General features: G+C 71.9%; 98 protein-coding genes and 7 pseudogenes (2 of these 105 running past the window's edge). 58 read left to right on the top strand and 47 right to left on the bottom strand.

The window, feature by feature from the left end; genetic code table 11:
- The 6 genes from ACN28G_RS01125 to ACN28G_RS01150 form a co-directional block, all read left to right on the top strand.
- Positions 1-375 carry the end of a ribose-phosphate diphosphokinase gene (locus tag ACN28G_RS01125; RefSeq protein WP_421478180.1) on the top strand. 606 nt of this gene lie to the left of the window's left edge, so only the last 375 of its 981 coding nucleotides appear in the window; the start codon falls outside the window, past its left edge; its stop codon occupies positions 373-375.
- Between the two features lie 310 nt (positions 376-685).
- Entirely contained in the window at positions 686-1366 is a 681-nt protein-coding gene (locus ACN28G_RS01130; protein WP_091434569.1) for a 50S ribosomal protein L25/general stress protein Ctc, read from the top strand.
- 97 nt (positions 1367-1463) lie between these two features.
- Complete coding sequence (pth, locus tag ACN28G_RS01135; RefSeq protein ID WP_091434571.1) at positions 1464-2054, top strand: aminoacyl-tRNA hydrolase; 591 nt, start codon at positions 1464-1466, stop codon at positions 2052-2054.
- Positions 2055-2173: 119 nt separating this feature from the next.
- Positions 2174-2983, top strand: a complete 810-nt coding sequence (locus tag ACN28G_RS01140) for an inositol monophosphatase family protein (RefSeq protein ID WP_421478181.1) — start codon at positions 2174-2176, stop codon at positions 2981-2983.
- A 70-nt stretch (positions 2984-3053) separates the two neighbouring features.
- Entirely contained in the window at positions 3054-3965 is a 912-nt protein-coding gene (cysD, locus tag ACN28G_RS01145; RefSeq protein ID WP_421478182.1) for a sulfate adenylyltransferase subunit CysD, read from the top strand.
- Positions 3966-4054: 89 nt separating this feature from the next.
- Positions 4055-5299 (top strand): sulfate adenylyltransferase subunit 1, encoded by a 1245-nt coding sequence (locus ACN28G_RS01150; RefSeq protein WP_421480837.1) that lies wholly within the window; start codon positions 4055-4057, stop codon positions 5297-5299.
- Positions 5300-5350: 51 nt separating this feature from the next.
- Here ACN28G_RS01150 and ACN28G_RS01155 read toward each other — a convergent pair whose 3' ends face one another.
- From ACN28G_RS01155 to galE, 3 genes are all read right to left on the bottom strand, one after another.
- Positions 5351-7063 (bottom strand): hypothetical protein, encoded by a 1713-nt coding sequence (locus ACN28G_RS01155; protein ID WP_091434577.1) that lies wholly within the window; start codon positions 7061-7063, stop codon positions 5351-5353.
- 48 nt (positions 7064-7111) lie between these two features.
- The gene (gene galK / locus ACN28G_RS01160; protein WP_175440732.1) at positions 7112-8275 is read right to left on the bottom strand and encodes a galactokinase; all 1164 of its coding nucleotides are present in this window, start codon (positions 8273-8275) and stop codon (positions 7112-7114) included.
- A 98-nt stretch (positions 8276-8373) separates the two neighbouring features.
- Positions 8374-9306, bottom strand: a complete 933-nt coding sequence (galE, locus tag ACN28G_RS01165) for a UDP-glucose 4-epimerase GalE (protein WP_421480838.1) — start codon at positions 9304-9306, stop codon at positions 8374-8376.
- Positions 9307-9497: 191 nt separating this feature from the next.
- Between galE and trpS the strand changes: the two genes are divergently transcribed.
- The 4 genes and pseudogenes from trpS to ACN28G_RS01185 all read left to right on the top strand — a co-directional run bounded on the left by trpS (position 9498) and on the right by ACN28G_RS01185 (position 13043).
- On the top strand, positions 9498-10523 hold the full coding sequence (gene trpS, locus ACN28G_RS01170) for a tryptophan--tRNA ligase (protein WP_091434585.1): 1026 nt from the start codon (positions 9498-9500) through the stop codon (positions 10521-10523).
- Between the two features lie 70 nt (positions 10524-10593).
- Positions 10594-11145, top strand: a complete 552-nt coding sequence (locus tag ACN28G_RS01175) for a 2'-5' RNA ligase family protein (protein ID WP_175440449.1) — start codon at positions 10594-10596, stop codon at positions 11143-11145.
- A 90-nt stretch (positions 11146-11235) separates the two neighbouring features.
- Positions 11236-12147 (top strand): annotated as a pseudogene (locus ACN28G_RS01180) (YihY/virulence factor BrkB family protein); the annotation flags it as partial.
- A gap of 455 nt (positions 12148-12602) precedes the next feature.
- Positions 12603-13043, top strand: coding sequence for a hypothetical protein (locus tag ACN28G_RS01185; RefSeq protein ID WP_421478183.1), 441 nt, complete (start codon positions 12603-12605; stop codon positions 13041-13043).
- 223 nt (positions 13044-13266) lie between these two features.
- On the opposite strand, the gene ACN28G_RS01190 is transcribed toward ACN28G_RS01185, so the two are convergent.
- Together ACN28G_RS01190 and ACN28G_RS01195 are read right to left on the bottom strand one after the other, a co-directional pair.
- Entirely contained in the window at positions 13267-14931 is a 1665-nt protein-coding gene (locus ACN28G_RS01190; protein WP_421478184.1) for a glycoside hydrolase family 13 protein, read from the bottom strand.
- Positions 14932-15079: 148 nt separating this feature from the next.
- The gene (locus tag ACN28G_RS01195; RefSeq protein ID WP_268239623.1) at positions 15080-16159 is read right to left on the bottom strand and encodes a LacI family DNA-binding transcriptional regulator; all 1080 of its coding nucleotides are present in this window, start codon (positions 16157-16159) and stop codon (positions 15080-15082) included.
- 196 nt (positions 16160-16355) lie between these two features.
- Here ACN28G_RS01195 and ACN28G_RS01200 point away from each other — a divergent pair, with 196 nt between their 5' ends.
- Genes ACN28G_RS01200 through ACN28G_RS01215 form a run of 4 tightly spaced genes read left to right on the top strand, consistent with a single transcriptional unit; the run spans position 16356 to position 21896 of the window.
- The gene (locus ACN28G_RS01200; RefSeq protein ID WP_091434594.1) at positions 16356-17609 is read left to right on the top strand and encodes a sugar ABC transporter substrate-binding protein; all 1254 of its coding nucleotides are present in this window, start codon (positions 16356-16358) and stop codon (positions 17607-17609) included.
- Positions 17609-19249 (top strand): ABC transporter permease subunit, encoded by a 1641-nt coding sequence (locus ACN28G_RS01205; RefSeq protein WP_421478185.1) that lies wholly within the window; start codon positions 17609-17611, stop codon positions 19247-19249. Before ACN28G_RS01200 ends, ACN28G_RS01205 begins: the two co-directional genes overlap by 1 nt.
- Positions 19246-20100, top strand: coding sequence for a sugar ABC transporter permease (locus ACN28G_RS01210; RefSeq protein ID WP_421478186.1), 855 nt, complete (start codon positions 19246-19248; stop codon positions 20098-20100). The genes ACN28G_RS01205 and ACN28G_RS01210 overlap by 4 nt, the downstream gene beginning before the upstream one ends.
- Positions 20097-21896, top strand: a complete 1800-nt coding sequence (locus tag ACN28G_RS01215; protein WP_421478187.1) for an alpha-amylase family glycosyl hydrolase — start codon at positions 20097-20099, stop codon at positions 21894-21896. The genes ACN28G_RS01210 and ACN28G_RS01215 overlap by 4 nt, the downstream gene beginning before the upstream one ends.
- 51 nt (positions 21897-21947) lie before the next feature.
- Here the strand turns inward: ACN28G_RS01215 and ACN28G_RS01220 are convergent, their stop codons facing one another.
- On the bottom strand, positions 21948-22679 hold the full coding sequence (locus ACN28G_RS01220) for a DUF305 domain-containing protein (RefSeq protein WP_229688140.1): 732 nt from the start codon (positions 22677-22679) through the stop codon (positions 21948-21950).
- Between the two features lie 253 nt (positions 22680-22932).
- On the opposite strand from ACN28G_RS01220, the pseudogene ACN28G_RS01225 reads away from it, so the two are divergent.
- From ACN28G_RS01225 to ACN28G_RS01270, 10 genes and pseudogenes are all read left to right on the top strand, one after another.
- A pseudogene (locus ACN28G_RS01225) lies at positions 22933-24342 on the top strand (LVIVD repeat-containing protein); the annotation flags it as partial.
- A 395-nt stretch (positions 24343-24737) separates the two neighbouring features.
- A complete protein-coding gene (locus ACN28G_RS01230; protein ID WP_091434603.1) occupies positions 24738-24965 on the top strand; it encodes a GntR family transcriptional regulator in 228 nt (75 codons plus the stop codon).
- Positions 24966-25306: 341 nt separating this feature from the next.
- Positions 25307-25648, top strand: coding sequence for a hypothetical protein (locus ACN28G_RS01235; RefSeq protein WP_091445943.1), 342 nt, complete (start codon positions 25307-25309; stop codon positions 25646-25648).
- A 269-nt stretch (positions 25649-25917) separates the two neighbouring features.
- Positions 25918-26985, top strand: coding sequence for a BMP family lipoprotein (locus ACN28G_RS01240; RefSeq protein WP_091434604.1), 1068 nt, complete (start codon positions 25918-25920; stop codon positions 26983-26985).
- A gap of 178 nt (positions 26986-27163) precedes the next feature.
- Positions 27164-28639 carry an ABC transporter ATP-binding protein gene (locus ACN28G_RS01245; protein WP_342341803.1) on the top strand — a complete coding sequence of 492 codons (1476 nt, stop codon included), beginning with the start codon at positions 27164-27166 and terminating at the stop codon, positions 28637-28639.
- Positions 28636-29961 (top strand): ABC transporter permease, encoded by a 1326-nt coding sequence (locus ACN28G_RS01250; protein WP_091434608.1) that lies wholly within the window; start codon positions 28636-28638, stop codon positions 29959-29961. The genes ACN28G_RS01245 and ACN28G_RS01250 overlap by 4 nt, the downstream gene beginning before the upstream one ends.
- Before the next feature lie 5 nt (positions 29962-29966).
- Complete coding sequence (locus tag ACN28G_RS01255) at positions 29967-31247, top strand: ABC transporter permease (protein ID WP_091445945.1); 1281 nt, start codon at positions 29967-29969, stop codon at positions 31245-31247.
- 14 nt (positions 31248-31261) lie between these two features.
- Positions 31262-31969 (top strand): cytidine deaminase, encoded by a 708-nt coding sequence (locus tag ACN28G_RS01260; RefSeq protein WP_091434610.1) that lies wholly within the window; start codon positions 31262-31264, stop codon positions 31967-31969.
- Positions 31970-31976: 7 nt separating this feature from the next.
- Positions 31977-33257, top strand: coding sequence for a thymidine phosphorylase (locus ACN28G_RS01265; protein ID WP_091445947.1), 1281 nt, complete (start codon positions 31977-31979; stop codon positions 33255-33257).
- 97 nt (positions 33258-33354) lie between these two features.
- On the top strand, positions 33355-34035 hold the full coding sequence (locus ACN28G_RS01270) for a DUF4272 domain-containing protein (RefSeq protein WP_091434613.1): 681 nt from the start codon (positions 33355-33357) through the stop codon (positions 34033-34035).
- A 29-nt stretch (positions 34036-34064) separates the two neighbouring features.
- Here ACN28G_RS01270 and ACN28G_RS01275 read toward each other — a convergent pair whose 3' ends face one another.
- Positions 34065-35075 carry a putative RNA methyltransferase gene (locus ACN28G_RS01275; RefSeq protein ID WP_421478188.1) on the bottom strand — a complete coding sequence of 337 codons (1011 nt, stop codon included), beginning with the start codon at positions 35073-35075 and terminating at the stop codon, positions 34065-34067.
- A gap of 101 nt (positions 35076-35176) precedes the next feature.
- On the opposite strand from ACN28G_RS01275, the gene ACN28G_RS01280 reads away from it, so the two are divergent.
- Positions 35177-36259 (top strand): adenosine deaminase, encoded by a 1083-nt coding sequence (locus ACN28G_RS01280; RefSeq protein WP_091434615.1) that lies wholly within the window; start codon positions 35177-35179, stop codon positions 36257-36259.
- On the opposite strand, the gene ACN28G_RS01285 is transcribed toward ACN28G_RS01280, so the two are convergent.
- Entirely contained in the window at positions 36222-36542 is a 321-nt protein-coding gene (locus ACN28G_RS01285) for a hypothetical protein (protein WP_229688139.1), read from the bottom strand. The genes ACN28G_RS01280 and ACN28G_RS01285 overlap by 38 nt on opposite strands.
- A gap of 500 nt (positions 36543-37042) precedes the next feature.
- Between ACN28G_RS01285 and ACN28G_RS01290 the strand changes: the two genes are divergently transcribed.
- The 4 genes from ACN28G_RS01290 (at position 37043) to ACN28G_RS01305 (ending at position 42085) form a co-directional block, all read left to right on the top strand.
- Positions 37043-40609 carry a nitrate- and nitrite sensing domain-containing protein gene (locus ACN28G_RS01290; protein WP_421478189.1) on the top strand — a complete coding sequence of 1189 codons (3567 nt, stop codon included), beginning with the start codon at positions 37043-37045 and terminating at the stop codon, positions 40607-40609.
- Positions 40606-41010, top strand: a complete 405-nt coding sequence (locus tag ACN28G_RS01295; protein ID WP_091434622.1) for a roadblock/LC7 domain-containing protein — start codon at positions 40606-40608, stop codon at positions 41008-41010. The genes ACN28G_RS01290 and ACN28G_RS01295 overlap by 4 nt, the downstream gene beginning before the upstream one ends.
- Before the next feature lie 99 nt (positions 41011-41109).
- On the top strand, positions 41110-41490 hold the full coding sequence (locus ACN28G_RS01300; protein ID WP_091445951.1) for a DUF742 domain-containing protein: 381 nt from the start codon (positions 41110-41112) through the stop codon (positions 41488-41490).
- A gap of 1 nt (position 41491) precedes the next feature.
- Positions 41492-42085 carry a GTP-binding protein gene (locus tag ACN28G_RS01305; RefSeq protein ID WP_421478190.1) on the top strand — a complete coding sequence of 198 codons (594 nt, stop codon included), beginning with the start codon at positions 41492-41494 and terminating at the stop codon, positions 42083-42085.
- Positions 42086-42757: 672 nt separating this feature from the next.
- Here ACN28G_RS01305 and ACN28G_RS01310 read toward each other — a convergent pair.
- The 9 genes from ACN28G_RS01310 to deoC all read right to left on the bottom strand — a co-directional run bounded on the left by ACN28G_RS01310 (position 42758) and on the right by deoC (position 55157).
- Complete coding sequence (locus ACN28G_RS01310; protein WP_421478191.1) at positions 42758-45496, bottom strand: transposase; 2739 nt, start codon at positions 45494-45496, stop codon at positions 42758-42760.
- Positions 45497-45559: 63 nt separating this feature from the next.
- Positions 45560-46549 carry a DNA primase gene (locus tag ACN28G_RS01315; protein WP_091434628.1) on the bottom strand — a complete coding sequence of 330 codons (990 nt, stop codon included), beginning with the start codon at positions 46547-46549 and terminating at the stop codon, positions 45560-45562.
- Between the two features lie 106 nt (positions 46550-46655).
- Positions 46656-48596 carry a thiol reductant ABC exporter subunit CydC gene (cydC, locus tag ACN28G_RS01320; protein ID WP_421478192.1) on the bottom strand — a complete coding sequence of 647 codons (1941 nt, stop codon included), beginning with the start codon at positions 48594-48596 and terminating at the stop codon, positions 46656-46658.
- A complete protein-coding gene (cydD, locus tag ACN28G_RS01325) occupies positions 48593-50368 on the bottom strand; it encodes a thiol reductant ABC exporter subunit CydD (protein WP_421478193.1) in 1776 nt (591 codons plus the stop codon). Before cydD ends, cydC begins: the two co-directional genes overlap by 4 nt.
- A 147-nt stretch (positions 50369-50515) precedes the next feature.
- The gene (locus ACN28G_RS01330) at positions 50516-51421 is read right to left on the bottom strand and encodes a M56 family metallopeptidase (RefSeq protein WP_421478194.1); all 906 of its coding nucleotides are present in this window, start codon (positions 51419-51421) and stop codon (positions 50516-50518) included.
- A gap of 10 nt (positions 51422-51431) precedes the next feature.
- Entirely contained in the window at positions 51432-51830 is a 399-nt protein-coding gene (locus ACN28G_RS01335) for a BlaI/MecI/CopY family transcriptional regulator (RefSeq protein ID WP_421478195.1), read from the bottom strand.
- 63 nt (positions 51831-51893) lie between these two features.
- A complete protein-coding gene (locus tag ACN28G_RS01340) occupies positions 51894-52718 on the bottom strand; it encodes an aldehyde dehydrogenase family protein (protein ID WP_421478196.1) in 825 nt (274 codons plus the stop codon).
- Positions 52711-54162, bottom strand: coding sequence for an aldehyde dehydrogenase family protein (locus tag ACN28G_RS01345; RefSeq protein WP_421478197.1), 1452 nt, complete (start codon positions 54160-54162; stop codon positions 52711-52713). Before ACN28G_RS01345 ends, ACN28G_RS01340 begins: the two co-directional genes overlap by 8 nt.
- A 5-nt stretch (positions 54163-54167) precedes the next feature.
- Complete coding sequence (gene deoC / locus ACN28G_RS01350; RefSeq protein WP_091434637.1) at positions 54168-55157, bottom strand: deoxyribose-phosphate aldolase; 990 nt, start codon at positions 55155-55157, stop codon at positions 54168-54170.
- A gap of 134 nt (positions 55158-55291) precedes the next feature.
- Between deoC and upp the strand changes: the two genes are divergently transcribed.
- Positions 55292-55924, top strand: coding sequence for a uracil phosphoribosyltransferase (gene upp / locus ACN28G_RS01355; protein WP_091434639.1), 633 nt, complete (start codon positions 55292-55294; stop codon positions 55922-55924).
- 246 nt (positions 55925-56170) lie between these two features.
- Positions 56171-56848, top strand: a complete 678-nt coding sequence (locus ACN28G_RS01360; RefSeq protein WP_091434641.1) for a GOLPH3/VPS74 family protein — start codon at positions 56171-56173, stop codon at positions 56846-56848.
- Positions 56849-56945: 97 nt separating this feature from the next.
- Here the strand turns inward: ACN28G_RS01360 and ACN28G_RS01365 are convergent, their stop codons facing one another.
- Both ACN28G_RS01365 and ACN28G_RS01370 read right to left on the bottom strand, forming a co-directional pair.
- The gene (locus ACN28G_RS01365) at positions 56946-57149 is read right to left on the bottom strand and encodes a DUF397 domain-containing protein (protein ID WP_421478199.1); all 204 of its coding nucleotides are present in this window, start codon (positions 57147-57149) and stop codon (positions 56946-56948) included.
- Complete coding sequence (locus ACN28G_RS01370) at positions 57142-58026, bottom strand: helix-turn-helix domain-containing protein (protein WP_421478200.1); 885 nt, start codon at positions 58024-58026, stop codon at positions 57142-57144. Before ACN28G_RS01370 ends, ACN28G_RS01365 begins: the two co-directional genes overlap by 8 nt.
- Positions 58027-58319: 293 nt before the next feature.
- On the opposite strand from ACN28G_RS01370, the gene ACN28G_RS01375 reads away from it, so the two are divergent.
- Genes ACN28G_RS01375 through ACN28G_RS01385 form a run of 3 tightly spaced genes read left to right on the top strand, consistent with a single transcriptional unit; the run spans position 58320 to position 61830 of the window.
- Positions 58320-58850: a PadR family transcriptional regulator gene (locus ACN28G_RS01375; RefSeq protein WP_421478201.1), complete on the top strand. Its 531-nt coding sequence runs from the start codon at positions 58320-58322 to the stop codon at positions 58848-58850.
- Complete coding sequence (locus tag ACN28G_RS01380; RefSeq protein WP_091434650.1) at positions 58847-59542, top strand: ABC transporter ATP-binding protein; 696 nt, start codon at positions 58847-58849, stop codon at positions 59540-59542. Before ACN28G_RS01375 ends, ACN28G_RS01380 begins: the two co-directional genes overlap by 4 nt.
- On the top strand, positions 59539-61830 hold the full coding sequence (locus tag ACN28G_RS01385; RefSeq protein ID WP_421478203.1) for an ABC transporter permease: 2292 nt from the start codon (positions 59539-59541) through the stop codon (positions 61828-61830). The genes ACN28G_RS01380 and ACN28G_RS01385 overlap by 4 nt, the downstream gene beginning before the upstream one ends.
- A gap of 60 nt (positions 61831-61890) precedes the next feature.
- On the opposite strand, the pseudogene ACN28G_RS01390 reads toward ACN28G_RS01385, so the two are convergent.
- From ACN28G_RS01390 to ACN28G_RS01400, 3 genes and pseudogenes are all read right to left on the bottom strand, one after another.
- Positions 61891-62619: pseudogene (locus tag ACN28G_RS01390) on the bottom strand (phospho-sugar mutase); the annotation flags it as partial.
- Between the two features lie 111 nt (positions 62620-62730).
- Positions 62731-63699, bottom strand: a pseudogene (locus tag ACN28G_RS01395) (phospho-sugar mutase); the annotation flags it as partial.
- Between the two features lie 49 nt (positions 63700-63748).
- Positions 63749-66025, bottom strand: coding sequence for a serine/threonine-protein kinase (locus tag ACN28G_RS01400; protein ID WP_421478204.1), 2277 nt, complete (start codon positions 66023-66025; stop codon positions 63749-63751).
- A 200-nt stretch (positions 66026-66225) separates the two neighbouring features.
- On the opposite strand from ACN28G_RS01400, the gene ACN28G_RS01405 reads away from it, so the two are divergent.
- Together ACN28G_RS01405 and ACN28G_RS01410 are read left to right on the top strand one after the other, a co-directional pair.
- Positions 66226-67809, top strand: coding sequence for an acyl-CoA mutase large subunit family protein (locus ACN28G_RS01405; RefSeq protein ID WP_421478205.1), 1584 nt, complete (start codon positions 66226-66228; stop codon positions 67807-67809).
- Positions 67810-68270: 461 nt separating this feature from the next.
- Positions 68271-69527 (top strand): amidohydrolase, encoded by a 1257-nt coding sequence (locus tag ACN28G_RS01410; protein ID WP_091434662.1) that lies wholly within the window; start codon positions 68271-68273, stop codon positions 69525-69527.
- 86 nt (positions 69528-69613) lie between these two features.
- Here the strand turns inward: ACN28G_RS01410 and ACN28G_RS01415 are convergent, their stop codons facing one another.
- Positions 69614-70654: a DUF4349 domain-containing protein gene (locus ACN28G_RS01415; RefSeq protein ID WP_421478206.1), complete on the bottom strand. Its 1041-nt coding sequence runs from the start codon at positions 70652-70654 to the stop codon at positions 69614-69616.
- Between the two features lie 116 nt (positions 70655-70770).
- Here ACN28G_RS01415 and ACN28G_RS01420 point away from each other — a divergent pair, with 116 nt between their 5' ends.
- The 3 genes and pseudogenes from ACN28G_RS01420 to ACN28G_RS01430 all read left to right on the top strand — a co-directional run bounded on the left by ACN28G_RS01420 (position 70771) and on the right by ACN28G_RS01430 (position 73327).
- Positions 70771-71397, top strand: a complete 627-nt coding sequence (locus ACN28G_RS01420; protein ID WP_091434666.1) for an MBL fold metallo-hydrolase — start codon at positions 70771-70773, stop codon at positions 71395-71397.
- Positions 71398-71401: 4 nt separating this feature from the next.
- Positions 71402-72295 (top strand): annotated as a pseudogene (locus ACN28G_RS01425) (hypothetical protein); the annotation flags it as partial.
- A gap of 243 nt (positions 72296-72538) precedes the next feature.
- Complete coding sequence (locus tag ACN28G_RS01430; protein WP_229688135.1) at positions 72539-73327, top strand: helix-turn-helix domain-containing protein; 789 nt, start codon at positions 72539-72541, stop codon at positions 73325-73327.
- Between the two features lie 105 nt (positions 73328-73432).
- Here ACN28G_RS01430 and ACN28G_RS01435 read toward each other — a convergent pair whose 3' ends face one another.
- Positions 73433-73888: a gamma-glutamylcyclotransferase family protein gene (locus tag ACN28G_RS01435; protein WP_091434668.1), complete on the bottom strand. Its 456-nt coding sequence runs from the start codon at positions 73886-73888 to the stop codon at positions 73433-73435.
- A gap of 106 nt (positions 73889-73994) precedes the next feature.
- On the opposite strand from ACN28G_RS01435, the gene ACN28G_RS01440 reads away from it, so the two are divergent.
- Positions 73995-75398 carry an NAD(P)H-quinone dehydrogenase gene (locus tag ACN28G_RS01440; protein WP_091434670.1) on the top strand — a complete coding sequence of 468 codons (1404 nt, stop codon included), beginning with the start codon at positions 73995-73997 and terminating at the stop codon, positions 75396-75398.
- Between the two features lie 74 nt (positions 75399-75472).
- On the opposite strand, the gene ACN28G_RS01445 is transcribed toward ACN28G_RS01440, so the two are convergent.
- The 5 genes from ACN28G_RS01445 to ACN28G_RS01465 all read right to left on the bottom strand — a co-directional run bounded on the left by ACN28G_RS01445 (position 75473) and on the right by ACN28G_RS01465 (position 81210).
- The gene (locus ACN28G_RS01445) at positions 75473-76096 is read right to left on the bottom strand and encodes a DedA family protein (protein WP_229688134.1); all 624 of its coding nucleotides are present in this window, start codon (positions 76094-76096) and stop codon (positions 75473-75475) included.
- A 348-nt stretch (positions 76097-76444) separates the two neighbouring features.
- Positions 76445-78376 (bottom strand): ABC transporter ATP-binding protein, encoded by a 1932-nt coding sequence (locus ACN28G_RS01450; RefSeq protein WP_421480839.1) that lies wholly within the window; start codon positions 78374-78376, stop codon positions 76445-76447.
- Between the two features lie 164 nt (positions 78377-78540).
- Positions 78541-80274: an ABC transporter ATP-binding protein gene (locus tag ACN28G_RS01455; RefSeq protein WP_421478207.1), complete on the bottom strand. Its 1734-nt coding sequence runs from the start codon at positions 80272-80274 to the stop codon at positions 78541-78543.
- Positions 80268-80738, bottom strand: coding sequence for a MarR family winged helix-turn-helix transcriptional regulator (locus ACN28G_RS01460; protein WP_421478208.1), 471 nt, complete (start codon positions 80736-80738; stop codon positions 80268-80270). Before ACN28G_RS01460 ends, ACN28G_RS01455 begins: the two co-directional genes overlap by 7 nt.
- A gap of 25 nt (positions 80739-80763) precedes the next feature.
- Complete coding sequence (locus ACN28G_RS01465; protein ID WP_421478209.1) at positions 80764-81210, bottom strand: DoxX family membrane protein; 447 nt, start codon at positions 81208-81210, stop codon at positions 80764-80766.
- 82 nt (positions 81211-81292) lie between these two features.
- On the opposite strand from ACN28G_RS01465, the gene ACN28G_RS01470 reads away from it, so the two are divergent.
- Entirely contained in the window at positions 81293-81874 is a 582-nt protein-coding gene (locus tag ACN28G_RS01470; RefSeq protein WP_175440450.1) for a TetR/AcrR family transcriptional regulator, read from the top strand.
- Positions 81875-81947: 73 nt separating this feature from the next.
- On the opposite strand, the gene ACN28G_RS01475 is transcribed toward ACN28G_RS01470, so the two are convergent.
- Positions 81948-82460, bottom strand: coding sequence for a MarR family winged helix-turn-helix transcriptional regulator (locus ACN28G_RS01475; protein ID WP_091434684.1), 513 nt, complete (start codon positions 82458-82460; stop codon positions 81948-81950).
- Between the two features lie 54 nt (positions 82461-82514).
- Here ACN28G_RS01475 and ACN28G_RS01480 point away from each other — a divergent pair, with 54 nt between their 5' ends.
- Complete coding sequence (locus ACN28G_RS01480) at positions 82515-84149, top strand: MFS transporter (protein ID WP_421478210.1); 1635 nt, start codon at positions 82515-82517, stop codon at positions 84147-84149.
- Here the strand turns inward: ACN28G_RS01480 and ACN28G_RS01485 are convergent.
- The gene (locus ACN28G_RS01485) at positions 84113-85552 is read right to left on the bottom strand and encodes a GuaB1 family IMP dehydrogenase-related protein (RefSeq protein ID WP_421478211.1); all 1440 of its coding nucleotides are present in this window, start codon (positions 85550-85552) and stop codon (positions 84113-84115) included. The two genes, ACN28G_RS01480 and ACN28G_RS01485, sit on opposite strands and share 37 nt — an antisense overlap.
- 67 nt (positions 85553-85619) lie before the next feature.
- Complete coding sequence (locus ACN28G_RS01490) at positions 85620-86216, bottom strand: LysE/ArgO family amino acid transporter (RefSeq protein ID WP_091445961.1); 597 nt, start codon at positions 86214-86216, stop codon at positions 85620-85622.
- A gap of 90 nt (positions 86217-86306) precedes the next feature.
- Here ACN28G_RS01490 and ACN28G_RS01495 point away from each other — a divergent pair, with 90 nt between their 5' ends.
- The gene (locus tag ACN28G_RS01495; RefSeq protein ID WP_421478212.1) at positions 86307-87242 is read left to right on the top strand and encodes a LysR family transcriptional regulator ArgP; all 936 of its coding nucleotides are present in this window, start codon (positions 86307-86309) and stop codon (positions 87240-87242) included.
- 139 nt (positions 87243-87381) lie between these two features.
- Here ACN28G_RS01495 and ACN28G_RS01500 read toward each other — a convergent pair whose 3' ends face one another.
- The 7 genes from ACN28G_RS01500 to ACN28G_RS01530 form a co-directional block, all read right to left on the bottom strand.
- A complete protein-coding gene (locus tag ACN28G_RS01500) occupies positions 87382-89133 on the bottom strand; it encodes an acetyl/propionyl/methylcrotonyl-CoA carboxylase subunit alpha (protein WP_091434694.1) in 1752 nt (583 codons plus the stop codon).
- Positions 89134-89324: 191 nt separating this feature from the next.
- Positions 89325-89978: an O-methyltransferase gene (locus ACN28G_RS01505; protein ID WP_091434696.1), complete on the bottom strand. Its 654-nt coding sequence runs from the start codon at positions 89976-89978 to the stop codon at positions 89325-89327.
- A gap of 9 nt (positions 89979-89987) precedes the next feature.
- Positions 89988-90644 (bottom strand): Maf family protein, encoded by a 657-nt coding sequence (locus tag ACN28G_RS01510; RefSeq protein WP_091434698.1) that lies wholly within the window; start codon positions 90642-90644, stop codon positions 89988-89990.
- 9 nt (positions 90645-90653) lie between these two features.
- A complete protein-coding gene (locus tag ACN28G_RS01515; protein ID WP_421480840.1) occupies positions 90654-91790 on the bottom strand; it encodes a S8 family serine peptidase in 1137 nt (378 codons plus the stop codon).
- Positions 91791-91819: 29 nt separating this feature from the next.
- Positions 91820-93262 carry a hypothetical protein gene (locus ACN28G_RS01520; RefSeq protein WP_421478213.1) on the bottom strand — a complete coding sequence of 481 codons (1443 nt, stop codon included), beginning with the start codon at positions 93260-93262 and terminating at the stop codon, positions 91820-91822.
- Positions 93259-93717, bottom strand: a complete 459-nt coding sequence (locus ACN28G_RS01525; protein WP_091434702.1) for a hypothetical protein — start codon at positions 93715-93717, stop codon at positions 93259-93261. The genes ACN28G_RS01520 and ACN28G_RS01525 overlap by 4 nt, the downstream gene beginning before the upstream one ends.
- Before the next feature lie 85 nt (positions 93718-93802).
- Entirely contained in the window at positions 93803-94009 is a 207-nt protein-coding gene (locus ACN28G_RS01530; RefSeq protein WP_091434704.1) for an acyl-CoA carboxylase subunit epsilon, read from the bottom strand.
- A 92-nt stretch (positions 94010-94101) separates the two neighbouring features.
- On the opposite strand from ACN28G_RS01530, the pseudogene ACN28G_RS01535 reads away from it, so the two are divergent.
- Positions 94102-95490 (top strand): annotated as a pseudogene (locus ACN28G_RS01535) (protein kinase domain-containing protein); the annotation flags it as partial.
- 1170 nt (positions 95491-96660) lie between these two features.
- Entirely contained in the window at positions 96661-96876 is a 216-nt protein-coding gene (locus tag ACN28G_RS01540; RefSeq protein ID WP_139135585.1) for a hypothetical protein, read from the top strand.
- Positions 96877-96901: 25 nt separating this feature from the next.
- Here the strand turns inward: ACN28G_RS01540 and ACN28G_RS01545 are convergent, their stop codons facing one another.
- Positions 96902-97654: a GH25 family lysozyme gene (locus tag ACN28G_RS01545; protein ID WP_421478214.1), complete on the bottom strand. Its 753-nt coding sequence runs from the start codon at positions 97652-97654 to the stop codon at positions 96902-96904.
- Positions 97655-97754: 100 nt separating this feature from the next.
- Positions 97755-97985, bottom strand: a complete 231-nt coding sequence (locus ACN28G_RS01550) for a Uma2 family endonuclease (protein ID WP_268239633.1) — start codon at positions 97983-97985, stop codon at positions 97755-97757.
- A 114-nt stretch (positions 97986-98099) separates the two neighbouring features.
- Between ACN28G_RS01550 and ACN28G_RS01555 the strand changes: the two genes are divergently transcribed.
- The 3 genes from ACN28G_RS01555 to ACN28G_RS01565 all read left to right on the top strand — a co-directional run bounded on the left by ACN28G_RS01555 (position 98100) and on the right by ACN28G_RS01565 (position 100385).
- Entirely contained in the window at positions 98100-98843 is a 744-nt protein-coding gene (locus ACN28G_RS01555) for a M50 family metallopeptidase (protein ID WP_091434712.1), read from the top strand.
- 128 nt (positions 98844-98971) lie between these two features.
- On the top strand, positions 98972-99472 hold the full coding sequence (locus ACN28G_RS01560; protein ID WP_421478215.1) for a SigE family RNA polymerase sigma factor: 501 nt from the start codon (positions 98972-98974) through the stop codon (positions 99470-99472).
- Positions 99465-100385 carry a hypothetical protein gene (locus tag ACN28G_RS01565; RefSeq protein ID WP_091434716.1) on the top strand — a complete coding sequence of 307 codons (921 nt, stop codon included), beginning with the start codon at positions 99465-99467 and terminating at the stop codon, positions 100383-100385. Before ACN28G_RS01560 ends, ACN28G_RS01565 begins: the two co-directional genes overlap by 8 nt.
- A 167-nt stretch (positions 100386-100552) precedes the next feature.
- Here the strand turns inward: ACN28G_RS01565 and ACN28G_RS01570 are convergent, their stop codons facing one another.
- Entirely contained in the window at positions 100553-102136 is a 1584-nt protein-coding gene (locus tag ACN28G_RS01570) for an acyl-CoA carboxylase subunit beta (protein WP_091434717.1), read from the bottom strand.
- A 111-nt stretch (positions 102137-102247) separates the two neighbouring features.
- Here ACN28G_RS01570 and ACN28G_RS01575 point away from each other — a divergent pair, with 111 nt between their 5' ends.
- Both ACN28G_RS01575 and ACN28G_RS01580 read left to right on the top strand, forming a co-directional pair.
- Positions 102248-103123: a biotin--[acetyl-CoA-carboxylase] ligase gene (locus ACN28G_RS01575; RefSeq protein WP_421478216.1), complete on the top strand. Its 876-nt coding sequence runs from the start codon at positions 102248-102250 to the stop codon at positions 103121-103123.
- A gap of 185 nt (positions 103124-103308) precedes the next feature.
- Positions 103309-103920 carry a PH domain-containing protein gene (locus ACN28G_RS01580; RefSeq protein WP_091434721.1) on the top strand — a complete coding sequence of 204 codons (612 nt, stop codon included), beginning with the start codon at positions 103309-103311 and terminating at the stop codon, positions 103918-103920.
- Between the two features lie 13 nt (positions 103921-103933).
- Here ACN28G_RS01580 and ACN28G_RS01585 read toward each other — a convergent pair whose 3' ends face one another.
- On the bottom strand, positions 103934-104662 hold the full coding sequence (locus tag ACN28G_RS01585) for a GtrA family protein (protein ID WP_421478217.1): 729 nt from the start codon (positions 104660-104662) through the stop codon (positions 103934-103936).
- A gap of 64 nt (positions 104663-104726) precedes the next feature.
- Entirely contained in the window at positions 104727-105263 is a 537-nt protein-coding gene (locus tag ACN28G_RS01590; protein ID WP_091445967.1) for a GtrA family protein, read from the bottom strand.
- A gap of 428 nt (positions 105264-105691) precedes the next feature.
- On the opposite strand from ACN28G_RS01590, the gene ACN28G_RS01595 reads away from it, so the two are divergent.
- The 3 genes from ACN28G_RS01595 to ACN28G_RS01605 all read left to right on the top strand — a co-directional run bounded on the left by ACN28G_RS01595 (position 105692) and on the right by ACN28G_RS01605 (position 109251).
- Complete coding sequence (locus ACN28G_RS01595) at positions 105692-107536, top strand: phosphoenolpyruvate carboxykinase (GTP) (protein WP_421478218.1); 1845 nt, start codon at positions 105692-105694, stop codon at positions 107534-107536.
- Positions 107537-107579: 43 nt separating this feature from the next.
- Entirely contained in the window at positions 107580-108419 is an 840-nt protein-coding gene (locus ACN28G_RS01600; RefSeq protein ID WP_421480841.1) for a hypothetical protein, read from the top strand.
- A 61-nt stretch (positions 108420-108480) separates the two neighbouring features.
- The gene (locus ACN28G_RS01605; protein ID WP_091434730.1) at positions 108481-109251 is read left to right on the top strand and encodes an isoprenyl transferase; all 771 of its coding nucleotides are present in this window, start codon (positions 108481-108483) and stop codon (positions 109249-109251) included.
- Between the two features lie 51 nt (positions 109252-109302).
- Here the strand turns inward: ACN28G_RS01605 and otsB are convergent, their stop codons facing one another.
- The 3 genes from otsB to ACN28G_RS01620 all read right to left on the bottom strand — a co-directional run bounded on the left by otsB (position 109303) and on the right by ACN28G_RS01620 (position 111195).
- The gene (gene otsB / locus ACN28G_RS01610) at positions 109303-110127 is read right to left on the bottom strand and encodes a trehalose-phosphatase (protein WP_091434732.1); all 825 of its coding nucleotides are present in this window, start codon (positions 110125-110127) and stop codon (positions 109303-109305) included.
- Between the two features lie 108 nt (positions 110128-110235).
- A complete protein-coding gene (locus ACN28G_RS01615; RefSeq protein ID WP_091434734.1) occupies positions 110236-110589 on the bottom strand; it encodes a hypothetical protein in 354 nt (117 codons plus the stop codon).
- Positions 110590-110754: 165 nt separating this feature from the next.
- Entirely contained in the window at positions 110755-111195 is a 441-nt protein-coding gene (locus tag ACN28G_RS01620) for a helix-turn-helix domain-containing protein (protein WP_091434736.1), read from the bottom strand.
- A gap of 264 nt (positions 111196-111459) precedes the next feature.
- Here ACN28G_RS01620 and ACN28G_RS01625 point away from each other — a divergent pair, with 264 nt between their 5' ends.
- The 5 genes and pseudogenes from ACN28G_RS01625 to ACN28G_RS01645 all read left to right on the top strand — a co-directional run.
- Entirely contained in the window at positions 111460-111816 is a 357-nt protein-coding gene (locus ACN28G_RS01625; protein WP_091445969.1) for a hypothetical protein, read from the top strand.
- Positions 111813-112091: pseudogene (locus ACN28G_RS01630) on the top strand (hypothetical protein); the annotation flags it as partial. The gene ACN28G_RS01625 and the pseudogene ACN28G_RS01630, both read left to right, overlap by 4 nt.
- 595 nt (positions 112092-112686) lie before the next feature.
- On the top strand, positions 112687-114126 hold the full coding sequence (locus ACN28G_RS01635; protein ID WP_091434740.1) for a PhoH family protein: 1440 nt from the start codon (positions 112687-112689) through the stop codon (positions 114124-114126).
- Between the two features lie 296 nt (positions 114127-114422).
- The gene (locus ACN28G_RS01640; RefSeq protein ID WP_421478219.1) at positions 114423-115130 is read left to right on the top strand and encodes a lytic transglycosylase domain-containing protein; all 708 of its coding nucleotides are present in this window, start codon (positions 114423-114425) and stop codon (positions 115128-115130) included.
- A gap of 120 nt (positions 115131-115250) precedes the next feature.
- On the top strand, positions 115251-115343 hold the beginning of the coding sequence (locus ACN28G_RS01645; RefSeq protein WP_091434743.1) for a rhomboid family intramembrane serine protease. The gene runs 549 nt beyond the window's last position; only the first 93 of its 642 coding nucleotides appear in the window; its start codon is at positions 115251-115253; the stop codon falls past the right edge of the window.

A 115343-nucleotide genomic window follows, 5' to 3' on the forward strand; every position in this document is an offset into this window, starting at 1 on the left:
ACCCGCGACCCGCTCAAGCCCAACCAGGTGGTGGCGAACCGGGTGGTCGGCGAGGTCGAGGGCCGGGTCTGCCTGATCGTCGACGACATGATCGACACTGGCGGCACGATCTGCAAGGCGGCGGACATCCTCAAGGACTCCGGTGCCGCCGACGTGATCGTGGCGTCCACCCACGCCCTGCTGTCGGACCCGGCGACCGAGCGGTTGGCCAAGAGCCCGATCAGCGAGGTGGTGGTGACGAACACCCTGCCGCTGCCGCCGGACGCGCAGCTCGACAAGCTCACCGTGCTGTCGATCGCGCCGCTGCTGGCCCGGGCGATCCGGGAGGTCTTCGACGACGGTTCGGTGACCACCCTCTTCGGCGGCCTCAGCTGAGGCGCGCCTACCGGGCCTGACGGGGGTGCCAGGTCCGCGCCGGAGGTGTCGGGCCTGCCGGGGGGTGCCAGGTCCGCGCCGGAGGTGTCGGGCCTGCCGGGGGTACTGCCGTCGGGCCTGGAAGGCGCTCGGGTAGACTAGTGCGGTTGCCACGGCGAGGGTGCCCGGCGGGCCGCTGATGAGAGCGCCGCACGGAGGCACCGTCATCGACGCGGTGCTCCGGGCAGTCGATCCATTGAGCCCCTGCGAGCCCCTCGCCCAGCACCGCCAGTCGACAAGCCGCCGCAGCGAAAGCATCAGGAGTTTCCCCGTGTCCGAGGTAAAGATCAGCGCCGAGCCCCGTACCGAGTTCGGCAAGGGTGGTGCCCGTCGTACCCGCCGGGCCGGCAAGGTGCCAGCCGTGCTGTACGGCCACGGCGAGAAGCCCAAGCACATTGCGCTGCCGGCGCTGGAGTTCGCCGCGGCGATCCGGCGCGGTGGCGCCAACCAGCTCTTCGCAATCGACGTCAGCGACGGCACGCAGGTGCTGGCGCTACCGAAGGCGATCCAGCGCGACCCGATCCGGGACACCTTCGAGCACGTCGACCTGCTGCTGGTCCGGCGGGGCGAGAAGGTCACCGTCGAGGTCCCGGTGCAGCTGACCGGCGAGGCGGCCAAGGAGACCCTGATCGTGCACGACCACGCCACCCTCTCGGTGATCGCCGACGCCACCAAGGTGCCCGACCACCTTGAGGTCTCGATCGCGGGCCTGGAGGCCGGCAGCCAGGTCACCGCCGGCGACGTCGAGCTGCCCTCCGGGGTCGAGCTGGCCGGCGACGCCGAGCAGACCGTCGCCACGGTCACCGCCGCGCCGACCGCCGAGCAGCTTGAGGCGACGCTGCCCGAGGCCGAGGTGGCCGCCGAGGAGACCGAGGCTACCGAGGCCGCCGAGGACGAGCAGGCCGAGGCGACCGAGGGCGAGCAGCCGGCCGAGGCGCGCGCCGAGGCCTGATCGGTCTCGCGCAACACCGGCCGACCGGCTGGATCTCATCGTGCGACAGGCGTCCCCGGCTCCGGGGGCGCCTGTCGGCGTATCGGAAGGGGCACGAGTGACCGACGAGGCGGGTCCGTGGCTGGTGGTCGGCCTGGGCAACCCGGGTCCCCAGTACGCGGCCAACCGGCACAACGTCGGGTTCATGGTGGCCGAGCTGCTGGCTGCCCGGGTGGGTGGCCGGTTCGGCCGGAACCGGCGGTCGATGGCCGAGGTCGCCGAGGGACGACTCGGGTACGGCGGCCCGAAGCTGGTGCTGCTGAAGCCGCTGACGTACATGAACCTCTCCGGCGGGCCGGTCGCCGCGCTTGCCCAGTTCTTCAAGGTGCCGCCGGCGCGGATCGTCGCGGTGCACGACGAACTGGACATCGCCTACGGCCAACTGCGGATCAAGTGCGGCGGCGGCGAGGGCGGGCACAACGGCCTGCGCTCGATGTCGAAGTCGCTGGGGACCAAGGACTACGTACGGGTGCGCTTCGGCATCGGCCGCCCGCCGGGCCGGCAGGACCCGGCGGACTACGTACTGTCGGACTTCTCCGCCGCCGAGCGCAAGGAGCTGGAGTTCCTGGTCGATCGGGCGGCCGACGTGGTCGAGTCGGTGGTCACCCGGGGCGTGGAGCCCACCCAGAACCTGTACCACGGCGGTTGAGCCGGACGGGCCGTCCTCGGCTTCCGGCTCGCTGGCCGGTAGTCTGCGGCCTTTGACGTTTCGTCGGCGCGACCGGGGTCGTGCCGGGTCGACGGGAGCGGGTTGTGGGCAGTCCTCCGATGATCGACGGTGCGTTCGCCCGGTGGCTGGCGGACCGCGCCGGCCAGGCCCTGATCGAGGTACGCGCCGAGCTGGGCTTCGCCGACGCGGGCGCGTTGAAGGCGGCCGGGGACAAGACCTCGCACGAGCTGATCCGCGCCGAGCTGGCGAAGTGGCGGCCGGCGGACGCGGTGCTCTCCGAGGAGGACGCGGACTCCCGGCAGGTGGGCGGGGTCGATCCGGCCGGCCGGTTGACCGCCGAGCGGGTGTGGATCATCGATCCGTTGGACGGTACCCGGGAGTTCTCCGAGGCGGGTCGGTCGGACTGGGCGGTGCACGTGGCGCTCTGGGCGCGCGACGCCCCGACCTCGCACGGTCTGGTCGCCGCCGCGGTGGGGCTGCCCGCGCAGCACCGGGTCCTGGCCACCGACCAACCGCCGCCGTACCCGCCGATGACGCTGGCGGCGGCGACCGGGGCCGGTGAACGGACCATCCGGTTGGCGGCGAGTCGGAGTCGGCCGCCGGCCTTCCTGACGGAGCTGGCGGCCGACGTGGGGGCGGAGTTGGTGCCGATGGGGTCGGCGGGGGCGAAGATCGCGGCGGTGGTGACCGGTGAGGTGGACGCGTACATCCATGCGGGTGGCCAGTACGAGTGGGACTCGGCCGCGCCGGTGGCTGTGGCGACGGCCACCGGGCTGCACGCTTCCCGGATCGACGGATCTGCGCTGAAATACAACGGGACGGATCCTCGCCTGCCTGACCTGCTGGTCTGCCGCAAGGATCTGGCCAACCGGTTGCTTGCAGCGTTGCAGAGGCATTCCGTAGCCTGAGTGTTCTTCACCTGTCCGACCGGAAAGGTCTGGAATCCATGAGCGGCACCCACCGAAACGAGGCCGGGTCATGACCTCACCCGCGGCCTACCAGGTCTCCCATCTCGATGCCCTGGAGGCGGAGAGCATCTTCGTGATGCGGGAGGTGGTGGCGGAGATGGCGCGGCCGGTGTTGTTGTTCTCCGGTGGTAAGGACTCGATCGTGATGTTGCGGTTGGCGCAGAAGGCGTTCGCGCCGGGGTCGGTGCCGTTTCCGGTGATGCACGTGGATACCGGGCACAACTTCGTCGAGGTGCTGGAGTACCGGGACGCGCGGGTGGCGGGGTTGGGGCTGCATCTGGTGGTGGCGTCGGTGCCGGAGGCCCTGGCCAGTGGTCTGGTGCGGGAGTCCGCGGATGGGATGCGGAACCGGTTGCAGACGCCTGTGTTGTTGGAGGCGGTGGAGAAGCACCGGTTCGACGCGTTGTTTGGTGGGGCGCGTCGGGATGAGGAGAAGGCGCGGGCGAAGGAGCGGGTGTTCTCGTTCCGGGATGAGTTCGGGCAGTGGGATCCGAAGAACCAGCGGCCGGAGTTGTGGTCGTTGTACAACGGTCGGCATCATCCGGGTGAGTCGATTCGGGTGTTTCCGTTGTCGAACTGGACCGAGTTGGATGTGTGGCACTACATCGGTCGGGAGGAGATCCCGTTGCCGTCGATCTACTTCGCGCATGATCGTGAGGTGGTCGAGCGGGATGGCATGTTGTACGCGGTGAACGAGTTCATCCGTCCGCGTGCCGGTGAGGTCCCGTTCGTGGAGCGGGTGCGGTACCGGACGGTGGGGGACGCCTCGTGTACGGCGGCGGTGCGCTCCGATGCCGCTGATGTGGCGGCGGTGGTCGCGGAGGTGGCGGCGACGCGGATCACGGAGCGGGGGGCGACCCGGGGTGATGACCGGGTGAGTGAGGCCGCGATGGAGGACCGTAAGCGGGAGGGCTACTTCTGATGAGCGTGCACGTGGAGTCTTCCGGGGCCGCAGCGCCCGAGGCGACGGTCGGGCCTGAGGCGACGGCTGCCGGGGTGGCCGGGCGGCCGATGGATCTGTTGCGGTTCGCCACCGCCGGCAGTGTCGACGACGGTAAGTCGACCCTGATCGGCCGGTTGTTGTACGACACGAAGTCGCTGTTCACCGACCAGTTGGAAGCCGTGGAGGCGGTGTCGGCGGCGCGGGGTGACGAGTACACGAACCTCGCGCTGCTGACCGACGGGTTGCGGGCGGAGCGGGAGCAGGGCATCACGATCGACGTGGCGTACCGGTATTTCGCGACGCCGCGGCGGAAGTTCATCATCGCCGACACCCCGGGGCACATCCAGTACACCCGCAACATGGTCACCGGCGCGTCCACCGCCGACCTCGCGTTGATCCTGGTGGACGCCCGCAAGGGCCTGGTCGAGCAGTCGCGGCGGCACGCGTTCCTGTGCTCCCTGCTGCGGGTGCCGCACCTGGTGTTGTGTGTGAACAAAATGGACCTGGTCGACTACGACCAGGCCGTGTTCGACACGATCGCCGACGAGTTCACCGCGTTCGCCGCGAAACTCGACATCACCGACCTGACCATCATCCCGGTTTCGGCGTTGAAGGGCGACAACATCGTCACCCGGTCGGCGGCGATGCCCTGGTACGAGGGCCCGGCCCTGCTGCACCACCTGGAACACGTGCACATCGCCTCGGACCGCAACCTCGTCGACGTCCGCTTCCCGGTGCAGTACGTGATCCGTCCGCAGTCGACCACCGTCACCGACTACCGGGGCTACGCCGGGCAGATCGCCTCCGGCGTGCTCAAGCCCGGTGATGAGGTGATGGTCCTCCCCTCCGGGTTCACCTCGAAGATCAGCTCGGTGGAGACCGCCGACGGGCCGGTCGAGGAGGCGTACCCCCCGATGTCGGTGACCGTCCGCCTGGCCGACGAGATCGACATCTCCCGGGGGGACATGATCTGCCGCCCCAACAACGCCCCGGCGGCCACCCAGGACATCGACGCGATGCTCTGCTGGATGGACGAGAGCCAGCCCCTGCGGGTGGGCGGGAAGTACGCCATCAAGCACACCACCCGCACCGCCCGCACCATCATCCGGGCGTTGAACTACCGCCTGGACATCAACACCCTGCACCGGGACGAGGCGGCCACCGAGCTGAAACTCAACGACATCGGCCGGGTCCGGCTGCGCACCACCGTCCCGCTGCTGGCCGACGAGTACCGCCGTAACCGCACCACCGGCGGGTTCATCATCATCGACGAGTCCACCAACCGCACCGTCGCCGCCGGCATGATCGTCTGACCCGAGGCCGGGCACAGCTGCCGCACTCCCCGTCAGGGGGAGTGCGGCAGTCTACTTGCGGTGGCCCTTGCCGGCCGGACGCTTGCCGTGCCGGTCGATGGGGGGCAGGGTCCGGGAGGAAGAGGGAACGGCCTCGGCTGAGGGTTCGCGGAGGGCTGCGGAGGTAGCCTGTGCGGTGTTCTGGGGCCGGTCCTGCGGGCTGTTGGGTGGGAGGTAGATGAGGGGATCTGTGGATTTTGCTGTCCAATCATGCTTCAGCCTCTCGGGGTCCAACCCTTCGGCCTGCGCATACAAGCTGACATCTTCCAACGTCGGGAGCCTGTGGGTTCCTCGGATGCGGTACATGAACCGAGCGACGGCGCCGTAGGTGTGCACGTTGGGATCGAACACACCCTCCGACTGGGGTGTGTAATCGATCGGCTTGGCCAGCTTGGCGGGCTGGGGGGCAGGTTCACCGCGAGGGGTTAGTATCAGTTTGGTAGTAGGCCCTCTTGCGCCTAGTGGGATGGACAGGGTCCCCTGGATCCCCTTCTCTTCGGCGAATCTTTTGAGATGACTGGCCCCCACGGTGTTGCGATAGAAGCTGCCCTTCCTCGTGCTTCTCACGAATTTCACCACCTCGTCGAGGTAGTAGTCCCGAGGGGCCTGGGTTGGATGGTTTCCCGCCTCCACGTGCGGGGAGTGGGTTCCGGAGGTGGCCCCTGCTGGCTGCTGCGGACTGAGTCGGGCGATCGCGGCCGTGGCGACCGACGCGGGGTCGCCGAGGTCGGGTAGGTGGCGGCGCTCCAATCGGGTGTTTCTTCTCTTCGGAGAATCGGGGAGCTGAAGCTCGTTGGGAGGAAGTCCTCTCGCTTTCTCGAACATTCTCAGATGCTCAAGTTTGATTTGGTTCACATCTATGACCATAATGCCTTTAGAGCGTAAGAAATCAACGACATCGCCGTAGGTGAAGTGTTCTGAGTCCTGAGAGGACTGCTCGCCTCCCGGCATGATCGGCTGATAAGTCGATCTGAGTGCCAGTTTCGCGTCGTACCTTCTGCGGGCAGGAAGTCTAAGTTGGCCGACAGGTAGGCCCTTGTGCTGCTCGAAGAGTCGAACGTGTTCGCTTTTGAGGTGCTCCGACCGGATGGATGGGGCACCTGTTTTCCGAATGAAATCGACGACCTCGCGGAGGGTGTACTCCTCGGAATTTCCGGGAGCCCGGTTCCCCGCCTCGCCCGGGATGGGCGCGCTGGCCGGTGTCCGGCGGGCAACTTCCCGGTGGCTCGGTCCCGCCCGCCCTGCCGGCACCGGCGACGTGAGTCGGGCGACCGCGGGCATGGTGGCAGGGAGTTGCGGGGAGGGAGATCGGGGCAGCGGCCGGGGTGGGCTGGTGGGGACCCCGAACCCCGGCGAGACCACCGACTCCGCCGGAAGGAACTGTGACGGGGAGTACCGGTTGATCTGGTAGGGCAGGGGGGTGCCCGACCGGAACGGGGGTTCGAGGTCGCCGAATGCGCCCTCGTGGCCCGGGTTGCCGAAGTTGTCCAGGTCGCCGCCGGTCGTCTCCATCCAGTCGGCCGGGGCGCCGATCTCCCCGTCCGGCTGGGTGTACTCGTACGACATGGGGTCGCCGAGGTCGGGCACGAGGTGGCCCTGGTCGGCGGTGGGAAAGGGTTCGTCGAACGAGAAGTCGGGGGTGGCAGGGTTCAGGGGTGGGGTCGCGTAGGAGAACTGATCCGCATCCCAGTCGTAGTAGTCGTAGTTCGGATCCGGGTAGGCCATAGGGCGGACACGCCTTCCGTCGTCGCGGGATGCGAGGGGGCTGCCTGATCACAGGAGGGGGGTGGCGCCGGCGGCGGGGAGGGCGGTGAACCAGGTGGGCGCGGGGAAGCCCCGTCGGGCGTAGGCAGCACGGACCGCCTCGGCCACCGCACCAGCCGAGTCGGACTCCACCAGGGCCAAGACGCAGCCCCCGAACCCGCCCCCCGTCATCCGGGCCCCCAGGGCCCCGGCGGCCAAGGCCGCCTCCACGGCGGTGTCCACCTCCGGCACGGTGATCTCGAAGTCGTCCCGCATCGAGTGGTGGGAGGCGGTCAGCAGGGGGCCGATCTCGCGGATCCGGCCCGCCCGCAGCAGGGCCACGGTGTCCAGCACCCGCTGGTTTTCGGTGACCACGTGCCGCAGCCGTCGCCGGTCCCGCGGGTCCGGTAGCCGGTCCAGGGCCCCGGGCAGGTCGGCGACCCCCACCTCGCGCAGGGCGGGTACCCCCAGCAGTCCGGCGGCCCGCTCACAGGAGGCCCGGCGGGCGGCGTACTCTCCGTCGGCGTGCCGGTGCGGGGCCCGGCTGTCCACCACCAGCAGGGCCAGGCCGGCGGCGGCCAGGTCGAACGGGATCTGCTCGACCTGCTCGGTACGGCAGTCCAGGAAGAGGGCGTGCCCGGCCCGGCAGCGGAGCACCGCCGACTGGTCCATGATCCCGGTGGGGGCACCCACGTAGGCGTTCTCCGCCCGCTGGGCCAGCCGGGGCTGCTCCTGCACCGGCAGGTCCAGCCCACCCAGGTCGACCAGGGCGGCCAGCACCGCCGCCTCCAGGGCGGCCGAGGAGGAGAGCCCGGCACCGAGCGGGACCTCCGAGGCGATCGTCAGGCGGGCACCGGGGACGGCATGCCCGGCCTCCCGGAGAGCCCAGACCACCCCGGCGACGTACGCCGCCCAGCCGGTGACCCGGCCCGGCCCGGCCACGTCGTCGGCGGTGAAGGTTACCGGCTCGTCGGCCAGCTCCGACCGGACCGTCCAGCGCTGCCCCTCCTGCGGCGCGGCGGCGACCACGGTACGCAGGGGCAGGGCGAAGGGCAGGACGTAACCGTCGTTGTAGTCGGTGTGCTCGCCGATCAGGTTGACCCGTCCGGGTGCCGCCCAGCGGCCGGCGGGCGGCTCGCCGTACCCGGACCGGAAGGCCGCCTCGGCCCGCTCCGCGACGTCCCCCGCGGACAGCTGCCCGGCGAACTCGGCGGCGGTCTGCCGCCCGACGGGCTGGACGGCGTTCCCGGTGGTCACTGCGGCCGACCGCTGCCCGGCGGTGTCCTCGGTGGTCACGACGGCTGGACCGGGTGGTGTGCCTGGTAGAAGGTCCAGGCGTCGGCGACCATGTCGTGCAGGGTCGGCTTCTGCGGCACCCAGCCCAACTCGGTGCGGGCCAGGGCCGACGAGGCGACCAGCTCGGCCGGGTCACCGTCGCGGCGGGGGGCCATCTCCACCGGCACCGGCCGGCCGGTGACCTCGCGGACCACCTCGACCACCTGCCGGTTGCTGAAGCCACTGCCGTTGCCCAGGTTGTAGATCCGGTGCCGGCCGGCGGTGGCCGCGTCGAGGGCGAGCAGGTGGGCGCGGGCCAGGTCGGCGACGTGGATGTAGTCGCGCACGCAGGTGCCGTCGACGGTCGGGTAGTCGTCGCCGAAGAGTTGGAGCTTCTCCCGTCGCCCGGCCGCGACCTCCAGGGCGATCGGGATCAGGTGCGTCTCCGGGTCGTGCCGCTCGCCGAGGGCCACGTCGCCGGTCAGGTGGGCGCCGACGACGTTGAAGTAGCGCAGCGAGACGGCGGCCAGCCCGTGCCCGACCGCCTCCGAGGTCAGCGCCATGTCGACGGCGAGCTTGGTGGCCCCGTACGTGTTGGTGGGGGCCTTGACGGCGGTCTCCGGGATCGGCAGCTCGACCGGGTTGCCGTAGACGGCGGCGGTGGAGGAGAAGACCAGTCGGGGGACCCGGGCGGCCCGGACCGCGTCGAGCAGGGCGAGCGAGCCGACGGTGTTGTTCTGCCAGTACAGCTCCGGCCGGACCATCGACTCGCCGGCGGCGATCAGCGCGGCGAAGTGCAGGACCCCGTCGAAGCCGGCGTCCGGGGTGAGCACCCGGGCGGCGTCGTGGATGGACGCCTCGACGTGGGTGGCCTCCGGGGCGAGCGCGGCCCGGTGCCCGGTACGCAGGTCGTCCAGGACGACCACCTGGTGACCGGCGTCGAGCAGCATCCGGGTCACCACGCTGCCGATGTAGCCGGCGCCGCCGGTGACGAGCAGTTTCACGTACTTCCTCCTGCCTTCGCCGCCGCTGCGGCGCGTTCGCGTCCTCCGGTGTCTACCACGTACCGCCCAGCGGGGCTCCCCGGCTTACCGCCGGCCCGTCATGACGTACCCCGGGGGTTGCTGACAGAATTACCGCCATGTCCGAAGCTGTCGCCCGTCCCCGCGTCTTCTCCGGTATCCAGCCGACCGCCGACTCCTTCCACCTCGGCAACTACCTGGGCGCGGTCTGGCACTGGGTGGCCCTGCAGGATACCCACGACGCGTTCTACTGCGTGGTCGACCAGCACGCGATCACCGCCGGACACGACCCGAAGGTGCTGCACCAGCGCACCCGCAAGGCCGCCGCCCAGCTGCTCGCCGTCGGGATCGACCCGGAGCGCAGCACCCTCTTCGTCCAGTCCCAGGTGCCCGAGCACGCGCAGCTGGCCTGGATCCTGGGCTGCATCACCGGGTTCGGCGAGGCCAGCCGGATGACCCAGTTCAAGGACAAGTCGCAGAAGCAGGGCAGCGACCGGGCCAGCGTCGGCCTCTTCACGTACCCGGTCCTGCAGGCCGCCGACATCCTGCTCTACCAGGCCGACGCGGTGCCGGTCGGCGAGGACCAGCGCCAGCACCTGGAGCTGAGCCGCGACCTGGCCCAGCGGTTCAACAACACCTTCGGCAAGACCTTCGTGGTCCCGGCGGCGCACATCGTCAAGGACACCGCGAAGATCACCGACCTGCAGGAGCCGCGGGCCAAGATGAGCAAGTCCGCCTCGGCACCCGGGGGCATCATCGACCTGCTGGAGGATCCGGCCCGTTCGGCCAAGAAGATCCGCTCGGCGGTCACCGACACCGGCCGGGAGATCATCTTCGACGCCGAGGCCAAGCCGGGCATCGCCAACCTGCTCACCATCTACTCCGCGCTCACCGGGCGCGGCATCGACGAGCTGGTCGGGGCGTACGCCGGCAAGGGCTACGGTGACCTGAAGAAGGACCTGGCCGAGGTGGTGACCGACTTCGTCAGGCCGATCCAGCAACGTACCAACGGGTACCTCGACGACCCCGCGCAGCTGGACAAGCTGCTCGCCGCCGGGGCGGAGAAGGCCCGCGCGGTCGCCGAGCCGACCAACCGTGCGGCCTACGAGCGGGTCGGCTTCTTCCCGCCGGTACGCAGCCGGTAGCGCCCCGGGACGCGGACGGTAGGCGGTTCGGTAGGTGGACGGTTCGGGGCACAAAGGGGTGGCGCGGGGCGTGGAGCACAGGAACGGCTCGGTCGAGGTGGGCGACACGATCCAGATCGGGGTCGCGGTGGACATCCCGGAGCCCTGGGGTGCCCTGCTCACCCGACGCCGGGCCGAAGCCGGCGACCCGCAGGCGGCCGACATCCCGGCCCACGTCACGCTGCTCGGCCCGACCGAGATACCGGTGACCGCGCTGCCGGCCGTCGAGTCGCACCTGTCCTCGGTCGCCGCCGCCCACCTGCCGTTCACCCTGCACCTGCGGGGCACCGGCACGTTCCGCCCGGTCACCCAGGTGGTCTTCGTCGCGGTGGCCGCCGGGATCAGCGAGTGCGAGCTGCTGGCCGCCGCGATCGGCTCGGCGAGCGAACTGCACCGCGAGGCCCGCTTTCCGTACCATCCGCACGTCACCGTCGCCCAGGACGTCGCGCCGGAGGCCCTGGACCAGGCGTACGAGGACCTGGCCGACTTCTCGGCGATGTTCGAGGTCGACTCGTTCACCCTCTTCTCGCACAGCGGCCAGGCGCGGTGGCAACCACGCCGGGACTTTCCGCTGGGCGGCTGACGGGCCGCCGATCGGCGGATCGCCGGCGTGGAGCGGCTGGGCCTGCCGGTCGGTGACCGCAGGAGGGCGGAGATCGGCAAGGATGACACCGTGGACGTGATGGGTCGGCTGACCGCCGGCATCGACCGCCGGCTGACCGCCGTACGCCGAAGGTCCTCGGCCTTCGACCACTTCTGGCGGGCCGGGGAGCTGTACGCCGAGATGCTCGGCGGACGGCTCGCGGCGGCCATCGCGTACTACGGTTTCTTCGCCGTGTTCGCGTTGGCGCTGGTCGCGTACTCGGTCTTCGGCGCGATCCTGGAGGACAACGACGACGTCAGCGAGGCGGCGGCGGATTTCCTCGGGGAGAACCTGCCGTTCCTCGACCCCGCGCAGATCGCCCAGAGCAGCGGTACCGTCGGCGTGATCGGCCTGGTCATCCTGGTCTTCACCGGCATCGGCTGGATCGAGGCGATCCGCTCCTCGCAACGCCTGCTGTACCGGCTCAACCAACAGCCCGGCAACCTGGTGATCCGCCGGCTGGTCGATCTCGTGGTGCTGATCGGCATCTTCCTGCTGCTCGGCGTCTCGGTGGCCGCCGTCGACGCGCTGGAGTCGCTGCTGCGGTTCCTGCTGCGCAGCACCGGCTCGCTCGGCCTGACCACGATCAGCGCGGTACTCAGCGTGGTGGTCAACGCCGTCCTGGCCACCGCGTTGCTGGTCGCCGTGCCCCGGCTGCGGATGAGCCGGAACCGGCTACGTCCGGTGGTGCTCTTCGTGGCAGTCGGGATCACCCTGCTCAACACCGTCGGCCGGTTCTACGTGGTACGCACCGAGCGGAACCCGGCGTACACGGTGGTCGCCGGTGCCGTCGGGCTGCTGCTCTACCTCTACCTGCTCAACCAGTTGGTGCTCTTCGGGGCCGCGCTGGCCGCCACCAGCCGACGCGGCCGGGTGGTGGACCTCGCCGAGGCCCCCGCCCCACCCCCACCCCCACCCCCACCCCCGCCGCCGTCCCCGGGTTCGGGCTCGGCCTCGGGCTCCGCGCTGTCCCCGGGCTCGGTCCCGGGTTCGGGCTCGGCCTCGGGCTCGGGCTCGGGCTCCGCGCTGTCCCCGGCCTCGGGCTCGGTCCCGGGCTCGGCCTCGGGTTCGGTCCCGGTTCCCGGTTCGGTCCCGGTCCCCGCTTCGGTCCCGGTCCCGTCCTCGGTTCCGGGCTGGGCCTGTGCCCAGGCTCCGCAGGACCGGGACCTCGACGGGGAGACCGATCCCGGCACCCCAGGTGGGGCAGGTTGACCTGCGGCCGGCCGGGCTCCCCCAGCAAGATCGACGCAGTTTCCTGGATGTAGGGGCTCTCGGGGCGTCCGAATACCCCGACATCCAGGAAACTGAGTGGATCATGGGGCGAATGATCACGCGACTTCCTGACAATTCGGGCAAATGCCGTACGGCCCCTCACGTTTCCGGCCCATCATGAGCCGGTGGGCGCACTCGTGACGTTGGACCTGCCGGAGGACTCGCCGATCCTCGGCCTACCGTGGATCATCACCTTCGGGCCGCTCAGCGACGCCGACGAGTGGGAGCCGGTGGTCTGCGGGCCGTACGAGCGACCGCACGCGTTGGCCCTGGCCGAGGCGGTGGTCGCCGAGGAGCAGCTGATGGCGGTGGTCGAGCCCCTGCTGCCGGCGGTCTCCGCCGACGAGATCCGTGACGAGATCGCCGCCGCGCAGGCCACCGCCGAGTCCGAGGCGGCCCAGCTCGAAGAGGTCGACCTGTACGGCGACTACGAGGAGACCGTCGACGAGGAGCAGGAGCGCACCGAGGCCGAACGCCACGCCGAGCCGCTCACCGCCCCCACCGAGGCCGAGCTACGTGCCGGCTTCACCCGCATCGCCACCATGCTCACCGGCAAGAGCTCCTGACACCCCCGCCGCCCGCCGCCGCTGCCCCGCCGAAGCGCCGCCAGCCCTGGCACCGGGGTGAGAGGGGTTCCCCTCTCTACCGAATGCGTTAACAGGGGGCCCTTCCTTACAGACGGAGCGGTGCCCGGGCCCCCCTTGGCCCGGGCACCGCTTCCACCACACCCCCCACCACAAGGGGTTCACGGCCGGTCGTCTCGCCCGAACGACCGGGATGCGGAGTCTGTTACCCCGCTGGGCGCCGGTCGAACCATGCCGCCGCGTCGATCGGCAGCAGGTGACCGGGGGACTGTTCGGTGAGGGGTGCGCTGGCGGCGATCGGCTGGCCGTAGCCGTCGACGGTCACCGGTGCCCCGCTGAGGTTGACCACGCAGGTCAGTTCGGTGTCGTCGGCGGCGCGGCGGAAGGCCAGCACGCCGGGGCCGGTCTCCAGCCAGGTCACCGCGCCGCCGTCGGCGGCCAGCGCCGGGTGTTCGCGTCGGATCCGCAGCGCGGTGCGGTACAGCTCCAGGGTGGAGCCGGGTACGCCGGTCTGGGCGGCCACCGACAGGGCCCGCCAGGTGGCCGGGGCCGGCAGCCAGCTCAGCTCGCTGCCGGCTGGACCGAAGCCGTACGGGGCCAGTTCGCCGCTGAACGGGATGGGTACCCGGCAGCCGTCGCGGCTCTCCCCGGTACGGCGGAAGGACGGGTCCTGGCGCAGTTCGTCGGGGAGGTCGAGCACCTCCGGCAGGCCCAGTTCCTCACCCTGGTAGAGGTAGGCGCAGCCGGGCAGGGCGAGCATCAGCAGGCTGGCCGCCCGTGCCCGACGCAGTCCGATCTCGCCGTCGCCGTACCGGGTGACGTGCCGTTGCTTGTCGTGGTTGGAGAGCACCCAGGTGGTCGGCGCGCCGACGATGGTCGCCTCGGCCAGCGCCGTGTCGATCACCTTGCGGAACGAGTCGGCCGACCAGGTGGCGTCCAGGAAGTCGAAACTGAAGGCCTGGTGCAGCTCGTCGGGGCCGATGTAGCGGGCCAGGCGTTGCGGGGTCTCGGCCCACGCCTCGGCCACCGCCATCCGGCCGCCCGGGTAGCTGTCCAGGATCGGCCGCCAGGCCCGGTAGATCTCGTGTACCTCGTCCTGGTCGAAGTAGGGCAGTCGGCCCTTGCCGAGGAGTTCGGACTGGCGGCGACCGGTGGTCATGGTGCTGAAGCCGACGTCCGGCAGCCCCTCGGCCTTGATCATGCCGTGGGCCACGTCGATCCGGAACCCGTCCACGCCCCGGTCGAGCCAGAACCGCAGGATGTCCTCGAACTCGGCGCGTACCTCGGGGTGCCGCCAGTTGAGGTCCGGCTGGGCCGGGTCGAACAGGTGCAGGTACCACTGGCCGTCGGCGACCCGGGTCCAGGCCGGCCCGCCGAAGATGCTCTCCCAGTCGTTCGGCGGCAGCTCACCGTGCTCGCCCCGGCCCTCGGCGAAGAGGTAGCGGGCGCGTTCGGCCGAACCGGGGGCGGCGGCGAGCGCGGCGGTGAACCACGGGTGCGCGCTGGAGGTGTGGTTCGGCACCAGGTCGACGATGATCCGCAGCCCCAGGGCGTGCGCCTCGGCGATCATGTGGTCGAAGTCGGCGAGGGTGCCGAAGCTCGGGTCGACGTCCCGGTAGTCGGCGACGTCGTACCCGCCGTCGATCATCGGCGAGGTGTAGAAGGGGGTCAGCCAGAGCGCGTCGACGCCCAGGTCGCGCAGGTACGGCAGGCGGTCGCGTAGGCCGGGCAGGTCGCCGATGCCGTCGCCGTCACTGTCGGCGAAGCTGCGGACGTACACCTGGTAGACGACGGCGGCGCGCCACCAGTCGTCGTCGGTCAGCGGCGCGCAGGAGCGGGCGGTCAGCGGCGCGGAGGGGCTGGCGGTCATCGGTGTCGGACCCCGTTTCGTGACGCGGGACGGCGGCACCCGCAGCGGCGCGGATGGTGGATGGTGCGGTGCTGGTGTCCAGCAGAATGCCGGCAGAGGACTGCAAGAGTCAAGCAGCTCTTGCGCAAGGAACGCGGTAGTTCGACGGTCAGGCGGTCGCGGCGAGCGCGGACGAGGGGGCAGCCGGCGGGGTGGGGCGCTGCCGCCGGCCGCCCCGGGCGACGACCGCGGTGGAGCCCCGGACCACCAGCTCCGGGCGGAACAGGTACTCCGAGTGCGGGGCGGCGTGGCCGTTGATCTCGTCGACCAGGGCCCGTACGGCGGCCACCGACATCCGGGTCACCGGCTGGCGCATGGTGGTCAGCGGTGGGTCGGTGAACGCCATCAGCGGTGAGTCGTCGTAGCCGACCACGGAGAGGTCGCCGGGGACGGTGAGCCCGCGCTGCCGGGCGGCCCGGATCGCGCCGAGGGCCATCAGGTCGGAGCCGCAGACGATGCCGGTGACCCCGCGCTCCAGCAGGCGGCCGGCGGCGGCCTCGCCGCCCTCCACCCCGAACAGCGACAGCTCGGCCAGCTCGTCCAGCTCGGTGCCGTCCACTCCGGTCAGCCGGGTCATCGCGGCCCGGTAGCCGGCCACCCGGCGGCGTACCGGCACGAACCGGTCCGGGCCGGTGACCAGGCCGATCCGCCGGTGCCCGAGGGCGACCAGGTGGGCCACGGCCAGCTCGGTGGCCTCCCGGTCGTCGCAGGAGACGAAGGGCGCGGCGATGTCCGGGACGTACCCGTTGATCATGACGACCGGCAACGGCCGGGCGATCAGCGTCCGGTAGCGGTCGTGGTCGGCGGAGGTGTCGGCGTGCCGACCGGAGACGAAGACGATGCCGGAGACCTGGCGGTCCAGCAGCATCTCGACGTACTCGTCCTCGGTGACCCCGCCCGGGGTCTGGGTGCAGAGCACCGGGGTGAACCCGCTCTGCGCCAGCGTCGACTCGATCACCTGGGCGAAGGCGGGGAAGATCGGGTTGTCCAGCTCCGGGACGACCAGTCCGACCAGGCCGGCGCTGCGTTTGCGCAGGCGGGCCGGGCGCTCGTAGCCGAGGACGTCGAGGGCGGTCAGGACGGCCTGTCGGGTCTCCGCGGCCACGCCGGGTCGGTCGTTGAGCACCCGCGACACCGTGGCCTCGCTGACGTCAGCCTGTTGGGCGATGTCGGACAGTCGAGCGCGCATGGCCGCACTGTAGCCCACCGACAACTTCTTGCGGACTGCTCTGCAAGACCTTCCATTCCATGCAACGTCTTGCTAACGTCCCGGCAACACGCGAGAGCAGCGGCGCAGGACATCGCGCGCCGGTTGGCAAGAAACTTCCAGCTTTCCACTGGCGAGTCGCCCGTCCCGGCGGCTCGCCATGACGACAGGAGTACCGATGCGCATCCGTACCGCGGGTGTGGTCGCCGCCCTCGGCCTGGCGCTCGCCGCGTCCGGCTGTGGCGGCGCCGACGGCAACGACGAGCCGGCCGCCACCGGGTCCACCCCGGCCACCAGCGGCAAGCTGGTGATCTGGGCCGACGACAAGCGGACCGCCGCCCTCAAGCCGTTCGCCGAGAAGTTCGGCCAGGAGAACGGGGTCACCGTCGAGGTGCAGGCCGTCTCCAAGGACCTGCAGACCAACTTCGTCACCGCCGCCCAGCAGGGCAGCGGCCCGGACGTGGTGGTCGGCGCGCACGACTGGATCGGCAACCTGGTGCAGAACGGCGCGATCGAGCCGGTGCAGCTCGCCGCCGACCAGCGCGGTGCCTTCAACGAGACCGCGATCAAGGCGGTCACCTTCAACGGCCAGCTCTACGGCGTGCCGTACGCGCAGGAGAACCTGGCGCTCATCCGCAACACCGAGCTGGCCCCGCAGGCGCCGAAGACCATCGAGGAACTGGTGGCCACCGGCAGGAAGCTGAAGGCGGAGAAGAAGGTGAGCGAGATCCTCTGCCTCCAGGTCGGGCAGAACGGCGACGCGTACCACATCTACCCGCTGTACACCTCCGGCGGCGGCTACCTCTTCGGCACCGCCGCCAACGGCGACTACGACCCGACCGACGTCGGGGTGGGCAAGCCGGGGTCGGTCGAGGCGTTCAAGAAGATCGCCGCGCTCGGCGAGAAGGGCGCGGGTGCGCTCAAGCGCTCCATCGCCGACACCAACTCGATCGCCACCTTCACCAGCAAGAAGTGCGCCTACCTGGCGTCCGGCCCGTGGGCCACGACCGACGTCAAGAAGGCCAACCTCGCGTACGACATCTCCGCCTTCCCCGGCTTCGCCGGCGGCAAGGAGGCGCAGCCGTTCGTCGGGGTCCAGGCGTTCTACGTCGCGGCCAAGGGCAAGAACAAGGCGCTGGCCCAGGAGTTCGTGGCCAACTACACCACCAAGCCGGAACTGGCCGTCGCCCTGTACGAGGCCGAGCCGCGCCCGCCGGCGCTGACCGCCGCCCTCGACCAGGTCAAGGGCGCCGACCCGGACCTGGCCAAGTTCACCGAGGCCGGCCGCAACGGCCAGGTGCTGCCGGCGATCCCGGCGATGGCGGCGATCTGGGATCCGTTCGGCAAGGCCGAGGCGGCGATCATCGGCGGGGCCGACCCGGAGAAGACGATCACCGCCGCCGGCAAGACGATCACCGGTTCGATCAAGTAATGCGCACGTCGCTGTCCGGCCCGGGGTCCACGTCGACGACCCCGGGCCGGGAGCCCGCCGGCTCCCGGCCCACCCCAGGGCGTCGTACCGCGCGTCACGACGCGCCGATCACCCCGGCCGGCCTCGCGGTCAAGGTGATCCTGCTCGGCCTCACCGCCGGGATCGCGGTCTGGGCGGCCTTCCCGCTGGTGGCCGCCGGGGCGTGGGTCGGGTTGGCACTGCTGGTGGCCACCACCGCCGGCCTGGGCTACCTCTACCTGGGACGCCGGCACGTACCGGCGAAGTACCTGGTCCCCGGGACGCTCTTCCTGATCGCCTTCCAGGTGCTCCCGGTGCTGTACACGGCCAGCACGTCCTTCACCAACTTCGGCGACGGCCACCGGGGCAGCAAGGACGAGGCGATCGTGGCCATCCAGACCGCCTCGGTGCGGCAGGTGCCCGGCTCCACCGAGTACGCCCTGACCATCGCCACCACCGGCGACCCGGCCGGCGGGCCCCTGGTCTTCCTGGTCACCGACCCGGCCACCGGTGCCGTCTCGGCCGGCGACGGCGACGGACTGCGGCCACTCGACCCGGCCGAGGTCACCGTCGCCGCGGGCGGGCGGGTCACCGAAGCGCGGGGCTACACGGTCCTCAACGTCGGGCAGGCAAGCCTCCGCAGCCAGGAGATCACCGACCTCGTGGTGCCGACCGCCGGGGGCGCGCTGCGCTCCTCCGGCCTGTCCCGCGCCTACCAGGGCACGGCGGTCCGGGCGTACGACGCCGACTGCGACTGCGTCCGCGACACCGAGACCGGGCGGGTCTACCCCGCCGACGCCGAACTCGGCTCCTTCGTCGCCGCCGACGGTGAACGGCTGGCCCAGGGCTGGCAGGTGGGCGTCGGGCTGCGCAACTTCACCCGGGTGCTCACCGACCCGGCCATCTCCGGCCCGTTCTTCGGCACGCTGGTCTGGAACTTCGCCTTCGCCGTCGGCTCGACGGGGGGCACCTTCCTGCTCGGCATGTTCATCGCGTTGGCGCTGCACTCGCCCCGGATGCGGGGCACCAACCTGTACCGGGTGCTGCTGATCCTGCCGTACGCCATGCCGTCGTTCGCGATGCTGCTGATCTGGCGGGACATGTTCAACACCGACTTCGGCCTGATCAACAACGTCTTCGGGCTGGGCGTGGACTGGTTCGGCGGCGAGTGGACCGCCCGGTTCGCGGTGATCCTGGTGCAGCTCTGGCTCGGCTACCCGTACATGTTCCTGGTGGCCACCGGCGCGTTGCAGGCGATCCCGCGCGAGCTGACCGAGGCGACCAGCGTGGACGGGGCCTCACCCTGGCAGTCGTTCCGGGCGGTCACCCTGCCGCTGCTGCTGGTCGCGCTCTCCCCGCTGCTGATCGCGTCGTTCGCGTTCAACTTCAACAACTTCAACGCGATCTACCTGACCACCGAGGGTGCGCCCTTCCCGGCGGACAACCCGACGAACGGCGCCACCGACCTGCTGATCACCTACACCTACCGGTTGGCGTTCGGCGCGCAGGGCGCGGAGTTCGGGTTCGCGGCGGCGATCTCGCTGTTCATCTTCACCATCGTGGCGGTGGTCGCCGCGGTGAGCTTCCGCCGCACCCGCAAGCAGGAAGAGGTGTACGCATGACCACGCGCTGGTTCACCCGGGTCGGCTGGCGGCACCTGGTAGGCGTACTCGCGGTGGGGTTCAGTCTCTTCCCGATCCTGTTCGTCTTCTCCGCCGCGCTCAACCCGCAGGGCACCCTCTCCTCCACCACGCTGGTACCCACCGACGGGCTCTCGCTGGCAAACGTCGGCGAGCTGTTCGAGCGCACCGCGTTCGGCAGGTGGTTCGTCAACTCGCTGCTGATCGCCGGGCTCGCCTCGTTCGCCTCGGTCTTCCTCTCCTCGCTGGCCGCGTACGCCTTCAGCCGGATGCGCTTCGCCGGGCGGCGGGTGGGGATGCTCGCGCTGCTGCTGATCCAGATGTTCCCGCAGTTCCTGGCGATCGTGGCGATCTTCCTGATCTTCGGCACGATCACCGACCTCTGGCCCGCCATCGGCTTCAACACCCCGTGGGGGCTGCTGCTGCTCTACCTCGGTGGCGCGCTCGGGGTGAACACCTGGCTGATGAAGGGCTTCTTCGACACCCTGCCGAGGGAACTGGACGAGTCGGCCACCATGGACGGGGCCACCCACGCCCAGGTCTTCTTCCGGATCATGCTGCCGTTGGTGGCCCCGATCCTGGCGGTCACCGGCCTGCTCGCCTTCATCAGCACGATCAACGAGTTCCTGATGGCGAACGTCTTCCTCACCAGCACCGACTCGAAGACCCTGGCCGTCGGCATGTACGGGATGTTGCAGGGCAACGAGCGCAACAACAACTTCGGCATCTTCGCGGTGGCCACCCTGCTCACCGCGATCCCCACCGTGCTGGTCTTCCAGTTCCTCCAGCGCTACATCGTCTCCGGGCTGACCTCCGGGGCGGTGAAGGGATGAGGCCGCACCACGACGGGTCCGCGCTGTACGTACCGGAGCAGGCCCCGGCCCTCGGTGACACCGTGAGCGTCTTCGTCCGGGTCCCCGCCGACGACGACGTGCGCACCGTGCACGTGCGGACGACCCCGGACGGGGAGCCGAAGTTCGCCGAGGCGGTCCTCGACCGGCGTACCGGCGACGAACTCTGGTACCGGGCGGAGGTACCGGTCCGCAACCCGGTCAGCAGGTACCGATTCCTGCTCAGCGGCCGGGGCACCCGCCGGTGGCTCGACGCCGCCGGGGTGCACGACCACGACGTGCCGGACGCCGGGGACTTCCGGCTGGTGGCGTACGACCCGCCGCCGGCCTGGGTGCGCGACGCCGTGGTGTACCAGATCTTCCCGGACCGGTTCGCCAGGTCCGCCGCCGCCGACACCCGGACCGTCCCGGACTGGGCGATCGGCTGCGACTGGGACACCCCGGTCGTCGGGTACGGCCCGCAGACGCCCCGCCAGTTCTACGGCGGTGACCTGGACGGGATCACCGAACGCCTGGACCACCTGGACCGGCTCGGGGTGAACACCGTCTACCTCACCCCGGTCTTCCCGGCCCGCTCCAACCACCGGTACGACGCGGCCAGCTTCGACCACGTCGACCCGCTGCTCGGCGGGGACGCGGCGCTGGCCCGGCTCGCCGCGGCGGTGCACGCCCGGGGTTGGCGGCTGATCGGCGACATCACCAGCAACCACACCGGGGACGCGCACGAGTGGTTCACCTCGGCACGCGACGGGTCCGCCGCCGAACGCGAGCTGTACTACTTCGACGCCGCCGGTGACTACGAGTCCTGGAACGGGGTCCGGTCGCTGCCCAAGCTGAACTGGGGCAGCGCCGAACTGCGCCGCCGGTTCGCCACCGCCGACGACTCGCTGCTGCGCCGCTGGCTGCGCCCGCCGTACGGGCTGGACGGGTGGCGGGTCGACGTGGCCAACATGACCGGCCGGCGGGGGCGGGACGCGTACACCCACGAGGTGGCCGCCCTGCTGCGCCGGACCGTCGCCGAGACCCGACCGGACGCGCTGGTGGTCGGCGAACACGGCCACGACCACACCGGTGACCTGGACGCCGACGGGTGGCAGGGCACCATGAACTACGTAGGCTTCACCGACCCGGTCTGGTCCTGGCTCAAGCACGGCGACGAGCCGGTGCCGAACTTCCTGGGCACCCCGGGCGGGGTCGTGCGGCGGTCCGCGCCGGAGATGCTGGCCACCATGGACGTCTTCCGGTCGCTGGTGTCGTGGCGGGCCTACACCCACTCCTGGCAGCTGCTCTCCTCGCACGACTCGGCCCGGATCCGGACCGTGGTCGGCGACGCCGCCCGCCACGAGGTCGCCGCCGGACTGCTGGCCACCATGCCCGGTACGCCGATGGTCTTCGCCGGGGACGAGTGGGGGTTGACCGGCGGCAACGGCGAGGGATCGCGTACCCCGATGCCCTGGCACCGGCCGCAGGACGTCGACCAGGGCACGTTCGCGGCGTACCGGTCGCTGTTGGCGTTGCGGCGCGACGAGCCGGCGCTGCGCCACGGTGGCCTGCGCCGGGTGTACGCCGACGCGGACACCCTGGTCTTCCTGCGGGAGTCGCCGGCCGGGTCGGTGCTGGTGCTGGCCCGTCGGGCGGCCGGGCGGCCGGTCCGGCTGGTCGGGCTGCCGGCCGCCACCAACCGGTACGGCGGCGCACCGGACCTGCGTCCGGACGCCACCGGCGCGCTCGTGCTGCCCGCCGACGGCCCCACGTTCCAGGTCTGGCGACTCGGCTGACACTGGTCTCCCCGGCCCGGCGACTCGTCGTCGCGGCCGGGGTGCACCGGCTCAGCCGGCCAGGGCTTCCTTCATACGCTGGATCTCCACCGCCTGCTCCAGGGCGACGCTGGTGGCCGACTCGTTGACGATCGGGTCCACCCCGAGGGTCTGGGCCTGTTCGGCCATGGTGATCGCGCCCTGGTGGTGGTTGGTCATCATGTCGACGAACCGCTTGTCGAAGTCGGCGCCCCGGGCGTTCTCCAATGCCTTCAGCGCCTCCGCCGACTGCATCCCGGCCATGTCGTGTCCGTGCTGGTCACCGGCGGTGTCACGGGTGAGTCCCTTGGCCGCCAGCCAGCTCTCCAGCGCCTTGATCTCCGGGCCCTGGGCGGCCAGGATCCGGTCGGCGATCAGGGCGATCTGCTGGTTGCCGGCGCGCTCGGGGGCGAGCCGGGCCATCACCAGGGCCTGCTCGTGGTGCGGGATCATCATGGTGACGAAGCGGACGTCGGCCGCGTTGTAGGTGGCGGCCGGCCGGGGTGTGTACTCGTTGGACGGCACCTGCCGGGCGGTCTCGCCGGGGCGACCCGGCACCAGCACCGGTGCGGTGGAGTCCGGCAGACCGGGCAGGTCGATGGGGTCCGGGCTGGCGGCGGCGCTCGCCGTCGGCTCGGGATCGTCGTCGCCGGCCAGCCCGACGGCCACCGCGACTCCGGCCACCAGCACGCCGACGACGGCCAGCTCCACCAGCGCGATTCCCCGCCACCGGCGGGAACGTCCCCGGATCCGTTCGCCTAGCACAACCCGTCTCCTGCCGCTGACCCATGGTTGGCCGGGATCGTAGCGTGGCCTGGCCTGGGCTGGAAGGCCACCGGAAGCGATTTGGACGGTTACTCCGACCTGCGGTTTTTGTTCAACCCTTCGGGTGAGGGGCGTTACTTGATCGTTACCTGGTCCGGTTCCCGGATGTGATGCAGATCACAATCTCCTGGTGGGGGGCGCGATATGGTCCCGCTACCTCTCCGACCCATCCCCCGCAGAAGGGTGTCACTAGATGTTCAGAAGAACCCCACAAGGGACGCGGAGGCTCGGGGCCATCAGCCTTGCCGCCAGCACCCTCCTGCTCCTCACCACTGTGGCCGGTGCCCCCGCCAGCGCCGCCGCGGTCGAGGAGGCCGCCGACCCGGGCTACGTGATCCCCGGGGTCGACGAGATCTCGATGAGCAGCAACTTCCGGACCATCGCGAACCTGCCCAAGTCCGGCGCCTTCGGGGCGGAGTCCGCCTACAACACCGACATCGCCTTCCAGGGCAACTACGCGTTCGTCGGCAACTACGACGGGTTCACCACCTACGACATCAGCAAGCCGCGGAACCCGAAGGTCGTCAGCCAGGTCGTCTGTCCCGGCGCGCAGAACGACATCACTATCTACGGCAACCTGCTGTTCCTGTCGGTCGACTCGTCGCGCAACGACGACTCGTGCAACAGCGTCGCCCAGTCCGCCTCGATCAAGAGTTCGTGGGAGGGCATCCGGATCTTCGACGTCAGCAACAAGGTCAGCCCGACCTACGTCAAGGCCATCGAGACCGACTGCGGCTCGCACACCCACACCCTGGTCCCCGCCAAGACCAAGGACAAGGTGTACGTCTACGTCCAGTCGTACAGCCCGAACGCGAACTTCCCGGACTGCCAGCCGCCGCACGACAAGCTGTCGATCATCGAGGTGCCGCTGAACGACCCGACCAACGCGTCGGTGGTGGCCACCCCGAACCTCTTCCCGGACACCCTCGGGGCGACCTCGACCAGCGGCTGCCACGACGTCACCGTCTACGCGGAGCTGGACCTGGCCGCCGGCGCCTGCATGGGTGACGGTGTGCTGATGGACATCTCCGACCGGACCAACCCGGTCGTGCTCAGCCGGGTGCGGGACACCAACTTCGCCTTCTGGCACTCCGCCACGTTCAACAACAACGGCAAGAAGGTCATCTTCACCGACGAGCTGGGCGGCGGTGGCGCGGCCACCTGCAACCCGACCATCGGCCCGAAGCGCGGCGCGAACGCCCTCTTCGACATCGAGGGTGCCGGTGCCGACCGCAAGCTGGTCTTCAAGAGCTACTTCAAGATCCCGCGCGAGAACAAGAGCACCGAGAACTGCGTGGCCCACAACGGCTCGCTGATCCCGGCCATGGGCCGCGACATCATGGTCCAGGCCTGGTACCAGGGTGGCATCTCGGTCTTCGACTTCACCGACTCCAGCAACCCGAAGGAGATCGGTTTCTGGGAGCGGGGCCCGCTGTCGGACGCCCGCCTGGTCCTCGGCGGCTCCTGGTCGGCGTACTACCACAACGGCTTCATCTACTCGTCCGACATCCAGAAGGGCTTCGACGTCCTGAAGATCGCGGACGGCCGGACGAACAACGCCGAGGCCGTGGTCGTGGCCAACGAGAGCAACGTGCAGAGCCAGGTCAGCTTCCCGGACTGTACCCAGGTGCTGACCACCCGGGTCAACAGCGGCCTGAACATCAAGTCCGGCACCACCTGCCTGGACCGCGCCACGGTCAACGGGACCATCAAGGTCCACCCCGGGGCCAGCCTGATCGTCTACAAGGGCGAGATCAACGGTGAGGTCAACGCCAACGGGGCCGAGCTGGTCTCGCTCTTCGAGAGCACCGTCAACGGCGGCGTGAAGGCCGTCGGTGCCAAGACCACGATCAAGAACACCACGGTCACCGGCAAGATCAAGCTCAGCTAGTACGCCCCGCGCCACCGCCTCGGCGGTGCGGTCCGCACGTCACGACGCCCGGCCGGGCCCCTTCCCGGCCGGGCGTTGCCGTACTGCGACGTGGGGTATGCGGGACGATGAGCCCGGTGCCGATCCCGCGCACCGCCCGAGAGATCGAGGACGATCTCGTCCGGCGCATCGCCGCAGGCGAGTTCCCGCGGGGTTCCCGCCTGCCCACGTACGACGCCCTGGCCGCCGAGTACGGCTCGGCCCGGCGCACGGTGGCGCGAGCCCTGGACGCACGCAGGTCGCGTGGCGTCGTGGTGGGCGTACCCGGCTCCGGCAGCTACCTCTCGGAGGCCTAGCTCCGCCCCGCGCGCCCCACCCGACAACGCTGGATCGGGGAAACAGTGGCATCCCGGCGGGCCGAGGCCACCATTTCCTGGATCGTGTGGCGCGGCGCGGCGCGGTGGCGCGGCGCGGTGGCGCGGTGGCGCGGCGTGGCGCGGCGTGGAGCGGCGGCGTGGAGCGGCGGCGCGGCGCGGTGGCGCGGCGCGGCGGTGGCGCGGCGCGGCGGTGGCGCGGCGTGGCGGTGGCGCGGCGTGGCGGGGCGGCGCGAGCGCGGTGAGCCCGTGGAGATCACGGAACGGGCTCGGTCGGCGGGCCGTCTACTACGCGGCGTCGTTGATGGGGCAGGATGGTCGCCATGGAAGCTCTTCGGCTGGTACTTCTCTATCTGCACCTGATCGGTTTCGCGCTGCTGCTCGGCGGTGCGATCGCCCAGTACGTCGGCGGTCGGCTGCGGATCAACGCGGCGATGCTCTGGGGCGCGGTGATCCAGTTGGTCACCGGCATCGGGCTCTCCGCGCCGCTGCGCGACGGGGACGAGCCGGCGCCGGCGAAGCTTGTTACCAAACTGGTGCTCGCGCTGCTGATCTTTGTCATGGTCTTCTTCTCCCGCAAGCGGGACTCGGTCGCCCGGGGCCACTTCCTCGCGATCATCGGGTTGACCCTGGTCAACGCGGCGGTGGCGGTCTTCTGGCGGTGACCCGCAGCCGGTGTGGACCGGCTGGTGAAGCGAGTGTCGACCGGCCGATGACGGACCCGGTAAGTGATTTGTCCCACCCAAGGGTTACGTAGCGGTAACAAGGGTTCAACAGTCGTGCACGATTGTCGGCCGGTGGGTGGACGCGGGCGTACGCTTCGCGTCCGTAACGTGGGAGACCGGCGGCAAGGCGCAGGTCCTCCCCAAGGGCAGCCACCGCTTCTGGCGCGGTGTGCAATGGGAAGGGAGACGTCTTGCGCTCTGTGCGTGGGATGCGGATCGCCTCCGTCGTGGCGACGGGTGGGCTCGTGTTGGGTGCCGCCGTGGCGTGCGGCGAGGCACCCGAGGAGAACAACAGCGCCGGCAGCGGTGAGACGAAGTACACGGCCTGCATGGTGACCGACGTCGGCGGCATCGACGACAAGTCCTTCAACGCCTCGGCGTGGAAGGGCCTGGAGGACGCCAAGGCCGAGAACGACAACATCGAGGTCAAGTACACCGCGTCGAAGGCCGAGGCGGACTACGAGGTCAACCTGACCGGGTACGTCAACCAGAAGTGCGACTTCATCCTGGCCGTCGGTGGCCTGATGGGTGACGCCACCTCCAAGATCGCCAAGGCGAACCCGAACCAGCAGTTCGGCATCGTCGACGCGAAGGTCCCCGAGACCAACGTCTACCCGATGCAGTTCGACACCGCCCAGGCCGGCTTCCTCGCCGGGTACCTGGCGGCCGGCATGAGCCAGTCGGGCACGGTGGGCACCTACGGCGGCCTGAAGATCCCGCCGGTGACCATCTTCATGGACGGGTACGCCGACGGCGTGGCCCACTACAACACCGCCAAGAGCAAGAGCGTCAAGGTCGTGGGCTGGAACAAGGAGACCCAGAACGGCTCCTTCACCAACGACTTCGTCAAGCAGGACGAGGGCAAGAAGGTGAGCGACGCGCTGGTCGCCCAGGGCGCGGACATCATCATGCCGGTCGCCGGCGGCGCGGGCCTCGGCACCACCGGTGCGGCCCAGGCCTCGGGCGGCAAGTACAACACCATCTGGGTGGACGTCGACGGCTGTGAGAGCACCCCGAACTGCCCGGCGATCATCACCACCGTGGTGAAGAACATCCCGGGCGCGGTCAAGGAGGCCGTCCTCAAGGCCGCCGGTGGCGAGCAGCTGGAGGTGAACCCGGGCTACCTGGGCACCCTGGCCAACGAGGGTGTCTCGATCGCCCCGTACCACGACTTCGACAGCAAGGTTCCGGCCGAGCTGAAGTCCGAGGTCGACAAGCTGAAGGCGGACATCTCCGCCGGCACCGTCAAGGTCACCTCGGCCGCGCAGCCGAAGTGACCCGGTCCGGCCGGCCACCGGTGATCGACTCACCGGTGGCCGGTCGGTTGGTACCCGGTTCCGGGCCGTCGGCCGGCTACGCTGCACCATCCCCCGCTCGCACGCCCCGGAGGTTGCGCTGAGACTCGAACTGCGCGGCATCACCAAGCGGTTCGGTGACCTGGTCGCCAACGACCACATCGACCTGACGGTGGAGCCAGGAGAGATCCACGCCCTGCTCGGCGAGAACGGCGCGGGCAAGTCCACCCTGATGAACGTGCTCTACGGGCTCTACCAGCCGGACGAGGGCGAGATCCTGGTCGACGGGAAGGCGCTGAGCCTCAAGGGTCCCGCCGACGCGATCGCGGCCGGCATCGGCATGGTGCACCAGCACTTCATGCTGGTACCGGTCTTCACCGTCACCGAGAACATCATGCTCGGTGCCGAGCAGGTCCGGGGCGGCGTCGCCGGGTTCCTCGACCGGCGGCGGGCCCGCCGCGAGGTCGCCGAGGTCTCCGAGCGGTACAACCTGCGGGTCGACCCGGACGCGGTGATCGAGGACCTGCCGGTCGGCATCCAGCAGCGGGTGGAGATCGTCAAGGCGCTCACCCGCGACGTCGACCTGCTTATCCTCGACGAGCCGACGGCGGTGCTCACCCCGCAGGAGACCGAGGAGCTGCTGACCGTGATGCGGTCGCTCAAGGCCGCCGGCAAGTCGATCGTCTTCATCACCCACAAGCTCGGCGAGGTCAAGGCGATCGCCGACCGGATCACCGTGATCCGGCGCGGCCGGACCGTCGGCACCGCCTCCCCCGAGGCGAGCCGGGACGAGTTGGCCGCGCTGATGGTCGGGCGCAGCGTCCGGCTCACCGTGGACAAGCAGCCGGCCGCCCCGGGCCGGCCGATGCTGGAGGTCTCCGGCCTGGTCGTCGACGACGACCGGCAGGTCCGCGCGGTGGACGGCGTCGACCTGACCGTACGCGCCGGTGAGGTGCTCGGCGTGGCGGGTGTGCAGGGCAACGGCCAGACCGAGCTGATCGAGGCGGTGATGGGCCTGCGGCCGGTGCTCGCCGGCACGATCAGCCTGGACGGGCAACCGGTCGCCGGCTGGTCGACCAAGAAGGTGCTCCGCGCCGGGGTCGGCTACGTGCCGGAGGACCGCAGCGTCGACGGGCTGGTCAAGGAGTTCACCGTCGCCGAGAACCTGGTGCTGGACATCTACGACCAGCCGCCGTTCGGCCGGGGGCTGGCGCTGCGGCCGGAGGCGATCGCCAGCTCGGCCAAGGAGCGGATCGACCAGTTCGACGTGCGTACCTCCTCGGCCGACGCGCCGGTGGGCACCCTCTCCGGCGGCAACCAACAGAAGGTGATCGTCGCCCGGGAGCTGTCCCGCCCGTTGAAGCTCTTCATCGCCGCCCAGCCGACCCGGGGCGTCGACGTCGGCTCGATCGAGTTCATCCACAGCCGGGTCATCCGGGAACGCGACGTCGGCACCGCCGTACTGGTGGTCTCCAGCGAGCTGGACGAGGTGATCGGGTTGGCCGACCGGATCGCGGTGATGTACCGCGGCCGGATCATCGGCGTGGTCGGCCCGGACACCCCCCGTGAGGAGATCGGCCTGCTGATGGCCGGCATCACCCCCGACACCACCGGGACCAGCGAGGACGAGGCATGACCAACCCAGTTCCCCCCTCGGGATCACCGGACAAGGAGCCGGCGACCGAGGAGCGGGCCACCCGGAGCGCCACCGCCGACACCGAGCGGGCCGAGGCGGCGACCACCGCACCGGCACCGCAGCGGGGGCCCTCGCTGGGGCAGGCGTTCCTGGCCAACCTCTGGGCGGCCAACACCTTCATGGTGACCCTGCTGTCGCTGGTCCTGGCGATGCTCGTCGGTGCGGTACTGATGATCATCTCCGACCCGGAGGTGCTGGCCACCTACAGCTACATCACCGCCCGCCCGAGCGACGCGCTCAACGCCAGCTGGACGCTGGTCAGCGAGGCGTACGCGAACCTGTTCAAGGGCGCGGTCCTCGACCCCGACGCGGTCGGCTTCCAGGCCGCGATGGGGCCGATCTCCGAGACGCTCACGTACACCGCGCCGCTGGTCTTCACCGGCCTGTCGGTGGCGCTGGCCTTCCGCGGCGGCATGTTCAACATCGGCGCCCAGGGGCAGGCCACCATGGGTGTCATCCTGGCCGCGCTGGCCGGCTTCCTGCTGCCGCTGCCGCCGGGGCTGCACCTGCTGGTCGCGGTGCTCGCCGGTGCCCTCGGCGGGGCGATCTGGGGCTTCGTGCCCGGCATCCTCAAGGCCCGCACCGGCGCCCACGAGGTGATCAACACGATCATGCTGAACTACGTCGCCACGTACTTCCTGGTCTGGTTGATCGTGCAGAACGGCATCCAGGACCCGAACCGGACCGACGCGATCAGCCGGCCCGTGGACGCCTCGGCCCAGCTGCCCCGGCTGCTCGGCGACAACCTGCGGGTCCACGCCGGCATCATCCTCGCCGTCCTGGCCACCTGGGCGGTGGCCTGGCTGCTCAACCGCTCCACGCTCGGCTTCGAGCTGCGCGCGGTGGGCGCGAACCCGGACGCCGCCCGCACCGCCGGGATCAGCGTCACCCGGACGTACGTCCTGATCATGGTCTTCGCCGGGATCCTGGCCGGCCTGGGCGGCTCGAACATGGTCCTCGGCTCGACCGCGACCGCGTTGACCCCGCTGGTAGTGGCCCAGATCGGCTTCGACGGCATCCTGGTGGCGCTGCTCGGCCGGGTCAAGCCGTGGGGGGTGGCGCTGGCCGCGCTGCTCTTCGGCGCGCTGCAGGCCGGCGGGAACCGGATGCAGTCGTACGCGGGGATCTCACTGGAGCTGGTCACCGTGCTCCAGGCGCTGATCGTCATCTTCATCGCCGCCCCCGCCCTGGTGAAGGCGATCTTCCAGCTCCGGGCGGCCCGCGCCGCGCGGCTGCAGACGAGCCTGGCGAAGGGCTGGTGACCAACATGTCCACCATGGCTGTCGAAGACGTCGCGGTCGCACCTGTCGACGCGGGGTTCTGGACGCGTACCCGCAAGGTCGGCCTGGTGCTGGTCGCGCTCGGCCTGCTCGGCGCGGTGCTGTTCGGGGCGCTCGCCACCGGCGAGCAGGCCCGGTTCACCCTCAGCGAGGACTCCGCCGGGGCCGCGCTCTCCATCCACGGTACGGTCGGCGCGGTCGCCTTCGGACTCGTCGCCCTGCTCGCCGGGGTGGCGATGCTGGCCGGCCTGCCGAAGCGCTGGTTCACCCTGGTGCTCGGGGTCGGGCTGGTCGCCTTCGTGCTCTCCTTCCTCTGCTGGCAGGTCTCGGACGCGCCGCCGGGGCAGAACTTCATGCCGCTCGTCAACATCCTGCGCGGCACCTTCGTCCTGGCCCTGCCGCTGATCTTCGGTGCGCTGGCCGGGGTGCTCTGCGAACGCTCCGGCGTGGTCAACGTGGCCATCGAGGGGCAGTTGCTGATGGGGGCGTTCAGCGGGGCGCTCTTCGGCAGCATCAGCGGCAGCGTCTGGGTGGGCCTGGTCGCGGCGGCGATCGGCGGCGCGACCATCTCGTTGCTGCTGGCCGTCTTCGCCATCCGCTACCTGGTCGACCAGGTGGTCATCGGCATCGTGCTGAACCTGCTGGCGGTCGGCGTCACCGGCTTCCTCTACGAGCGGCTGATGCAGACCGAGGCGGACCGCTACAACAGCGCTCCCCGGTTCGGCAACTGGGAGATCCCGCTGCTGTCCGACATCCCGCTGCTCGGTCCGGCGCTGTTCCAGGGCAACATCTTCCTCTACCTGGGTCTGCTGCTGGTGCTGGTGCTGCACGTCGGGCTCTTCCGGACCCGGTGGGGGCTGCGGACCCGGGCGGTCGGCGAGCACCCCACCGCCGCCGACACCCTCGGCGTCAAGGTGCTCCGGCTGCGCTACCTCAACGTGCTGCTGGCCGGGGTGGTCGCCGGCATCGGCGGGGCCTCGTACACCCTGGCGCTCTACTCGTTCACCAAGAACATGATCGGCGGTAAGGGCTTCATCGCCCTGGCCGCGCTGATCTTCGGCCGGTGGAGCCCGACCGGGGCGCTGCTCGCCGCGCTCTTCTTCGGCTTCGCCGACCAGCTCGGCACCTACCTCGGCGCGATCAACAGCATCATTCCCAGCCAGTTCCTGGCCATGCTGCCGTACCTGGCGACGATCCTGGCGGTGGCGGGCCTGGTCGGTCGGGTCCGGGCACCCGCGGCCGACGGCAAGCCGTACATCAAGGGCTGAGTGGGGGACCGGACGTGACGGAGATCGACTGGGGGCGGCTGCGCGCCGCCGCCACCGAGGTGATGCGGCACGCCTACGTGCCGTACTCGAAGTTCCCGGTCGGGGCGGCGGCCCTGGTCGACGACGGCCGGATCGTGGTGGGCTGCAACGTCGAGAACGCCGCGTACGGGGTGGTGCTCTGCGCCGAGTGCGGGGTGGTCTCCGCGCTGCACGCCACCGGGGGTGGCCGGCTGGTCGCGCTCTCCTGCGTCGACGCCACCGGTGAGCCGCTGATGCCCTGCGGCCGGTGCCGGCAGCTGCTCTGGGAGCAGGGCGGCCCGGAGTGCCTGATCGAGTCGGCAGGCGGGCCGCTGCGGATGGCCGAACTGCTGCCGCACGCCTTCGACGTGGCCGACCTGGAGGCGGTGACCGGGGAACATCCGGTGCCGGTGGTGCCGGACCGGCTGGCCGCCTGGCGGGGCCGGGGCACGGTCTTCGTCCACCCCGACCTCTCCGCCGGTCAGCAGGTCTGGACGGCCTACTGGGAACGCTCCGCCGGGGACACCGAGGGCGCCGAGACCGGGGTACTGGAGGAGGGGCCGAGCTGGGCGGCCTCGGACGAGGCGATCGAGTGGGGACTGGCGCGTACGCCCCGGGTGGTCGTGGTGGACGCGGCAGGGACGATCTTCTGGGCGGGCGAGGGTGAGCCGCCGATGGAGATCCCGGTTCGGTGGGGTGGCTGAGGTAGTGATGGGTACTTTTGCGGCGGTCGACGTCATCCGGGCCAAGCGCGACGGCGGGGTGCTCTCCGACGGGCAGATCGACTGGGTGGTGGACGCGTACACCCGGGGGGTGGTCGCCGACGAGCAGATGTCGGCGCTGGCGATGGCGATCCTGCTCAACGGCATGACCGGGCCGGAGATCGCCAGGTGGACCGCCGCGATGATCGCCAGTGGGGAGCGGTTGGACCTCTCCACGGTGCCGCGCCCCACCGTGGACAAGCACTCCACCGGCGGCGTCGGTGACAAGATCACGTTGCCGTTGACCCCGCTGGTGGCCGCCTGCGGGGCCGCCGTGCCGCAGCTCTCCGGACGCGGGCTCGGCCACACCGGCGGCACGCTCGACAAACTGGAGTCGATTCCGGGCTGGCGGGCCACCCTGGGCAACGACGAGTTCCTCGCCCAGCTGCGCGACCTCGGCGCGGTGATCTGCGCCGCCGGTGCGGGCCTCGCCCCCGCCGACCGCAAGCTGTACGCGTTGCGTGACGTCACCGGCACCGTCGAGGCGATCCCGCTGATCGCCAGCTCGATCATGAGCAAGAAGATCGCCGAGGGCACCGGCGCGCTGGTGCTGGACGTCAAGGTCGGCTCCGGGGCGTTCATGAAGTCCGTGGCCGACGCCCGTGAGCTGGCCCGGACCATGGTGGAGCTGGGTGGCGCGCACGGCGTCCGGACCGTCGCCCTGCTCACCGAGATGTCCACCCCGCTCGGCCGGGCCGTCGGCAACGCCGTCGAGGTCGCCGAGTCGGTCGAGGTGCTGGCCGGAGGCGGCCCGCCCGACGTGGTGGAGCTGACCCTGGCGCTGGCCCGGGAGATGCTCGACGCCGCCGGCCTGCCCGACGCCGACCCGGCCGCCGCGCTGGCCGACGGGCGGGCGATGGACAGCTGGCGGGCCATGGTCCGGGCCCAGGGCGGTGCCCCGGACGCCCCCCTGGCCAGCGCGAACGAGGTCGAGGTGGTACGCGCCGGAGCCGACGGGTACGTCGCCGCCGTCGACGCGTACGCCATCGGGGTGGCCGCGTGGCGGCTCGGTGCCGGCCGGGCCCGCAAGGAGGACCCGGTGGTCGCCGCCGCCGGGGTGGTGCTGCACAAGCGGCCGGGCGAGGCGGTGCGGGCCGGTGAACCGCTGTACGAGCTGCGCGCCGACGACGCCGGGCGGATACCCGCGGCGCTGGCCGAGGCGGCCGAGGCGGTCCGGATCTCGGCCACCGCGCCACCGGTCGCACCGTTGGTCATCGAGCGGATCGACTGAGCGGGGCGGCGTCGGTGCCGACCAGCTCAACGACTATTCTCCCTGGCCGGGGGGAACAGACCGGCGCCGGGACGACGTCAGACAGGGGTCTTCAGCCGTGACCGTACCTGCCCCCGACCCGCAGGCCGTCCGGGAGGCGAGCCTGGAGGAGCTGGAGCGGCTCCGGCTACCGCTGCCGCCCAGCCAGTTCCCGCTGGTGTGGGAGAGCGGCGACGAGATCGAGCTACGCCCCACCGGCGAGATCGAGGCCCGGATCGCGGTGCTGCACGTCATCCTGGCCCGCTGCTTCGGGATGCCGCCGCAGGCCGCGATGAGCTGGCTGCTCGGCTCGCACCTGGTCGACCTGGTCACCCCGCCGGAGTGGCAGTTCCTGATGGGCGGTCGGGGGGACCACCGCTCCTTCGTGCTGCACCACGACGCGCTCTTCTCGCTGGCCTGGGTGCTCGGCCTGACCAAGCAGCTCGACCCGACCCTGCCGGTCGACGAGCGGCTGGTGGAACGGCTGCCGCAGATCTCGGTGGGGGAGACCTTCGACCAGTGGCGGGGCCGGATCCTCGCCGCGCCGCAGCATCCGGCCGACGCCGCCGCCCTGCTCGACCTACACTACTGCCTGGACTGGGCGTACCTGGAGTTGGAGAAGGCCGGCCGGGCGCTGCCCGGTCTGGTCGACGCGAACGCCATCGGCCAGCGCCGGTGGGCGCTGGAGTGGGCGGTGGTGCTGCGCGGCCCGTACCACGACGAGCCGCCCGGCTGGGAAGAGGTCGACCTCTCCACCTGAGGGCTCCGGCCGGTGGGTGGCCCGGCCGGTCAGCGGGGGCGGTGCACGCCGAGTCGGACGGCCAGGGTCACCGTGACCGGCTCGGGCCGGGTGGCGATCCGCTCGGCCAGCGCGCCCGGGTCGGTGTGCCAGGCGCTCGGGCCCATGCCGACCAGGGTGCCGACCTCGGCGTGGGTAAGGCTCAGCCGGCCGCGCAGCACCGTCGCGGCGACCTCGGTGAAGTGCCCGGCCAGGCTCCCGGCGACCCGGTCGGCCTTGGCCGGATCGACCCGGAGCAGCCCGAGCGCGTCGACCAGCTCGGTGAGATGGTCCTCGGCCGGCGTCACCACCAGCAGCCTGCCGTCGGCAGCCAGCACCCGACGGAACTCCGCGCCGTTGCGCGGGGCGAAGACGTTGAGCAGCACCGCGACGCAACCGTCGGCCAGCGGCAGCCGCTGCCAGGTGTCGACAAGCGCCGCCGCCGCGCGCGGATGCGCCCGCGCCGCCCGGCGCAGCGCCGGCTTCGACACGTCCAGGGTCAACCCCACGGCCCCGGGCAGCGCCGCCAGCACCGCCGCGAGGTGCCAGCCGGTCCCGCCCCCGGCATCGACCACCAGCGGGTACGCCGCCCGCCCTGGCTCATCGGTGCGGTCCGGCGGTACGGCCTCGGTCCGTGCGGCCCCGGTCCGTACGGCCTCGGTCCGTGCGGCCTCGGTCCGTGCGGCCCCGGTCCGTACGGCCTCGGTCCGTGCGGCCCCGGTCCGCGTGCTGTCGGTCGGCTCGGTGGCGGCCAGCGTGGCGGTGCGGGCGGCGTCGGTCAGGGCGGTGGAGATCGCGGCGTAGTGGCCGGCGGCCAGGAAGTCGCTGCGGGCGGCCACCATCTCGGCGGTGTCCCCGACGTGTGGGGCCCGTCCGGCGAGCAGGTTGACGTAACCCTGCCGGGCCACGTCGAAGCTGTGCCGGCGTGGGCAGCGCAGCGTCCGGGCGGTGCCGGCGACGGCCTCGGCAAGTGGCTCGGCACAGACCGGGCAGCGCAGCCGGTCGACGACGTACGGGTTCATCCGGGCCATCCTCGCAGTCGGCGACGGACCCGGTGCTCTCGACCGGCGTGGCGGTGGTGGTCCCGGCAGCGGTCCGGGCGGAGGCTGACTAGGGTCTGCCCATGGCAGCGATCTCGTACCAGGACATCGTCAAGGCGCCGAAGGCGCTACTGCACGACCACCTCGACGGCGGGCTGCGACCGGCGACGGTCGTCGAGTTGGCCGCCGAGGTCGACCACGAGCTGCCCACCACCGACCCGGAGGCGCTGGGCCGCTGGTTCGTCGAGGCGGCCAACTCGGGCTCGCTGGAGCAGTACCTGGAGACGTTCGCGCACACGGTCGCGGTGATGCAGACCGAGTCGGCGCTGCGCCGGGTGGCGGCCGAGTGCGCGCTGGACCTGGCCGCCGACGGGGTGGTCTACGCCGAGGTGCGGTTCGCCCCCGAGCAGCACCTGGAGCGGGACCTGACCCTGGACGAGGTGGTGGCGGCGGTGCTGGCCGGCTTCGCCGAGGGCAGCGCGGCGGCCGCCGCGGCCGGTACGCCGATCCGGGTGGGCACCCTGCTCACCGCGATGCGGCACGCCGCCCGGTCACAGGAGATCGCCGAGCTGGCGGTCCGGCACCGGGACACCGGGGTGGTGGGCTTCGACATCGCCGGTGCCGAGGCCGGCTTCCCGCCCACCCGCCACCTGGACGCCTTCGAGTACCTCCAGCGGGAGAACTTCCACTTCACCATCCACGCCGGGGAGGCCTTCGGGCTGCCCTCGATCTGGCAGGCCATCCAGTGGTGTGGCGCCGACCGGCTCGGGCACGGGGTACGGATCGTCGACGACATCACCGTCGGCGCGGAGCCGCAGCTGGGTCGACTGGCCGCGTACGTGCGGGACAAGCGGATCCCGCTGGAGCTGTGCCCGTCGTCGAACGTGCAGACCGGTGCCGTGGCGTCGATCGCCGAGCATCCCATCGGGCTGCTGCGGGACCTGCGGTTCCGGGCCACCGTCAACACCGACAACCGGCTGATGAGCGGCACCTCGATGTCCCGGGAGATGGCGCTGCTGGTGGAGGCGTTCGGCTACGGCTGGAAGGAACTCCAGTGGTTCACCATCAACGCGATGAAGAGCGCGTTCATCCCGTTCGACGAACGGCTCCGGATCATCGACGAGGTGATCAAGCCGGCGTACGCGAAGCTGCTCGGCCAGCGGTGACCGACGGCTGCCCCAGGCCGGCCACCCGGCGCAGCACCTCGGCGGCCCGGGTCGGTTCCGCACCGAGCGCGGCCTGTCGGCGCAGCACCTGAGGCTCGGCGCGCAGCAGCGCGATCCCGCGTCGTACCAGCAGGCCCGGGGCCTTGCGCCGCTGCGCCAGGTCGCGGGCGAGCCGGCGCAGGAAGGTCGTGCCGCGCGGCCGGCGCAGCGCGTACGCCCCGGCGAGCAGCCCCTGCCGGCGACATTCCGCGACGATCTCGGCGGCGAAGATACCTTCGGCCATGAAAAGTGGCGATCCGGTGAGTTCGAGTGTCCTTGTGTCCACTCTGCGGTCCGCGCCGAGCGCGTAGACGGGTACTTCGGCCCGGCCCTGTTGGGCCAGAAGGGCAATGGCCGCCACCGCCGCGCCCGCGTCCCAGGCCTCGGGTGAATCCCAGTCCACCAGCCCGTTACGCCGGGGCAACGTAGGGTCGTCACCGTCCTTGTAGAAGTCATCCAAACAGAGGACGGGAAGACCCGTTCGATGCGCTATGTACGACTTTCCGGAGCCGGACGCGCCGGCGAGCAAAACAACGCGATGAAGGTGTGTCATTACCGTGGGTGACTCCGCCCAGGCAGATTGCCAGCAAATTGCATCAACATCTCATCACACCGTCCGTGACTGCCAGGCTGGGCTTTCTCTTTGCGTGACGGCGTGATGGAATCTCGGAGGTCCGACCCGCCGGGTCGGTCGCTGGGCGTTGCCCTGGCAACGCGCGAAGCTGTGATCGCAAGGGCGGTGACGTGAGCAAACGACCAAAGACGGCAGGCTCCTTCCGGTCGCGGCTGCGCCCCACCGGGCGGCTGCGCGACATGCCGATCTGGTCCAAGCTCGGTCTCATCATGATCGTGCCGACCATCGCCACGGTGGTCGTGGGTACCAGCGGTCTGGTCGACCACCTGGACACGCTCAACACCGCGAACCGCGCCGGCGACCTGGCCAACCTCACCGGCTACTCGGGTGACCTGGTCAACTCGCTGCAGGACGAGCGGACCTCCGCGGTGCTGTTGCTCGGTGCCGCCAACGGCCCGACCAAGGAGCGCTACCGCGAGGCGTACGGTCAGGTCAACCAGCGGGTGGACGACGCCAAGGGCCCGTACTCCCAGCAGCGTTCCGAGGTCGACGACCTGCCGAACAGCCTCGACGTGCTGCTCAACCGGATCGACGAGAACCTCACCGAGCTGCCCGGCACCCGCAGTCAGGTCTTCAACGGCCGACTCAAGCTGACCGACGCGGTCCGCACGTACGAGGTGCTGATCAAGGACCTGCTCGACATCCGCGACTCCGCCGCGCAGCTGGCCGGGGACAACGACCTCGGCGAGCGCATGCGCGCCGCCGCGGCGACCGCCCAGTCCAAGGAATGGCTGTCCAAGCGCCGGGTGGTGGTCCACCGCGCGCTCATCCAGCAGACCCTCAACCCGGCCCTGCGTGAGGACTACATCGCCACCGGCACCGGCCAGGACCAGTTCCTGGAGAGCTTCTTCACGGTCGCCAACGAGGCCGAGGAGCAGTTCTACACGGCCACCGTCGCCGGCCCCGACCTGCGCGAGGCGGACAACTACAACGGTTGGATCAAGAGCAACACCACCGAGAGCATGGCCGACGCGCCCTTCGGACCGGACCAGTGGGACGGCGCGATGACCGCCAACGCCAAGCTGATGCGGACCGTGGAGACCAAGCTCGACGGTGACGTGGTCCGACAGGCCGACGCGATCCGCTCCGACGTCCAGCGTCAGGTCTTCCTGGAGACCGGCCTGCTGCTGAGCATGCTGCTGCTGGCCATCCTCTTCGCGTACCTGGTCGCCCGCTCGATGGCCAGGTCGCTGCGGGAGCTGCGCCAGGGCGCGCTCAACATCGCCCAGTACGGCCTGCCGCACGCGGTGGCCCGGCTGCGGGATCCGCAGCTGACCGGCCAGCTCTCCCCGGTGCAGCTGGCCAACCAGATCGCCGAGCCGCTGCCGGTGCGCAGCAAGGACGAGTTCGGTCAGGTGACCGAGGCGTTCAACGCCGTCCACCTGGAGGCGGTCCGGACCGCCGCCGAGCAGGCCGCGCTGCGGGCCTCCGTCGCCACCATGTTCGTCAACCTGGCCCGTCGGTCGCAGATCCTGGTCGACCGCCTGATCGGTCACCTCGACCGGTTGGAGCGCGGCGAGGAGGACCCGGACCGGCTGGCCGAGCTCTTCCAGCTCGACCACCTGGCCACCCGGATGCGCCGTAACGACGAGAACCTCCTCGTCCTCGCCGGCGCGGACTCCACCCGGGTCCAGCGTGAGCCGGCCGCCCTGATCGACGTGCTGCGCGCCGCCCAGTCCGAGGTCGAGCACTACACCCGGATCGAGTTCGGCGTGATCGACCGGGACATCGAGGTCGCCGCGCACGCGGTCAACGACCTGGTGCACCTGGTCGCCGAGCTGTTCGACAACGCCACCGCCTTCTCACCGCCGGACTCCCAGGTCATGGTGGAGGCCCGGCGGGTCGGCGAGCGCGCCTCGCTGTACGTCGAGGACCGGGGCATCGGCATCAGCGTCGACCAGCTCGCCGACCTCAACGAGCGGCTCGCCACGCCACCCCAGGTCGACGTGGCGGTCTCCCGGATGATGGGCCTGGTCGTGGTCGCCCGGCTGGCCTCGCGCCACGGCGTCAAGGTGGAGCTGCGTCCCGGCACCGACCGGGGCACGGTCGCCGACGTCACCATGCCCACCTCGGTGCTGGTGCCGCGGGCCCTCTCCGGACGGCAGCAGATGCCGGCGCTGCCGGCCTCGGCGGGTGGCCTCCTGCCGGCCGGACCGCAGTCGTCCAGCCCGCAGTCGTCCGGTCCGCAGTCGTCCAGCCCGCAGTCGTCCGGTCCGGCGCCGGCCTTCGGTGGCTCGTCGACATCGAGCTTCGCGGGCTTCGGTGCCGCGCCGGCGCTGGGCAGCGCGCCGACCGGCCAGATCCCGGCGCAGCGGACGGGCGGCTCGGGCAACCAGATGACCCTCGGTGGCCGGTCCGTCGACCCGGCTCCGCGCAACGGCACCCCGGTGACCGCCGGTCCGGGCCGGGCCCTGCCGGCCTGGTCCGACCTGACCGGCGCCACCGGCACCAACGGTGACGACTCCTTCGGCGCGCCCCGGACCGCCAACGGGCAGCAGATCGACCCGCTGCCGCAGCGTCGCGCCGGCGGCGACGGCGACCCGATCGGCTCCGGACAGCAGCCGGCCATCCCGCGTCAACCCACCTCGTACGCCCCGCCGGTGTCGAGCCCGCCGGTCTCCGGCGCCCCCATCTCCGGCGTGCCGGTCTCGGGTCAGCCGATCTCCGGTGCCCCGGTCTCAGGTCAGCCGGTGTCCGGGTCCCCGGTCTCCGGTCAGCCGGCGTACCCGGGCACCGGGCAGTCGGACAGCGGCGGCTTCGCCGCGTTCGGCGGGACGGGTTCCGGGCTGCCGTCGCGACCCGCCCCGAACGCGCCGGCACCGCCGGTCTGGCCACCGGTTCCGGGTATGGAGCGCGAGGCGGCCACCCCGCCGGTGCCTGAGCGGCTGGCCGCAGCCCTGGACATGACCACCGAACTGCCCCGGGTGCCCCGTACCGACCCGGAGCAGCGGCCCGCGGCGCAGGACACCGCCCGGCAGCCCGCCCCGGCTCCGGCCCGCCCCACCCAGCAGAACCGGAAGCCGTACGCCGACGAGACGATGGAACTGCCCATCTTCCGCGAGCTGGAGTCGGCCTGGTTCCGGACCCGCCGACCGGGGTCGGACGAGACCACGGGAGCCGAGGCTCCGCAGCCGGTGCCGGTGAGCGCGGCGGCCACCCAGCAGATCCCGGTGGTCGACGCGAACGGCCGACCCGTGCAGCGGACCGCCACCGGGACAGGTGACACACCGATGGCAGACACCCCGAGATCCACCGGATCGCCGGGCGACGACGGGCCGGACCAGCGGGGCGGGGTCGCCGACGCCTTCGGCTCCCGTCGTGCCGGCCAGCCGCCGTACCAGGGTTGGCAGACCGCCGCCGACGACGGCTGGCGCGCGGCCACCGCGGCGAGCGAGGTGCCGGTCGCGGCCACCACCCAGACCGGTCTGCCGAAGCGGACCCCGATGGCGCAGCTCGTGCCCGGTGCGGTGGAGAAGCCGACCACGTCGGTCCAGCGGCGGACGCCGGAGGCCGTACGCGGTCTGCTCTCCGCCTACCATCGAGGGGTGCAACGCGGCCGGACCAATCCGTCCGACGGCAACCCGACCAACCCGGGGGAGACCCCGGGAGGGCAGCAATCCTCGCAGTCTGGCTCAGGCTCAGCGGCCGGGAGCGGGCAGAAGGAGCAACAAGGATGACTACTACGCAGGATCTCGGTTGGCTGTTGGCCAACTTCGCCGACCGGGTGCCCGGCGTCGCGCATGCGGTCGCCGTCTCCGCGGACGGCCTGCTCCTCGCGTCGTCACGAGACCTCCCCCGGGACCGGGCCGACCAGTTGGCCGCGATCGCGTCCGGGCTGGTCAGCTTGACCCAGGGCGCGGCCCGCTGCTTCGAGGGCGGCGCGGTGCTACAGACAGTGGTCGAGATGGACAATGGCTTCCTGTTCCTCATGTCCATCTCCGACGGCTCGTCGTTCGCCGTGCTCGCCGCCCGTAGCTGTGACGTCGGGCAGGTCGGCTACGAGATGGCGTTGCTGGTGGACCGGGTGGGCGACGCACTGACCCCGCAGACGCGGGCGGCTGCGGGCATGCTGGGCTGATCCACCCGCTGACCGGCAGGTCGGCAGTGCAACGAGAACAGGTACGACGAGTGCCACCGGTGAAGACCGGTGCCGGGTACGAAGGAGGTGAGCGGCGACATGGCCGATCGTGACGAACCGACCGGAGCGTTGGTCCGTCCATACGCCGTGACCCGCGGTCGTACCCGTCCCCGGTTGGACATCGCACTGGAGGCACTCGTCGAAACGACGGTGCGCGGCCGGGCCACCGCCAATGGCAACAGCGGTGGCCAGGGCCGGGAACACCAATATATTGCCGCGCTGTGTGACGGACGCGTGCAGTCGCTCGCGGAGATCGCGGCGCGGATGCAGCTTCCGCTTGGCGTGGCCCGGGTGCTCATCGCCGACATGGCGACGGATGGCCTGGTCGCGGTCCACGAGCCGACCATTCTGGACGACTCGGATGACGCGGTGGGCACTGAACTGCTGGAGAGGGTGCTGAGTGGACTTCGCAGGCTCTGACATGACGCGCCGCCCGCCGACCCCGAGCGGGCGGGTGACCTCGGCGAAGATCGTTATCGCCGGTGGTTTCGGTGTCGGTAAGACGACGCTCGTCGGCTCGGTCTCCGAGATCACGCCGCTGACCACCGAGGCCATCATGACCTCCGCCGGTGTGGGCGTCGACGACACCCGGCAGGTGCCGGGCAAGATGACCACCACCGTGGCGATGGACTTCGGCCGGATCTCGATCGACCGGGACCTGATCCTGTACCTCTTCGGTACCCCGGGTCAGACGCGTTTCTGGTTCATGTGGGACGAGCTGGTCCGGGGCGCGATCGGGGCGGTGGTGCTGGTCGACACCCGTCGGCTGGCCGACTGCTTCGCGGCGATCGACTTCTTCGAGCACCGACGGCTGCCGTACCTGGTGGCCATCAACTGCTTCGACGGGATGCAGTACCACGACCCGCAGGACGTCCGGGACGCCTTGGCGATCTCCCACGACGTGCCGGTGGTGGCCTGCGACGCCCGTAACCGGGAGTCGACCAAGCACGTACTGATCTCGCTTGTCGAGTACGTGCTCACCATGCGTCGCTCGCGCGCCGTCGCACCGGCCTGACCGGCCCGCTCAGCACCCGGTGACGGCACTGCCGACCCCGGGCGTACGTCGCTGACCCCCGCTCGGCGAGTAACCGCGTCCGCCGGGTCTGTGGCGTCTGCACCGCGTCCGTCGGTCCTGCACGTCCCCACCGCGTCCGTCGGATCTGTGGCGTCTGCACCGCGTCGTCGGGTCTGTGGCGTTTTCATCGCCGTCCGTCGGTCCTGCTGCGGACCGACCAGCCTGTCCCCACCGCGTCCGCCGGGCCAGCGTCGGGCCCGCGCTGCGTCTCGCCTTGGTCTGCGGGAGCCGCACCGGCTGGCTCCCGGGCGTCCAAGAAGGCCCATCGCCGGGTTACCGGTGACGTGGTTGCCGGGGTCCTGACGGGTGCCATGCGCTCGGGCATGGTGCCCTGTGGCCGCCGGTCTGGCCGTCCGCCGGTCTGGCCGTCCGCCGCTCGGCCGGGCGCCAGTCTGGCCGGTGACGGCCCCCTGAGCCCGCCCGGTGAGAGTGTCGCGCCCGTGCGGTGGTTCCCGCACCGTCGCCGTGGCTCATCACGAAGCGGCAGGCGTCATCCCGCCGACAGCCCTACCGGTGCCAGGAGCCGCCGCGCCCGGGTACTCCCCGATCAGCTCTGTGAGAGGGGTGCCCCGCTCTACCGAAAGCGTTAAGAAGGGGCCCTTCCTTACACCTTTAGTAGCCGGCGGAGCGGAACTCGTACTCTCGGTCGTCGTCGCGGTCACCGGTGTCCCGGCTGAAGTCCCAGCCCCCGGCGGCCTCCCGGCCCGGTCGGCCGCCGACGGCGAAGCCGCCGATCTCCTGACCACGACGCCAGCCGCGGAAGTATCCGGTGGTGTTCTCGGCGAGGCTGGCCGCGTCACGCACTATGCGCAGGGGACGCTCCTCGCGGAGCGGCGAGCCGGGCACCAGGTTGGCCTGGGGTACCCGCTTGGGCAGGCCGGCCGAGGTCGCCGCACCAACCGCAGGCTCGGCGGCCTGCTCGGCGGCCTGCCAACCGGTGTCGGCGGTGCTCGTCCACTCGATGTCGGTCTCGTCGCCGTGCCCGACGAACCAGGCGGACTTCGCCGCGGCGAAGATGAGCAGGTCCCCGTCGCCCTCGTCGGCGATCGGCGGCGGCCGGTGCTCCACCGGGGGCCGGTGCTCCAGCGGGGAACGCTGCCCCAGCGGCGAACGCTGCTCCAGCCCGGAGCGCTCACCCAGCGGTGAGCGGTGTTCCAGCGACGGGCGCTCCAAGGAGGCCCGCTGTTCCAACGAGGTCCGGTGCTCCAACGAGGACCGCTGGTCCGACGCGGAACGCTCCTCCAGTGGTGACCGGTGTTCGAGCGAGGCGCGCTGTTCCAGCGAGGGACGGCGCTCCAGGGACGACCGCTGCTCCAACGACGCCCGCTGCTCCAGGGAAGGCCGGTGCTCCAGCGACGAGCGCTGCTCCAACGATGGGCGCGGCTCCAGGGATGAGCGCTGGTCCAGGCCTCGGAGCTGGTCCACGGGGGAGCGTTCGCCCAGCGGAGGACGGTGGTCGAGCGGGGAACGGTGACCCGGCGGGGGCTGTTCGGCGCGGGCGGCGGCCCGGCCACCACGCGTGGCGTCCTCCCCGACCAGCCGCAGCGGCGGGTTCTCCAGCTGCGGCGGGTCGGCCGGCGCGGTGCCGCCGTCGCGGCGCGTCCGGTCGCCCAGCGGCGGCGGCTCGACGAGCCGCAGCATCGGCGGCTCCGGGGGCAGGTCGTCGGCCAACCAGGGCGGGGTGACCCGGCCGTCGGTCGTACCGGGGTCGGTGTTCGAGTCGATGCTCCGGCCGGCCGGCTCGCCGGGGTACGCCACCGCGTTGTCGGCGGAGCTGTCGGAGTGGTCGTCGGCGTTGGCGACCAGCGGCCAGTTCGCCCGTGATCCGGGCGGTGCGGTCGGCTCCGGACCGGGCCGAGGGGTGGGCACCGGCACATTCAGGTCGGTCACGCTGAAGCCGCCCGTCGGCGGGTCCCCGGCAGTGGTCTGCGGGCGGGGCGGGATCACCGTACGCTGCCGCTCCGCGCGGGCGCTGTTGATCGCCGCGGTGGTCAGTGTCGGACGGAAGGGCTCACCGGCCTCGGCGGGCGGCACCTTGTGGCGCTGCGCCGGGGTGATCGGGGTGATCCCGGGCGGCGGCGGTGGCGGCGCGGAGACCGGCCGGTTGGCCGGCGGGTCCACCCGGGTGGGCGCGTCGATCAGCGAGGGCCGGGGCTCGGTACGGCCGGGCGGCGTCGAGACCGGCGGTCCGGCCACCGCGGCCGGGGTAAGCGGGGACGGTGCCACCGGCGGCGGAGCGATCGGGGTCGGTGCCACCGGCGGGGGACCGAGGGGGCGGGGTGGCGGTGGTGGCGTGCCCTGCCCGACCGGCTCGGGGCGGCTGCGCCGCCCGCCACCGGGTGCCGGTGGCGTCTCGACCGGCCGGACGGACCGGAGCCCGGGGCCGCTGCCACCGGTCCCGGGCAGTTCGCCGACGGCTTCGCCCCGACGCGCGGCGGCCCGGCGGCCGGGGACCGGCGTGGGGGCGGTGACCCGGGCGCTGAGCGCGCTCACCAGCGCCTCGCAGCCGGCGTCGCAGGCCCGTACCGAGGCGACCGCCTGCCGGACGGTCTCCGCGACCGCAGAGGTGAGCGCGCGGTTGACGGTGGCCCGTCGGGGCGTCTCCGAGATAGCGACCCGCAGCGCGGTGACCGCCTCGTTGATCTCGTCGGCCTCCGCCACGCCGTCGGCGGCGAGGTGCGCCGCGACCGCGTCGGCGGCGACCGAGATCTCCCGGCCCCGGGCCATGGTGCCGGTCAGCATGCCGGGCTCCGGCAACGCGTCGAGCACGGCCAGCGCGACCGGCTCGGCCGGGTCCGGGTACGCCCGCAGCGCGGCCGGGTACAACTCGCGGAGCACCTCACGCAGCGCCGCCGCCGCCGCGTGCCGGCCGGTGGACAGGGCCGCGTGCGCGGCGAGCACCTGCTTGTAGTTGGCCAGGTCACGGGGAGCGGGCAGGGTGACCGCCGACAGCGCGCCGGCCTGCAACGCCCGGGCCAGGCCGACGGCCCGCCGCTCGGCCGGTGCGGAGTGCATCTCCTCCACCGAGTCGTCGTCGGCGAAACGCTCGGCGAAGTCGTCCACCGAGTCGTCGTCGGCGATCGCGAGTGGACGACCGGCGGCACTGAGCAGCGAGGTGATCGTGTGGTCGTCGCTGTCGGCGGCGATCGCCGCACCGCTCGGGCCGCCCGAGCGCTCGACGAGCAGCGCGACCAGCCGGGCGTAACCGGCTGGTTCGTCGCCGATCTCACAGAGATGCAGCAGACGGCCTGCGTCGTCGACCACGGCGGAGGTCAGCGCCGAGCCGGCCGCGGCCGATCCCTCGGTCGCATCCGCCGAGGCCAGACCGCAGTACACGCGCACGAGCGCCACGGCGTCGTCCTCCTCACGAACACAGGTCGTTCTCTGCCAGTGACTGATGCTCCCTGGTGCGGGTCAGTCGCGCCAGTCCACCACTGCAGAGATCTTCCCGACAATGGTGCGCCAACCCAAACTGGCGGTCTGCGCCCCGATCTTCTTCAGCCGTCGGCGACCGAGGAAACCACCGACCCCGCCGTTGACGGTGGCCCGCAGCGCCTCGTCCAGGTCGTCGAGGCTGGAGCCCGAGGAGAGCATGTCCAACACCGACGGCAGACGCAGCGAGTACGCCAGGTCACGGGCCACCTCGCCAGCCTGGATCAGGAGGTTGGGATCCCAGGTGTCGTGCCCGCCGCGCAGGTTCTCCACCACCAGATCGAGCTCGTAGGTGTCCTCGTCGAGCGGGACGACGTCGGCCGGTTCGAGCCGTTCGGACAGTTCGCGCCAACCATCCAGTTGGGACAGGTCGTTCGGCGCGCCGGACCGGACGAAGGTGACGAGCGACTCCGGGGTCTTGAAGAGCAGCAACCGCCCCTGGTGGGTCAGGAAGGCCGGCACCTCCTCGTCACCGGCGTCGTCGTCCGTCTCGTCCTCGTCCTCGTCGTCCTCGGCGGTGTCGCCGCCGGCCCGTTTGCCAGCGGCTTCCTTGTCGCTCTCGGCGAACTCCTCGGCGACCTCCTCGTCGAGGATCACCACCGTCTCGTCGTCCTCGTCCTCCGCCTCGGCGGCGGCCTGCCGGCGGGCGAGGAACGGGTCGTCCTGGTCCCGCTCGGTCACGTCCGTCGGGGTGACCTCGCGAGCCGGCCGGTACGCCCGCAGCGTGAAGCCGGTGCCGGCGGGCAGTGCGACCTCCACCGGATCGATCCGCGTCTCGGCCCAGAGCGCGCGGTCGGGTGCCGTGGTCGGCTCGGCGACAGCCTCGATGTCGACCTCGTCGGGCTCGGCCGACCCGGTGGTCTCGTCGGACTCGGCCGATCCCGTGGTGTCGTCGAGCTCGGGCTCGTCGGCGTCGGGCCGTTGGGGCGACTGACGGGCCACGCTGACCTCCGTATGCTTCGGGTTGCCCACTCGTCGGCCTTCCGACCGCCAAGTGACTCTGGGCACATACCCTAGTGGGCGACTCCGGTACCGCGCTGCGCGCACCCCGCCGGCACGTCGGATCAGGGCCGGAGGATCAGGGGGCCAGGGCGAGGTAACCCCGCTCGGCGGCCTCCTGCGCCAGCCACTGGTCCCGGTACCAGCCGGGCACCCGGACCAGCTCGGCGTGCGTGCCCTGCTGCACCACCCGGCCGGAGTCCAGCACCAGGATGTCGTCCAACGCGTCAAGTCCGCTGAGCCGATGGCTGATCAGCAGCACCGAGTGCCCGGCCGGGGTGGCGGCCAGCGCCGAGGCGAGGACGGCGTCGGCGGCGGCCGGATCGAGCCCCTCGGTCGGCTCGTCGAGCACCAGCACCCCCGGCGCGGCCAGCAGGGCGCGGGCCAGGGCGAGTCGTTGCCGCTGCCCACCGGAGAGCTGTTCGCCCTGCTCACCCACGATGGTGTCGTACTGCTCGGGTTGGGCGCGTACCCAGTCCAGCAGCCCGGCCGCGGCGGTCGCCGCGGTCAGTTCCCCCGGGTCGGCGTCGGGGCGGCCGAGCAGCAGGTTCTCCCGGACCGAGGCGTGGAAGACGTACGCCTCGGCGAGCAGGCCGCCCACCGTGCGGGGCAGCTGCTCCGCCGGTAGCTCGGCGAGGTCCACGCCGGACAGGGTGACCCGCCCGGAGCGGGGTCGGACGGCACCGGTGAGCACGGCGGCCAGGGTGCTCTTGCCGGCGCCGCTCGGCCCGACCACGGCGACCCGGCGGCCGGCCGGCAGGTCCAGGTCGAACCGGTCGAGGGCGGCCGGGCCGCCGTCCCGGTACCGCACGGTCACCCGGTCGAACCGGACGTCGCACGGCCCCTCGGCCCGGTCGAGTCGGGCTTCGGGCTGCTCCTCGGCCGGGTCCGAACGGGCCTCCGGTTGCTTCTCGGCCTGGCGCGCCGCGCTCGTCGGGGCGGGCGAGGTGGCCGGCGGGTCGAGCAGCGCGGCGACCCGGGCCAGCCCGGCGCGCAACTGGGTCCACTGTCGGGCGGTACCGACCAGGGCCAGGGCGATCTCGACGGCGGCGAGGGTGCCGACCGCGAGTACCCCGACGAGCACCCCGTCCACCCCGGCGCGGAGTGCGACCAGCACCACCGCGGCGGCGGTCAGTCCGGCCACCAGCACCCCGGCCGCGTCGACGGCGAACCCGACCGCGGCGAGGCGGCGCTCCAGCCGGCCCAGCCGGTCGGCCCGCTGCCGGGCGGCCCGCAACGCGTACCCGGTGGCGCCGAAGGCGGCCAGGTCGGCCGCGCCGTGGGTGAGGTCGACGGCGTCCGCGGCCAGTTCACCCCGCAGCGGGGCGACCTCGGCGGCCCCCCGGCGGGTGAGCGCGGTGGCCAGCACCGGCAGGGCCACCCCGGCCACCAGCAGTCCCAGCGCGAGCGCCCCGGCGGCGGCCGGGGAGACCAGCGCCGCCCCGCCGACGGCCAGCACCCCGACCAGCCCGGCGGCGGACGCCGGTACGAGCACCCGCAGCAGCAGGTCCTGCACCGTCTCGACGTCGGAGACGAGCCGGCTGAGCGCGTCGCCCGAGCGTTGCCCGACGCTGTCCCGGCTGGCCGCCAGGCTGGCGAAGACCCGGGCCCGTACGTCGGCGACCAGGCGCAGCACGGCGTCGTGGCCGGCGAGGCGCTCGGTGTAGCGGAACACCCCCCGGCCGATGGCGAGCGCCCGGACGGCGACGATCGCCACGGTGAGCCGGTCCAGCGGTGGCTGGCCGGCGGCGCTCATCAGCAGCCAGGTCGCGGTCGCCATCAGGGCCAGTCCGGCCAGCTCGGTGGCCGTGGCGAGCAGCCCCGCGCCGAGCAGTCGGCGCAGGTACGGCCGGGTGAGCCGCAGCACGGCCCGCTCGGCGGCGAACCGGCCCGACCGGCTCGACCGGCTCGGTTGGCCCGGCTGGCCCGGTTGGCTCGGCTGGCCCGACTGGCTCTGCCGGCCCGGCTGCCCGGTCCGGGCCCCCGACCCGGCGGGGACGCTGGTGGGCTCGTCGCTCATCGCAGGGCCTCGGCGGTGGGGGTGAGTTCGGTGACCCGGCCGTCGACGACCCGCAGGATCCGGTCGGCGTCGGCGAGCAGGGCGGGGCGGTGCGCCACCAGCAGGGCGGTCCGCCCGGCGACGAGGCGGCGGGTGGCGGCCAGCACGGCCGTCTCGCTGGCGGTGTCCAGCCGGGCGGTCGGCTCGTCGAGCAGCACGATCGGGGCGTCCCGCAGGAACGCCCGGGCCAGCGCCACCCGCTGCCGTTGCCCGCTGGACAGGCCGTGGCCGCGTTCACCGAGCCGGGTGGCGAGTCCGTCGGGCAGTACGGCGAGCACCTCGTCCAGCGCGGCGTCCCGGACCGCGCGGGCCAGCTCCTCGTCGGGGGTGTCCGGCGCGCCGAGCCGGATGTTGTCGGCAAGCGTGGTGGCGAAGAGGTGGGCCCGCTGCGGCACCCAGGCCAGCTGCCGACGCCAGGCGTCCCGGTCGACCCCGGCCAGGTCGATCCCGGCCACGGTGATCCGGCCCTCGGTCGGGGTGACGAAGCCGAGCAGGAGGCCGAGCAGGGTGCTCTTGCCCGCGCCGCTGGGACCGACGACCGCGATCCGCTCGCCGGGCCGGATGGTCAACGTCACGTCGCGCAACGCGGTGGTACGCGGGTAGACGACGCTCACCCCCACCAACCGGATCTCGCCCCGCCCGTCCGGAACCGGCCCGCTCCCGGCCGGGCTGCCTCCCGCCGGGCTGCCTCCCGCAGGGCAGGTCCTGGCCGGGCCGGCGGTGGCGGTCGTTGTCACGGCGAGGGCCGGGCCGGCGGTGGCGGTCGTGGCGGTGTCCCGGCCGGGGGTGTCGGTGGTCACCTCGAAGGCGTCGTTGAGCGCGGTCAGCCCCTCCATGCTGGCGTGGAACCGGGCCCCGGCGGTCCGCAGCGGAAGGTACGCCTCCGGGGTGAGCAGCAGCACCAGCAGGGCGGTGGCCAGCGTCAGCCCGCCGTCGAGCAGCCGGATGCCCACCGGCACGGCGACCAGCGCCACCGACAGGGTGGCTACCAGTTCCAGCACCAGCCCGGAGAGGAAGGCGATCCGCAGCGTCCGCATGGTGGCGACCCGGTGCCCGTCGGCCATCCGGTGCACCACGTCGACCTGGGCGCGGGCCCGGCCGAAGGCCCGCAGGGTGGGCAGGCCGGCGACCATGTCGAGGAAGTGCCCGCCGAGGCGGGACAGCCGTCGCCACTGCCGTTCGGTGGCGGCCTGGGCCTGCCAGCCGAGCAGCGCGCCGAAGATCGGGATCAGCGGCAGGGTGGCCGCGATGACCAGCGCCGAACTCCAGTCGGCGACCAGGACCCGCAGCAGGACGGCGGCCGGCACGGTGACGCTGAGCAGCAACTGGGGGAGGTACCCGGTGAAGTAGGCGTCGAGCGCGTCGAGCCCGCGTCCGGTGAGGGTGGCCAGTTGGCCGGCGCGCTGCCCGGCGACCCAGCCGGGGCCGTTGCGGCCGACCGCGCCGAGCAGCTCACCGCGCAGGGTGGCCTTGACGATCGCGGCCACCCGCGCGGCCACCGTGCCCTGCGCCCAGGTGAGCGCCGACCGGGCGGTCACCGCCACCAGGAAACCGGCAAGCGCGCCCCGGTCGAGCCGGCCGTCGAAGCCGGCCGCCAGCAGCGTGGCCAGCGCGGTGGCCTGCGCGACGATCAGCAGTGCCGCCAGCACCGCGAGGGCGGTGAGCAGCACGAGGTCGCCCCGGGCCGCGGGGACCCGGCGCAGCAGTCGCGGATCGAACGGACGGCGGTTCACCAGTACGTCGGTGTCCTGTCGTCGGGTCGTCCTCGGAACACCCACCAGCACATCGCCGGAGAGCCTAGTCGGGCCGGCAGGAGGGTTTCCCAGCGCATGGAGGCCACCTCGACGTGGGTCGGGGCCCGGGAACGGGCGGGCCGGGGATCAGGTGAGGAAGAGGGTGATGGGCAGCGCGGCCAGGGTGGTGGTGGCCGCCAGGACGATGGCGCCGATCAGGCGGGGCGGACGGTCGGCGACCAGCAGCCGCTGCACCCGGACGTCGAGGTCACGGTCGCCGAGGCCGAGGGTGCCGGCCGGGGTGATCCGGTTGCCGGCGGCGGCGAACCGGCGCAACGCCCCGGCCAGGGGGGCCTCGGCGTGCAGGTGCCGGGCCTTGTCGTCGGCGCGCATCTCGACCAGCAGGGCGACCCGGTCGTGCGCCCGGCGCACCCAGCGGAGCCAGGGCAGCGCCCGGCAGAGCGCGGTGAACGGCAGCAGCACCAGGTCGTGTCGCTCCTGGGCGTGGGCGCGTTCGTGGGTGAGCACCGCGGCCAACTCGGCCCGGTCCAGCAGGTCCAGCGTGCCGGCGCTGACCACCACCCGGGGCCGCATCCCGGGCAGGCAGTAGGCGGCGGCACCGGGATGGTCCAGCACCAGCGCGCCGGGGGCCGCCGGGTCGTCCCGGGCGACCAGGGTCAGCAGGTCCCGGTGGCGGCGCTGGGCGCGTACCGTGCCGTGGATGCTGCGCACGGTGGTGGCCAGCAGCACCGCGCCGATGCCGAACCCGACACCCACCAGCCCGAGGTGCACCGCGCCCACCCCGGCCGGCAGCCTGCCGTGCAGGAGGTCGTCGCCGAGGGCGACCAGCGCGCTGCCGGTCGGCCGGTCGTACGCGGCGACGCCGAGCGCCATCGGCAGACCCATCGCGGAGAGGCCGAGAGCCAGGCCGATCGCCTGCCAGCAGAGGATCGCCACCCCCGGGCCGCGCCAGGTCCAGGTCGACCGGGCCAGCACCTGGGCGAAGAGCCAGCAGGCCAGCACCGCGGCGGCGAAGTGCACGGCGTACGCCATGGTCGTCGCCCTACCGGGCCTGGGGCGGGGCGGGGCGTTCGGTGCCGGCGGCCTCGGCGGTGAGCGCCGCCCGGAGCACCTCGGCCTCGGTGCCGGTCACCGACCGGGCGAAGCGGACCAGCGCGGCGTCCCGGCTGCCACCGAGGTCGAGCGCGTCGAGCATGAGCTGGGCGATGTGCGCCTCCCGGGTGGCCGAGGCCCGGTACCGCCAGGCCCGCCCCTCCCGCTCGCGCTGCACCATGCCCTTGCCGGCCAGCCGGTCCAGGACGGTCATCACCGTCGTGTACGCCAGCTCGCGGCCGTCCAGCGCCTCGGCGACCTCCCGCACGGTCACCCCGCCTGACGTGCCGGGCACGCCGTCCCACAGCACGTCCATCACCGCACGTTCCAACTCACCCAGCCGAGTCACCCCCCAATCCTACCCCCCGTAGTAGATCCCCACCCCACCCCCGGGCCTGCCCCCGGGTGGGGGTCAGGGGGCTTTGGGGTGCCAGACGGTTTTGGTTTCCAGGAGGGTGGTCATTCGGGTCAGGGCGGGGGTGGTGGTCCAGTCGTGGTCGGGTGGGAGGGGGCGGAGGACCCGCTTGAGGTTCTCCGCCGCCTTGGCCTCCAGGTCGGTGGCGAGGGCGGGGTCAGCGATGCCGGCCAGGTCCAGGGCGTTGACGTCCAGGTGGGCGGCGAGGGTCGGGACGGTCTCGCCGATCGCGCCGGTGAGCAGGTTGACCACGCCGCCGGGCAGGTCGGAGGTGGCCAGCACCTCGGCCAGGGTCACCGCCGCCAGGGGGGCCGACTCGCTGGTGGCCACCACCACCGTGTTGCCGGTGACGATCGCCGGGGCGATCACGCTGACCAGGCCCAGCAACGCCGGGGACTCGGGGGCCACCGCGGCCACCACCCCGGTCGGTTCGGGTGCCGAGAGGTTGAAGTACGGGCCGGCTACCGGGTTCGCGCCGCCGTACACCTGGGGGAGCTTGTCGGACCAGCCGGCGTACCAGACCCAGCGGTCGACCGCCGCGTCCACCTCGGCGGCCGGTACGCCGAGGGCGACGAACTGCTCGCGGCGGCCCTCCAGCATCTCGGCGATCCGGTAGAGGATCTGGCCCCGGTTGTACGCGGTCGCGCCCGACCAGCCCTTGCCGGCGGCGCGGGCGGCGACCACGGCGTCCCGGGCGTCCTTACGGGAGGCCAGGGCGACGTTTGCGGACTGCACGAGATACGACCGTCCCGACTCGCTGCGCGGGAACTTCCCGCCGATGAAGAGTTTGTACGTCTTGCGTACCGCGACCCGCTCAGACATCGAGATACGCCTCCAGCCCGTGCCGGCCGCCCTCGCGGCCGTAACCCGACTCCTTGTACCCGCCGAACGGCGAGGTGGGGTCGAACTTGTTGAACGTGTTGGCCCAGACCACCCCGGCGCGCAGCCGGTCGGCCGTCCAGAGGATCCGCGAGCCCTTCTCCGACCAGATGCCGGCCGAGAGCCCGTACGGCGTGTTGTTGGCCTTCTCCACCGCCTCGGCCGGGGTGCGGAAGGTAAGCACGGACAGCACCGGGCCGAAGATCTCCTCCCGGGCGATCCGGTGCGCCTGGGTGACCCCGGTGAAGATCGTCGGGGCGAACCAAAACCCGCGTTCGGGCAGCTCGCACGGGGGTGACCAGCGTTGCGCGCCCTCGGCGGCGCCGGCGTCGGTCAGCTCCCGGATCCGGGCCAGCTGGGCGGCGGAGTTGATCGCGCCGACGTCGGTGTTCTTGTCCAGCGGGTCGCCGACCCGCAGCCGGGCCATCCGGCGCTTCAACGACTCCAGCACCTGCTCGGCGACGTTCTCCTGGACCAGCAACCGGGAACCGGCACAGCAGACGTGCCCCTGGTTGAAGAAGATGCCGTTGACGATCCCCTCGACCGCCTGGTCGACGGGGGCGTCGTCGTACACGATGTTGGCGGCCTTGCCGCCCAGCTCCAGGGTGACCTTCTTGGTGGTCCCGGCGGCCGAGCGGGCGATGGCCTTGCCGACCTCGGTGGAGCCGGTGAAGGCGACCTTGTCCACGCCGGGGTGCTCGACCAGGGCGCGGCCGGTCTCGCCGGCCCCGGTGACGATGTTGACCACGCCTGGCGGCAGGTCGGCCTGCTGGCAGATCTCGGCGAAGAGCAGCGCGGTCAGCGGGGTGGTCTCGGCCGGCTTGAGCACCACCGTGTTGCCGGCGGCCAGCGCCGGGGCGATCTTCCAGGCCAGCATGAGCAGCGGGAAGTTCCACGGGATGACCTGCGCGGCTACCCCGAGCGGCGGCGGCACCGACCCGCCGCGCCGGCCCGCCGACCCGGGGCCGAACCCGGCGTACTCCAGCTTGTCGGCCCAGCCGGCGTAGTAGAAGAAGTGCGCGGCGACCAGCGGCAGGTCGACGTCGCGGGCCTCCCGGATCGGCTTGCCGTTGTCGAGTGACTCCAGCACCGCCAGCTCGCGGGAGCGTTCCTGCAGGAGCCGGGCGATCCGGAACAGGTACTTGGCCCGGTCCCGGCCGGGCATCGGACCCCACACCTTCCGGTACGCCTTGCGGGCGGCCCGGACCGCGCGGTCCACGTCCGCCTCGCTGGCCCAGGTGACCTCGGCGAGCACCTCCTCGGTGGCCGGGTTGACCGACTTGTGGCGGTCCTCGCCGTCGACGAACCTGCCGTCGATGAACAGCCCGTAGGACGGCTTCAGGTCGACGATCGCGCGCGACTCGGGCGCGGGGGCGTATTCGAACATCACGGTCAGTCCAGGGTGAAGTAGTCGGGACCGGAGTAGACGCCGGTCGTCAGCTTGGTGCGCTGCATCAGCAGGTCGTTGAGGAGGCTGGACGCGCCGAACCGGAACCAGTCCGGGTCCAGCCAGTCCGCGCCGACGGTCTCGTTGACCAGCACCAGGTACTTGATCGCGTCCTTGGTGTTCTTGATGCCGCCGGCCGGCTTGACGCCCACCTGCCGCCCGGTGGCGGCCCGGAAGTCACGGACCGCCTCCAGCATCACCAGGGTCACCGGCAGGGTGGCCGCGACCGGGACCTTGCCGGTGGAGGTCTTGATGAAGTCGCCGCCGGCCAGCATCGCCAGCCAGGAGGCCCGGCGCACGTTGTCGTAGGTGGCCAGCTCGCCGGTCTCCAGGATCACCTTCAGGTGCGCTGCCGGCCGCCCCTGGCGACCGCCATCAGCAGAGCCGCAGGCCTCCTTCACCGCGACGATCTCGTCGTACACCTCGGCGTAGCGGCCGGCCAGGAAGGCACCCCGGTTGATCACCATGTCGATCTCGTCGGCGCCGGCGGCCACGGCCGCCCGGGTGTCGGCGAGCTTGATCTCCAGCGGGGCCTGGCCGGACGGGAAGGCGGTCGCCACGCTGGCCAGGTGTACGCCGGAACCGCGCAGCACCTCGGCCACGTGCCCGACCATCGCCGGGTAGACGCAGACCGCGCCGACGTGCGGGCAGGACGGGTCGGCCGGATCGGGGCGCAGCGCCTTGGCCGCGAGGGCGCGTACCTTGCCGGGGGTGTCCGCCCCCTCCAGGGTGGTCAGGTCGACCATCCGGATGGCCAGGTCGATGGCCTGGGCCTTGGCGGTGGTCTTGATGGAGCGGGTGCCGAGTTGGGCTGCCCGCTGCTCCGCGCCCACCTGATCCACGCCCGGTAGGCCGTGCAGGAAGGTCCGCAGAGCGGTCTCGGATCGTCCCAGCTCGGTGAGGTCCGACCGGGCCGACGTCGTTGTCGCCGTCATGCCGGGAAGTCTACGCAGCCCCGGATCGGTTGATCTTGAGCGAGCGGCGTGCGCACCCCGCCGGTGGTGAGCGAGGTCGCTGGTCTGCCCACGGGCACGGTGCCGACGGCGACCGGCGGGTAGGTTGAGCGATCGTGGACGTACACGTCATTGACCATCCGCTCGCCCAGTCGCGGCTGACCGCCATGCGGGACACGCGCACCGATTCCGCCACCTTCCGGGCAGCGCTGCACGAACTCACCACCATGCTGGTGTACGAGGCCGCCCGCTCCTTCCCCGTGGAGAAGTACCCGGTCCAGACCCCGGTCACCGGCGCCGAAGGCACCCGGCTGGCGAACCCGCCGCTGCTGGTCCCGGTGCTGCGGGCCGGGCTCGGGATGGCCGACGCCGCCCTCGGGCTGCTGCCGGAGTCGTCGATGGGCTTCGTCGGCCTGGCCCGCGACGAACAGACGTACGAGCCGCGCGCCTACATGGAGTCGCTGCCCCGCGACCTGACCGGCCTGCCGGTGCTGGTGCTCGACCCGATGCTGGCCACCGGCGGCTCCCTGGAGCACTGCTGCCGGCTGCTGGCCGACCGGGGCTGCACCGACATCACCGTGCTCTGCGTACTGGCCGCACCGGTCGGCATCGAACGCCTCGCCCAGTCGGGTCTCCCGCTGCGGCTGGTCACCGCCTCGATCGACGACGGCCTCAACGACAGCAAGTTCATCGTGCCCGGCCTCGGCGACGCCGGCGACCGCCAGTTCGGCGGCATGCCCCGCTTCTAGCTGTAAGGAAGGGCCCCCTGTTAACGCTTTCGGTATAGCGGGGTTCCCCTCTCACACCCGCAGGCCGGACACGCGGCGGCGGGGCGGGACACGCGGCGGCTGCGGGCGGGGCGGGGCGCGCGGCGGCGGGGCGGGGCGCGCGGCAGCGGTGGGTGGGGCGTGCGGCGACTGCCGGGGGAGGGCCGCTTCTCACCTCACGGGCGAGTCGATGCGCGGGGGTGCGGAGACCGGCTAGCGTCTGCGGCCATGACTGGTGTTGCGCTCGCCGAAGAGTTGCTCCTGCTCGCGTACGACGATGAAACCGGCAAGGCGACCATGCCCCGGATCAGCCTGGACCTGGGCATGGCCGCGGCGGTCCTGGTGGAGTTGGCGCTCGCCGGGCGGGTCGCGTACGACAGCGGGAACCTGACCGTGGTGGACCCCACGCCGACCGGTGAGCCGACCGTCGACGAGGTGCTCGCCCGGATGGCCGACGAGCAGCCCCACTCGCCCTCCTCCTGGGTGCAGCGGCTTCGCCACGGCCTGCGGGACCGGATCCTCGGCGACCTGGTCGAGCGGGGTGTGGTGCGTGACGTCGAGGAGACCGAACTCGACTTCATCGTGGTCCACCGGTACCCGACGGTCGATCCGGCGGTGGAGGAGGACACCCGGCGGCGGCTGACCGAGGCGCTCACCGGTGGCCCGGCACCCGACGAGCGGACCGCCGCCCTGGCCACCCTGGTCGCCGCGGTACGCATGGAGCCCGCGCTCGGGCTGACCGGCGAGGATGCCCGCGACGTGGGCAAGCGGCTGGAGGAGATCGCCGGGGGCGCCGGCTTCTCCGGTGAGATCAGCATGGAAGATTCGGTGGTACGCCCGTCGATCGCGCTGGTCGTGGCCGTGCTCGGGCAGGCGATCAACGCCGCCCTCGGCCCCCGCCGCTGAGGGGCCGGGACGCTGCGGGCCCAATGCCACTGAGAGCCCCGCCCGCCGTACCTCATTGGTTTTCGGGTGGGGTGCGGCGGCCGGGCGGGGCGGGGAGTCAGTGCCCGAAGCGGTGGGTCCGGACGGCGCGGACGAAGTCGGCCCAGCCGGCCGGGGCGAGGGTGAGCACCGGCCCGGCCGGGTCCTTGCTGTCCCGGACGGCGACGACGCCGGTGAGGTTGTCGGCGACCTCCACGCAGTCGCCGCCGTTGGTGCCACTGTGGGTGCTGGTGCGCCAGCGGGCTTCGGTCAGGTCATTCATAACACTCTCCCAGGATGGCGTCGATCAATTCCATCGATTGTCGCTCATCGAGGGCGAGGGATTCCAGCCCGGACCAGACCCGTTCGTACGCGATGATTTCCTCCGGCTGGTCGAGATAGAGCGCGCCGGTGAGCCCCTCGACGTAGACGGTCGGTGGCTCGCTCGGGTTGCCGACGGCGTTCGTCGGGAAGTCGAGCAGGACGAAGGTGCCGGCCTCGGCGGCCAGTGGCGGCCCGGCGGCCAGCGGCAGCACCCGGACGGTGATGTTGGACCGTTCGCCGACCGCGAGCAGGTGCCGGAGCTGCTCGGCCATCACCGGTCGGCCCGGCACCGGGCGGCGGAGCACCGCCTCGCTGAGGATCACTGTCAGGTCGGGGGCCGGCGGGAGCCGCCGGGCCAGTAGCCCCTGCCGCTGGATCCGCAGGTTCACCGCCTTTTTCCGCTCCTCCTCGCTCAACTCCGGCCGGTTGGACAGGAAGAGTGCGGTGGCGTATCCCGGGGTTTGGAGCAGCCCCGGCACCAGTTCGGCGTTGTAATGCCGCACCTGGCGGGCGACACTTTCCAGCCCCATGTAGAGCGAGAACCAGATCGGAATGGACCGGCCGTACGCGTGCCACCAGCCCTCGGCCTTGCTCAACTCGGTGAGCCCGAGCAGCACGGCAGCCTGCTCCTGGTTGGCCCGGTACAACTCGCAGAGCACCCGGACGTCGGGGCCGCGCGCCGCGGTCAGGCCCCGCTCGATCCGCCAGATCTTCTGCCGCGAGCAGTCCAGCTCGTCGGCGGCCGACTCGATGGTGACCTGCGCGTCCTCCCGGAGCTTGGTGAGCAGTCTGCCGAGTTGTCGGCGTGGTACCGAAGAACCGTTCGTTGCATGCATCGTGCAACACCTTTCCGTCCCGAAATGCAACAGCCGAAAGCCACAAATGAAACGTGTCGAAGAATGCAATCACCATGGCGTCGGTAAATGGCCGGACTTGACGCGGAGATACTAATTATCAAACGTTCTGCAGGCAAGCGATGACGGTGGGTGTCTGGGTGGGCGTCGGGTCGGTCAAGGTCAACTGCCGGCCGGGCGCGGCAGTCGCGAAGGGCCATCTCGGGTCTCGGGTACGCGCTCCGCCTCCGGCTGGGTCTACACGCAGTGTATAGCTCGTGTGTATAGTGTGCCTCATGTCTGTTGGCTTTGCACTGTTGGGCCTGCTGGAGCACGGACCCCGGCACGGCTACGAGTTGAAACGCTCCTACGACGACCAGTTCGGTCACGGCCGGTCGCTGCACTACGGGCAGGTCTACGCGACCCTGGCCCGGCTGCTGAAGAACGGCCTCGTGGAGGTGGAGTCCGAGCCCGGTGACGGCCCGGACCGCAAGCGGTACGCGATCACCTCGGCCGGTGTCACCGACGTGGAGCAGTGGCTGAGAAAACCGGAGCAGCCCGAGGCCTACCTGCAGAGCAGGCTCTACACCAAGGTCGTGCTGGCGCTGCTCACCGGCCGGGATGCGACCGACCTGCTGGACATCCAGCGCGCCGCCCATCTGGGGCAGATGCGGGAGCTGACCAACCGCAAGCTCACCGGTGACCTCGCCGACCAGCTCGTCTGCGACCACGCCCTGTTCCATCTCGAAGCCGACCTGCGTTGGCTGGAGCTGACCGCCGCCCGGCTGGACCAGCTCAGCGCCCAGGTGCGGAAGGGAAACCGATGACCGTCCCGACGACCGACGCGCCGCTGCTGGCGGCGGAGGACCTGACCAAGGTCTTCGGTGCCACCCAGGCCCTGAGCGGCGCATCCCTGCGGGTGTACGCCGGTGAGGTGCTGGCCCTGATGGGGCCCTCCGGGTCCGGCAAGTCCACCCTGCTGCACTGCCTCGCCGGGATCGTCGCTCCCGACGCCGGCCGGGTCAGCTACGCCGGCCGGGACCTGTTCGCCGGCTCCGACGCCGAGCGCAGCGCCCTGCGCCGTACCGACTTCGGGTTCGTCTTCCAGTTCGGTCAGCTGGTGCCCGAGCTGACCTGCCTGGAGAACGTGGCGCTGCCGCTGCGGCTGGCCGGCACGCGGCGCAAGGAGGCGGCCCGGCGGGCGGCGGCCCTGCTGGCCCGGCTGGAGGTCGCCGAGGTGGCGGACAAGCGCCCCGGCGAGGCCTCCGGTGGGCAGGGCCAACGGGTCGCGGTGGCGCGTGCGCTGGTCACCGGCCCCAAGGTGATCTTCGCGGACGAGCCGACCGGCGCACTCGACTCCCTCAACGGCGAACGGGTGATGCAGCTGTTCGTCACGGCCGCCCGGGAGACCGGCGCGGCGGTCGTGCTGGTGACCCACGAGGCGCGGGTGGCGGCGTACTCCGACCGGGAGGTCGTGGTCCGCGACGGCAAGGTCCGGGCCCCGGAGTACGCCCGATGAGCGCCCCCGGCCGGCGCGGCCCGACGGCGTGGCTCCACGACCTGTTACTCGGGGTACGGCTCAGCGTGGCCGGCGGTCCGACCGGCTGGGCCCGGCTGGCGATGACCGCGGTCGGGGTGGGGCTGGGCGTGGCGATGCTGCTGACCGCCACCGCGTTGCCCACCGTCGGGCTGGCCCGCTCCGACCGGAGCGAGGGACGGGACCCGGGCCCCGACGTGACGGCGGCCGGCCCGGACACCCTGCTCTACGCCGAGGCCGACACCGACTGGCGTGAGCTCCGCGTCGAGGGGCTGCTCGTGCAACCCGAGGGTGGTCAGGCGCCGGTCCCACCCGGGTTGAGCCGGCTGCCCGCCCCCGGCGAGATGGTCGTCTCGCCGGACCTCGCCGAGCTGCTGGCCTCCCCGGACGCCCGCCTGCTGGTCGAGCGGCTGGATGCCACGGTGGTCGGCACCATTGCCCCGGAGGGCCTCGCCGGCCCCCGCGACCTCTACTACTTCCGCGGTGTCGACTCGCTGGCAGCCGGCTCCTTCGGCGTGAGCCGGACGGACACCTTCGGTGGCGGTGGCGGCCCGGGAGACAGCGGCAGCCTGCCGGCGGTGCTGCTGGTGCTCTCCCTACTCGGGGTGGTCGTCCTGCTCCTACCCGTCATGATCTTCGTGACCACCGCCGTACGCTTCGGCAGCGAGGCCCGGGACCGGCAGCTGGCCGCGATCCGACTGGTCGGCGCGGACACCACCATGACCCGCCGGATCGCCGCCGGGGACACCCTGGTCGGCGCGTTGCTGGGGATGGTCGTCGGCGCGTTGCTCTTCTTCGGCGTCGGACGGCTGGTCGGTGACCTCCTCCCGGTCAGGTTCAGTTTCTTCCCCGCCGACCTGCGGCCGGTGCCCGCCCTGGTGGCCCTGGTCGTCCTGGCCGTGCCGACCGCCGCCGTGCTGGTCACCCTCTCCGCGTTGCGGCGGGTGATGATCGAACCGTTAGGTGTGGTGCGGCGGGGTCGGGAGCGCCGTCGCCAGCTCTGGTGGCGGCTGCTGCCCCCGGCGCTCGGCCTGCTGCTGCTCGCCCCGCTGACCGGCCGGATGTCCGAGGTCACCGGCGAGCTGGTCGAGGTACAGGTCGTCGCGGGGATCACCCTGCTGCTGCTCGGCCTGGTGCTGCTGCTGCCCTGGGTGGTCCAGTCGGTGGTCCGTCGGCTCGGGGGCGGGGGTGTGGCGTGGCAACTCGCCGTACGTCGACTCCAACTCGACAGCGACACGGCGGTCCGGGCGGTCTCCGGCATCGCCGTCTCGGTGGCCGGCATCATCGCCGTGCAGGGCGTGCTCGGGGCCGGGCAGCTCGCCGCGATCGGCCGGTACGGCGACACCAGCCAGTTCCAGGCCTCCGTGTCGACCTACCGCGAGCCGGCGGACCAACTGGCCGCACAGGTCGCCACGGCCCTCGCGGACGCCCCCGGCGTGGGTCCGGTCACTGCGGTCTCCCAACTGCGCACCAGTCCGGACACGCCGGCCTACGTGGAGATGTGGATCGCCGACTGCGACGGTCTGCGACACTACGCCGACCTGCCGAGCTGCGCCGACGGGGACAGCTTCGTCGCCAGCGGTCGGGAGCGCCCGGAGGTCGCCCCCGGGGCGACCGTCACCTTCGACACCGACGGCGACCAGACCAGGTGGACGGTGCCGGCCGACATGCGCGCGGTCGAGCAGTACGACAAGCTCGTCATGGCGGACCTGCTGGTCACCCCGGGCGCGCTGGGCGCGCCCGCGCCGGAGCCGGTCACGTACCTCGCCGGGTTGGACGGCACCGACCCGGACGCGATCGAGCAGCTGCGCACCGCCGTCTACCGGATCGACCCGCTCGCCTTCGTCACGGGCTTCGCGCAGCCCGGCAACGGCCTGCTCGGTGACTTCGAACAGGCGCTGCAGGTGGGGGCGATAGCGCTGTTGCTGATCATCGGGGCGAGCCTGCTGGTCAACGTCCTGGAACAGCTCCGCGAGCGCCGGCGGCTGCTGGCCGTGCTCACCGCCTTCGGCACCCGACGCCGGACCCTCTCCGGATCGGTGCTCTACCAGGTGGCGATCCCGGTGCTGCTCGGGCTGGCCCTGGCCGTCGTCACCGGCGGAGGGCTGGGCGCGCTGCTGCTCGCCATGGTGGACGAGCCGATCGTCTTCAACTGGGCGGCGATCGCCGGTGTCTCGGGCACGGCAGCGCTGGTGGTGCTGGCCGTCACCGCCGCCAGCCAGCCGCTGCTGTGGCGACTCACCCGGCCCGACGGGTTACGCAGTGAGTGACCCCGGCACCGGCCCACCCACGGGCCGACGGGCTGCGCCGCGAGTGACCCCGGCACCGGCTCACCACCCCAGGGCCGTGGCGACCTCGGCGCGCAGGGCGCGCAGCGCGGCGTCCGCGCGCTGGCGGGCCGCGCCGAGGTCGCCGCCGTCGACCGGTTCCACCACCTCCAGGTACGCCTTGAGCTTCGGCTCGGTGCCCGACGGTCGGACCACCACCCGGGCGGTTCCGGTGCGCAGGATCACCACGTCGGCGTCGGGCAGCAGGTCCTCCGCCGAGGTGACCGGTGCGCCGAGCAGACTCTGCGGGGTGTGCTGCCGGAGTCGGGCCATCGCGTCGGCGATCTGCGTCAGATCGGTCACCCGGACGGAGAGCTGGTCGGTCTGGTGCACGCCGAACTCGGCCGCCAGCTCGTCCAGCCGGTCGGTGAGCGTCCGCCCCTGCGCCTTCAGCCCGGCGGCCAACTCGGCGACGGTCAGCGCGGCGGTGATGCCGTCCTTGTCGCGTACGTGGTCCGGGGCGACGCAGTAGCCGAGCGCCTCCTCGTACCCGTAGGCCAGCGGGTCGGCGCCGTCACCAGCCCGGACGATCCACTTGAACCCGGTGAGCGTCTCGGCGTACGGCCGGTCCCGGGCCGCGCACATCGCCTTGAGCAGGGACGACGAGACGATGGTGGTGGCGAAGCAGCCCTGGACGCCCCGGCGCATCAGGTGGTCGGCGAGGAGCACCCCCACCTCGTCCCCGCGCAGCATCCGCCAGGCCGACCCCGCCCCGGCACTGTCTGCCGCCCCGGCACTGCCTGCCACGTCGGGGCCGTCCGCCGCCATGGCACCGCCTGCCACGTCGGGGCCGTTCGCCGCCCCGGCACCGCCTGCCGGCGCGGCAGTAGCTGCCGCCCCGACACCGGCGGGTTGGCGGACGACGACGGCGCAGCGGTCCGCGTCCGGGTCGTTGGCGATGGCCAGGTCCGCGCCGGTGGCCTCGGCGAGCGCCACGAGGCGGTCCACCGCGCCGGGCTCCTCCGGGTTGGGGAAGGCGACCGTCGGGAAGGCCGGGTCCGGCTCGGCCTGGTCCGGCACGATCCCGGGGATGCCGAAGCCGGCCCGGGCGAAGGCGGCGGTCAACACGGCGGCACCTACCCCGTGCAGCGGGGTGTACGCCACGGCCAGGTCACGCGGGCCGCCCGGGGCGACCACCGCAGCGGCCCACTCCACGTACCCGGTCGTCAGGTCGTCGCCGAGCAGCTCACCGGTCGGACCTAGCGGCACCTCGGTGAGCGGGCCGACGGCCCGGATGGCCGCCTCGATCCCGGTGTCGGCCGGCGGCACGATCTGCGCCCCGGCACCGGTGGCACCGCCCAGCTCGGCACCGAGGTAGACCTTGTAGCCGTTGTCCTGCGGCGGGTTGTGGCTGGCGGTGACCATCACACCGGCCGCCGCGCCGAAGTGACGGACCGCGTACGCGAGGACCGGGGTGGGCAGCGGTCGGGGCAGCACCAGCGCCGGGCGGCCCGCCCCGGTGGCGACCTGGGCGGTGCGGAGCGCGAACTCGTGCGAGCCGCGCCGGGCGTCGTACCCGATCACCAGCGGGCCGGTGGCACCCTGGGCGGCGAGCCAGCCGACCAGGCCGGCGGCGGCTCGGGTGACCACGGCCAGGTTCATGCCGTTGGGGCCGGCGCGCAGCGGGCCCCGCAGCCCGGCGGTGCCGAAGGTCAGCGGCCCGGCGAAGCGGTCGGCCAGCTCGGCGGCGCTGTCCGGCAGCCGGTCGAGCAGGGCCCGCAGCTCGTCCTGGCTGGCCGGGTCGGGGTCGTCGGCGAGCCAGCGTTGAGCCTGCCCGCGAAGGTCGTCGATGTCAGTGGTGTCCGCCGCCATCTGATGTTGATAGCACGACGGCGGACCGCCACGTGTCGCCCCCGGCAGCTCAGCCGGCGGAGGTGAGTTGGAAGGACTTCACCATCTCGTCGAAGATCGGTTTGCTCTCCTCGAACCGGTCGTGGCCGGAGGTGAGATAGAAGGAGTACGCCTTCCCCTCGTGCACCACCCCGCGCCACACCCCGTGCCGCCGCTTGTCACCCTCGCCGCAGGTGTACTCCAGCTCCGCCGCCGCCTTGCCGGCCAGCTCCTTCTCGTCCAACGCGAGTTGGTTGTACGGCTTGGCGCAGGTGTTTCGGGTCCGCAGCCCGTCCGCGGCGACCTCGGCCCAGCGGACCGAGGTGGTCCGGAAGTCCTCCACGATGATCCGCACCCGGCGGCCGGAGTCCTCCGGGTCGGTGTAGTCCACGAAGCTGCCGCCGGTGGCGCGCTTCCAGTCTTTGGGCACCATCACCCGTACCCCACGGGCGGAGTGTTCCCGCAGCTCCAGGTCACTGCCGACGGGAGCGGCCGAGGGGGTCGGGCCGGCCTGCGGCGCGACCGGCTCCTCGTCGCCGCCGCTGAACAGCACGATCGCGCCGATCAGCAGCACCACGGCCAGCCCGCCGGCCGCGGCGAGCTGCACCTTGCGGGGCAGCGCCCGCACGGTGGCGACCAGCCGGTCACCGGCCCCCCGGGCGCCGCCGGTGCCGCTGCTCGCGGCGGGGGTGGTCCACGGCTGGCCGGTGCCCGGCACCGACCACTGGTTGCCACCGTAGCCGCCGCCGGGCGGACCGGCGGCCGGAGCACCCCACGCCGGCACGGCCTGGGTGGCGTCGGCCCGCCCACCCGCGCCGGGCGGAGCACCCCACGCCGGTACGGCCTGGGTGGCGTCCGCACGGCCACCGCTGATCCGCTGGGTGGCCTCGGGGCCGCCGGCGTCGATCCGCTGGGTGGCCTCGGACTCACCGGCACCGGCACCGGCATCGGCACCGAAACCGGCGGACCGGTTGGTGCCGTAGGCGGTCTGGGGGCGCTTGCCGAAGGGGACCGCCTGGGTGGCGTCGGCCGCACCGGCCGCGGACCGGCCGGCCGCGTCGGCCCGGTCACCGGCACCCAGCCGCAGGGTCGCCTCCGCCTGGTCGTCGCCGCCGGGCTTGTCGGTCGACCCCGTCCGGCCCGGGGCCGGCATCGCCCCGGTCGGCGTGTGCAGCGGACCGGCCAATGCGTCCGCGCTGGTCTCGTCCAGTGCGGCGGCGCTGGCGGCGGGCTTCTTCGGCCGTCCGAGCCGGCGCAACTCGGCGAGCCGGTCGGTAAGCGACTCGCCGGGGCCGATCATCGCCCGGCCACCGATCTGACCGCTCGGCTTCGGCTCCGGCGTCGCCACCGCCGGTGCCGGCGGCGACACCGGGCGCTGCACGGGCACCACGGCGTACGGGTCGGTCACCGAGTGCACCGCGGTCGCGGTGCTGGTCAGCGGCCCGGCGAGCAGCTCACGCAGGGTGGCGCGGGCGGTGTGCACGTCGGTACGGCGGGCCGGGTCCTTCTCCAGCAGACCCATCAGCACCGGGGTCAACGGGCCGCTGCGGGACGGCGTGGCGGGCGGATCCTCGACCACGGCGTGCATGGTCTCGATCGGGTCGCCCTTGTCGAAGGGAGGCCGGCCCTCCACCGCCGTGTAGAGCGTCACGCCCAGCGAGAACAGGTCGCTCGGCGGCCCGAAGTCCTGCCCCATGGCCCGTTCCGGGGAGATGAAGTGCGGCGAGCCGAGCACCATGCCCGGGGTGGTGAGCTGCACGTCGGTGGGCATCCGGGCGACGCCGAAGTCGGTGAGCACACAGCGCCCGTCGGTGCAGATCAGCACGTTGGCCGGCTTGACGTCGCGGTGCAGCACCCCGATCGAGTGCGCCACCTCCAGCGCGCCAAGCAACGCGATGCCGATCTTGGCAACCGCCCGGGGGGCGACCGGACCGTCCTCGATCACCATGTCGGCCAGGCTGCGGGCGTCCAGCAGCTCCATCACGATCCAGGGGCGACCACCCTCGGTCACCACGTCGTACACCTGGACCACGGCGGGATGCTGGATGGCGGCGGCGGCGCGGGCCTCCCGCAGGGTGCGTTCGTACATCGAGTCACGGTCACTGGGGGCCAGACCCGGGGGAAGGATGACCTCCTTCACCGCGACGTCGCGGCGGAGCAGGGTGTCGTTGGCACGCCAGACCGTGCCCATACCGCCGTTGCCCACCGGCGAACGCAGTGAGTAACGGTCACCGATGGTGGTGCCGGGTGCCGCACGTCCGTTCGGGGGACTGACTTGTCCACCGCTCCACGTCGGAATCTGAGTCACAGAAAAGCCACCGGGGGAGTTCGAGGGGGGCTGGGACACAACCCCCCTATCTTGCTTGTTCCGACGCCCGATGCGAAACCCGGCGCGACGGACGTTTACTGAAACGATGGTCCCGACCCGGGGGTTCACCTCCGGTGTCGGCGGCGTGATGTGCGCAATCCCTCACCCGGCTGAGCAGCCGAGCGGCCTACCATCCGGTGATGAGCGAACGGCGGTCGAGCGAGTCCGGTTTTCCCATCAAGGACGTCTACACGGCGACGGACCTCCCTGCGGACCTCGACGAAAGCCTCGGTGACCCCGGCAGCTACCCGTACACCCGGGGGGTCTACCCCACCATGTACACGTCGCGGCCGTGGACCATGCGCCAGTATGCCGGGTTCGGCACCGCCACCGAGTCCAACGCGCGGTACCACCAGTTGTTGCGGGCCGGCACCACCGGCCTGTCGGTCGCGTTCGACCTGCCCACCCAGATGGGGTACGACTCGGACGACCCGATCGCGCACGGTGAGGTGGGCAAGGTCGGGGTGGCCATCGACTCCATCGAGGACATGCGGCTGCTCTTCGCCGAGATCCCGCTGGACAAGGTCTCCACCTCGATGACCATCAACGCCCCCGGCTCGGTGCTGTTGCTGCTCTACCAGCTCGTCGCCGAGGAGAACGGGGTGCCGGGCACGGCGCTCAACGGCACCATCCAGAACGACATCCTCAAGGAGTACATCGCCCGGGGCACCTACATCTTCCCGCCGAAGCCCTCGCTGCGGCTGGTCGCCGACACCTTCGCGTACTGCCGGGCGGAGGTGCCCCGGTGGAACACCATCTCCATCTCGGGCTACCACATGGCCGAGGCCGGCGCGAGCCCCGCGCAGGAGATCGCGTTCACCCTGGCCAACGGCGTGGAGTACGTCCGCGCCGCGATCGCCGCCGGGCTGGCCGTGGACGACTTCGCGCCCCGGCTGTCGTTCTTCTTCGTGGCCCGGACCACCCTGCTGGAGGAGGTGGCGAAGTTCCGTGCCGCCCGGCGGATCTGGGCCCGCCTCATGCGCGACGAGTTCGGGGCGAAGAACCCCAAGTCGATGATGCTGCGCTTCCACACCCAGACCGCCGGGGTGCAGCTCACCGCCCAGCAGCCCGAGGTGAACCTGGTCCGGGTGGCGGTGCAGGGCCTCGGTGCGGTGCTCGGCGGCACCCAGTCGCTGCACACCAACAGCTTCGACGAGGCGATCGCGCTGCCCACCGAGAAGGCGGCCAGGTTGGCTCTGCGCACCCAACAGGTGCTGGCGTACGAGACTGACCTGACCGCCACCGTCGACCCGTTCGCCGGCTCGTACGTGGTGGAGGCGATGACCGCGGAGCTGGAGACGGCGGCGGACGTGCTGATGCAGCGGGTGTTCGAACACGGGTCGGCGGTGGAGGCGATCGAGGTCGGCTTCCAGAAGCGGGAGATCGAGCAGTCGGCGTACCGGATCGCCCAGGAGATCGACTCGGGGGAGCGGGTGGTGGTCGGCCTCAACCGGTTCACCGTCGACACCGAGGAGCCGTACGAGCCGTTGCGGGTGGACCCGACGATCGAGAAGGCGCAGGCCGAGCGGTTGGCCACGCTCCGTGAGCAGCGGGACGCCGACGCGGTACGGCGGTGCCTGGCCGAGCTGCGCTCGGCCGCCTCGGGTACCGGCAACGTGCTCTACCCGATGCGCGAGGCGCTGCGGGCGCGGGCCACGGTGGGTGAGGTGTGTGGCACCTTGCGCGAGGTGTGGGGCACCTACCGCCCGAACGACCGGTTCTGACCCCGGTACGGGTCGCGCAGCGCGCCGGTCGAGGTGATGATCGGGAGCGCACGGGGTAATCCGATCGGGTGAAGCGGGACGCACAGCGTGTGCGGTCGAGCCGGGGTCCGGCGTGTGAGCGTCGGGGCTCCGCTGTTGCCGGGTGTCGTCGGGTAATTGTCGGAGGGTCACTCCCCTAGAGCGGCCAATGCGACAATTCGGCACGACGATCGTTGGTCCTCGGTACCGATTTGGTGATTGCCGGCCGGTTACGCGTTGTAGGAGGTGTGGGGCAGATGACCGCCTTGAACCCCGATCTACCTGCTGTCCCGCAGATTGTCGACCCCTCTCACCAGGGCGTACGTGACGCTTTGCGGTCTGATCACTACCGGAACGAGGTTGCGCAGCGTCACCGTCGGCGGTCTAGGCTGTCTGCTGTCCCACCCGAAGATCCATCCATTTCTAGTGATCGAGAATTCGACGTGACGAGTGCTTTGACGCTGCCCGGTGCCGGCCAACTCGGCTCGGATCCGCAGCTTCCAGCCGGGTCCCAGCCGCTGCCCTTCGAGCTCGACCACCTGCTCGCCCGCCGGGTGCCGGGGCTGATCGCCACCCGCCGTCACATCCACTCCCACCCGGAGCTCTCCGGCACGGAGTTCGAGACCGCGGCGCTGGTCGCCCGGGAGCTTTCCCTCGCCGGGCTGCACCCCCGGCTGCTGCCCAAGGGCAACGGCGTGATCTGCGACATCGACGGCCGCCCCGACGGTCCGGTGGTGGCCCTGCGGGCCGACATCGACGCGCTGCCGCTGACCGACGCCAAGGACGTGCCGTACCGCTCGACGGTCGACGGGGTCTGCCACGCCTGCGGGCACGACGTGCACACCACCGTGCTGCTCGGGGTCGGCATGCTGCTGGCCCAGCTCGCCGACGCCGGCCAGCTGGACGGTCGGGTCCGGCTGCTCTTCCAGCCGGCCGAGGAGATCCTGCCCTGCGGGTCGCTGGAGGTCATCGAGGCCGGCGGGCTGGAGGACGTGGTCCAGATCTTCGCCCTGCACTGCGACCCGAACCAGCCGGTGGGCAAGGTCGGCCTGCGGGTCGGCCCGATCACCGCCGCCGCCGACAACGTCACCGTCCGGCTCAGCGGACCGGGCGGGCACACCGCCCGCCCGCACCTCACCGTCGACCTGGTCGACGCCCTCGGCCGGCTGGTCACCGAGGTGCCGGCCCTGGTCAGTCGCCGGGTACCGGCGAACAGCGGCCTGCTGCTGGTCTTCGGCCACGCCGCCGCCGGCACCCGGAACAACGTCATCCCCTCCGAGGCCTCCGCCTCCGGCACCCTGCGGGTGATGGACCGCGACACCTGGGAGCTCGCCCCCAAGATCGTGTCCCAGGTGGTCCGGGACGTGATCGCCCCGACCGGGGCCACCGTCGACCTGGAGTACCTGCGCGGACGCCCCCCGGTCAGCAACGACGCCCGCGCCATCGACGTGCTCACCGCCGCCACCGCCGCCGCGCTCGGCCCCGAGGGGGTCGCCGAGACCCCGCAGAGCATGGGCGGCGAGGACTTCTCCTGGTACCTGGAGCACGTTCCCGGCGCGCTGGCCCGGCTCGGCGTCGGCCGGACCGGCCCCAACGTCGACCTGCACCGCCCCACCTTCGACGTCGACGAGCGGGCCATCCCGGCCGGCGTCCGGGTCCTGGTACAGACCGCCCTGCGGGCCCTGGCCGCGGCTCGCTGACCGTCGGGCCCGTGCTCGCTCCGCGCTCCACCAAACTCTAGATCTTGGACACTTACCGTCCAAATAGGACGGTAAGTGTCCAAGATTCACTTCGGGTCGTACCCTGAGGGTTGGGTGGGGGGTGCGGGGGGCGGGGTGGGTGCGCCTGTCGGGGTGGGTGTGGGGGGCGGGGTGGGGGTTTGGGTGGGCGGGGCCAGCCCGAAGCGGGTGGACGGCCCGCCCGGTGGGGGCGGCGTCGACCGCTTCCGGCGGCGCAGCCACACGACCAGTGCCCCCACCGGTACGCCGAGCACGATGAGCCACGGCAGCAGTGCGCCCAGCACGGTCAACAGGACCGTCACCGATATCCCGAAGACCCGCCAGCCGGCGCGCAGGCCGGCCAGGAAGCCCGTCTCGGACTCCTCCTCGGCGGTGCTCGCGTCCGCCCCGACCAGGGTCACCGTGATGGTGGAGAGCGCCGTCAGGTCCGCCAGCCGGCGCTTCTTCGCCTCCAGCGAGGCCAGGTCGGCCTCCCGCCGGGCCAGTTCGCTCTCCAGGGTGACCAGGTCGCTTATCGACTCCGCGCGGGCCAGCAGCCGTCGGGCGCTCTCCACCCGGGCCCGCTGGGTGGCGATCCGCGCATCGAGGTCGACCACCGCCTCGGTGACGTCCTCGGTGCTGATCCGCCGGGACTCCTGCCGGCCCAGGCCGGCGAGCTGGTCGAGGATCGAGGTGAACTTCTCCGCGGGTACCCGAAGTTGCAGTTCGGCGCGGGCGTTGCTGCCGGTGCTGTGCCGTTCGTCGGCGCCGACGAACCCGCCGGCCCCGGTGGCCGCGGCGGCGGCGTCCCGGGCGGCGGCCTCCACGTCGCCGTCCACCCGGACCCGCATCGTTCCGCTGTAGACGATCGACCGCTGCTCCACCCGCAGGTCGGTGGCCCCCCGCTCCGGCGGCGGGGCCTCGCCCTCGGCCGGGGCCCGCCCCGCCTCGGGGGCCTGCGGCAGGGCCGGCTGCGGGGCTGCCGCATCCGACCTGGCGGTGCCCGAATCCTCCGAGCCGCCCCGGCTGCACCCCCCGGCGGCCAGTACCGCTACCAGACCCAGCGCCGCCAGGGTCCGCACCCGTCGCCGTCTACTGCCTGTCGTCATTCCCCGCTCCCGTCCTCGACCCTCGGCGTGCGATACGTCGGACGCGGCGCGGTGCCGCGCCGGTTCCGGCAGACTGCGCTTCAGGACGTCACGATTGAGTAAATCGAGGAGGAGCGATGCAGCTCACCAAGTACGCCCACTCCTGCCTCCGGATCGAACACGAGGGTGCGGTGCTCGTGGTCGACCCGGGTGGGTTCTCCGAGCCGGCGGCGTTGACCGGGGCGGACGCGGTGCTGATCACCCACGAGCACCCGGACCACGCCGACGTCGGGGAGATCACCCGACAGCTCGACCGCAAACCGTTCGTCATCCACGGCCCGGCGTCGCTGTCCGGGGTGCTCGGCGACGCCGCCGAGGTGCTACGCCCGGTCGAGCCGGGCCAGACGTTCACCGCGGCGGGCGTGCCGGTCCGGGCGTACGGCGGCCGGCACGCCCTGATCCACCCCGACATCCCGGTGGTGGACAACCTCGGGTACCTCCTCGACGGGACCGTCTACCACCCGGGGGACTCACTGGTGGTCCCGGACGTACCGGTGGAGACGCTGTTCGCGCCGATCCACGCGCCGTGGTCGAAGTTCTCCGAGGTGCTCGACTTCATCCGGGCGGTCGCCCCACGCCGCGCCCTGGCCCTGCACGACGGTCTGCTCAACGACAACGGCCTGACCGTGCTCAACCGGCAGTTCACGGCCCTGTCCAACTGCGAGTACCAGCGGTTGGCACCGGGCACCCGGCTCGACGGCTGAGCCGGTGCCGGAGTCCTCCTCCGACGACGTCGTCCGGCGGCTGTACGGCACGCCACCGGCGCGGTTCGTCGCCGCCCGGGACGCCGCCGTCGCCGAGGCCCGCCGGGCCGGCGACCCGGCCACCGCCCGTCGGCTCGCCCGACTGCGCCGACCCACCGTCGCGGCCTGGCTGGTCAACCTGCTCGCCCTGCGCCGGCCGGACCTGGTCGCCGAACTGGCCGGGCTCGCCGAGGCGCTGCGGTCGGCCCAGCGCGAGCTGCGCGGCCCCCGGCTACGGGAACTTTCCGCCCAACGGCGTGCCGTCGTCGGTGCGCTGGTCGCCGAGGTCCGCCGGCTCGCCGCCGAGGAACCGGCGGCGCCACCGGCCGGGAAACTGCCGCTGGCCGAGGTGGAGGCCACCTTCAACGCCGCGCTCTCCGATGCCGGGGTGGCCGAGCAGGTCCGCTCCGGCCAGCTCCGACGGGCCGCCAGCTACGCCGGATTCGGCGAGGTGCCCCGACCACACCTGCGGCTGGTCACCGGCGGGGAGGAGGTGCCGGCCGTACCCGAACCGGCGCCGGCACCGTCGCGCGGCGGGCCGGACCGGGCGGCCCGGACCGAACGGGCCCGTCGGCGTCGGGCGTTGGAGCGGGAGCTGGCGGCGGCGCGTACCGGGGCGGACCGGGCGGCGGCGGAACTGGCCGGCGCGGCGGCGGCCGAGCGCGACGGCGTCGCCGCCCTGGCCGCTCTCGACGCCGAACTGGCCGAGCTGGAACGGCGTCGGGCCGGTGCCGAGCAGGAGGTGCAGCGGGCCCGGTCGGCCCGCCGGGCGGCGGAGCGGACCCACGCCGCCGCCCGGCGGCGCGCCGGCGAGGTGGAGGCCGCGATCGAGGCCCTCACCGAGCAGACCTCCGCAGCCCACCCCACCGAGGACGGTCCCGGCGACACCACCGGGCAGCCTCCGGACGCCGGGCCGGCATCGGGCGGTGGGCAGGCTTCGGCCGCCGGTGCCGCCGGTGCCGCCGGTGCCGCCGGTGCGCGGGGCAGCGGACCGGGCCGTCGCCGGGCACACTGACCAGGATGAATGGGTACGCTCAGTGAAGCCGGGCGGGGAGGCGGGAATGAGTACATGCGGTGGGCTGGGCCGCCCGGGACCTCGGACATGACGCCGGAGCAGATCGCCACCGCCAGCCGGGCCGTGGTGCTCGCCCTCGGCGATGCCTACAACCGGGATGCCGGCACCCTGCGCCGGGCCCGGTTGCTCGGCATCTCCGTGTGGGCGTTCCGGGTCACCGGCTGGGCGGGGCCGCTCGGTGACGTCTCCGCCGGTACGGTCACCGCCGCGCTCGGCCTGGTCGCCCCCGACGCGGTGGCCGAGGGGTGGGAGACGGCGACCCGGACGGTACGCCCGGTCGAGGTGGCCGCCGTGAGCCTCGCCGAATGCTGCCGGTGGGGTGACGAGCGGCTCACCGCGCTGCCCGGGGTGGACCGGCTGGCCGCGCTGCTGGTCCGGGTGGTCGCCGCGGCGGACGCCACCGGGATGCCACTCTTCGCCGCCTGGCGGGCCATGCCGGTGCCCCGCGACACCCCGGGCGCGCGGGCCGCCGTGGGGCTGCGCCTGCTGCGCGAGCACATCCTCGGCGGGTACCTGATCGCGTCGCGGGCCAGCGGGCTGAGCCCGCTTGAGGCGCTGCTCGCCGGAGGGCGGGGTGAGGCCGACGCGATCGCCTGCGGATGGCTGCCGCCGTACCCGCCGGTCGGCCCGCTGATCCGGCGGCAGCTGCGGGCGGAGATGGTGACCGACCGGCTGATCTCGACCGCGTTCCGGGCGCTCAGCTCGCGTGAGGGCATCGAGCTGGTGCGCCTGCTCAACGAAGCCCGGCGGCACCTGACGGAACCCGAGGTCCGGCGGCACCTGACGGGGCCCGGGGACCGGCGGCAGCCGGACTGACCGGCCGGGTCAACCATCCGTCACTCTGTGTGATTCACCGCCGGGGTGGCCCCCCGGCGGGCGCCCGGTGTGCCGACGGCGCAGACTGTGGGGGTGACAGTCGTGCTACGCCGAGGCGGTGCCGGTGGGGCGGGACCGCAGCTCCAGGACGTAGTCGTCCGGCGCGCCCGCCTTCTCGGCGGCGTTGGCGATCTCCGAGAGGTACCAGGACGTGGGCAGGCCGCCCTCGTACCCGGTGAAGACGTAGATCCAGGCGGTCACGTCCCCGTCCAGCGTCTCCACGCGTACGTGCAGCTTGCGGTAGGTGCCGGCGGTCACGCCCTCCAGCTCGTCGAGCTGGGCGGCGTCGTACGGGTGGATGTCGTAGAGGGCCACGAAGACCCGGTCGCCGGGCGACTCCACGACGGTGCTTACCGCACCCTCCCAGCCGATCACGTCCTCACCGGCGAAGGTGAGTCGCCACCCTTCGAGCCAGCCGACACCCACCATGGGCGAGTGCGGGCAGTAGGCGCGCATCCGGGCGGGGTCCAGGTTTGAGCCGTAGGCGGCGTAGTGACGCACGGCGATGACGATAGCCCGACGGACGGGTGAGGGAGAATACGACGGTGCGTGTCGGACGCGATGGGGAGAAGAAAGTCACTGTGGGCACGAGCGAGGGGCGGAACCGGTGAGCCAGATCGTGATCATCGGCGGTGGGCCGGCCGGTTACGAGGCCGCACTGGTGGCCGCGCAGTTGGACGCCGAGGTGACGGTGGTCGAGGCCGAGGGCGCCGGGGGCGCCTGCGTGCTCTCCGACTGCGTCCCGTCGAAGACCTTCATCGCCAGTTCCCAGGTGGTCACCGCGTACCGGGACAACGAGGCCTTCGGGGTGCTCTCCGCCGGGCTGGAGGCGGTCACCGTCGACGCCACCCTGGTCCACGAGCGGGTCAAGCGGCTCGCCCTGGCCCAGTCCGCCGACATCCAGGCCAAACTGGTCAAGGCCGGGGTGACCTTCGTGGCCGGCAGCGCCCGGCTCGGCGAGGACATGCTCGGGCACACCCACCGGGTCATCGTCACCCCCGCCGACGGCGGCCCGGAGTACTCGCTGGACGCCTCGACCGTGCTGGTCGCCACCGGCGCTACCCCCCGGCAGCTGCCCACCGCCGTGCCCGACGGGGAGCGCATCCTCACCTGGCGTCAGGTGTACGACCTGCCCGCCCTTCCGGAGCACCTCATCGTGGTCGGCTCCGGCGTCACCGGCGCCGAGTTCGCCAGCTCCTACCTCGCCATGGGTGTCGAGGTCACCCTGGTCTCCAGCCGGGACCGGGTGATGCCCCACGAGGACGCCGACGCCGCGATGGCCATCGAGCAGGTCTTCCGGACCCGCGGCATGAGCATCCTGAACAACTCCCGCGCCCAGGGCGTCCGCCGTACCGCCGACGGCGTCGAGGTCGAGCTGGCCGACGGTCGTACGGTCACCGGCTCGCACGCGCTGATCGCGGTCGGCTCGATCCCCAACACCGACGGGCTCGGCCTGACCGAGTACGGCGTGGAGCTGGCCAAGGGCGGTTACGTGACGGTGGACCGGGTCTCCCGGACCAACGTGCCCGGCATCTACGCCGCCGGTGACTGCACGGGGGTGCTGCCGTTGGCGAGCGTCGCCGCCATGCAGGGGCGGATCGCGATGTGGCACGCCCTGGGCGAGGCGGTCCGGCCGCTGCGGCTGCGTACCGTCGCCGCCAACGTCTTCACCGACCCGGAGCTGGCCACCGTCGGCGTCTCGCAGGACGAGGTGGACGCCGGCCGGATCCCGGCGCGTCCGGTGATGCTGCCGCTGTCCGGCAACGCCCGGGCCAAGATGGACGAACTCTCCGACGGCTTCGTGAAGCTGTTCTGCCGGCCGGCCAGCGGGCAGGTGATCGGTGGTGTGGTGGTGGCGCCCAAGGCCAGCGAGCTGATCCTGCCGATCACCATGGCCGTGGAGAACAACCTGACCGTCAACGAGCTCGCCCAGACCATCACCATCTACCCCAGCCTCTCCGGCTCCATCACCGAGGCCGCCCGCCAGCTCATGCTCCACGAGCTCGAATAACCCGCCCCGAGCGCCCGCCGGTCGCGGCAGCTCCGTGGCTGTGGTCTGCCGCGCAGGTGGGCGCCACCCCGCGGTCAGGTGGCCGGTGGCAGTGGGGGTGCGGGTGCGGGTGCGGGGTTGCGGGGGCCGAGCAGGGCCATCGCCCAGCCGGCCGCCGCGAAGCCCACCGCCGCCACCCCGGCCACCAGGGCGAGACGCCAGGCCGACCCGGTGAGGGCCACCCCGCCGAGATGCCCGACCAGTACCCCGTACGTGGCCCAGCCCAGCGCCGCCGCCGCGTCGTAGCAGAGGAACAACCGGTACGGGTACCGGCTGCGGCCGGCGGAGAAGCAGGCCGCCATCCGTCCGCCGGGCACGAAGCGGCAGAGCAGGATGACCAGCGGCCCCGGCTGGCGTAATCGGTGCAGGACCCGGGCGGCGGCCCGCCGGGCCCGGCCGGCGACGGTGGTGCGGGGTGGCCGGCGGTCCGGGGCGACCCGGCCGAGCAGGTAGCAGGCCAGGTCGCCGACGAAGACGCCGAGCGCGCCGACCCCGATCGCCAGCGGCAGGTTCAGCTCGCCGTAGACCGTGAGCGCACCCGTGGTGATCATGAGGAGCTGGGTGGGGATGATCGGCACGAAGGCATCCGCCACCAGCAGCCCCAGCAGGACGAGGTACGCCCAGAGGGGTGACGTGACATCAACGGGTGCTTCGAGCATGACCGCCATCTCGCCGGGTTCGGCCCATCGGACGTTGCCAGCCTGAGGGTACGTCCCTCGTCACCTGGGATGGGCCCGGCTGCTGGTGACGCCGACCACCGTAGCGATCAACCAGAAACAACGACACACCGTCACGACGGTGACGGGACAACCGTGATCTGACCGCAACGGGTGACCGCCAGTCGTCGGATCGGGGTCGACCGCGTACCGTTGTCTGCGCGCGGCCAAACGACGTCAGGTCCCCCGTTCCTGGCGGTCGGGGCCGCCGGGCCGCCGGCAGGTCCCGTGCCGGCGGCCCACCCTCAACCGCCCGGCCCCGCGCCCGCCAGTTGCCGTTACCGGGCGGGATCAGCCCGCGACGGGCTCGGGCACCGCCTCGCTGTCGGTGGCCACCACCGGCTGGGAGAACTGCGCCTGGTACAGCCGGTGGTACGGCCCGTGCGCGGCGAGCAACTCCTCGTGGGTGCCCTTCTCGACGATCCGGCCCCGCTCCATCATCAGGATCAGGTCGGCGTCGCGGATGGTGGAGAGCCGGTGGGCGATGACGAAGCTGGTCCGGTCCGAACGCAGGGCCGCCATCGCCCGTTGCAGCAACACCTCCGTGCGGGTGTCCACCGAGCTGGTCGCCTCGTCCAGGATCAGCAGGGACGGCTCGGCGAGGAAGGCGCGGGCGATGGTGATGAGCTGCTTCTCCCCGGCGCTGATGTTGCTGCCCTCGGAGTCGATGACGGTGTCGTACCCCTCGGGCAGGCTGTGCACGAACCGGTCCACGAAGGTGGCCCGGGCGGCGGCCAGGATCTCCTCCTCGGTCGCCTGCGGCCGGCCGTAGGCGATGTTCTCCCGGATGGTGCCGCCGAAGAGCCAGGCGTCCTGGAGCACCATGCCGACCCGGCCCCGCAGGTCGTCGCGGCGCATGGTGGTGACGTCCACCCCGTCGAGGGTGATCCGCCCGGCGTCCAACTCGTAGAAGCGCATGATCAGGTTGACCAGGGTGGTCTTGCCGGCACCCGTCGGCCCGACGATCGCCACCGTCTGACCCGGCTCGGCCACCAGGGACAACTCCTCGATCAACGGCTTGTCGGCCGCGTACCTGAAGCTGACCTGCTCGAAGGCGACCCGGCCGCGCGGCTCGGTGATCCGGGCCGGCTCGGTCGGGTCGGGGCTCTGCTCCTCGGCGTCGAGCACGGCGAAGACCCGCTCCGCCGAGGCCACCCCGGACTGCAGCAGGTTGGCCATCGAGGCCACCTGGGTCAGCGGCTGGGTGAACTGGCGGGAGTACTGGATGAACGCCTGCACGTCGCCGAGGCTCATGGTGCCGCTGGCCACCCGAAGCCCACCGATCACGGCGATCACCACGTAGCTCAGGTTCCCGATGAACATCATCGCCGGCATGATGATCCCGGAGACGAACTGGGCACCATAACTGGCCTTGAACAGCTCCTCGTTCTTGGCGTGGAAGGCCGCCTCCACCTCGTGCTGCCGGCCGAAGACCCTGACCAGCTCGTGGCCGGTGAAGGCCTCCTCGATCTGCGCGTTCAGCTGGCCGGTGTGGGTCCACTGGGCGATGAACTGCCGCTGCGAGCGCTTGGCGATCTGCTGGGTCACCACCACCGACAGCGGCACGGCGACCAGCGCCACCAGGGCCAGCAGCGGCGAGATCACGAACATCATCACCACCACCCCGACCACGGTGAGCAGCGAGGTGAGCAGCTGGCTCAACGTCTGCTGGAGGGTCTGCGAGATGTTGTCGATGTCGTTGGTGACCCGGCTGAGCAGCTCACCCCGGGGCTGCCGGTCGAAGTAGGGCAGCGGCAGCCGGTTGAGCTTGTCCTCCACGTCGGCGCGCAGCCGCAGCATGGTCCGCTGCACCACCCCGGTGAGCAGCCACCCCTGCCACCACAGCAGCAGACTCGCGGCGAGGAAGAGCACCAGCGCCAGCAGCAGCACCCGGCCCAGGGCGGCGAAGTCGATGCCCACCCCGGGCACCACGTCCATCCGGGCGAGCATGTCGGCGTAGCTGTCGTTGCCGGCCGCCCGGGCCGCCGCCACGGCCTGCTCGGCGGTGGTCCCCTCGGGCAGGGACCGGCCGATCACGCCGGTGAAGATCAGGTCGGTGGCGTGCCCGAGCAGCTTCGGCCCGATGACGGTCAGCGCGATGCTGACCACCGCCAGCGTGATGATCGCGACCAGCTGCACCCGGTGCGGCTGTAGCCGGCGCAACAACCGACGAACCGACGGACCGAAGTTCATCGACCGCTCGGCGGGCATCCCGGCGTTCATCCACCCGTGACCGCCACGAGGCCCGCCCGGCAGGCGCTTGGGCGTCACCTCACCCTCCGGCGTCGCCCCCTCCGCGGGCTCCGGTCCGTCGGTCGGTCCCGGTCGTTCGGTGTCGCCGGGTTTCTGCTCGGGTACGGCCACTGCCCGCTCCTCGCTCTGCTCGCTCATGCCGGCACCTGCGTGGTCTGTTGGGAGGCGACGATCTCGGCGTAGGTGGGGCAGCTCTCCAGCAACTCGGCGTGGCGTCCGATGCCGACGACGGCACCGTCCTCCAGCACGATGATCTGGTCGGCGTCGATGATGGTGGAGACCCGTTGCGCCACGATCACCACCGTGGCGTCCGCGGTGACCGGCCGGAGCGCGGCGCGCAGCCGGGCGTCGGTGCCGAGGTCGAGCGCGGAGAAAGAGTCGTCGAAGAGGTAGATCTCCGGTTTGCGGATCAGCGCCCGGGCGATCGCCAACCGTTGTCGCTGACCGCCGGAGACGTTCGTGCCGCCCTGCGCGATCGGTGCGTCCAGGCCCTCCGGCAGCTCCGCGACGAAGTCACGTGCCTGAGCCACCTCCAGCGCCGCCCAGAGGTCCGCGTCGGTGGCGTCCGGGTCGCCGTACCGCAGGTTGCTGGCGATGGTGCCGGTGAACAGGTACGGCCGTTGCGGGACCAGCCCGATCCGTTGCCACAGCTGCTCGCCGGCCAGCTCGCGGACGTCCACCCCGTCCACCAGCACCGCGCCGGAGGTGACGTCGACCAGCCGGGGGATGAGGGAGAGCAGGGTGGTCTTGCCGGCACCGGTGCTGCCGATGATCGCCGTGGTCTGGCCGGCCCGGGCCCGGAAAGAGACCCCGCGCAGCACCGGGGCTGCCGCCCCGGGGTACTGGAATCCGACGTCCCGTAGCTCCAACTCGCCGTGTGCGGTCACCGTGCCGGCGGGCCGGGTCGGGGGCAGCACCGAGGAGGGGGTGTCCAGCACCTCGACGATCCGCTCGGCGCAGACCGCCGCCCGGGGCACCATCATCAGCATGAAGGTGGCCATCATGACGGCCATCAGGATCTGCATCAGGTACTGCAGGAAGGCGGTGAGCGCGCCGACCTGGATGGCTCCGGCGTCCACCCGCTGCGCGCCGAACCAGAGGACGGCGACGCTGGAGACGTTCAGCACCATCATCACCACGGGGAAGATCAGCGCCATCAACCGACCGGTACGCAACGCGGTGGCGGTCAGCTCGGTGTTGGCGACGCCGAACCGCTCGGTCTCGTACGGCTCGCGGACGAAGGCCCGGACCACCCGGATGCCGGTGATCTGCTCGCGCAGCACCCGGTTGACCGCGTCGATGCGGGTCTGCATGAGCCGGAACCCCGGCACCATCCGACGGATGACCGCGCCGAGCGTGACCGTCAGCACCGGCACGCTCACCAGCATCAGCCAGGAGAGCCCGATGTCCTCCCGCAGCGCCATCACCACCCCGCCGACGCTCATGATCGGCGCGGCGACCAGCATGGTGCAGCTCATCAGGACGAGCATCTGCACCTGCTGCACGTCGTTGGTGTTGCGGGTGATCAGCGAGGGCGCGCCGAAGTGGGCCACCTCGCGGGCGGAGAACCGGTTGACGTGTCCGAAGATCTCCGCCCGGAGATCCCGGCCGAAGCCCATCGCGGTGCGCGCGCCGAGCCGGACCGCGGCGATCGCGCAGACGATCTGCAGGAGACTGACCAGCAGCATCCACCCGCCGGTGCGCACGATGTAGTCGGTGTCACCGCGGGCCACCCCCAGGTCGATGATGTCGGCGTTGAGGCTCGGCAGGTAGAGCGAGGCCATCGTGCCGACGAACTGGAACAGCACCACCGCCAACAGCGGCCGGTGGTAGGGCCGGAGATAGCCCCGCAGCAGCCGGATCAGCATCGATGACCTCCGTCGGTGGTGAGCTGTGGATCCTCGCCGTTGCCGATGACTTCGAGGAGGAACTCGCGGACCACCGCGGCCCGCGCGGGGTCGTTGTCGACCGAGGTGAGTGGCTGCTCGGCCCGGCTGGCGGCATTGACCGCGGTGACCTTCGCCCGCCCGGCGGCGGTGAGGGCCAGCCGCACGGTACGCCGATCGGTGGCGTCGCGCTGCCGAATTACCAACCCGTCGCGCTCCAGCGTGTCGATGATGCCGGTGAGGGTGGCCGGCCGGACGAAGCACCGCTCGGCGACGACGCCGTGCGGCTGCTCCCCGTGCTGACCGATGGCGGTCAGCGCGCCGAGCCCGGCCTGGGTCAAGCCGTGCTCGTCGGCGAGGTAACGGTTCCACCGTTGGCTCGCGACGTGCGCCGCGACCACCAGCAGTCGCCCGAGGGGCACGTCGCTGAGCGTTATCAGGTCCACACCCGGCAGCTTAGCCCCCTGACTGTCAGGGGCCAAACGATATGGTCAGGGCCGCGCCGACGAAGAGGATCTGCAGGACGGTGCGCGGCAGGACGGTGGTGACCGGCCGCCCGTCCAGGGTCAGTCGACGCCGCGCGGCCGACACGTTCGCCGGGAACATGGCGACCATCAGCACCGCCAGCGCGGCGGCCGTCGGTCGGGCGGTGGTCGGGAGGAGCAGGCCCACCGCGCCGGCCAGTTCCAGTACGCCGGTGAGGGTGACCAGGAGGTCGGGTCGGGGGAGTCGGGGCGGCACCATGGCGATCAGGTCCGCCCGGCGGCGGGGGGTGAAGTGCGCGATGCCGGTCAGGATGAAGAGGGTGGCCAGGCCGACCCGCAGGGCCGGCTGCCAGGCGTCGAGCGCGTCCACGCCGAGCAGGCCGGCCAGCCGGGCCAGGGCGGTGCCGACGATCAGTGCGAGCAGGGGTGCCACGGGACCTCCTCCGTCCGGAACTTGTCAATGACAAGATTCCCCCTGAACTGCCATCTTGTCAACGACAAGTTATTCTTCCCAGGTGACCGGACCACGTGCGTACCATCACGGCGACCTGCGCCGGGTCTTGCTCCGCGCCGCCGTGACGGCGCTCGACGAGGTCGGGCCGGCGGCGCTCAGCCTGCGCGACCTGGCTCGGCGGGCGGGTGTCTCGCACGCCGCGCCGGCCCACCACTTCGGCGACAAGGCCGGGCTGCTCACCGCCCTGGCCGTGGAGGGCTTCGACCTGCTGGCCGAGGCACTGCGAGCCGCCGGCGGCGACCTGCTCGACGCCGGCGTGGCGTACGTCCGGTTCGCGGTCGACCACCGCGCGCACTTCGAGGTGATGTTCCGGCCGGAGCTCTACCGGCCCGACGACGCCGCGGTGGTCGCCGCCCGGGCCAGGGCCGGTGCCGAGTTGCGCGCGGGGGTGGGCGGCCGGTCGACCGGCCCGGCCGAGGAGCGGGAGGCCGACGTCCTGGCTGCCTGGTCGATCGTGCACGGCTTCGCCACCCTCTGGCTGTCCGGCGCGTTCCCCGAGCGGGTCGGCGCGGACCCGGAGGCCGCCGCCCGGGTCGTCATCCGCCGGCTCTTCACCTCCCGCCCCGAGTCGGCCGACAGCTGACGGGCGCCGAGCGGCTGCGGGTCGCGCGGGTCCGGCCCCGGACCGGACTGGCCGCGCAGCCTCGGCGCCGGGGTCAGGCCGGGCGGCGGGGCGGGTCGGTGGGGCTGGCCGCGGCGTACCCGCGCATCACCTCGGCGACCTCGCGCAGGAACGCGGTGGTGGCGGCGGCCTGCTCCGGGGTGAGCCGGTCGACCGCCTGCTCGATCCCGGCCAGCATCGGGTCCAACGCCTCGACGACCTCGGTGAAAGCCTGCTCGGTGACCTGCAGGGCGACCCGGCGGCGGTCGCCCGGGTGCGGGGTCCGCTCGACGTGGCCGGCCTGTACCAGGCGGTCGACCAGGGTGGTCGCGGAGGCGGACCGGATGCCGAGCCGGTTGCCCAGCTCGACCGGGCCGAGCGGCTCCGGGCTGGAGACGAGGTGGTCGATCGCGGCGGCGTCGGTCGCGCCGATGCCCAGCCGTCTGGCGAGGGCACCCCGGGTGTCCCCGGCGGCCCGGATCACCGCGCGCAGGGCGCGGGCGGTCTCGCTGCGGCCCGGACTCTCCCGGGGTCCCTGGTGTGTCGACGTTGACCCGGTGCCCGCCATGGGTAGAAGCTAGCAGCACAGGTAGCTAGATAATCTAGCAATCAGGGAGGCGTCGTGCCGACTCAGGGACGTGGGCGCTGGTGGGGACTGCTGGCGATCAGCCTCGGCGTCGCGACGATCATCGTGGACGCCACCATCGTCAACGTCGCCGTACCGGCGATCATCGACGACCTCGGCATCACCTCCAGCGACGCGCAGTGGGTGCAGGAGGCGTACATCCTGGTCTTTGCGGCGTTGTTGCTGGTCGCGGGCCGGTTCGCGGACCGGGTCGGCCGGCGGCGGATCTTCGTGGTCGGCGTGGTGGTCTTCGTCGCGGCCAGTGTGCTCGCCGCGCTGGCCGGCTCGGGCGAGGCGCTGATCGGCGCCCGGGTGCTGCAGGGACTCGGCGGCGCGATGATGCTGCCCACCTCACTGTCCCTGCTCAACGCCACCTTCACCGGCCGGGAACGGGGCACCGCCTTCGCCATCTGGGGGGCCACCATCGGTGGGGCCGCCGCCCTCGGGCCGTTGCTGGGCGGCTGGCTCACCACCGAGTACTCGTGGCGCTGGGCGTTCGGGATCAACGTCCCGGTCGGCGTGGTCGTCGTCGCCGCCACGCTCGCCCTGGTCGCCGAGTCCCGCGACGAACGCGCCGAGCGCGGCGTCGACTGGCTCGGCGCGCTGCTGTCGGTGCTCGGCACCACCGGCGTGGTCTTCGCCCTCATCGAGGGACGCAGCTACGGATGGTGGCGGCGCGAACAACCGTTCCGCCTCTTCGGGCTGGACTGGACCAGCGACATCTCACCCGTCCCGGTCGCCGCCGGGCTGGGCCTGCTCGCCCTGACCGCCCTCGTCGCCCAGCAGTGGCACCGCAACCGGGCCGGGCGGCCCGCCCTGCTCGACCTGTCGCTGTTCGGCATCGGCTCGTTCCGCAACGGCGTCGTCGCGGCGGCCATCGTCAGCCTCGGCGAGTTCGGCCTGCTCTTCGCGTTGCCACTGTGGTACCAGAACGTCCTCGGCTACAGCGCCTTCGGCACCGGGCTGGCCCTGCTGCCACTGGCGGTGGGCAGTTTCCTCTCCAGCGGACTCGGCGCGCTCCTCACCCGACGCTTCGGCGCCGTGCGGGTGGTCCAGGTGGGCGTCGCCGCCGAGCTGGTCGGGGTGGCCGGGCTCGGGCTCGTCGTCGCACCCGACACCACCTGGTGGGCGCCGCTCGGCCTGCTCTTCGTCTACGGCGTCGGCGTCGGACTGGCCACCGCCCAGCTCACCGGGGTCTCGCTGCGCCAGGTGCCGGTCCGGCAGAGCGGACAGGGCTCCGGGGTGCAGAGCACCGCCCGGCAGGTGGGGTCCGCGTTCGGCGTCGCGGTCCTCGGCACGGTGCTCTTCGCCAGCCTCGGCGGCATCCTCGGCGACCGCCTCGCCGACCAGCCCGGCCTCGACCCGGGCCAGCGCGACCAGATCGTCACCGCCGTCCGGCAGAGCGGCGGCGCGGCCATCGGCGGCCTCGCCGCCGACCCCCGGACCGCGGCCGTCGCCGAGGAGGCCCGTACCGCCTTCTCCACCGCCACCCGGTACGCGGCCTTCGCCGCCGCCGGCTTCCTGCTGCTCGGCCTGGCCGCCTGCGCGCGGCTGCCCCGCGAAGCCCCCGCTTCCGAACCGGATGCGGGCGCCGGTCACCAACTGGTGGGCAGGGGCATCCCCTCGGTGTAACCGGCGGTGCTCTGCACGCCGACCACCGCCCGCTGGTGGAACTCGGCCAGGTTGCGCGCCCCGGCGTAGGTGAACGCGCTGCGTACCCCGGCGATGATCTCGTCGATCAGGTCCTCCACGCCCGGCCGCTGCGGGTCGAGGTACATCCGGGCCGAGGAGATGCCCTCCTCGAAGACCGCCTTGCGGGCCCGGTCGAAGGCGCTGTCCTCGGCGGTCCGCGCGCTCACCGCCCGCGACGAGGCCATCCCGAAGCTCTCCTTGTACCGGCGACCGTCCTCGTCGGTGTAGAGGTCGCCGGGGGACTCGTACGTGCCGGCGAACCAGGAACCGACCATCACGTTGGACGCCCCGGCGGCCAGGGCGAGCGCGACGTCCCGGGGGTGCCGTACCCCGCCGTCGGCCCAGACGTGCCGCCCCAGCTCACGGGCGGCGCTGGCGCAGTCGAGCACGGCGGAGAACTGCGGGCGGCCCACCCCGGTCATCATCCGGGTGGTGCACATCGCCCCCGGACCCACGCCGACCTTGACGATGTCCGCCCCCGCCGCCACCAGGTCACGCACCCCGTCGGCGGTCACCACGTTGCCGGCCGCCACCGGCACCGGCGGATCCAGCGCCCGGACCGCCCGCAACGCGGAGATCATCCGCTCCTGGTGGCCGTGCGCGGTGTCCACCACCAGGGTGTCCACCCCGGCCTCCAGCAACGCCCGGGCCTTGCCGGTCACGTCACCGTTGATGCCGACCGCCGCCGCGATCCGCAGCCGTCGCCGGTCGTCCACCGCCGGTCGGTAGAGGGTGGCCCGCAACGCGCCCTGCCGGGTCAACACCCCGATCAACCGGCCCGCGTCGTCCACCACCGGCGCCAGCCGGCGGCGGGCCGTCGAGAGCCGGTCGAAGCCGGTACGCGGGTCGGCGTCGGCCGGCACGGTGTGCAACTCGGTCGACATGACCTGCTGGACCTGCGCGAACCGGTCCACGCCCTCGGTGTCGGCCTCGGTGACCACCCCCAGCGGCCGGTCCTCGTCGTCCACCACGATCACCGCACCGTGCGAACGCTTCGGCAGCAGGTGGATGGCGTCGCCGACGGTGTCGGTCGGGCCGAGGGTGATCGCCGTGTCGTGCACCAGGTGCCGCTGCTTGACCCAGCCCACCACGGTCGCTACGACCTCGATCGGGATGTCCTGCGGGATCACCGCGATCCCACCCCGCCGGGCCACCGTCTCGGCCATCCGCCGACCGGCCACGGCGGTCATGTTCGCCACCACCAACGGGATCGTGGTGCCCGTACCGTCGGCGGTGGCCAGGTCCACGTCGAGCCGGGAGCCGAGGTCGGAGCGGGCGGGCGCCATGAAGACGTCGTTGTAGGTCAGGTCGTGCGCGGGAACGGTGTCATGAAGAAACCTCACCTGGTCATTCTTCCCGCGAACCGCCCGCCGCGCCCGTCGGTGCCGCCGCAACCACCGGTAACGGTGGTCACCCCAGCAGCAGCGTCGCGGCCACCACGACCATCACCACCGCGATCAGGCCGTCGAGCACCCGCCAGGCCCCGCCGCGCGCCAGCAGCGGCGCCAGCCGGTGCGCACCCGCGCCGAGCGCGGTGAACCAGACCACGCTCGCGGCCACCGCACCCAGCCCGAAGACCCAGCGGTACGCCTGCTGCTGGGCGATCCCACCGAGCAGCAGCACCGTGTCCAGATAGACGTGCGGATTGAGGTACGTGAAGGCGAGCGCGGCCAGCAGGGTGGCCCGCAACGTGGCCGGTGGCCGGTCCGCCGGGGAGAGCGTGTCGGGGCGCCACGCCCGACGCAGCGCCAACCCCGCGTAGCAGAGCAGGAAGGCGGCCCCGCCCCAGCGGATCGCGGTGAGCAGGGTGGGCTGGCCGGCGACCACCTGACCGACCCCCGCGATACCGGCGGTGATCAGCAGCGCGTCGGAGACGGCGCAGGTCACCACCACCGGTACCACGTGCTCCCGGCGCAGCCCCTGGCGCAGCACGAAGGCGTTCTGCGCGCCGATGGCGACGATCAGGGCGAGCGAGATGGAGAACCCGGCCAGCGCCGAGGTGACCAGTTCGGTATCGGTGGAGAGCACCAGGTGACGGTACGAGCGGGTGGTCACACCAGTCCAACTGAACTTTCTGCACTACCATAAGCTGAGCTGATGGAAAGGCTGGACGCCACGCAGCTGCGTACCCTCGCCGCCGTGGTGGCCGAGGGCAGCTTCGAGGCCGCCGCCCAGACGCTGCACGTCAGCCAGTCGGCGGTCAGCCAGCGGATCCAAGCCCTGGAGGCCACCGTCGGGCAGGTCCTGGTCCGGCGCAGCCGCCCCTGCCGGGCAACCACCGCGGGCCAACCGCTGCTAAGGCTCGCCGGGCAGCTGCTCCTGCTGGAGCGGGAGGCGTTGACCGAGGCCCGCGGCCCGCTGACCGGTACGCCGCACAGCCCCGGCGCACCCGTCCGTACCCGGGTGGCGGTGGTGGCCAACGCCGACTCACTGGCCACCTGGTTCGTCACCGCGCTGGCCCGGCTCCCGGCGGAACTGGCGGTCTCCTTCGACATCCGGCAGGACGACCAGGAGCACACCGCCGAGCTGCTCCGCGACGGCTCGGTGATGGCCGGGGTGACCGCCCAGCGGGTAGCGGTCCAAGGCTGCCGGGTACGCCCACTCGGCGCCATGCGCTACCTCGCGCTGGCCGCCCCCGCCGCGGCCGCCCACTGGTTCCCGGACGGCCTGACCGTCCCGGCCCCGCCTGCGGCGGCTTTGGCGCTTGCGGTGGCCCCGGTTGTCGTCTTCGATCGCCGGGACCGGGTGCAGCACCGGTTCATCCGGTCGCTGGTCGGGCGGGACCTCGACCCGCCGGTGCACTACGTGCCGTCGGTGCCCGCCTTCAGCGAGGCGATCCGCCGTGGCCTGGGCTGGGGCCTGGTGCCCGAGCAGATCGCCCACGCCGACCTCGCCAGCGGCGCCTGCGTGGACCTCACCCCCGGCCGGTACGTCGACGTGCCGCTGTACTGGCAACACTGGCGGCTCGACTCACCGGTCCTGGACACCCTCACCGACGCCGTCCGCTCCGCCGCCGCCGACGCCCTACGCTGAACCGCGCCGTAGCGCCTTCCGCCGTAGCAACCCCCGCCGTAGCGCCTTGCGCCATCACGCCTTCCGCCGGTAGCGCCTCGGGCCCGAGGTGTGAGCGGGGTGCCCCGCTCTACCGAAAGCGTTAACAGGGGGCCCTTCCTTACGAGATGGTGCAGATGGGGGTGCCGGCGGTGATCACCGCGCCGACCTCGGCGGCCAGGCCGTTGACCGTGCCCGCCCTGTGGGCGTGCAGCGGCTGCTCCATCTTCATCGCCTCCAGCACCACCACCAGATCGCCCTCGGTGACGATGTCGCCGTCGGCCACCGCGATCTTCACGATCGTGCCCTGCATCGGGGAGGTGAGCGCGTCCCCGCTCACCGCCGCGCCGGCCTTGGCCCCGCCGCCGCGTCGGGCCGGCTTGCGGGCACCGGGGACGGCGCTGGTCGTACCACCGCCGAAGCCGGCGGGGAGGCTGACCTCCAGCCGCTTGCCGCCCACCTCGACCACGACGGTTTCCCGCTCGGCGGCCGGCTCGGCGGGGCCGGCCACGGCGGCGAACGGTGGCACGGTGTTGTCGAACTCGGTCTCGATCCACCGGGTGTGCACGGTGAACGGCTCGGCGGTGAAGGCCTCGTCGCGCACCACGAGCCGGTGGAAGGGCAGTGCGGTGGCCATCCCCTCGACCACCATCTCGTCCAACGCCCGGCGAGCCCGTTCCAGGGCCTCGGTCCGGGTCTCACCGGTGACGATCACCTTGGCCAGCAACGAGTCGAAGTTGCCGCTGACCACGTCACCGGCGGCGACGCCGGTGTCCACCCGCACCCCCGGTCCGGTGGGCAGCCGCAGTGCGGTGACCGTGCCCGGGGCGGGCAGGAAGTCGCGGCCCGGGTCCTCCCCGTTGATCCGGAACTCGATGGCGTGCCCGCGTGGGGTCGGGTCGGTGGTGTGCCGTAGCTGCTCCCCTTCGGCGATCCGGAACTGCTCACGGACCAGGTCGATGCCGGCGGTCTCCTCGGTGACCGGGTGCTCCACCTGCAGCCGGGTGTTCACCTCCAGGAAGGAGATGGTGCCGTCCCCGCCGACCAGGTATTCCACCGTGCCCGCGCCGTGGTAGCCGGCCTCCCGGCAGATCGCCTTGGCGCTGTCGTGGATCTGGGCCCGCTGGGCGTCGGTGAGGAACGGCGCGGGTGCCTCCTCCACCAGCTTCTGGTGCCGGCGCTGCAACGAGCAGTCCCGGGTGCCGACCACGATCACGTTGCCGTGCTGGTCGGCCAGGACCTGCGCCTCGACGTGCCGGGGCTGGTCCAGGTACCGCTCGACGAAGCACTCGCCCCGACCGAATGCGGCGACCGCCTCCCGGGTGGCCGACTCGAACAGCTGCGGGATCTCCGTCATGCTGCGGGCGACCTTCAGGCCACGCCCGCCACCACCGAAGGCGGCCTTGATGGCGACCGGCAGCCCGTGCTCGGCGGCGAACGCCATCACCTCCTGCGGGTCGGCGACCGGGTCGGCGGTGCCGGGGACCAGGGGAGCGCCGGCCCGTTGGGCGATGTGCCGGGCGGTCACCTTGTCGCCGAGGTCGCGGATCGCCTGCGGGGTCGGCCCGATCCAGGTCAGCCCGGCGTCGATCACCGCCTGGGCGAAGTCGGCGTTCTCGGAGAGAAAGCCGTACCCGGGGTGGACGGCGTCCGCGCCGGAGCGGGCGGCCACGTCCAGCAGTTTGTCGATCCGCAGGTATGTCTCGGCCGCGCTGTCCCCACCGAGGGCGTACGCCTCGTCGGCCCCGGTGACGTGCAGCGCCTGCCGGTCGGAGTCGGCGTAGACGGCGACGCTGCCCAGCCCGGCGTCGCGGCAGGCCCGGATGACGCGGACGGCGATCTCGCCGCGGTTGGCGATGAGTACCTTGCGCACCTTGGTGGCTCCTCCCGGGAGGTCGTTGACCGGGAGTGTATCGGCCCCACTACGCTCACCTAACGATCGCTAAGTGTGGCATTCTGCACTCCACCCCAGCTCACCGCCACCCACCCCCAACTGCAAGGAAGGGCCCCCTGTTAACGCTTTCGGTATAGCGGGGAACCCCTCTCACACCTCGCGGACAGGCGTCAGCGGACCCGGGCCAGGGTGAGGCCGTCCGCCACCGGCAGCATGACCGCCTCGACCCGGACATCGGCGAGCACGTCGTCGTTGAAGGCGGCGATGGCCCGGTCGGCCTCGTCCCGGGGCGCCACCACCCGGCCGCCCCGCAGCACGTTGTCCACCAGGATCAGCCCACCCGGCCGCATCCGGGGCACCAGCTCCGCCCAGTAGACCGGATAGCCGGTCTTGTCGGCGTCGACGAACGCCAGGTCCAGGTACCGTTCCTGCGGCAACTCGCGCAGCGTCTCGGCGGCCGGCCCGATCCGCAGCTCGATCCGGTCGTCGACCCCGGCCCGCGCCCAGTAACGCCGGGCGATGCCGGTGTACTCCGTCGAGATGTCGAAGCAGGTCAACCGCCCGCCGTCGGCGAGGCCACGGGCGATCGCCAGCGACGACAGCCCGGTGAAGGTACCCACCTCCACCGCCTGCCGTACGCCGGCGATCCGGGTGAGCAGGGTCAGGAACGCGGCCTGCTCCGGCGCGATCTGCATGCCGGCCTCCGCCGGCAACGCCGCCAGGGTCTCCTCGGCCAGGTCACGCATGATCTGGTCCGGCGGCGATCCGTGCGCCACCAGGTACGCGTGCAGTTCGTCGGTAAGCGGCAGCGACTTCAAGGTCATGCCTGGACGTTAGACCAGTGGTTGCACCGATTGTCCGCCCGGCGCGACCTTCGTCCACAGATCGACGATCCGCAGCCCCAGGTCGGCGAGCAGCCGGCGCAGCAGCGGCAGTGACAAGCCGACGACCGTACTCGGGTCGCCCTCGATCCCGTCCAGGAACACCCCGCCGATCCCGTCGATCGTGAACGCACCGGCCACCGCCAACGGCTCACCGGTGGCGACGTACGCCGCGATCTCCTCGTCGTCGATCTCGGCGAAGTGCACCACGGTCGAGGCGACCGCCTCGGCCCGCCGCCCGTCACCGACCTCGATCAGGCAGTGTCCGGTGTGCAGCACCCCGCTACGCCCCCGCATCCGCTCCCACCGCCGGCTGGCGTCCGCCGCGTCGACCGGCTTGCCGAGAATCTCCCCGTCGAAGGCCAGCACCGAATCGCAGCCGATCACCAACGTTCGCTCGTCGGCACCGGTCCGTAGCCGACCGAGCACCGCCTCCGCCTTCAGTCGGGCCAGCTCCAGACACAGATCCTCGGCCCGCTCGCTGACCACCTGGGACTCGTCGACCCCACTGACCAGCACGTCGGGCTCGATCCCGGCGGCCTGCAGCAACTTACGACGGGCAGGGCTCGCCGAGGCGAGCACGAGACGTAACGGCATCGAGTCAGGCACGCCCCGAACCTACCGGCTGATCCTCGGCGGTGGATCGTCGCCACGACGCCGACGCCGGACCACGTACGCCCACGCTCCGCCGCCCACCACCAACACCCCGAGCGTGACCAGACCGCGCACCGTCGACCCGTCGCTGCCCGCCCCCCGACCATCCGCCACCGGCCCGGCCGCCGTCGAGGTCGGTCCCCGACCCGCCGACGCATCCGCCGTCGGCAGTGCCGACCAAGACGGGGGTACGTCTGCCGTCAGCGCCGCCACCAGATCGATCACCCCATACCCGTACTGGTCGTCCCGACCGGGCGGCCCCTTGTCGACAGCGGTGTAGGTGAGCCGGTGTACGACCTCACGTGCCGGCAGCGACGGGTACTTCGCCCGAATCAACGCCACCGCCCCCGCCACAATCGCAGTGGCCCCGCTGGTGCCGGTTCCCTTCGAGTACTTGCCCTGGTAGCTGGTGCTGTAGAGGTCGACAGCGGGCGCAACCACATCGATCTCCGGCCCGGTAACCGAAACAGTTGCGTGGTTGCCCTCCCGATCGATGCCTCCCACCGCAACGACGCCGGGTTCGCTGGCCGGGTACCCGACGAAAGAGTCGTCAGGTCGGTTGCCTGCGGCAGCTACAACGATGATATTCGATTGCTGGGCGGTTCTCAGGGAGGTTTCCAGTCGGGTGTTTGTCCCAGATACCGCGGACACGCTGATTACATCAGCACCGTTCGCTATCGCCCACTCGATGCTGTCGGCCAGGTATTCAATATCTCCCCCCTTGTTATCCATCTTGGCCCGTATAGGGAGTATGCTAGCTTTCGGCGCGATTCCTAGCGCTCCCAGGTTTGCTCCTCTGCCATGTGCTGCCACAAGGCCCGCCATTGAGGTGCCATGGCCTGACTTGTCCGCCCGGCCATCGTCAATACCTGAAATGATATCTGTGCCTCGGAGTAGATTTTCGCGCAGGTCAGGATGAGGATCAACGCCGGTATCCGGGATGGCTACGGTGACCCCTTCGCCCTGGGTGATTCGGTGAGCCTCGGTGGCCTTGAGATAATTAAGATGCCACTGGTCGGACCGGACACGTTCAGAGCCATCGGAGGCTGAAGAAGCGTGCCCGGCTGTCGTTAATAAACTGATTGCCAGGATCGGGATCAGTGCGGCGAGTAGCCAATTCGTGCAAAGTCTCACCGGTTGAGGCCGATAGCCGGACCAGGGTCTATTGGCCCATCCTCGTCCGGCGGGCGAACCACTGGTGCTACCCCTTGCTCGGTCTCCCACGGATGGTCCGGATCCCAGTGTCGCGACGTCGTTTCATCCTGCTCTCGACGCACTGACCGGACGGGAGTGCCACCAAGACCGGTGGGACCGCTGAAAGCCGGGGCACCACCGACCGGTGGCATGCCGCCGAACTGAGAGCTGCGCCCGACCCCAGGGCGCGACCCGGCTCCTCCGGTTGGTGAAGTGCCAGCACTTCCACCACCGATCAAGCCCCCGATGGGATTGACCCGGCGAGGCGGAATGCTGCCGGCGCCCGTCTGGCCAAGCCCCATCCCAGGGGGGCCACCAATCACCCCGCCTGGTGGCATTGGGCGCGGTGGAGTGGGCGCTGAGCTGTTAATGTGCCCAGCCACTGGGCGCCCGACTGGTCCAGGGTGACCGTTGATTGGAACGGATGTGCCGCCCCGGACAGGCGGAATTCCGGGTGGCCCTATTGGGGGGATACCGAGCCCTGATCCGGGCGGTATCGGTGACACTGATGGCGTGATGCCGAGAGGGCTGGGGGTTGATGGGGTCGGGGGCGTTACCGTCCCGCTGCCGACGCCGCCGAGCACAGGGCCGATACCGGGCGGAGTGGGCATAGGAGCGGTCACACCGAGTACGGGACTGGTTGAGTTTATTGCGGGCATCGCTACTGGTTGGGCTGCCGTCGAAGGTCTTCTGACTGGCTTACTGCCAGGTGGTGTCATCGGAACCGGCACGATCGGCGGGATGACCGGCGATGAAGAGTCGGGATACGGGTTTGCGCCGTCCACTTGCCTGCCGGGCCATGATTTTGGAAGGGGTGGTTTTTGGAGCATTACCTGGGCGTGTTGGAGTTCGCTGCCGAGCCCCGACATCATGCGGCGGGCCTGTGAGTTCAGTGCCTCCAGGTCGGCGTCGCTGACCGGTGGCCGTGCCGGTAGGCGGCTTCCCGCCACCGCCTTCGGATCGGCGACCATCGTCTCGTACGCCTGCTTGTCCTGGCTCTTCGCGACGTACTGGTCGTAGATCTTCTTCAGGTCGTTGCGGGTGGTGGTGATGGCCTGGGTCGCGGCGGAGAGCGCGGTGTAGTTCGCGGCGGCGGCGTCGTGGGTGCGCTGCACCCGGTCGATCAGATCGTCCAGCTCGCCGAGGTAGGCGCGGGCGGCGGCGTTGGTCTCGGGCGGCCAGGCCTGGGCCAGGCCGCGACGGTACTCGTGCAGTCGACCGAGGTGGGTGGTGGCCAGGTCACAGACCTTGCGCCAGCCGGCGACCTGCTGCCACTGGGTGGTGGTGTCCTGGTCCTGCAGGCAGGCCCACATGTTCGGCACGCTCATCAGGTGCCAGTCGGTGAGCCCGGCGGTGCGTCCGCCGCCCCGCTCGATCATGGGAGCACCACCGGGCCGGCATCGTCGGGGCCGGTGGGGTCGACCAGTCGGGGCGCGGGGACGGGCAGCGCGGGAGTGTGCGCGCCGGCAAGGGCCTGTTCGACGTCACCTACCCGGGCGGCCGAGAAGGCGTCGGTCTTCTCGTACTCCCGGGCGACCGTGCCGGCGGCCTGGGCGAGCCGGCCGGTCATCCCGCCCACGGCGTAGACCGTGTCGGTGGTGGCCTGCTGGGTCTCGTGATGGGCCCGGAGGAAGTGGACCAGCTCGATGAACGCGTCGCAGGGATTCGGCAGCTTCGCCTGCATGTCGTGGGCGATGTACGCCAGGTGCGGTGCGTAGTTCTTCTGCACCTCGGCTTCGAGCTTCACCGCGAACTCGCGCAGCTGGCGGATGTCGGCCTCGATGCTGCCGTAGCCGCTCAACCAGGAAGCTGGGCGGTCCTCCTCCGGGATCATCGACCCTCCCCATGCGTCACGGCATCGTCTCCCTGAGTGAGATTAGCCGCTCCCAGGTGGCCCGTCAGCCCCGCATCCCGGTGTCTCAGCGGGGCAGGCCGGAGGCGCGCCACCCGCCGGTGCCGCGGGTCGCACCGGCCGGGTGGGCGCTGCGGGCCCAGGCGGACGCGGTGGGCCGGACGGGCGGGGCGCTCGGACGGGACCGGGCCGCGAGCACGCCCACCAGGGCGACCAGTTCCTCGTCGCTCGGCACGCCCCGGACCACGCGGAACAGCGGCTCTTCGGATGACATGGCATCAGGGTACGCGTCGTCCTGCCGACCTTTGTGGCACAGTGGCGTGCCGCCGGTGTGAGCGTCGCACCCGCCGGGTACCGTCTCTGGCGATGTCTGACGCGCTGCCCCAACTTGTCGCCAACCGGTACCGGCTCATGTCGCCGCTCGGTCAGGGCGGCATGGGACGGGTGTGGAAGGCCCGCGACGAGGTGCTGCACCGGGACGTCGCGATCAAGGAGTTGGTCCCGCCGCCCAGTCTCACCGACGAGGAGCGTCGGGAGATGCGGGAGCGTTCGCTCCGGGAGGCGCGGGCCATCGCCCGCCTCAACAACATCAACGTGGTACGCATCTTCGACGTGCTGCGCACCGACGGCGACCCGTGGATCGTCATGGAGTACGTCGCCTCGAAGTCGTTGCAGGACACCCTCGCCGAGGACGGTCCGGTGACACCGGCGCGGGCGGTCGAGATCGGGCTGGGCGTGCTCGGCGCGCTGAAGGCGGCGCACAAGGCCGGCGTGATGCACCGGGACGTCAAGCCCGGCAACGTGCTGCTCGGCACCGACGGTCGGGTGGTGCTCACCGACTTCGGGCTGGCGACGATTCCCGGCGACCCCAACGTGACCCGGACCGGCATGGTGCTCGGCTCACCGGCGTACATCGCTCCGGAGCGGGCCCGCGACGGCACGGCCGGGCCGGAGGCCGACCTCTGGTCGCTGGGCGCGACGCTCTACGCCGCGGTCGAGGGCAAGTCGCCGTACGCGCGGCCGTCGGCGATCGCCACGTTGGCGGCGCTGGCCACCGAGCCGATGCCGCCGGCGAAGAACGCCGGTCCGCTCAAGGCGGTGCTGAACGGTCTGCTCCGCAAGGACCCGGCGCAACGCATCGACGCCGAGGTCGCCGAGCGCCTGCTGCGCCGCGCCCGGGGCAAGCGGACCCGGACGATCGCGCTGCTCGACGGGGTACGTCGGCCGGGGCCGAACGGTCCGCGGGAGCCGCGTCCCCTGGTGGTGCCGGCCCCGCGCCCGGAGCCGCCATCCGCGAGCACGCCGCCGACGAAGCAACCGCCCGCAACCACGCAACCGCCCGTGGCCAGGCCGACGTCACCGGCCCCCCGGTCCACGACGGGTGCCGTCGCCGGCGCGGCAGCCGGAGACGCCACCGCCAGGGTTCCCGCTCCGACCGGGCCGACGGACGCGGTCGACGCCACCGCGAAGATGCCGCCCGGTGGCGCGGCCGACGCCACCGCGAAGATGCCGCCCGGCGGCGCGGGCGACGCCACCGCGAAGATGCCGCCCGGCGGCGCGGCCGACGACAAGACGACGGCTCTGACCAACGGGGATACCGACCGCACGACCGCAGCGGCCCCGACCACCGGCGACGACTCCGCCGCCGCGGCCAGCGGGAGGAAGACGACCGGCGCCGCCGGTACGGCCGGTGGCAAGGCTGCCGGTGGTGCGGTGGCCGGTGCCGGTACGGCTGGCGGATCGGACGCGGCCGGCGGTTCGGAGGCGGTCGGAGACACGACGGCCGGTGCCGAGGCTGGCGCCGTCGATCCGGCCGGCGGTGCGGCCACGACCAAGCTGCCCTCGCCGGATGCCGCCGGAAAGACCGGTGCGACCAACTCGATCGGCGCCGCCGGCGCGGCGGGTGCCGCCGCCGACGTCGCGGCGACCGCCAAGGTGGACCTGCCGACGACCGGCGGGGCGTCGACCGACGGCACCGGCAGCGGATCGCCGGGCGGGTCGGCCGGGCCGTCGGCGAAGCGGGCTCCGGTCGGCTCCGCTCAGACCAACCCGACCTCGGTGCTGCCCCCGGCCACCTCGTCGTCCGGGCGGGCCCCGGTGCGGCCCGGCGTGGCGGCCGAGCCGACCGACAAGCGGCGCAATCTGCTGATCGGCGTGGTGGCGGTGGTGCTGCTGATCGCGGTCGCGGTGGCGGTGCCGCTGTTGAACTCCGGCGACACCGAGAGCCCGCCGAACGAGCAGGCGGCCGGCACCAATGCCGTGCCGACCGCCGCGTCCGAGCCGGCCGCTCCCGCACCCACCAGCGCCGCACCGAGCCCGTCCGCCAGTCCGAGTGTCTCGCCCAGCCCGTCCGCGCCCAGTCCGACGCCGAGCGCCCCGGCGCAGCCGGGTCTGCCGGCCGGCTGGAAACTGCACCGGGACCCGGCCGGCTTCAGCGTGCCGCTGCCCGACGGTTGGCGGCGCAGCAGCCCGGGCCGCAACACCGTCGTCTTCACCGAGCCCGGCGGGGTGGGTGAGCTGCTCATCCAGTGGACCAGCAGCCCGCAGGAGGACGCGGTCGCGGACTGGCGGGCACAGGAGCCGAACCGGAAGAACTTCGTCCGCAACTACCAGTACATCGACATCAAGCGCTGCGACTACTACATCACCTGTGCCGACTGGGACTGGCGGGAGACCCGCGACGACACCCGGATCCGGGTCCGCAACCGGGGCTTCGCCACCGCCAGTAACCGTGGGTACGCCATCCGCTTCGAGGTCGCCGACCGGGACTGGTCGGCTCAGCTGGCCAACTTCGATCTGATCACCAAGGGCTTCGTGCCGGATCGCAAGGACTGACGCCGGGAATCGCACCGAGCGTGACATTCACGCATGGGTCGTACCCCAGCTGGGTATCTCATCTCCTGAGGACGGAAGGAGGTGCGACCGATGAGTTACCGAAACCGGGCCAGCAAACCCTGCGTGGCCCTCTGGATGCTCATGGCGCTGCTGCTGGTCGCCGCCGGGATACCCACAATGATCGCCCTGCTCGGTGCCATCACCGCGACGCTCGTCGTGTTGTCCGGCTGGCTGCTGGTACGCCGCGGCGGCCTGGCCCGGACCGAGACGTCCGCAGCCCCGCTGCCCGCCCGCCGTCGGGCCTGACCCCCCGCACGTAACGCCTGTCGAGTCAGGTGTTGTTGGCCAGGGCGATCAGGCGGGTGCGGTCGCCGTTCCAGTTGTTGCGGTCGACGCCACCGCTGATGCCGGAGACGCTGCCCGAGTCGGTGTACTGCCAGAAGCTCCAGACCGACGCACCGGCCGGCAGCGCACCCGGGGTGCTGGACCAGCGGGCCAGCCAGAGTGGATGGTTGGCCCACGGTCCGGTCCAGCTGCCGGTGCACTGGTTCCACCAGCTCGTGGTGGTGTAGATGACCGCGTACCGGCCGGTGCGCGAGCGGTAGGTGGTCAGGAAGTCCTGGATCCAGCTGCGCATCGCGGTGGTGCTCAGGCCGTAACAGGTGCCGCCCGCGTACGGGTTGGCCTCGACGTCGAGGGCCGCCGGCAGGGTCCGGCTGTCTGCCGACCAGGCACCGCCGCTGCCGGCCAGGAAGTTCGCCTGGGTCGCCCCGGAGGAGACGTTCGGCCGGGCGAAGTGGTACGCCCCCCGGATCACCCCGGCGTTGTACGAGTTGACGTAGTTCGTGTTGAAGTTCGGGTCCCGGTAGGTCGTACCCTCGGTTGCCTTGATGAAGGCGAACTGGACGCCGGAGTTACGGACGCTCGTCCAGTTGATCGCTCCCTGGTAGTGGGAGATGTCGATGCCGGGTGTGGTGGCCGCCGCCGCCGGGCCGCCGGTGACGACGAGCGCTGCGGCGCTGGTGGCGAGCGCGGCGAGGCCGGCAGCGAACAGTCGGCCCAGCGATGATCCGGTACGGAGCATGGTCCCTCCCCAGGAACGCCTGTCATAGACGTCCATCTTTGGAGGAGGGTTGCCTGTCACGCAATAGATGACGACAGATTTTACGGCGCGGACACGAGGGTCAGCGCAGCGTGGCCGGGTCGATCCGCCAGCGGAACGGCTCGGTGACGCAGAGCTCCTCGCCCGCCTTGGCCACCTGGTCCTCGACGTAGTGGTCGCCGGTCAGCCGGAACAGGCGCAGCGAGTGACTGTCGCCGTCCTGCTCGGCCAGCAGGTACCAGGGAATCCGGGCGATCGCGTAGAGCTGCATCTTGAGCACCCGGTCGGCGGCGGCATCGCCGGGCGAGACGATCTCACCGAGTCACCGGCCGCCACCTCCGACTCCGCTCACCACCCGGTCAGTCTCCCGTACCCGGATCCGGTGGGTTGGCAGTGACACCCGACCAGGCGGGTAGGCTCGCGGGCCATGCCCCTGATCGACGGCCTGACCTCCCTCTGGGACCGGTTGCTCAGCGCCCAGCCCGACCCGCCGCAGTGGCTGGTGCTGCTCACCGCCGCCGTGGCCCTGGTGGTGGTCGCCACCCGGTTGCCGTGGCGGATCGCCCGCAACACCATCACCATCGCCCACGAGGGCGGACACGCCCTGGTCGCCCTGCTCACCGGCCGGAAGCTGCGCGGCATCCGGCTGCACTCGGACACCTCGGGGTTGACCCTCTCGGCCGGCCGCCCGTCCGGGCCGGGGATGGTGCTCACCCTGCTGGCCGGGTACGTCGCGCCGTCGCTTGTCGGGTTGGCCGGTGCCTGGCTGCTCGGCGGCAACCGGATCACGCTGCTGCTCTGGGTCGCGGTCGCCTTGCTGCTGGCCATGCTGCTGCTGATCCGCAACGTCTTCGGCGTGGTGTCCCTGCTGGTCACCGGCGGGGTGGTGCTCGCCGTCAGTTGGTACGCCTCCCCGCAGGTGCAGGCCGCGTTCGCCTGGACCGGAGTGTGGTTCCTGCTGTTCGGCGGCGTACGACCGGTGGCCGAGCTGCAGCGGATGCGTACCTGGGGTCGGATGCCGGAGTCCGACGCGGACCAGCTGGCCCGGCTGACCCCGTTCCCGGCGCTGTTCTGGGTGGCCCTTTTCGCCCTGGTCAACCTGCTGGCCCTGGCCGTCGGCGCGGCTCTGCTGGCCGGCCCGGTGCTGAACGCCGCCGGCCTCACCGGCTGACCGCCGGTCCGCACAGATCTCTTCGACAGCCGGTCGGTGCGTGCCGAAGGTCGACGCGGATCGAACTGCCGGCAACCATCCCGCTACGTCACGCGTGTCACCTGTGAGGCGACACGGGGAGGTAGCAGGTGGCTGACGTCGAAGGGTTCGACGAGTTCTATCGCGGCAGCAGACAACGGCTCCTCGGCTTCGTGTACGCGCTCACCGGGAACCTCGCCGAGGCGCAGGACGCCGTGCAGGAGGCGTACATCCGGGCCTGGCAGCGTTGGTCGACGGTGAGCGGGTACGAGGATCCGGAGGCCTGGACCCGGGTGGTCGCCTCCCGGGTCGCGGTGAGCCGCTGGCGCAGCCTGCGCAGCCGGGCCCGCGCCTACCTGCGGCACGGGGCCGTCGAATCCGTCGCCGCCCCGAGCACCGACACCGTCGCGGTGGTCGCCGCCCTGCGCCGGCTGCCCGAGGAACAGCGCGTCGCCCTCGCCCTGTACTACCTGATCGGCATGCCGGTCGCCGAGGTGGCCCGGGAGACCGAGGCCCCCGTCGGCACGGTGAAGGCCCGGCTGCACCGCGGCCGGGCGGCATTGGCTGACCTGCTCGCTGTTTCCGACCTGGAGGAGGTCACCGATGCGTGAGAACCTGTCGCTCGTCGCCCAGATGCAACGCGACCTGCGCGACGTGCGGTGGCCGGAACCAGCGGAGATCCGGGATCGGGCCCGCCGGCGCAGCCGTCGGAGGGCGGCGGTGGTGGCCGCCATCGTCGTGGCGGTCGCCGTGGGCTCCGCCAAGGCGGTGGTGGGCGGGCCCGGCCGGGACGTGGTCGTGCCAACGGGGGTCGACCGGCCACCCTCCACCGCTGCGGCGGCCCCGGCGAGGCGGGTCGAATTCTCCCCGGCGGCGCTGCTGACGTCGAGCGACGTACGGGTGCCGACCAACCTGCGGCTCGGGGAGTCGGGGATGGGTAAACCGGTCCGGTTGGACGGGCTGTTGGAAAGCTGCCTGGACGAGCGGGGACTGCCGCCCCGACCGGAGTCCCGCTACTCCCGCTCGCAGACCCTGCTGCAGACCGACCCCGGTGCCGGCCCCGGGGCGACCGGTACGGTGGTGGTCAGCCAGGACCTCTACCGGCTCGCCCCGGCGGAGGCCAACGGCTTCTTTGTCGAGCTGGAGCAGGGCGTGGCCGCCTGCGGCGGCTGGGCGTCGGAGGGCGGTGAGTTCTCCGACAACGGCACCCTCCACCTCGTGCGGTCGACGCACTCCTGGCAGGTCGCCGCCCGCGGCTTCGCCGGGACGGAGGCGGTGCTGCTGCGGTACAGCGGGTCCCGCTCACCGAAGGTGGGCCGGGACACTCCCGCCAACTTTGAGTCCCCGACCGATGTCACGGTCATCGTCCGGGTCGGCGATCTGGTCAGCGTCATCGTGCCGGCACCCGACCTCGGCGTGGACCGCCCGGAGGCGGGCAAACTGGTCAGCCGGGAACGGCTGCTCGCCCTGGGCCGGGCGGCCGCCGACCGGATGTGCCTGGCCGCCAACCCGGAGTGCCGCTGACCCCACGCAGCCCCCGCGCGGCCCCCGCCAGCCCCCACGCGGCCCCCGCGCGGCCCATGCCGGCCCCCCCGCGCGCTGATCGGCGCGGCGGCGGGTCGCCCCGGACCGAGTGTTTGGAGGGGCCCCTTCCTATACAGAAAGCGTTAACAGGGGGCCCTTCCTTACACCTAGAGGGGGATGTTGCCGTGTTTTTTGGGGGGGAGGGTCTCGCGCTTGGTGCGCAGGATCCGTAGTGCCCGGACGATCTGGGTACGCGTCTCGTGCGGCGGGATCACCGAGTCGACATAGCCCCGCTCGGCGGCCACGTACGGGTTGGCCAGGGTGTCCTCGTACTCGGCGATCTTCTCGGCCCGGACGGCGGCCGGGTCCTCGGCGTTGGCCAGCTCCTGCCGGTAGAGGATGTTCACCGCGCCCTGGGCCCCCATCACCGCGATCTGGGCGGTGGGCCAGGCGAAGTTCAGGTCCGCGCCGAGGTGCTTGGAGCCCATCACGTCGTACGCCCCGCCGTAGGCCTTACGGGTGATCACGGTGACCTTCGGCACGGTGGCCTCGGCGTACGCGTAGATCAGCTTCGCGCCCCGGCGGATGATGCCGTCCCACTCCTGTCCGGTGCCGGGCAGGAAGCCGGGGACGTCCACGAAGGTCAGCACCGGGATGTTGAAGGCGTCGCAGGTGCGCACGAAGCGGGCGGCCTTCTCCGAGGCGGCGATGTCCAGGGTGCCGGCGAAGTGCATCGGCTGGTTGGCCACCACCCCGACCGGGCGGCCCTCGACCCGGCCGTAGCCGATCACGATGTTCTGCGCGTAGAGCGGCTGCACCTCCAGGAACTCGCCGTCGTCGAGGACGTGCTCGATCACCTGGAGTATGTCGTACGGCTGGTTGGCCGAGTCCGGGATCAGCGTGTCCAACTCCCGGTCGGTGTCGGTCACCGCCAGGGTGGCGGGGGCGTCGAGCACCACCGGCTCGTCGAGGTTGTTCGACGGCAGGTACGACAGCAGCGCCTTGACGTACTCGACCGCGTCGGACTCGTCGCTGGCCAGGTAGTGGGCGTTGCCGCTGCGGGTGTTGTGGGTACGCGCCCCGCCGAGCTCCTCCATCGCCACGTCCTCGCCGGTGACCGTCTTGATCACGTCGGGGCCGGTGATGAACATGTGCGAGGTCTGGTCGACCATCACGGTGAAGTCGGTGACCGCCGGGGAGTAGACCGCACCGCCCGCGCACGGCCCCATCACCAGGGAGATCTGCGGGATCACCCCGGAGGCGCGCACGTTGCGGAAGAAGATCTCCCCGTACAGGCCGAGGCTGACCACGCCCTCCTGGATCCGGGCGCCGCCGGAGTCGTTGATGCCGACCACCGGGCAGCCGATCTTCATGGCCAGCTCCATCACCTTGACGATCTTCTGCCCGAAGACCTCGCCGAGGGAGCCACCGAAGACCGTGAAGTCCTGGGCGAAGACGCAGACCTGCCGGCCGTCGACGGTGCCGTACCCGGTGATGACGCCGTCACCGTAGGGGCGGGTCCGGTCCAGGCCGAAGTTGGTGGACCGGTGCCGGGCGAGCTCGTCCAGCTCGACGAAGGAGTCCGGGTCGAGCAGCAGCTCGATCCGCTCCCGGGCGGTCTTCTTGCCTCGGGCGTGTTGCTTCTCCACCGCCCGCGCCGAGCCGGCGTGCACCGCCTCGTCGACCCGTCGCTCCAGGTCCGCCAGCTTGCCCTCTGTGCTGTGGATGTCGATCCCGGTCTCGGTAGTCACCCTGGGAATATAACGATGGTTCAGCCGGTCGGGGCTGTGCAGTTCGCCTCAGCACCCCACGGGCGTGGATGCCCGGGCGATCGCCGTGAAGCCCGGCCGTAGGCTGACCGGATGCCCGGCTCGCCGTACACCGACCTGGACCGACCGCCGTTGTCCGCGGCCCGGCTGCGGCGGGCGCTGATCGCCCCGCACGGGCCGTGGCGTCGGCTGGAGCTGCGGGTCCAGACCCCGTCCACCAACGCCGAGGTCGCCGACGCGGCCCGGGCCGGTGAACCGGAGGGGCTCGTGGTGACCGCCGAGCAGCAGACCGCCGGCCGTGGTCGCCGCGGTCGGACCTGGCAGTCGCCGCCGCGGGCCGGGATCGCGGCCAGCGTCCTGCTCCGGCCCGGCGTGGCCGTCACCGAACGCAACTGGCCGCCGGCACCACCGGCCGGGTACGGCTGGCTGCCGCTGCTCGCCGGGGTGGCGCTGGTGGAGGCGGTGGCCCGGCTGGCCGAGCTGGACGCCGGCCTGAAGTGGCCGAACGACCTGCTGGTCAACGGGGCCAAGTGCGCCGGGGTGCTGGCCGAGGCGGTGCCGGCCACCGCGCCGACCGCGCCACCGGCCGTGGTGGTCGGCATGGGCCTCAACGTCACGCTGCGCGCCGACGAGCTGCCGGTGAACCCGACCGGACTGCCGGCCACCTCGTTGCAGCTCGCCGGGGCGACGGCCACCGACCGGGACCCGCTGCTGCGGGCGCTGCTGCGGAGCTTCGCCGAGTGGTACGACCGCTGGCGGCGCGCCGGTGGGGACGCCGTGGCCAGCGGCCTTCGGGAGGCCTACCTCGACGCCTGTCACACCGTCGGCCGTCCGGTACGGGTCCTGCTGCCCGGCGGCGAGGAGCTGACCGGCGAGGCCACCGGCGTGGACGCCGACGGCCAGCTGCTGGTGGCCACCGCCACCGGCGAGCGCCGACTCGCCGCCGGTGACGTCCTGCACCTGCGCTGATCCCACCACCTCCGGTAGCGGGTCGAGCCGGTCCTCGTGGCAAGAACCTGGAAACAGTGCCGTTGCCGGGCGCGGTGGCCACTCGTTCCGGAAAACTGCCCGGCGGGGATCGGCCGCGTGGGTGAGGCGGTTGCTGGCGGTGGGCGGTTACTGTCAGCGCGTCCCGTTCTGCGAGGAGGTCGTACGTGGCGTTTCCCGATGACGTGCTCATCGAGGATGAGCAGGTCGTGCTGCACCTGCATCCGCACTGGCGGGCGTTGATCCGCCCGGTCGCGGTCGTGGTGGCCGCCGTGGCGGTGGTGGTGGCCGGCGGGATCCTGCTGCCGGCCGACGGTGGCCGGATCGTCTGGTACGTGCTGATCGGCCTGGCCCTGCTGGCGGTGCTCAGGCTGGCCGGCTGGCCGTTCCTGGTCTGGCAGACCACCCACTATCTCTTCACCGACCAGCGGGTGCTGCTGCAGCACGGGGTCTTCTCCCGGGACCGGCGGGACATCCCGCTGGCCCGGATCAACGACCACTCGATGAGCCAACGGCTGGTCGAGCGGATGTTCGGGTGCGGCACCCTGACCATCGAGTCGGCCGGGGAGCGGGGCCAGTCGGTGCTTGTCGACGTGCCCCGGGTCGGGCAGGTGCAGACCCGGCTCTACGAGCTGATCGAGGCCGACCACGACCGCCGGACCCTGGACGACGGTGAGCTGCGGGAGATCCTCGCCGAGAACGGCGAACGCGAGTCCTCGGGTGGCCCACGCCCCAGCCGACGCCCCCCGGGCGAGCCCGTTCCGGCGGACGGACCCTAGGTGCTGCCGCGGATCACCGACGGGGCGAGCGGCGGTTGCCGGCGGGCAGTCCGGCGGTGAGTTCGGCCTCGATCTCCCGGCTCAGGGCCTCCGGTAGGTGTGGATCGAGCGGCAGCGGTCGGCCCTGGACCGGCGTGGCGTACGCCACGCCGGTTGGGGCCGGGGGAGGAGCCTGCCGGACCGGGGCGACCTGCTCCGCCTCGGCCTGCTCGGTGACCGACTCGGCCAGCTCGGCGACCGGGTCCATGCCGGCCATGGTGTCCCACTCGTCGCGCGGGATGACCGGTGGCCTCGCCCCGGGGTCGGCCGGGGCGGCCTGGAAGACGAAGGTCCGGTAGGACCAGAACCGGAACAGGGTGGCCAGCACCACGCCGACGGTCTTGGCGACGTTCAGCGCGAGCAGGCCGTGAACGCCCAGGCCGTACTTGGCGGCAGCCAGGACGCCCAGCTCGATGAACAGGCCGGTGGCGTTGAACAGGAAGAAAAGGGCGTATTCCCGACGCATCGCCGATTTCGGGCGATCCCGGTACGTCCAGTGCCGATTCATCAGGTACGACGTGATCGTCGCCACGATGGTCGCCACCACGGTCGCCTTCAGCTGGCCGCCGACGAAGACCGTCAGTGCGAGCGCGTTGAACACCGCGTAATTGATGACGGTGTTGACGCCGCCGACGATGCCGAATTTGAGCGCCTCAGGGACGAACTTCTGCCAACGCTCAGGCAGCAATCGGACAAGACGCATGCGAAACACCTTAGGCGAGTGGGGTGGGCCCGCAGCGGGCCGGCCGGACGAGGTGGGCGGACTCTCACGCCCCGGACTCTCGGTCACGCTTCGTATCCGTGACCTGTGGTGTTCCCGCTTCGACGAAGACGAACCGCCGGTACGACCAGAAGCGGAAGAGGGTGCCGAGGCCGGTGCCGACGACGAAGCTGGCGATGTTGTCGGCCAGCGGGGTCTGGAACACGCTCGGCCAGACGCTGCCCAACCCGTACCGGCTGATCGCCAGGCAGGCCACCGCGATGCCGAGGCCCACGGTGTTGAAGAAGAAGAAGAGCGCGTACTCCCGGGCCGGGTTGGAGCGCTGGCGGTGCCGCCAGGTCCAGAACCGGTTGCCGAGGAAGGCGATCGTCGCCGCGGTCACGGTGGAGATCGTCTTCGCGGTGACCTGCTCGACCCCGCGCACCGTGGTGAGGTAGTTGAAGAGCGCGAAGTCGATGAGGAACGCGATCCCACCCACGGTGGCGAACTTGCTCAGCTCCCGGACGAGGTGCCCGAACCGGTCGATGAGGGCGCCGACCAGCCCAGGGCGGGTCGGTGGGGCGTCGGACTGCCCGCCGGTCATCGTCGCGGCCACGCGCTGAGCCTACCGGTTGCATGCGACTCCGACGGGTAAGCACGTGCCGACCGGTACGGGGGCGTCGGAGGGTGGCTCGGCGTGGGATCGCCGTCCGGCAACGTCGACGAACGGAGCGTGACCGAATGTGAGCTGATCAACTGGTTGCCCGCGAAACGCAAAGGTGTCCGGTCCCACATCAGACGGGAGGTGGACCGAAGGATTTGCGTGAAACTGCGCGTGAAAGCGGGTATCAGATCGAGATACCGCAACCTGGCCGCACCTTGTGCAGTTCTTCACAAGCGGTATCACTGACTCGCGGCGCAGTCCGGTTTAGTCTGAGCCCAATCCCAGGTTTCACGATGGCGACGCGGCTCGCGTCAGCCTGGACTCGTGCACCCACAGATCGGTCAGCGTCGACCACAAGGAGATGTGTCATGGTTGCTCCGGCTACTGTTCGCGGCATCGATCAGGCTCCGACCTCCCACCGCCCGCTGCTCGACTGGGTCAGACAGGTCGCCGAGCTGACCACTCCGGACCGGGTGGTGTGGGTCGACGGCTCCGACGAGGAGTGGCGTCGGCTCACCGACGAACTCGTCGAGGCGGGCACCCTGATCCGGCTGAACCCGGAGAAGAAGCCCAACTCCTTCTACGCCCGTACCGACCCGTCGGACGTCGCCCGGGTCGAGGAGCGGACGTACATCTGCTCGGTGGACGAGGCGGACGCCGGCCCCACCAACAACTGGATGGCGCCGGCCGAGATGAAGCGGACGATGACCGACCTGTACCGCGGCAGCATGCGCGGGCGCACCATGTACGTCATCCCGTTCTGCATGGGCCCGGTCGAGGCCGAGAACCCCATGTTCGGCGTCGAGATCACCGACAGCCCGTACGTGGTGGCCTCGATGCGGATCATGACCCGGATGGGCGCGACGGTCCTGCAGGCGATGGGTGACGACGCGGACTTCGTCCGCGCGCTGCACTCCATCGGTGCGCCGCTCGCCCCGGGCCAGCAGGACGTGGCCTGGCCGTGCAACGAGACGAAGTACATCTCGCACTTCCCGGAGAGCCGCGAGATCTGGTCCTACGGCTCCGGCTACGGCGGCAACTCGCTGCTGGGCAAGAAGTGCTACTCGCTGCGGATCGCCAGCGTGATGGGGCGCGACGAGGGCTGGCTCGCCGAGCACATGCTGATCCTCAAGATCACCTCACCGGAGGGGAAGGTCTACCACGTCGCCGGGGCGTTCCCGTCGGCCTGCGGCAAGACCAACCTGGCCATGCTGGAGCCGACCGTCCCGGGCTGGAAGGTCGAGACCATCGGTGACGACATCGCCTGGATGCGGTTCGGCCCGGACGGCCGCCTCTACGCGGTCAACCCGGAGTACGGCCTCTTCGGCGTCGCGCCCGGTACCGACTGGAAGACCAACGCCAACGCGATGCGGACGCTGGACCGCGGCAACTCGGTCTTCACCAACGTGGCGCTCACCGACGACGGTGACATCTGGTGGGAGGGCATGGGGGAGCCCCCGGCCCACCTGATCGACTGGAAGGGCAACGACTGGACGCCGGAGAGCGAGGGCCTCTCCTCGCACGCGAACAGCCGGTTCTGCACCCCGATCACCCAGTGCCCGATCCTGGCCGACGACTACTTCGACCCCAACGGGGTGCCGATCGACGCGATCCTCTTCGGTGGCCGTCGGCGGGACACCATCCCGCTGGTCACCGAGGCCCGGGACTGGGTGCACGGCGTGTACCTGGGCGCGACGCTCTCCTCGGAGACCACCGCCGCCGCCTCCGGCGCGGTCGGCGTGGTCCGCCGCGACCCGATGGCCATGCTGCCGTTCATCGGCTACCACGCCGGCGACTACTTCAACCACTGGATCGAGATGGGCAAGGGTGCCGACGGCGACGCCGCCAAGCTGCCCAAGGTCTACTACGTCAACTGGTTCCGCAAGGACCCCGAGGGTGCCTTCCTCTGGCCCGGCTTCGGCGAGAACTCGCGGGTGCTCAAGTGGATCATCGAGCGGATCGAGGGGCGGGCCGACGCGGTCGAGACCCCGATCGGCATGGTCCCGGCGCCCGACGCGCTGGACGTCGAGGGCCTGGACATGACCCCGGAGGACATCCGGATCGCGCTGAAGGTCGACCCGGAGGAGTGGCGCGCGGAGCTGCCGCTGATCACCGAGTGGTTCGAGAAGTTCGGTGACAAGCTGCCCGGCGTGCTCTGGGCCGAGCTGGACGCGCTGCGGGCCCGGCTGGACGCGTCACCGGCCCCCCGGTAGGTGTGACCGAGGCCCGATGCGGGCACCAAGCACGACCATGAGCATGAGGACGGCCGCCGTGACCCAGGTCCGGCGGCCGTCCGCCGTCCGGGCGTTGACCATCCTGCTCGGCGTGACCGCGGCGGCCACCGTCGTGGTCGAGCTGCTCAACTGGTGGTACGCCCCGGAGCAGGGCTTCGGTCTCGCCGTCCGGACCGGCTGGGCGATGCTGCGTACCCTCGGGTTCCTGGTGTTGATCTCCCATGTCCGGCGCGGTCGGGCGGCGGCCCGGCCGCTGGGGTTGATCCTCGCCGTCACCACGGTCTTCGCGGTGGGTCGCCTGATCGTCCCCCGGCAGGGGATGCCGCCGCTGCCCGGGGTGCTCGGCTTCGCGCTGCTCGGCACGCTCTGCCTGAGCGTGGTCTGGCTGCTGTACCGGTCGCCTGCCGTCGCCGCGCACCTCACCCGGCACCGCCGGGGCCTGGTCCTCACCGAGGGCCGGATCACCTGGCGGGAGGTCGCCCCGAAGCGCCCCGAGGCCACCGGGTGGCTGCTGACCAGCCGGGTCGCCGCGCTCACCTACAGTCCGCTGATGCTGGTGCCGGCCCTGATCGCCGGCGGAGCCGTGCTGGACGGCCGGTTGGTGGCGGTACCGGCGGTGTTGTTCTGGTTTGTCGCCGGGATCGCGGTCAGCCACCTGGTGCTGTTCTGTGTCGCGTTCCTGATGCGGGGCAAGCGCTGGGCCGGCACGCTGCTGGTGGCGATCACCCTGGGTGTGCTCGCCGTCCACCTGCCGCTCTGCTGGTGGCTGCTCGGCGTGGACGGTCTGATCCGCGACGGCGCCCCCCTGGTGGCCGCCGCCGGCCTCGCCCTCTACTCCCTGCGCCGGGCCGCGACCAGTTGACGGCGGCGGGTCGCGGCTCCCCGCCCCTGACCTTGCGCCCGGGTCGCTACTCTGCAAGGTGATGAATCTGCGGGACCTCATGTACTCGGTGTACGAGCGTCGGCTGACGGCGAAGCTCGCTGGTAAGACGGTGCCCCGACACGTCGGCGTGATGTGCGACGGCAACCGCAGATGGGCCCGGGAGATGGGCTACGTCGACCCGAACGACGGCCACCGGGTCGGTGCCGCCAAGATCAAGGACCTGCTCGGCTGGTGCGATCAGGCCGGGATCGGGCACGTCACGCTCTACCTGCTGGCCACCGACAACCTGCGCCGGCCGGCCCGCGAGCTGGACCCCCTGCTGAAGATCATCGAGGATCTGGTGGTGGAGTTGGCCGAGGAGGGCAACCCCTGGCGGCTACGCATGGTCGGCGCGCTCGATCTGCTGCCGGCGACGACCGCCACCGCACTGAAGGCCGCCGAGGAACGCACCCGGGACCGCAGCGGCGGTGCCGAGGTCAACATCGCCGTCGGGTACGGGGGCCGCCGGGAGATCGCCGACGCGGTGCGCTCCCTGCTGGTCGAGCACGCGGCGGCCGGCGGCACCATCGAGGAGCTGGCCGAGACCCTCGACGTCGAGCACATCGCCGAGCACCTCTACACCCGTGGTCAACCCGACCCGGACCTGGTCATCCGGACCAGTGGCGAGCAACGGCTCTCCGGTTTCATGCTCTGGCAGTCGGCCCACTCGGAGTTCTACTTCTGCGAGCTGAACTGGCCCGAGTTCCGCCACATCGACTTCCTGCGCGCGCTGCGCTCGTACGCCAACCGGCAGCGCCGCTTCGGGGTCTGACGACCGGCCCCGCCGCGACGGGGCCCGGACGTCGGCCCGCTGTCGGGGCGGTCAGCCCAACTGGTGGGCGGCGGCAGTGAGGAAGTCACCAAGCGCGGCGGGGGAGTCGATGGTCAGGTCGGCGGCCTCGGCGACCTCCTGCCCGGTCTCCGGGTTCGCCACCGCGACGCAGACGCCGACGAAGTCCGGGTCGGCGGCGGCCCGGGCGCGCAGCGCGGCGAACGCCTTGATGTCCGAGACGTCGTCGCCGAAGTACCAGGCGCCCGCGGCGGTCCGCACCACCTCGCCGATGACCATGCCCTTGTCCCGGTCGACCGGCGGTTTGATCTCCAGCACCATCCGGCCGGCCTGCACCCGCAGCCCGAGCCGTTCGGCCTGCTCCCGCCCCCACCGCTCGACCGCCGGGCCGAGTTCCGGTGCGGTGCGCCAGTGCAACGCGACCGAGAGCCGCTTGAACTCGACCAGGGCACCCGCCGGCAGTTCGGCGCGGGCCAGGTCGGCCAGCTCGGCCATGGTCGGCACCCAGGGCAGGGCGGCCGGCTCGGTGACCGTCTCGCCGCCGGAGTGGCTGTGCTCCAGGCCGTACAGGCCGTAGAGGTCGACCCCGTCGAGCCCGTCGAAGTGGTCCCGGAGGAAGTCCACCGGTCGGGCGGAGACGATCGCCACCCGCTGCATGGCCGGGGCCAGCACCTCGATGGCGGCCAGCACCTTCGGTGCCGGTTGCACCGCGGTGGGGTCGTCGTCGACCGGCGCCAGGGTGCCGTCGAAGTCGAAGAAGAGCACGGTGTCGGCCGCCCGGTCGGCGGTCGCCCGCCAGGCCTGGTCGGCGCTCAACGGGGTCAGTGGCTGGTGGTTGCCCACATTCAACGGCGGCACGCGCGACAGCGTACCCCGGGAATCACGGCTCATTCGTGGTCGCTGTCACACCCGAAAGGCTTGCGTGAGCGTCGATGCGTGGGTTGTGGCCGGCCCGCCGCGGGCGCATCACCGTTCGGCGGCGTCGCGGCCCGGCCGGAAGAGCGGCACCACGGGTGCCTCCCGGCCGTGGTTGAGCAGGTAACCCTCGACGAAGCCGGCGTTGCGGTCACCGGTCTGTGTCTCGATCTCGTCGAGTCGGGACACCAGGAACTCGGTGAGCGCGGTGAGTCGGTCGTTGAGCCGGTCGTTGAGCTCGGCGATGACGGCCAGGACCACCGCCGTGCCGGCGACGGTGAGCGCGAAGAGGTTGACCACCAGCGGAAGCTGCCCCGCATCGGCCACCCCGAGCACCACGTTGCCGGTCAGCCACAGGGTCAGGGAGACCGCGGCGACCACGACTGCCAACCACTTGAGGGCCATGCCCCTCCTTCATGTCCCGCGGGGCCGGGCCGACAGGTGTCATCCCCATCGATCCCATCCCCCACCGATGACGAGCCCACGCAGTACGTCCAGGACGCTAGCGCGCATGGTCGACCGGCGGAGCGGAACCTTTCGGACGCCACCGGCGTTCTTTCGCCATCTGAACTACCCGGCCTTCCTGCCGCGTCGCCGCCCGTCCATCGGAAGAGTCGGGCGATACGCGAGGTATCGGATGGTTTCCCGGATGTGGAACTTTTCCGCGTCCGAGACGTTCGGATCGACCAGCCGGCGCAGCAGCGCCTCCACGTCGGGATCCATCGGCGGCGGGGTGGGCGCGCTGCGCGGCGGGGTGTTGCGGTCCCAGCCGAGCGCACCGAAGGCGGCCACCGCGTTGAGCCCCAGCCCCTCGCAGAACGCCACCACCCGTTCCGCCTCCGGGTCGCTGGCCCAGTCACCGCGTACCCAACGGTTAATGGTCTGGCGGGAGACGCCGGTGCGTCGGGACACCTCGGTGCCGCTCCAGGCGCGAGTCGCGCGGGCGTCGTCGAGGGCCCGACGGATGAAGGTGGCGAAGGCGATTTTCCGTGCGTGAGCGTTCCCGGTCACCAGGTGACGGTACGGCGTAATGCCCGCCGGGGCACGGGCAAGCGCATTCCTGTCACGTGAACGTGACGCCGAAGTCGGGTTCACAGAATCCCCCCAGACGCCGGCAAAGCCGGGTGTTGTCGGCGCAAAATAGCGGCCTCCGAGTGCGGACGTAATCGGACGAAAAGCTGATACTGTCACGCTCATGGGACAACCTACGGTGTGTCACGTGCATGAGACCGCTAGTGCTCGCATGCGCCACGCACCCCGACCGAGGGGGGCGTGGTGACCGAACTCGTCACCCGTGCCCAGGCCTTCGGCCTGATCGCCGAGGGGGTGGCCGCCGGGCTCAGCGCGCCCTGGCGACTGCACCTGGCCCGAGGTGGCCCGTACCTGTCGCTGGATGTGGCGGACCGGGCCGAGTGGAACGCCTGGCGGGCCCATCTCGACTGTGCGGAGCTGAGCGTCCGGGTCTACGACGCCGGCGGGGAGATCCGCCGGGTCTCGGTCGCCGCGGCCAACCGGGCCGGTTACCGGATCAGCGTCGAGCTGGTCGAGGAGGTCAGCACCGACGACCTGGAACAGCTGCTGACGGCCGACTCCCTGGCCGGGGCGGCGCATCGGGGCGGAGCTGTCGGATGAGTCCCTTCCTCGCGGTCTTCCTGGTCCTGCTGCTCGGCTCGACCAGCTACGCGGCGGGGCGGCTGCACGGCCAGCTCAGCTACCGGATCGGCTACCGGTTCGGTTACCGGCAGGGCTACTTCGACGGCGACCGGGGCGCCTGGAACCGGCGTCGCCGGACCGCCCAGGCCGCGATCGCCTCGGCACTGGCCGTCCCCGCCCGGCAGGTCGGCCCCGCCCGCCAGGTCGGCCCCGCGACCCAGGACAGCGGCACCGACGTGCGTCCCGCCGGATCGGCCGGCATCGCGACGGTGGGCACCGGGACGGCGGGTGCCCCGACGGTGGTCAGCGGAGCGGCGGGTGCCCCGACGGTGGTCAGCGGAGCGGCCGGTGCCCCGACGGTGGTCGTCGGGGTGGTCGGTGCCACCGCCCGTCCGGTGACCCGGGAGGGCACCACGTACACCGGTTCCTCCTTCACCGCGTCGGCCGGCCCCACCGGCGTCCGGCATCCCACCGGTGCCGGCACGCTCGTCCAGCGACCGGGCTGAGCCCGCCACCCGCTCGGTGCGTCGTCGTCCACGACGGATGCGCACCGTCGGGACCGCGCCGCAGACCGTGACGTGGTCCCGGCCGGCCGGGATGCGCGCAGGGGGCAAGGCATCCCGGCCGGCTCCGCCCTGTTCACGAGCTGCTTTCGCCAGATCCACGATCACCCTCTAGCCCCCACGCCTCCGCGCGGCTAGCGTCTAGGCATGGCGCGGGGTTCTCCCGGGCCAGCCGGCCAGCCCGGATCTGCGACCTCGCGCACGGGGCCCGCATCCGACCCCGTGTCCCCGGGCACCGGAGGAGGCGGAACGCGGGTGGCGGGTGCCCATCCGTCGGAGCAGGCCTGTGACGACTCGCCGTACCGATGCCGGGGCCGACCAGACCCCGACCGCGACAGCCACGACCCGCCGGGCCACCCGGAGCCGCCGTACGGCGGCCGCCGCGCCGGCCGATCCCAAGGAGCCCCGACCAGCTGGCGCCGCGGAGCCTGGCGCTGCCGGTGCCGCCTTCGTCCTGGACACCTCGGTGCTGCTCTCCGACCCGGCGGCCTTCCACCGGTTCGCCGAGCACGAGGTGGTGATACCGCTGGTGGTGATCTCCGAACTGGAGGGCAAACGCCACCATCCGGAGCTGGGGTGGTTCGCCCGCCAGGCGCTCAGGATGCTCGACGAGCTGCGGATCACGCACGGCCGGCTGGACCAGCCGGTGCCGGCCAACGACGCCGGCGGCACGCTGCGGGTGGAGCTCAACCACACCGACGACGGGATGCTGCCACCGGGTTTCCGTAACGAGTCGAATGACGCCCGGATCCTCTCCGTCGCGCTCAACCTCGCCGGCGAGGGGCGGCAGGTGACCCTGGTCAGCAAGGACATGCCGCTACGGGTCAAGGCCGCCTCGGTGGGCCTGCGCGCCGACGAGTACCGGCACGGCCAGGCCAGCGACCCCACCTGGACGGGCATGGCGGAGCTGGGGCTGACCGAGGAGCAGATCGGCGCGCTCTACGCCGGTGACGCCCTCGACCTCGACGCGGCGGCCGGGCTGCCCTGCCACACCGGGTTGGTGCTGCAGTCCGGGCACGGTTCGGCGCTCGGCCGGGTGCTGCCGGACAAGACGGTACGGCTGGTCCGCGGCGACCGTGAGGCGTTCGGCGTGCACGGGCGCTCCGCCGAGCAGCGGGTGGCGCTGGACCTCCTGCTGGACGAGTCGATCGGCATCGTCTCGCTGGGTGGCCGGGCCGGGACCGGCAAGTCCGCGTTGGCGCTCTGCGCCGGTCTGGAGGCGGTGATGGAGCGTCGCCGGCACAAGAAGGTGGTCGTCTTCCGCCCGCTCTACGCCGTAGGTGGGCAGGAGTTGGGCTACCTGCCGGGCTCGGAGTCGGAGAAGATGTCGCCCTGGGCACAGGCGGTCTTCGACACCCTCGGGGCGGTGGTCCACGAGAACGTGCTGGAGGAGGTCACCTCCCGGGGCATCCTGGAGGTGCTGCCGCTTACCCACATCCGGGGCCGGAGCCTGCACGACGCCTTCGTGATCGTGGACGAGGCCCAGTCTCTCGAGCGTGGGGTGCTGCTCACCGTGCTGTCCCGGATCGGCCAGGGGTCCCGGGTGGTGCTCACCCACGACGTGGCGCAGCGGGACAACCTGCGGGTGGGGCGGCATGACGGGGTCACCGCGGTGATCGAGGCGCTCAAGGGTCATCCGCTCTTCGCGCACGTCACGTTGAGTCGTTCGGAGCGTTCGCCGATCGCGGCGATGGTCACCGACCTGTTGGAGGACGTGCCGCTCTGACTCCTACCTTCGGATGCATTTGTCCGGACATATAGGTTATTTTTGTGTGGCGCAGGTCACAAAAGACGTCATTGGTTTCCCATCCGTCCCACGGTGCGCGATGGTGTCCCACGAGCGCCCGCGCACCAGGGACATCACCGGTGATCGTTCGCCCCGGGGGCGAGCCGGCACCGGGATGGGAGCCAGTGCGTCGGCTGCGACCGGCGACCAGGGTCGGGGCGCTCACGGTGGCGAGCGCGGCCCGAGGAGGGCCTGACCCGCCACCGTGTCCATGCCCCCGACGAAGGGATCACTTCGTGAGTCGGCTGTGGAGCCGGTTCGGCGCCCGTACGGCTGCTGTCGCACTGCTCTCCGTGGGCGTTGCCGGCGGCATCTACCTGGGCGACCACCAGGAGACCCAGCAACAGGGTCGGACCGCGCAGGTCTCGTTGCAGGTCGACGAGGCCGAGCATGACTACCAGCGGGAGCGGCAGGCGGCGCACCACGTCCAGTCCGCCAAGCAGCGCAGCGCCGAGTACCAGGCGAAGCTGCGGGCCGCGAAGGCCGCCAAGGAGGCCGCCCAGCGGGCCAAGGAGGCCGAGGCCGCCGCCGCGTCACGGAAGAAGGCGCGCGAGGAGGCCGAGGCCAAGAAGAAGGCCGAGGAGGCCGCCGAAAAGGCGAGCAAGCCGTACGACGGCCCGGTGCCGGACTCCTGCACCGAGTTCAGCGGCAACCGCCGCACCGGCTGCTCGATGATGGTGCAGGCCGGCTTCGGGATGGACCAGTTCCCCTGCCTGAACAAGCTCTGGAACAAGGAGAGCGGCTGGAACCACAAGGCCCGCAATCCCTCCTCCGGTGCGTACGGCATCCCCCAGTCCTACCCCGGTAACAAGATGGCCTCGGCGGGCTCCGACTGGCAGACCAACCCGGTGACCCAGATCAAGTGGGGTCTCGGCTACATCGAGGGCCGCTACGGCAGCCCCTGCAAGGCCTGGCAGCAGTCCCAGAACACCGGTTCGTACTGACCGACGCGGATCGACGGCACCGGGGCGGGGGGTGATTCCCCCGCCCCGGTGCCGGTTCCGGCGGGTACGCCGTGGCCGCCGAGGTGGCGGGTCGCGGTTTTTGCTGATACCCCTTGGGGGGTGACCCTGGGCCCAGGCGGCAATGATCCCAACCGGTTCGGCACCGAGGCGTTCTACGCCTCGCTCGGCCGGGCCTTCGTCGCCATGTGCGCC

Source organism: Micromonospora sp. WMMA1923, from assembly GCF_049179195.1.
In the GTDB taxonomy this organism is placed as follows: Bacteria; Actinomycetota; Actinomycetes; order Mycobacteriales; family Micromonosporaceae; genus Micromonospora; species Micromonospora yangpuensis.

Excerpts from the sequence above, each read along its gene's own strand:
- ACN28G_RS01235 (WP_091445943.1), top strand. The coding sequence starts at position 25,307 with ATGGAAGCTCTTCGGCTGGTACTTCTCTATCTGCACCTGATCGGTTTC.
- ACN28G_RS01530 (WP_091434704.1), bottom strand. The coding sequence starts at position 94,009 with ATGTCATCCGAAGAGCCGCTGTTCCGCGTGGTCCGGGGCGTGCCGAGC.
- cydC (WP_421478192.1), bottom strand. The coding sequence starts at position 48,596 with ATGAGCGACGAGCCCACCAGCGTCCCCGCCGGGTCGGGGGCCCGGACC.
- ACN28G_RS01285 (WP_229688139.1), bottom strand. The coding sequence starts at position 36,542 with ATGGCCGAAGGTATCTTCGCCGCCGAGATCGTCGCGGAATGTCGCCGG.
- ACN28G_RS01240 (WP_091434604.1), top strand. The coding sequence starts at position 25,918 with ATGCGGATCGCCTCCGTCGTGGCGACGGGTGGGCTCGTGTTGGGTGCC.
- deoC (WP_091434637.1), bottom strand. The coding sequence starts at position 55,157 with ATGACGGCGACAACGACGTCGGCCCGGTCGGACCTCACCGAGCTGGGA.
- ACN28G_RS01255 (WP_091445945.1), top strand. The coding sequence starts at position 29,967 with ATGTCCACCATGGCTGTCGAAGACGTCGCGGTCGCACCTGTCGACGCG.
- ACN28G_RS01375 (WP_421478201.1), top strand. The coding sequence starts at position 58,320 with ATGTCTGTTGGCTTTGCACTGTTGGGCCTGCTGGAGCACGGACCCCGG.
- ACN28G_RS01205 (WP_421478185.1), top strand. The coding sequence starts at position 17,609 with ATGCGCACGTCGCTGTCCGGCCCGGGGTCCACGTCGACGACCCCGGGC.
- ACN28G_RS01385 (WP_421478203.1), top strand. The coding sequence starts at position 59,539 with ATGAGCGCCCCCGGCCGGCGCGGCCCGACGGCGTGGCTCCACGACCTG.
- ACN28G_RS01340 (WP_421478196.1), bottom strand. The coding sequence starts at position 52,718 with ATGTCTGAGCGGGTCGCGGTACGCAAGACGTACAAACTCTTCATCGGC.
- ACN28G_RS01380 (WP_091434650.1), top strand. The coding sequence starts at position 58,847 with ATGACCGTCCCGACGACCGACGCGCCGCTGCTGGCGGCGGAGGACCTG.
- ACN28G_RS01520 (WP_421478213.1), bottom strand. The coding sequence starts at position 93,262 with ATGATCGAGCGGGGCGGCGGACGCACCGCCGGGCTCACCGACTGGCAC.
- ACN28G_RS01150 (WP_421480837.1), top strand. The coding sequence starts at position 4,055 with ATGGATCTGTTGCGGTTCGCCACCGCCGGCAGTGTCGACGACGGTAAG.
- ACN28G_RS01600 (WP_421480841.1), top strand. The coding sequence starts at position 107,580 with ATGAGGACGGCCGCCGTGACCCAGGTCCGGCGGCCGTCCGCCGTCCGG.
- ACN28G_RS01505 (WP_091434696.1), bottom strand. The coding sequence starts at position 89,978 with ATGACCTTGAAGTCGCTGCCGCTTACCGACGAACTGCACGCGTACCTG.
- ACN28G_RS01305 (WP_421478190.1), top strand. The coding sequence starts at position 41,492 with ATGACGCGCCGCCCGCCGACCCCGAGCGGGCGGGTGACCTCGGCGAAG.
- ACN28G_RS01555 (WP_091434712.1), top strand. The coding sequence starts at position 98,100 with ATGCCCCTGATCGACGGCCTGACCTCCCTCTGGGACCGGTTGCTCAGC.
- ACN28G_RS01265 (WP_091445947.1), top strand. The coding sequence starts at position 31,977 with ATGGGTACTTTTGCGGCGGTCGACGTCATCCGGGCCAAGCGCGACGGC.
- ACN28G_RS01415 (WP_421478206.1), bottom strand. The coding sequence starts at position 70,654 with ATGACGACAGGCAGTAGACGGCGACGGGTGCGGACCCTGGCGGCGCTG.
- ACN28G_RS01195 (WP_268239623.1), bottom strand. The coding sequence starts at position 16,159 with ATGCGCGCTCGACTGTCCGACATCGCCCAACAGGCTGACGTCAGCGAG.
- ACN28G_RS01545 (WP_421478214.1), bottom strand. The coding sequence starts at position 97,654 with ATGCTCCGTACCGGATCATCGCTGGGCCGACTGTTCGCTGCCGGCCTC.
- ACN28G_RS01475 (WP_091434684.1), bottom strand. The coding sequence starts at position 82,460 with ATGGCGGGCACCGGGTCAACGTCGACACACCAGGGACCCCGGGAGAGT.
- ACN28G_RS01585 (WP_421478217.1), bottom strand. The coding sequence starts at position 104,662 with ATGCGTCTTGTCCGATTGCTGCCTGAGCGTTGGCAGAAGTTCGTCCCT.
- ACN28G_RS01495 (WP_421478212.1), top strand. The coding sequence starts at position 86,307 with ATGGAAAGGCTGGACGCCACGCAGCTGCGTACCCTCGCCGCCGTGGTG.
- ACN28G_RS01445 (WP_229688134.1), bottom strand. The coding sequence starts at position 76,096 with ATGCTCGAAGCACCCGTTGATGTCACGTCACCCCTCTGGGCGTACCTC.
- ACN28G_RS01280 (WP_091434615.1), top strand. The coding sequence starts at position 35,177 with ATGGCAGCGATCTCGTACCAGGACATCGTCAAGGCGCCGAAGGCGCTA.
- ACN28G_RS01575 (WP_421478216.1), top strand. The coding sequence starts at position 102,248 with ATGCCCGGCTCGCCGTACACCGACCTGGACCGACCGCCGTTGTCCGCG.
- ACN28G_RS01565 (WP_091434716.1), top strand. The coding sequence starts at position 99,465 with ATGCGTGAGAACCTGTCGCTCGTCGCCCAGATGCAACGCGACCTGCGC.
- ACN28G_RS01200 (WP_091434594.1), top strand. The coding sequence starts at position 16,356 with ATGCGCATCCGTACCGCGGGTGTGGTCGCCGCCCTCGGCCTGGCGCTC.
- ACN28G_RS01230 (WP_091434603.1), top strand. The coding sequence starts at position 24,738 with ATGAGCCCGGTGCCGATCCCGCGCACCGCCCGAGAGATCGAGGACGAT.
- ACN28G_RS01525 (WP_091434702.1), bottom strand. The coding sequence starts at position 93,717 with ATGATCCCGGAGGAGGACCGCCCAGCTTCCTGGTTGAGCGGCTACGGC.
- ACN28G_RS01330 (WP_421478194.1), bottom strand. The coding sequence starts at position 51,421 with ATGGCGTACGCCGTGCACTTCGCCGCCGCGGTGCTGGCCTGCTGGCTC.
- ACN28G_RS01215 (WP_421478187.1), top strand. The coding sequence starts at position 20,097 with ATGAGGCCGCACCACGACGGGTCCGCGCTGTACGTACCGGAGCAGGCC.
- ACN28G_RS01605 (WP_091434730.1), top strand. The coding sequence starts at position 108,481 with ATGAATCTGCGGGACCTCATGTACTCGGTGTACGAGCGTCGGCTGACG.
- ACN28G_RS01360 (WP_091434641.1), top strand. The coding sequence starts at position 56,171 with ATGACTGGTGTTGCGCTCGCCGAAGAGTTGCTCCTGCTCGCGTACGAC.
- ACN28G_RS01455 (WP_421478207.1), bottom strand. The coding sequence starts at position 80,274 with ATGCTGATCCGGCTGCTGCGGGGCTATCTCCGGCCCTACCACCGGCCG.
- ACN28G_RS01370 (WP_421478200.1), bottom strand. The coding sequence starts at position 58,026 with ATGCATGCAACGAACGGTTCTTCGGTACCACGCCGACAACTCGGCAGA.
- ACN28G_RS01595 (WP_421478218.1), top strand. The coding sequence starts at position 105,692 with ATGGTTGCTCCGGCTACTGTTCGCGGCATCGATCAGGCTCCGACCTCC.
- ACN28G_RS01155 (WP_091434577.1), bottom strand. The coding sequence starts at position 7,063 with ATGGCCTACCCGGATCCGAACTACGACTACTACGACTGGGATGCGGAT.
- ACN28G_RS01275 (WP_421478188.1), bottom strand. The coding sequence starts at position 35,075 with ATGAACCCGTACGTCGTCGACCGGCTGCGCTGCCCGGTCTGTGCCGAG.
- ACN28G_RS01300 (WP_091445951.1), top strand. The coding sequence starts at position 41,110 with ATGGCCGATCGTGACGAACCGACCGGAGCGTTGGTCCGTCCATACGCC.
- ACN28G_RS01590 (WP_091445967.1), bottom strand. The coding sequence starts at position 105,263 with ATGACCGGCGGGCAGTCCGACGCCCCACCGACCCGCCCTGGGCTGGTC.
- ACN28G_RS01450 (WP_421480839.1), bottom strand. The coding sequence starts at position 78,376 with ATGAACGCCGGGATGCCCGCCGAGCGGTCGATGAACTTCGGTCCGTCG.
- galE (WP_421480838.1), bottom strand. The coding sequence starts at position 9,306 with ATGCTGCTCGACGCCGGTCACCAGGTGGTCGTCCTGGACGACCTGCGT.
- ACN28G_RS01420 (WP_091434666.1), top strand. The coding sequence starts at position 70,771 with ATGCAGCTCACCAAGTACGCCCACTCCTGCCTCCGGATCGAACACGAG.
- cysD (WP_421478182.1), top strand. The coding sequence starts at position 3,054 with ATGACCTCACCCGCGGCCTACCAGGTCTCCCATCTCGATGCCCTGGAG.
- ACN28G_RS01210 (WP_421478186.1), top strand. The coding sequence starts at position 19,246 with ATGACCACGCGCTGGTTCACCCGGGTCGGCTGGCGGCACCTGGTAGGC.
- ACN28G_RS01615 (WP_091434734.1), bottom strand. The coding sequence starts at position 110,589 with ATGGCCCTCAAGTGGTTGGCAGTCGTGGTCGCCGCGGTCTCCCTGACC.
- ACN28G_RS01190 (WP_421478184.1), bottom strand. The coding sequence starts at position 14,931 with ATGACCGCCAGCCCCTCCGCGCCGCTGACCGCCCGCTCCTGCGCGCCG.
- ACN28G_RS01295 (WP_091434622.1), top strand. The coding sequence starts at position 40,606 with ATGACTACTACGCAGGATCTCGGTTGGCTGTTGGCCAACTTCGCCGAC.
- ACN28G_RS01405 (WP_421478205.1), top strand. The coding sequence starts at position 66,226 with ATGAGCGAACGGCGGTCGAGCGAGTCCGGTTTTCCCATCAAGGACGTC.
- ACN28G_RS01540 (WP_139135585.1), top strand. The coding sequence starts at position 96,661 with ATGAGTTACCGAAACCGGGCCAGCAAACCCTGCGTGGCCCTCTGGATG.
- ACN28G_RS01345 (WP_421478197.1), bottom strand. The coding sequence starts at position 54,162 with ATGTTCGAATACGCCCCCGCGCCCGAGTCGCGCGCGATCGTCGACCTG.
- ACN28G_RS01430 (WP_229688135.1), top strand. The coding sequence starts at position 72,539 with ATGACGCCGGAGCAGATCGCCACCGCCAGCCGGGCCGTGGTGCTCGCC.
- ACN28G_RS01140 (WP_421478181.1), top strand. The coding sequence starts at position 2,174 with ATGATCGACGGTGCGTTCGCCCGGTGGCTGGCGGACCGCGCCGGCCAG.
- ACN28G_RS01365 (WP_421478199.1), bottom strand. The coding sequence starts at position 57,149 with ATGAATGACCTGACCGAAGCCCGCTGGCGCACCAGCACCCACAGTGGC.
- trpS (WP_091434585.1), top strand. The coding sequence starts at position 9,498 with ATGTCCGAAGCTGTCGCCCGTCCCCGCGTCTTCTCCGGTATCCAGCCG.
- ACN28G_RS01250 (WP_091434608.1), top strand. The coding sequence starts at position 28,636 with ATGACCAACCCAGTTCCCCCCTCGGGATCACCGGACAAGGAGCCGGCG.